The sequence below is a fragment of the Niveispirillum sp. CC-CTL257 genome, assembly GCF_059489915.1.
Genome location: NZ_JCAJXE010000004.1, coordinates 173,015 through 288,357, shown reverse-complemented (window position 1 = coordinate 288,357; position 115,343 = coordinate 173,015). Strand labels below are relative to the sequence as shown.

Genomic DNA, 115,343 nt, shown 5'->3' with positions numbered 1-115,343 from the left:
TATGCCCAGGTCCCCTTCATCGTGGCCGGGTCAGTGGATGACAGGGGCGATGCCTGGGCCACGCTGCTGGCCGGTGGGGCGGGTTTCATCACCTCCCCCACAGCAACGCGGCTGGATATCCAGGTGCCCTTGAGCCCGCAGGACCCGGCCAGTGCCGGCATGCAGGCGGGTGACGCCATTGGCCTGCTGGGGATTGAGCTGCATACCCGCCGTCGCAACCGTGTCAACGGCATCATCCGCGCCACCCATCCCGGCCTGCTGCGGTTTGAGGTGGATCAGAGCTTCGGCAATTGCCCGCAATATATCCAGCTGCGCGACGTCGCCCTGGCCCGCGCCCCCGCCGAACCCTTCACTGGCGATGTACAGGAAAGCAACCAGATCGACGCCAATGCCCGCGCCGTGATTGAGGCGGCGGACACGTTCTTCGTGGCATCCTATGCCGACCGGGAGGGACATCGGCAGGTCGATGTCTCCCATCGCGGCGGCAAGGCGGGCTTTGTGCGCGTCGGTGATGACGGCACCCTGACCATCCCGGATTTCGCCGGCAACCTGTTCTTCTCGACCCTGGGCAATATCCTGCTGAACGGCAAGGCCGGGCTGGTCTTTGTGGATTTCACGACCGGCGACATGCTGCACATGACGGGTGATGCCGCCCTGATCCTGGACGGGCCGGAGGTGGCGTCGTTCCAGGGGGCCGAACGGCTCTGGTCCTTCCGTGCCCGCCGCGTGGTGCATCGCCCGGCGGCCCTGCCCCTGCGCTGGTCCTTCCGGGAGCAGGGCTGGTCGCCCAATTCCCTGATGACGGGCGATTGGCAGCAGGCGGCGGACCGGCTCCGGGCCGCCGACCTCTCCACCCAATGGCGGCCCTTCACGGTCGCCCGCATCGTGGAGGAGTCGGCGACCATCCGGTCTTTCCACCTGTTACCCGCCGACGGGGCCGGTCTGCTGCCGCATCTGGCCGGACAGCATCTGCCCATCCGCGTCACCCTGCCGGGCCATGACAAGCCGCTGATCCGCACCTACACCCTGTCCGTGGCACCGTCCGATGGTTATTACCGGATCAGTGTGAAGCGCGACGGGCTGGTGTCCCAGTACTTGCACGACCATGTCCGCCGGGGCGACCGGATTGAGGCGCGCGCCCCCGCCGGTGCCTTCACCATCGACGCCGGTGAGAAGCGGCCTGCCGTCCTGCTGGCCGCCGGTGTCGGCATCACGCCGATGCTGGCCATGCTGCGCCACGTGGTCTATGAGGGGCTCCGCACCCGATCCATCCGCCCCACCATCCTGTTCCAGGCTGCACGGACCAGGGCCGACCGTCCATTCGACCGGGAGTTGGCCGAACTGGTCACGGCGGCCAGAGGGGCCGTGCGGGTTATCCGGGTGCTGAGCGATCCCAACGATGCCATGGAGGGCCGGGATTACGATGTCGCCGGCCGCATCGACACCGCCCTGCTGAAAAGCCACCTGTCCTTCAACGATTACGACTTCTACCTCTGCGGGCCGCCCGCCTTTACCCAGGCGCAGTATGACGGTCTGCGCGCCCTGACCATCGCTGACCATCGCATCCATGCCGAAGCTTTCGGCCCCTCCTCGCTGACCCGCACCCTCGACAGCCCAAAACCGATAACGCCGCAGCCCCCGCCCGCCACCGCCCCGGTCCCCGTGGCCTTCACCGCCTCGGCCAAGGAGGCGCGCTGGACCCCCGGTTCCGGCACCCTGCTGGAACTGGCGGAGGCGCGCGGCCTGTCCCCGGAATTCAGCTGTCGCGGCGGCACCTGCGGCAGTTGCAAGACCCGGCTGCTGGCCGGCACCGTCAGCTACCTCAAGGAGCCCACCGCCCCGCGCGCATCTGATGAAGTGTTGATCTGCTGTTCCGTCCCCAGCGGTGATCAACCCATACAACTCGACCTCTGACCCCGGAGAAGCCCCATGTCCCGTCCCCCCTTGCCTCCTTTCACCGAACAATCCGCCATTGAGAAGGTGCGCTTGGCCGAAGATGGCTGGAACAGCCGCGACCCGGCCAAGGTGGCGCTGGCCTACACGCCCGACACACGCTGGCGCAACCGTGCGGAGTTTGTGAATGGTCGGGCAGAGGTGGAGGCTTTTCTGACCCGTAAATGGAACCGGGAACTGGAATATCGGCTGATCAAGGAGCTTTGGGCCTTCACCGGCAACCGCATCGCCGTCCGCTACGCCTATGAGTACCGCGACGATAGCGGCCAATGGTACCGGGCCTATGGCAATGAGAATTGGGAGTTCGCGGAGGACGGCCTGATGCGCGCCCGCCACGCCAGCATCAACGAACATCCGATCACTGAGGCAGATCGCAAGTTCCGCTGGCCGCAGGGCCGCCGCCCCGATGATCATCCGGGCCTCAGCCATTTCGGTTTCTGACGCGTTGATCGCGTTCCCCTTGGCAACTGGCCCCACACAGCGCCTTATATCCATCCGGAGAACCCGCCATGGAAGGGAACAGGATGGATCGCTGGTATTCCATGCGCATCTTCGTGAAGGTCGCGGAGACGGCCAGCTTCGCCGAGGCGGCGCGCCAGTTAAACCTGAGCGCGCCCGCCGTCACCCGCGCCATCGCCGCGCTGGAGGAGGCCATCGGTGCCCGGCTGTTCGCCCGCACCACGCGGTCGGTGAAGCTGACGGAGGGTGGGTCCCGGTATCTGGAGGATTGCCGCCGCATCCTGTCCGACATTGTAGAGGCCGAGGCGGCGGCGGGCGGTGCCTATGCCACGCCGACCGGCACCCTGTCTGTCACGGCCCCGCTGCTGTTCGGGCAGATGCATGTGCTGCCCATCCTGATGGATTATCTGGATGCCTATCCGTCCATGGCGGTGCGCACCCTGTTCATCGACCGGTCGGTGAACATCATTGACGAGGGCATCGATGTCGCCGTCCGCATCGGTCATCTGCCCGACAGCGGCTTCACCGCCATCCGCGTGGGCCGCGTCCGACGCGTGATCTGCGGCTCCCCGGCCTATTTTGACAGACATGGCGCGCCACAAATCCCCGCAGACCTGCGCGACCACCGTATCGCCGCTTCCACCAGCGCCTGGGCCGCCAATGACTGGCGGTTCCATGGGGATCAGCGGGTATCCGTCCGCCCCACCCTGCAATGCAACACCAACGAGGCCGTGATCAGCGCCGCCCTGGCCGGCTGGGGCCTGACGCGGGTGCTGCATTATCAGGTCGGCCCCGCCCTGGCCGCCGGACAGCTCCGCATCGTTCTGGCAGAGCATGAGGAGGAGCCGATCCCCATCCATGTCCTGCACCCGGAGGGCCGGCACGCCCCTGCCAAGGTTCGCGCCTTTGTCGATATGGCGGTCGACCGGTTGCGCGCCAACCCGTTGCTGAACGGGTAGCGGGACCGTCCCGCCCTTGCTACCCTGCCGCTGCCAATAACCGATAAGGAACAGCAGGGATGAACGCCAGGACACTCCTCCTCCTCGCTTTGTTAGCGGTACCGGGCGCGCAGGCCGCCGATGGCCCCCTGGCCCGGACGCAAACGGGCGCTGTGCGTGGCGAAAGCGCAGGTGGCGTGGAAAGGTTCCTGGGCATCCCCTTCGCCGCCCCGCCCGTGGGCAATCTGCGCTGGCACCCCCCCGCTCCCGCCGCCGCCTGGGAGGGGGAGCGGGCGGCCACCACCTATGGCGCTGATTGCGCGCAGAAGCCCTTCATCGGTGACGATGCCCCGCTGGCCACCATTCCGGCGGAGGATTGTCTGTTCCTCAATGTCTGGCGTCCGGCCGGTGCGGCGGGAAAGAAGCTGCCCGTCATGGTCTGGATCCATGGCGGCGGCTATGTGAATGGCGGCACCTCCCCCGCCATCTATGACGGCTCCCAAATGGCGCGCGATGGCGTGATACTGGTCAGCGCCAATCACCGGCTGGGCCGTTTCGGCTTTTTCGCCCACCCGGCCCTGACGGCGGAGGCTGCGGGCAGCCCCACCGCCAATTACGGCTTCATGGATCAGATCGCGGCCCTGCGCTGGGTCGCCGCCAACATCGCGGCGTTCGGCGGGGACCCGTCCAATGTCACCCTGTTCGGGGAAAGTGCGGGTGGCGAGTCCGTCAATGTCCTGCTGACCACGCCGCTGGCGGCGGGTCTGTTCCACAAGGCCATTGCCATGTCCGGCGGCGGGCGCGACACGCTGCTGCCCTCCCCCACCCTGAAACAGGGGGAGGAGATTGGCCAGCGTTTCGCCGAAGCCCAGGGGATCACGGGCACCGGCCCGGATGCCCTGGCCGCCCTGCGTGCCCTGCCGGCGGAAAGGCTGGTGGGAAACCTGAACCTCGCCACCCTGCGGGCCACGGCTGATTATTCCGGCCCCATGGTGGATGGTGCCCTGATGGTGGGTGAACCGCTGGCCCTGATGCGGGCCGGCAAGGTCGCCCGCATCCCCTATATGGCCGGCGCCACCAGCGCCGATGGCTGGCACGAGGGGGGCACCAAGGAGGATGTCCTGTCCCGGTTCGGCACCTTGCGGGATGAGGCAGCGCGTATTTACGACCCCACCGGCACCGACACGGCGGACAAGGTGGGGCATCGCGTCTCCGGCGACGCCATCTTCATCGAACCCGCCCGCGCCACCGTCCGTGCCATGGCGGCCCTGGGAGTGCCAACCTATCATTACCGCTTTTCCTATGTCGCCGAACGCATGCGCGACCGCTGGCCCGGAACCCAGCATGCCAAGGAACTGCCTTTCGTGTTCGACCACGTCCTGCCCCGCTATGGCAGCCTGACCAGCAAGGCCGACCTGTCCATGGCCCCGCGTCTGCGCGCCTATTGGACCAGCTTTGCCAGAACGGGCGCGCCCGCCCCCGCCGATGATCCGGCTGCCCCCCTGTTCAAGGGGGGCGATGAACGGTTGATCGACTTCACCAATGACGGGCCGGTGGTGAAAACCGACCCGTTAAAGGCCCGCCTGGACATCACCGAACGCCGCCTGGACAGCACACCATAAAAAAGCCCGGCCCCCTTCCGGGGACCGGGTCCATAAGGATCAAGTCGGTTGGGAGGGTGGCCCAACAGGGATCCGCATCCGAGGAAGGGGGACGCGGTATCGGCACCACTCTGCGCCCTCAATAATACGATAAATCCGACCAGTCAAGCTTTGAGCCTTTATGGTCGCCAAATTATCATATATATCGCAGGTCATGTTCAGGGGCCGGTCTGTCGGCCCATCAAGGGGAAGGCCAAATGCAGGGCGAGACAGCGTTCATTGCCGGCGACTGGGGCACCAGCAATCTGCGCCTGTGGCTGTGCGGGCCGGACGGGCGCGTGCTTGAACGGGCGGAGGGGCCGGGCGTGGCCGCGTCAGCCGGTCGCCTGGAACAGATATACTTGGCCTTGACCGCCGCCTGGCGCGAAACCCATGGCGCGCTGCCGGGCCTGCTCTGCGGGATGGTGGGATCGACCATCGGCTGGGTGGAGGCCGCCTATCATCCCTGCCCCGCCAATGTCGGCTCGCTGGCCACCGGCCTGACCCGCTTCACCACCGCCGGCGGCACCATCGCCATCGTTCCCGGCCTGTCCACCCGCACCATCCTGGATGCCCCCGATGTAATGCGGGGGGAGGAAACGCAGATTCTGGGCGTGCTGGCGACGCGGCCCGATCTGGCCCAGGGCCGCCATCTTCTGTGCCTGCCCGGCACCCATGCCAAATGGGTCCTGTTGCAGGACGGGCGGGTGGAGAATTTCCAGACCGGCTTCACCGGTGAGCTGTTCGCCCTGCTGCGGACACACAGCGTTCTGGGCCGGGGCACCGACGGGTTGCAGCCGCAGATGGGAACGGCTTTCGATATGGGCGTCGAACGCGCGCTGTCGGGTGCCCCGCTTTCCCACCTGCTGTTTCAGGCACGCTCACGACAGCTGCTGGACGGCATGAATGCGCAGGATGCCCTGTCCTTCCTGTCCGGTCTGGTGATCGGCGGCGATGTCGCGGGCGGCCTTGCCATGGTGGCGGACACGCCCGAAAACCCCGTGATCCTGGTCGCCAGCCCGGCCCTGATCCAGTCCTATCAGGCGGCCCTGTCCGTGGCGGGGCGCAGTGCCATCGGTCTGGATGGCGGCGATCTGGCCCTGGCCGGTCTGCTCTCCATCCGCGCGGCGGCTCCCCGCGACTGAGGGAGCCATCACTCCGTCTTGCCTTTGCCCATCGTCTGTTAAATATGCTATCGCCGACGCGGTGGGGTATGACCGCCGGGGCGGCGGACGGTTAACGGGGAGCGCAAAGGCATGAGCGGGAGTGAACGGGGCTTGCGCGCGGAATCCGGCCGGAACTTCACCTATGGCATTCTGCAGCAGCTGGGCGTTGACATTGTCACCGGCACCTATGGTCAGGCAAATCCGTTCCCGACCGAGGCGGAATTGTGCAAGCGCCTGGGTGCCAGCCGGTCGGTGCTGCGCGAAGCGGTGAAGATGCTGACGGCCAAGGGCCTGTTGAAGGCCCGCCCGCGTCAGGGCACCTGGATTGAGCCGGAACGCAACTGGAACCTGCTGGACCCGGATGTCCTGCGCTGGCTGCTGGAGCGGAAATTCTCCCCCACCCTGCTGCTGGAATTCACACAGGTGCGTCTGGCCATCGAACCCGTCGCGGCCTCACTGGCCGCCCGGCATGCGACCGACAAGGCCAAGGCCGCGATCCAGGCCGCCATGGCCCGCATGCAGGCCGCCGAACAGGGCGATGATGATCCCCTGACCTCCGACATCGCCTTCCATGTCGCGGTGCTGGAGGCGACGGGAAACCGCTTCTATGCCCAGCTGCGCGACGTCGTCGACGCGGCCCTGCGCACCTCCATCCGCCTGACCAACCGGCGCAAGGGCGTGCGTCTGGCCAGCGTCGCCGACCATCAGAAGGTGGCCGACGCCATCCTTGCAGGCAACGCCGACGAAGCTGCCACCGCCATGCGCCAACTGATCCTGGAAGCCATGACCCTGATCGAAAGCGCGGTTGCCAAGGGTGATCTGGCGGATTGACGACAGTCATCGGCCCGGCTCTTGCCCCCTGGCCGATGGCAGACTGAGGATCACCGACCCGGCACGACTATCAATCCAGTCACTCAACATCCGCTTTCATAGGCACCCATCACCGCGTACCATTCACGGGTCCTGCAACCATAAACATCCAGGCCCATGACCAGCCCCACAGCAACACCCACCCTGACTCTCGCCTCGCAAAACCCCTGGTATCTGCTGGCGACTCTTTATGGAGAACCACAATGGGAGGATGACGAACTTCAGGCAAAAAACCGGGAAGTGTGGAACCGCTATTATTCGTCGCGATGGACGGATAAACAACGAGAGTCATTGATACCCCTTGACGATACCGAATTGACGGTCATCAGACAGCGATTCTGGAAAAGGGCGGGGACAGACACGATTAAGATGCCAGATGCGGGCAACGGGATTGACTTCAGGGGATGTCAGTTTAACGAGAATGTTTTTTGGAAGGGCTATTTTTTTACGAGCGCCGATTTCAGCAACGCTAAATTCGTTGGGCACGCCGATTTCCGCTTCGCCAAATTCTTTGGGCACGCCGATTTTCGCGACACCAGCTTCATTGGTGAGGCCAATTTTAGTGCCACCGATTTTTCCTGGCACGCGAGTTTCCGCGGTGCCACATTCCTTGGGGATGCAAATTTCAATTGCGCCGATTTTTCTATGTTTAACGATTTCATCAGCGTCACTTTCTCTAAAGACGCCGTTTTCACCCTTGCCACTTTTTCTATGTCCGCCGATTTCCGCAGTGCAACCTTTACCGGTTCCGCCCTTTTTAGCGGCGCCACTTTCCGCCGAGTTGCACGCTTTACCAACAGCGAGTTGAAAGCCCCGACCGACTTCAAGGGCAGCCGGTTTCTGGGGGAACCACCTCGGTTCCATGGGGCCAAGCTGCATGAGGATACGGTCTGGCGTGGGGCGACATGGCCGACCGATCCGTGGGACCGCGATGAGGCCGGGCGGTTCACCGATGCCTATGAGCGGTTGAAGCAGGAAATGGATCGCTTGAAGAAGCATGAGGATGAACTCATGTTCTTCGCCAAGGAATTGCAATGTCGACGGGCGGCGGCGGGGTGGTTCAAGGGATTGCCGATCGCCGCCTATGGCTGGGTCTGCGACTATGGACGGAGTTATCTGAAGCCGCTCGTCTGGATGGCCGGCCTGTTCGATGCCGGGGTTCCGGCGCTGTATTTCCTGCAGCCCGATTTGGGCTGGGGTACGGCGGTGGGGTTGAGTGCGGTGAATTGTCTGGCCGGTTTGGGCATCCGCAAGGATCTGATGGGCAAGGTGCTGGACACTCTGGGTCCCGGTGCGCTGGTCGTGTCCGGCGTGCAGACTATTCTTGGCCTGATCCTGCTGTTCCTGATCGGCCTGGGCCTGCGCAACCGGTTTCGCATGAAATAGGGGATGGCGGCTTGCACGACCGCCATCCCCCTCCGGCCCCATCCTTACAGCGGCTTGATACCCTGGCCGTAATTGAACACGCCCTTCGGATCGACCTTGGTCTTCACCTGCCGCAGCCGGGGCAGATTCTCCCCGTAATAGGCCTTGGCCCAATCATCCAGGGTCGGGTCGGGGAAGTTCTGGTACGCGCCGACCGCCGAACAGGTCTTGTTGGCCAGGGCGTAGAAATCTTTCTGCCAGGTCAGGTTATCATCGATCAGGCCCTGCGGGTCCGTCGGCTGCCACCAGTTCATCTCTACGGAGAACAGCCAGTCATAGCCGCGATGGACATAGGCCGTGGCGTCCGCCTTCATGTCGTTGCAGGCCCCGCCCGTCTGGAAGAACTTGTACGCCACCGGCATGGAGGTGCCGGGCTGAAGTCGCTGCGCCTCAAACATCGCATCCACCGCCGCACGGGTGATGCCGGACGCCTTCATATAGCTGGATTTCTCCTGGTAATAATAAGGATACGTCTCCTCCGCCAGGTAATCCTGTGCCACCCAATAGGGGATGTTTTCATGCACCCAGACCTTGGTGGCCGTTTCCCACAGCGGGCCGAACATATCCTTCAGGGTCTTGCCCTTGGTCTGGTGCAACTGCGCCAGGATCGACACGACACTGCCCTTGCCCTGACAGCGTTCCTGGATGCTGGGCAGGGTGACATTGATCTTGCTGCCGAATGTATTGGGCAGGTTGGGCAGCCTTGTCAGCAACTCATACAGCACATCCGCCTGCTTGTCGGTCCAGGTCAGTTGACAGACCGACACGGTTTCCGCCGGGAAGGTGCGCAGCAGGAATTCGGTATTGATCCCGAAATTGCCGCCGGCCCCACCCCGGCAGGCCCAGTACAGGTCGCTGTCATTCTTGGCATTGGCATCATGGCGCTCACAATCCGCCGTCACCACGGTGGTGCCGGCCAGAAGGTCCGACGCGATGCCATACATACGCATGCTGAACCCGATGCCGCCACCCAGCAGGAAACCCGCCGCCCCTACGGCGTCACAGCGGCCATGGGTGATGGTGCGCCCGGCCCGTTCCAGGTCCTTATAGACCAGGGCGTTGCCGGTGCCGCCCTTGACCCGGACGATCCCTTCCTTCTTGTCCACCACCTCCACGCCAGCCATCAGCGACATGTCGATCAGCAGGCCGTTGGTGGAGGAATAGCCGGCATAATTATGCCCGCCGGACCGCACGGCGAAGGGCAGGCCCTGCTGCTGCACCCATTTCAGGGCGCTCTGCACATCCTCGGTCTTCAAACAGCGGGCAATGCCCATGGGCAAGGTGTTGTATCGCAGGTTGTTGGGCCGGCAGACATCATTGAAGAACGGGTCCTGCGGGCGCAGCACACCACCGCTGACCGCCTTGTTAAGGTCGGTCCAGGCGGATACAGGCGGACAGGCATTGACCGGCGTGGCCGCCCGCGCCGCACCCCAGGGCATGGAGGCGGCCAGCGGTGCGACGGCCGCGAACTTGCCTGCCCCCACCAGGAAATTGCGACGTGACGGCTCAATCTGGCGCAGCATCATTCCCTCCCCAAGGATTTTATCGCTTAGGTTTATAAGGGCATATGCGCAATCGCGTCAACGTGGTGATATGACTTCTGCGGTCCGATGGTTCATTCCGGTATCGATATGATGATCCCCTATCGGAAACTATCAATTTCGATACCGAAACGTTTCAGCTTGTCATAGAGTGTTTTCTTCGGAACGGCCAGCGCGTCCGCCGCCGCCGGCACGTCGCCCTTGCTGTCGGTCAGGGCGGCCATGATCAGCTGCCGCTCAAACGCCTCCACCTGCGCTGCCAACCCCACCGCGTCCGCCCCACCACCTAGGAGCGCTGGCAAGCCCAGGGCGATGCGGTCGGCAACATTGCGCAGCTCCCGCACATTGCCGGGCCAGCCATGGGCCAACAGCGCCTGCCGATCCGCCGCCGGAACCAGCGGTGGCGGCGTGCCAAGCCGGTCGCTGGCCGTCAGCAGGAAATGGTCCAGCAGCATGGGGATATCGTCGCGCCGCTGCCGCAGCGGCGGGATCGACAGGGGCACGACGTTAAGGCGGAAATACAGATCCTCCCGGAACCGCCCCTGCTTCGACAACGCCGCCAGATCCTCCTTGGTCGCCGCCACGAAGCGGATATTCAGCGGGATGGACCGGTTGGAGCCCAGCCGCTCCACCCGCCGGTCCTGCAACACGCGCAGCAGCTTCACCTGTGCGGCCATCGGCATGCTTTCAATCTCGTCCAGAAACACCGTGCCGCCATCGGCGAATTCCAGCTTGCCGATGCGGGTCTTGGCAGCGCCCGTGAAGGCCCCGGCCTCATGCCCGAACAGCTCGCTTTCCACCATGCTGTCGGGGATCGCCCCGCAATTGATGGCGACAAACGGCTTGGGCGCGCGTTTGGAGAATTGGTGCAGGGCATGAGCCACCATCTCCTTGCCGCTGCCCGTCTCGCCCAGGATCAGGACATCGGCACCCGTATCCGCCACCTGCCGGATCAGCTTCTTGACCGCCATCATGCCCGCTGACCGGCCCAGCAGCGCGGCGTCCAGCCCATCCTGCTGCACCAGCGCCTGACGCAGCGCCCCCACCTCCGCCAGCAGCCGGCGCTTCTCCAGCGCGCGGTTGACGGTGGCGACCAGCCGGTCGGACGCGAATGGTTTCTCAATGAAATCATAGGCCCCGTCGCGCATGGCCCCCACCGCCATGGCAATATCGCCGTGCCCCGTCATCAGGATGACCGGCAGCCCCGCCTCCACCGCCAACGCCGCCTTCAGCAGCGCCAGACCATCCATCCCCGGCAGGCGGACATCGGTGATCAGGACATCCGCCCCGTCACGGCGCAACGCGTCCAGCGCCGGTTCCGCCGCCGCAAAGCCGCGCACGGGCAGGTCGGCCAGCTCCAGCGCCTGTTCCACGCCCAACCGGACGGAATCATCATCCTCCACCAGCAGGATGCGCGGTGCGCCCATGCCCTAAACCCCTTCTGCCGCCGGCAGGTCGATGCTGAACAATGCCCCGCCATCCCGCCCGTTCGCGGCGGTCAGACTACCACCATGGTCGCGGATGATGCTGGCCGAAATCACTAGGCCTAAGCCCAACCCGACCCCCGGCGGCTTGGTCGTGAAAAACGGCTCGAACAGATGCGGCATATGGTTATCGGCAATCCCCGGCCCCGTATCGGCCACGCGCAGAAGCACGCGGCCCCCCGCCGCCGCGCCCGAAACCACCACCTGCCGCACCTCCCGCCCCGTTACCGCGTCCAAGGCATTGCCGATCAGGTTGACCAACACCTGTTCCAGCCGCAGCCTGTCACAGCGCACGGTCAGCCCGGCGCCCAAGTCCAGCACGATCTCCGCCCCCACCCGCCGCACCTTTTCGGCCAGCAGGGTCAGGGCGCTGTCGATGGCACCTGCCACGGCCACATGCTCCGGCCTGTTGTCCGACCGCCGGGCAAAGCTGCGCAACTGCCCCGTGATCCGCGCCATCCGTTCCGTCAGGCCCGCGATATGGCGCAAATTCTCCTCCACCCGGTCCAGCCTGCCGCGCTCCAGAAACGCTGCCGCATTGTCGGAAAAGGTGCGCAATGCCGCCAGCGGCTGGTTCAGCTCATGCGTGATGCCTGCCGACAGCTGGCCCAGGGCCGCCAGCTTGGCCGCCTGCACCAGATCATCCTGCGCCCGGCGTAAATCCTCGTTGGCGGCCACCAGTTCGGCGGTGCGCGCCGCCACCTCCCGCTCCAGCGCTGCCGCCGACCGTTCCCAGGCCCGCCTTGTCCGCCGCCGCTGCCGCCAGTAGAGCCAGCCCAGCAGGCACAACGCCGCCACCCCCACCCCGCCGACGCGGCCCACAGTGCGAGCCATCGCCACCCCATCCAGGCTGGACAGAAGATAAAGCCGCCAGGGCGTGCCCTCCACCGCACTGTCGCTGGCAAGGTAGGTCCGCGCGTCCCCCGCCAGCGTCACCGTCCCATCGGCCCCCGGCCGCCAGTCCAGCGCGCGCAGCGCCACCCCCTCATATTGCCGCGTATCGGCCAGCCGCACCTTCTCCGCGTCCGACAAGGGCGCCAGGGTGCGAAAGGTCCAGTCGGGCACCGATGACAGGATGACCACCCCATTGCCATCCACCACCAGGATATTGTCCGACAGCCCGGCCCAGCTTTTCTCCACCGGGGTCAGCGAGACCTTGACGACGGTGATGCCCAGGGTCAGGCCGCCTTCTTCCAGCGCGCGGGCGAAATAATGGCCCGGTTCCCGGCTGGTGGTGCCCACCCCATAAAACCGCCCGACCCCACCCGACAGCGCGTCGCGGAAATAGGGGCGATAGGCGAAGTTGCGGCCCACGAAACTGTCTGCCTGCCGCCAGTTGCTAGCCGCCAGCGTCGTGCCGCCCGTATCCATCAGATACAGCGCCGCCGCCCCTGTGCGCGCCGCAATCTGCTCCATATAGATATTCGCGGCCTCCACCGCCGCCGGATCATCCGGGCTTTGCAGGGCGGTGCGCAGCGTGCGCGACAGGCCCAGGATGGCGGGCGTCGTCTCATGCCGCGTCAACTCGCTGCGCAGGCCCGCAATCAACAAGGCCCGCCTCGGCCCCGCCTGATCCAGCAACGCATCCCGGCTGATCCCCGCCGCCAGTTCACCCCCGGCCCAGGCCAGCACAGACGCCAACAGGGCGAAGCCCAGGCCGATTAGGCCGGTCTTCACCCTGTTGCTGCCGCGCATGGGAGGGGTGGAGGTCATGGCGGCAAAGGATAAGGGATGAAGCAGGGGTGCCGCAAACCCTTACTCAGCCGGGGCCAGCACGCCGCGCGGCCGCTCCATCGCCTCTTCAATCCCCGTCGGGTTGGCCAGTTCGGCCTGCAGCTTGGCCGTATCCAGCGCGCCTTCCCACTTGGCCACCACCAGCGTGGCGACACCATTGCCGATCAGGTTGGTCAGCGCGCGCGCCTCCGACATGAAGCGGTCAACGCCCAGGATCAGGGCGATGGACGCCACCGGAATATGCCCGACGGTCGCCAGCGTGGCGGCCAGCACGATGAAGCCCGACCCGGTCACCCCCGCTGCACCCTTCGACGTCAACAGCAGCACCGCCAGAATACCCAACTCCTGCCAGATGCTAAGCTCGGTATTGGTGGCCTGGGCCAGGAAAATGGCGGCCATGGTCAGATAGATACAGGTGCCATCCAGATTGAAGGAATAACCGGTCGGCACGACCAGACCCACCACCGACTTTTCCACACCCAGCTTGTTCAGCTTGGCCATCAGGCGCGGCAGGGCGCTTTCCGACGACGACGTGCCCAGCACGATCAGCAATTCTTCGCGGATATAGCGGATGAAGCGGGTGATGGAGAAACCACAGACCCGCGCCACAACGCCCAGCACGCCGAAGATGAAGATCAGGCAGGTGGCATAGAAGGCGGCCATCAACTGCCCCAGCGACAGCAGCGTGCCGACACCATATTTGCCGATGGTAAAGGCCATGGCCCCGAAGGCACCGATGGGTGCCACCTTCATCAGCACGCCGACAATCTTGAAGAAGATGCCAGAGGCCTGATCGATCAGGTGCAGCATGGGCCGGCCCTTGTCACCCAGGCTGTGCAGGCCAAAGGCGAACAGGATGGCGATGAACAGCACCTGCAAAATCTCCCCCTCGGCAAAGGCGCCGACGACGGTGCTGGGGATGATGTGCATCAGAAAGGCGACCGTGCCCTGCTCCTGCGCCTTGGCGGCATAGGATGCGATGGACTTGGTGTCCAGGGTGGCGGGATCGACATTCATGCCAGCCCCCGGCTGCCAGACATTGACGATCACCATGCCCAGAACCAGGGCGATGGTCGTCAGAACCTCAAAGTAAATCAGAGCCTTGAACCCGACGCGCCCCACCTTCTTCATATCCTCCATGCCAGCAATGCCATGCACGACGGTCAGAAAGATGATGGGCGCGATCAGCATCTTGATCATCTTGATGAAGGCATCGCCCAGCGGCTTCATGCTTTCACCCACCGACGGGTAGAAATGCCCCAGCGCCACGCCGACGGCGATGGCCACCAGCACCTGCACATAAAGGCTCTGATAGAACTTCTTCGGTGCCGCCGGGCTGGCGGCGATGCTGGCACCCTGGGCCATGTCGCTTCTCCCAATTAATCCGTGTCCGCCGGGTTGGGAGGCCGCATAGCCCCGTCCCGCCTTCGGGGGCCTATAGGCATGTGCTGTGCCAGGGGGCGGGGTGATGGGGAATCAAGGGGTTGGCGTGGGGTGGGGGTGGGTTTTGTCTGGATTTCCGGACAGGGGTAGTGGGGTTTGTGCGGGATTCCGGACGGGGGATTGGTTCAACACCCAATCGTTCACCCATTCTATTTTGCTCGTATACACAGTTAAGGGAATTTCCCATAGTCGCTGCGTACCGCAAAAAATGCAGCCACATATATGGCGACCATCTTTATGTTGATGGTTTCCAACTGTTGATTTGGTGTGTTCTGCATATTATATCCTAAGAGATTTTTAAATTCTGGTCGTGTTTGAGTGCGGAGCCATCGAAAATGATTAATGAAAACGCCGACTCCACTACAATAAAAATTGATATTTCGGAAGATCGCCAGAGCGCTAATTTAATAGTATCAAATAATGTAGATAATATTCATTTGATTGCAATGAATACTCATTCTGTCGATCAACTAATTGCCGCACTCGGCACGACCAGACATCAAATGCAGGACCCAGTACCGTTAAATATGAAAGAAGGCATTCACCCACTATCCGATTTTAATCCAAGATGGTATGTTCTTCCCGATAGCGAGAATAAATTTGCAACCTTCTGGATTCGACACCCCAGTTTTGGCTGGACCGGATACGGCTTTCCTCGCCACGAGTCAGGAAATATTGCAAAGTGGCTTCGAAAGGTCACCACAATATCATGCACAAGGGATACGCAATCCCCGGCCGCCACTTCATTTGGAGGGGATAACTTCTTATTAACGACAGAAGGATTAGGTTATTATTATTACGGTAAAGGAGAAACAAGAATTGGACCAAACCCCTTTGAGCAAATTGAGTTCGACTCTGATAGAGCCGCTGGAATTGTTGCTGGATCAATAGCCGAGCGCCGATTAGAGCAAGCTATTCGAGCTAGGCTGCGCAGCGATCAGCCAAAGGTCTCCGAGAAACTATTCAGGCCAAGTGGCGCACTTGGCGCCTTCAGTACAAAAATTGATTTAGCTTATCTTATGGGTTTGCTATCAGAAGAAGCCTATAGAGACCTATCAACTCTGAAAAACATTCGAAATGATTTTGCGCATTCTCTGGAAACAGATAGTTTTGATATTCCCACAATAAGGGATCGGTGCAAAAATCTTACTTTAATTGAAAAGCATATCGGCCCCGTTCCTGATTTCGAGAGCAACGTCAATCAGTCAAGTAAATTAGAATGGTACATGGGGCTTCCAGATTATAAAGAAAAGCTAGACGATCCACGATTTAGATACATTATGACAGCGCAGTTTATTAGCAACTCACTAGGAGAAGGAGCGGATCAGCCTGACAAGCATACGCCTTTTATCTAGAATCAGTGCCCCCCCGCTTTCCGCTCTTGTGCTGTCGTAGCGCGGATTAGGCGCAAGCCGTAATCCGCGGAAAGCCCGGCACCGTAGCACCGCGGATTACGCTGACGCTAATCCGCGCTACGATCCCATCGCCCCACCCCACCGCACCCCTGCCCCCCGCCTTCCGCCCTTGTCGCAGCGCACAATCCCATGCGATAAGCTCTCCATAACGCAACATTCTGGAACCGCCGCCCCATCGGGCCGCCACCGTTCCGGTGGTGCTTATGGTGTCCGGCTGCATCCTGCGCCGGGCCGGTTACAGGGTTACGTTTCCTCACATGCTTGATTTCAATGGTCTGGGGCTGCTGTCCCCGCTTTCCGCCGGGCTGTCCGCTGCCGGCTACACCACCCCCACCCCCATCCAGGCGCAGGCCCTGCCCGCCGCACTGGCGGGCCGTGACGTGCTGGGTCTGGCCCAGACGGGTACCGGCAAGACGGCGGCCTTTGCCCTGCCCGTCCTGCAGGCCCTGGCCAAGGCGGACAAGCGGGCGCGGGCGCATTATCCGCGCGCCCTGATCATGCTGCCCACGCGTGAACTGGCGCTGCAGGTCGGCACCGTTTTCGACCTGCTGGGCATTCAATTGCCCTTCACCAATGCCGTGGTGCATGGCGGTGTATCGATCAATCCGCAGATCAAGGCGCTGGCGGCAGGGGTCGATATCCTGATCGCCACGCCGGGCCGCCTGATCGACCTGATGGATCAGGGCAAGTGCAAGCTGGATAATGTCGTCCTGTTTGTGTTGGACGAGGCAGACCGCATGCTGGACATGGGGTTCCTGCCGGCGGTGAAGAAGATCGTGGCAAAGCTGCCCAAGACGGGCCGCCAGACCATGTTCTTCTCCGCCACCATGCCTAATGATGTGTCGGGTCTGGCCGAAAGCCTGCTGCGTGATCATGTCCGGGTGGAGGTGACGCCGCCCGCGACGACGGTGGAGCGCATCGACCAGTCGGTGATCCATCTGGACATGGCGCAGAAGGCACCGACCCTGGTGAAGCTGCTGTCCGATCCGGCGGTGGAAACCGCCATCATCTTCACCCGCACCAAGCATGGCGCCAATAAGTTGGCGGCACAGCTGGCGGGTGCTGGCCTGGAGGCTGACGCCTATCACGCCAACAAGTCGCAGAATGCCCGCGAACGCGCGCTGGATGCGTTCCGCGCCGGCAAGACCCGCGCCCTGGTCGCCACCGACATTGCGGCGCGCGGCATCGACGTGGATTTGATCACCCACGTCTTCAATTATGACCTGCCGGAAGTGCCCGACGCCTATGTTCACCGCATTGGCCGCACGGGCCGCGCGGGTCGGGCCGGCACCGCCGTCTCGCTGGTCACGCCCGCCGACCGTCCGCTGCTGAAGCAGATTGAGAAGGTGACGCGGCAGTCGATCCCGCGCCACGCCATGGAACCCGCTGCCGCCGCCGTTCTGCCGCAGCTGAAGCCCGAACGCCCGCCGCAGCCGCAACCCAAGCGCGGCAACCGGCCCAGGCCGGCGGGACAGCCGGGTGAGCGTGCCCAGCAGGGCCGGGGCCATCGCGGCCAGCCGCGCCATGCAGAGGCGGCACGCGGCGACAGTCCGCGCACCGACGCGCCCCGCGCCGACACCAATCGCATAGAGGGCACGGCCACCCCATCCGCCCGTCCGCAGCAGCCGCGTCCCCAGGGTCAGGGACAGCGTCCGGCCCAGCAGGGCAAGCCGCAACAGCATTCCCGCCCCGCCGCCAAGCAGACCGCCGACAATCGCCCCGCCCGCGACGGTGCCGCCAAGCCGCAGCGGCCCCAGCGCCCGGCCCGTGAGGGTGCCGAGGGCGGTGGTGACTGGACGCCCGACTTCCTGCGCCGTCCCGCGCGGGGTTGATCGGCACCATCTCTCTTCATCGCTCAGGCCTCTATAACGCCTTCCCGGCATTCGTCGGGAAGGCGTTTTTATGCAAGCTCACCCAACCGCTGACTTCCCCGCCGCACAATGCTATAGTGCGGGCAGCAGCGCTTGGCCGCTGCCCCCATGACAGGTCCACCCCCTGTCCCCGTGCAACACCCCCTTGTTTTGTGTTGCATCCTGTTGCACGAGCGCGCCAGGAATGGCGTTTCGGTAACTGAATTACCAAACTGACATCGAATTCTTGTAACTGGGGGGATCAATTTTCCCACGAACCATGCTATAGGGAATGGGAATGAACGGGCGCCCCCGTGCCCCCATAATATTTTTGTGCCACCAGAGCCTCAAGGATCGCCCATGCGCCGCCATCGCCACGCCAAGATCGTCGCCACCGTCGGCCCGGCCAGCAATACGCCGGAAAAGCTGAAGGAGCTGTTCCTGGCCGGCGTCGACGTCTTCCGCCTGAATTTCAGCCATGGCAGCCACGAGGACCACGCCAAGGTCCACGCCGCCATCCGCGCCCTGGAAAAGGAAGTGGGCCGTCCCATCGGCATCCTGCAGGATTTGCAGGGTCCCAAGATCCGCATCGGCACCCTGACCGCCGGCAAGGAAGAACTGGTGAACGGGGAGAAGGTGACCTTCGTCCTGGGCAAGGAGCCGGGGGGGAAGGATAATATCCCCCTGCCCCATCCGGAGATTTTCAAGGCCATCATGCCCGGCCAGGACCTGCTGATCGATGATGGCCGCGTCCGGGTGCGGGTGCGCGGCGTCAGCGATGACAAGATCACGGCAGAGGTGATTGTCGGCGGCGTCATTTCCAACCGCAAGGGCGTGAACCTGCCCGGCACGGCGCTCGACCTGTCGCCCCTGACGGAAAAGGACCGCGCCGATCTGGCCTTCGGCCTGTCGCTGGGCATGGATTGGATCGCCCTGTCCTTTGTGCAGCGCCCGTCCGACGTGATTGAGGCCAAGGCCCTGATCGGCGACAAGGCCGGTCTGGTCTCCAAGATCGAAAAGCCGCAGGCACTTGAGAAGATTGAGGATATCATTCGCCTGTCGGACGCCATCATGGTGGCGCGTGGCGATCTGGGCGTGGAAATCCCGCATGAGGACGTGCCCGGCCGTCAGAAGGAACTGGTGCGCGCCGCGCGTCTGGCCGCCAAACCGGTGATCGTCGCCACCCAGATGCTGGACAGCATGGTGGCCAGCCCCACCCCGACCCGCGCCGAAGCCTCCGACGTCGCCACCGCCGTTTATGACGGCGCCGACGCCGTCATGCTGTCCGCCGAAAGCGCCTCGGGCCAGTATCCGGTGGAAGCCGTGTCGATGATGAGCCGCATCATCGCCAGCACGGAGCATCACCCCACATACCGCCCCATCATCACCGCGCTGGAGCCGGAGGTGGACCATACCCCATCGCACGCCCTGGCCGGGGTGGCCGCCGATCTGGCCGACACGATCGACGCCGCCGCCATCTTCGCCTATACGGCCAGCGGCAATACCGTGGCCCGTATCGCCCGCAAGCGGCCCGACGTGCCCGTGCTGGCCGCCACTCCGCATGAAGGTGTGGCCCGCCGTCTGGCGCTGGTCTGGGGCTCGCACGCCATCCATTCCGGCGATGTCGGTACCTATGAGGAGATGGTGGACCGCGCCCGCACGCTGGCCGTGAAGGAAGAGTTCGTGCGGCCGGGCGAGCGGATTGTCGTCGTCGCCGGCATCCCCTTCGGTCAGTCCGGCAGCACCAACAACCTGCGTATCGCCAAGATCTGATCGCGTAGAACATGAAGAAGCCCGGCGGCCATGCGGTCGCCGGGCTTCTTCTTTGTATGGGCTTTGGCTTACGCGGCAGCCAGACGCAGACCGTCCAGGCGGTCAGCCAGCACATGCTGGCCCGCCTCGGTCTGGTCAAAGCGGACAGAGCAGCCGCCCTGTTCGCTGGCCACCACCGTAAAGGCGATGGGCGATGGCAGTTGCCGCCATTCCAGCTGACCCTTCTGTCCGCTGCTGACGCCGTCCAGGGTCAGCAGCGCCCCGCCGCTGGAGATATTGTCCAGGCCGGCCTCCACCGACCGTTCCCCGATCTGGACGCTGACTTTCTGGCCCACCTGATAGCGGCGGGCCGCGCGGCGGTCCACGTCGGAAATGGCGGTGCGGACCACGCGGACCAGGGTCTGGCGCAGGGCGTTCACCCCATCGGTGACGTGGGTCGACACTTCGCGCAGCAGGACTGCCTTCTCGCCGGTGCCATGGGCCTCCTCGGACACCAGGGCGATGCGGCGGGAGACCTCGCGGTTGGCGTTGGCCGTCTCCGACACGTTACGGGCGATTTCCTTGGTCGCCGCCGACTGTTCCTCCATCGCGGCGGCGATGGTGGAGGAAATATGGTCCATATCGTTGATGGCACCGCTGATCGAGGCCACAGCCTCCACAGCGGCAGCGGTGGCCGACTGGATCTCGCTGATCTTGGCTGTAATGTCCTCCGTCGACCGGCTGGTCTGGGTCGCCAGATTCTTCACCTCCGACGCCACGACGGCAAAGCCCTTGCCGGCCTCCCCGGCGCGGGCCGCCTCGATGGTGGCATTCAGCGCCAGCAGGTTGGTCTGGCCGGCAATGTCACCGATCAGGTTGGCGACCTCCCCGATCTGGCCCACCACCTCGCGCAGGCTCTCGATGGTGGCGCGGGTGCGCTCGCCCCCTTCCACGGCCTTGCGGCTGACATTCATGGCATGCGCGACCTGAGCGCTGATCTCCTGGATGGAGGCGGTCAGTTCCTCGGTGGCGCTGGCCACGGCCTCGGCATTGGCCAGCGCCTGTTCGGCGGCGGCGGCCACATTCTGGGCATTGTCGCTGACCTGGGCCGCCGACCGTTCCATCCCGGCGGCGGTTTCGTCCATGATCGCGGCCTCGGCGGCGACATTGTCTACCGATACCCGGCTTTCGCTTTCCACCGTCTCGGCCATGCTTGTCAGGGCGGCAGCGCGTTCCTCCCGCGCCTTGGCTTCGGCCACCACCTGCGCCTCGCGCAGGCGGACATTGTCCGCCGTGCGTTCATGCAGGATGGCAAGGGCCTTGGACATGTCGGCAATCTCGTCCGTCCGGTCACCGGCGGCGGGCACCCGGACCGTCAGATTACCGTCGCCTATGGCGCCCAGCACCTCCGTCAAGCCAATCAGCGGCCGCACGACATGCCGGTTAAGGACAAACATCACCAAGGCCGACAGGGCCACACCCACCACCAGCAGGATCAAAGATAGGTCGGCCAGATCATCGGCGATATCCACGGCACTGCCCAGCTCGCGATGCATGCTGTCGGTGGCTTTGGCAGCGATGACGTCCACTTCCTTAACGACCGCGTCCAGCGCGTCGGTCAGGGCCTCGGTCTTGGAATCCAGCTCGCCCATCAGCTTGTTGCCCTGGGCCGGGCCGTCCTTGACATAGGCATGGGCCATCTTCAGGCCCAGATCATAGAACGGGTCCAGGGCAGACCCGACCTTGTCCAGCTGTGCCACCAGCTGCGTCTGTCCCATGGCCTTTGCCAGTTCCTTGGACTTGCGCAGATTCTCGCGCGCGTGGTCACGGGCCTTTTCCGCCTCGGCGTACCCGTCATCCAGCCCGTCCAGGCCGCGCGTGGCCGACACGTCGGTCAGCCATTGCTGAATCTGGACCAGATTGATCGACAGCAGCCGGGCCGTGGAGACAAGGTCCAGCGACTGTACCGCCGCCAGGTCAGCGGCGCGGTTCGCCTGCGCGATCTGCTTCTGCTGCCGTCCGGCACCCAACAGCATCAACACCGTCGCCGCCGCCAGCAGTAACAGCACCAACAGATTGGAAAACATGATCTTCTGGCTGATGCCAATGCGCATGATGACTGATCCTGACAGAATCAGGAGCGGCGACGACCACAGGTCGCCTGCCGCACCGTTGGTCATACCCTTAGCATTTGCAACAGAGCCGTGGCACCTATCCTACCGAATAGGCAGCTGCGCTTGCCTGCCGGATAGAGGCCCGGCAGCCCATGCAGACCATACAGGGATTGGGATGCACCGCCCTTACCCTACGCCTACTTCACGATTTCAGGCAGGCCGACCACCACGGTTTCAAATTCAGCAGGGACACAAAGAATATTCTCCGAAACACAATCCGGATTAATATCTTTCAAGTTGCCCCGGAAATTATGCGGGCTGAACGCTCTAGGCATATGCTGCCAGATTCGATAGCCCATGGAATAGACGAACTCGAATAACGCCGCCGAACGGTCCTTCTGGTCATTCTCCAGATACAGGATAGGACGGCAGCGGCGTATGGTTGCAACCGCGCCGCGTAGCACCTCCAACTCCATACCCTCCACATCAGCCTTCAACAGACGCAGTTGCGAAAGCCCCATACTGTCGATCGTGACGACGGGGACGCTATCGCTTCCGCCGCTGCTCCGACCAAGTGATATGCCGCCGAAATTGCCTAATCGGCTATAATCGACGTCGGGGACTAGCAACTCACCAGGTTCGGAGCCCACCGCAGCCCGATGAACCGTGATCTGATCCAGACCATTGGCTTCGACGTTCCAGGCCAGCAGCTCATTAATGAATTTCTGTGGTTCGAACGCATGCACCCGCCCGCCGCGCCCAACGGCGGCGCCCAGGGCCAGCGTGTGTGCGCCGAGATTGGCGCCCGCCTCAATCACCGTATCGCCCGGCTGCAACAATTCATGGCAAATGACGGCTTCCTCCTCCGACCACTCCCCATAGGCATCCAAATAGCGGCCAATAAACAAGTCTGTGGCGGGATAGCGCATGCGGCCATGCCGGGTCTCGGATTCCATAATGCCGGGCGCCACTTCCCTCGATGCCCCGAAGGTTCGCAGCAAGGCCGCGCGCCGATTGGCGGGCAGCGGCGGCCGCATGACGGGCGGATATGGCAACGGTGCCGGTGCCGGTGGCGGCGGTGACGGGATCAGCCGGCTTGTGTCCCCATCCTTCAGCGCCGCAACATCAACGGCCAGTCTTTCGAACAATTCTGACCAGTTGCCAGATTGACGTTGACGGAAAAGCCGCATGTTCGAAGGGTACCAGGGGCTGTCTTCCCGTGTGAGCATCCAACGCCAATCGGGCGCAAACTTCAAAGGTACCCACACAGGGCGACCCAACGCACCGGCCAGATGCGCAACCGACGTGTCAGAGGAAATGATCAGATCCAGGTGCGGCATGACAGCGGCGGTATCCAGAAATGCGTCCGGCCCGCTGTCGAAGTCAGGCCCCAAAGTTTCAACCCGCATTCCCTCCGGCAGGCTGTCCAACTGATCCAGACCATCGCCCTTCTGTAAGCTGATCAGGGTCACACCAGGCAGCCGGGCCACCGGCGCGAGATTTTCAAGTCGATAGGAACGGCCAAAGTCAACCCCGACCCCAGCCTTGCCTTGCCACACGACCCCGATGCGGAATCCCTCCTTGGGCAAGCGCTCCTTCCAAGCCTCAACCCGCACAGGATCGGCCCGCAGATATGGGATGGGTGCCGGCACCTGGTCCACATTAACGCCAAGAATGTGAGCAAGGCTCATGATGGCGACATGCACATCAAAGGACGGTAATGGTTGGCGGTAGGTCGCCAGGGTTACGCCTGGGATTGACTGACTGTAAAGCGCCAACAAGTTTGCTGGCACTTCCAGCACGACTTTCCCCGCGCGTTCCACCACCTGCTGAACAAAACGCAGGAACTGGATGCTGTCCCCTAATCCCTGCTCATGATGGATCAGGATGGTCTTGTCGCTGATATCCTCGCCATGCCACTCCGGCTTGTCAAAGTCCCGCAAGGGCACCGGCAGATTGTCTCTCAGCCAGCGCCATTCGAAATGTTGCCACCCCTCTTGCCACTGACCCAGCGTCAAGAAGACGCTAGCCGCTGTCGCATGCAACACCGGATCCGCAGGATGGACTTCCAACATTCGACGCGTGTTGCGAACAGCGGCCTGTACATCTCCCATTTCCATTGACAGGCTGGTCAAATTATTCAAGGCGTTGCGATTGTTCGGTTCCTTGGATAGCACCATCTCGAAGCAGTGCCGGGCGCCTTCAATATCACCACGATAGCGAAAAAATGCATTACCCAGATTAAGGTATGCCTCGGCCATGTCGGGCCGCATACGCAATGCCTCATTGAAATGCTTTATCGCTTCTTCGCCCCGACCCAGACGAACTAGACAATTGGCCAGATTGACATGAATTTCGGGTATATTGTTGTTGATTTTTAGCGCATGCTCAAAACCAACAACTGCTTCATCATTGCGATCAACCGTCACCAGGAAGCTTGAAAATTTGAACAATCCATCGATCGAATCAGGTTCAATTGCCAGTCTTTGACGATATCCGTACTCGGCCCCTGCAATATCCCCGATCGCCTGTTTAGCCTGCGCCATCACATCATAAGCGGGAGCTGCGCCCGGCTTGAGCCGCACGGCCCTTTCGCTTGCTCCGATGGCTTCTGCGTGGCGACTTATGGCTTGAAGCGAAATGGAGAGGTTGACCAGAGCGTCATAATCGTCAGCGATAAAGGTCAGCGACTGAAGGATGGCTTCGATCGCCTTGTCATGTTGCCCTAGTTGTTGATAGGCAATCCCGAGAGGGTGCCAGACACTGACGAAGTTCGGAGCTGCGGCAAGTAACGCCTGATATCGACTGATGGCTTCCTCCACCTTGCCGGCAAGATGCGCCATCTTGATGTCGTTAAGTTCGTTTATCAATTTGCTCTGAACGTCCACCGTCAGCCCCATTTTCAAATAACCCGAAACGTCAGATTTATTCTGGCTGTCAATCAGCCGTGGCAGAAGGGTCGATCACCTTCAAACCGATAACAACAGGTCTGCTCTCCGCTGGCAAACAGAGCAAGTTGACCGAAATGCCCTGTTGAGACAGCGCATTCCAGCAGCGCCGAAAGTTAGTTGCCCGGAACAGCGGGCTGTCATGCTGCCATATCCGGTATCCGAGACTGGCAATCATATCAATCAGCGTGCGGGCCCGGTCGCCTGTCGGTCGTTCCAAATAAAGGGCGGGACGGCACCGGCTGATAGTTTCCTGCGCGCCCATGATCACATCAAGTTCCATACCCTCAACATCTACCTTCAGCAGGCGCAGGTTATTGAGACCAAGGCTATCGACGGTAATCAGGGGAACCTCTTCTCCCGTTTCGGCACCAATCAACGATAAGCCACCGAAATTATCGACCCGGCTGTAATCCACCAGCGGCACATGGATTTTGCCCACTTCTTTACCCACCGCCGCCCGCAGGGCCTGCACCTGCGGCAGGTCGTTCGCCTGCACATTCCAGGACAACAACTGATGAATGAAGTGCTGCGGCTCAAACGAATGCACGTGGCCGCCTTTGCCAACAGCGTGCGCAAGGGCCAAAGTCAAGGCACCGACATTGGCCCCTGCTTCCACCACGACATCGCCTTCCTTCAGAAGCGCCCTGCACAACTCTGCTTCTTCAGCAGCCCATTCGCCATAAACGTCCAGACAGAATCCAATGAACTTGTCATTGGCCGGATAACGCATACGCCCATAGAGGGTATCCGTTTCCATGACACCATCCGCGACGCGGTGCGACGCGACGAATTCGGAACGTTGAGCAACCTCAACTTTAGTCGGCACCTGACCTGATATCAGCTTGGCGGGCGGCCTGTGCGCTGGAAGCGGCGGTGCCTGTACAGGCGGGAAGGGTTTCAAGGGCGGGCGCGGCGGCGGCGGGGATGCCTGCAGCTTCGACCGGTCACCATCCTTCAGGGCGGTGACATCGGCGGCCAGTCGCTGGAAAACGCTCGCCCAGTCGCCAGGATTGGTCTGCCGGAACAGGCGCATGGTTTGCGGATACCAAGGACTGTCAGCCCGTTCCACCATCCAGCGCCAGTCAGGCGAGAATTTCAGGGGCACCCAAACGGGACGGCCCAAGGCACCCGCGAGGTGGGCCACCGACGTGTCAGAGGAAATGATCAGATCAAGATGCTGCATCACGGCAGACGTATCCAGGAAGGCCCCCGGTCCTTCATCGAAATCGGGGCCCAACGTCTCGACCTTCATCCCCTCCGGCAGATGCTCCAACTGGTCCAGGCCATAGCCCTTCTGGAGGCTGATCAGCGTGACGCCGGGGACACGGGCAACGGGCGCCAGTTGGTCAAGCGTGTAGGAACGGCCCTTGTCAACGCCAGTTCCCGGCTTTCCCTGCCATACGATGCCGATGCGGAAGCCCCCTTGCGGGATGCGGTCCTGCCATTTCGTCACCCGTGCGGGGTCGGCATGCAGATAGGGGATGGGGGCTGGAACTGTGTCCACCGTAACGCCCAGCACCAAAGGCAGGCTCATCATCGCGATGTGGACGTCAAACGGCGGCAGCGGCTCATCATAGGTGGCCAGGGTCACGCCCCGTATCGACTGACCATACAGGGCCAGCAGGTTAGCCGGCACCTCCAGGATCACCTGCCCCGCGCGCGCCACTACCTGCTGTACAAAGCGCACGAACTGAATGCTGTCTCCCAGCCCCTGTTCATGGTGGATCAGGATGGTTTTGGCGCTGATATCCTCGCCCCGCCATTCCGGCTTGCCGAAATCGCGCAACGGCACCGGTAGATTATCGCGCAACCAACGCCATTCCAGGTGCTGCCAACCCTCCTCCCACTGTCCGCCCAGCATGAACAGGGCGGCCGCCGTTCCGTGTGCGCCAGAGGATTCGGGCGGGACGGCCAGGCGGCGGCGGATATAGGTCTCCGCCTCCCCCAGTCGGTTCTGGTTCATGTAAACATTGGCGATATTGTTCAGGGTATCGCCGTGATCAGGCAACCGTTCCAGAACCTGCAAAAACAGCTGGAGCGTCTGTTCGGGATCGGCCCCGTCTTCATATTGAAGTGTGGCCAAATTCAGCAGCGCTTCCGGCATTCCCGGTTGAAGGCGCAGTACCTCATTGTAAAGCCTTACCGCCTCGTCCCGCTGCTGGCGATTCTGCAGCAGGCTGGCCAGATTGACCATCGGCTCCACCATGGAGGGGCGATGGCGTAGAGCGTCGCGATAGGCCTGAATGGCATCGTCAATTCGCCCCTGGCCCGCCAGAATGATACCCAGGGTGAACAACCCCTCCGGCGAGGCTGGGTGCGCCGCCAACATGCGACGCACGCTTTGCTCCGCCAGCGGCAGATCGCCCGACTGCTGATCGGCCATAGCTTTCAGCAGCAATAAATCGGGTGCCGTCGGACGGATTGCCAAAGCCGCAGAATAAGCCTGCGACGCCTCCGCACCACGCTTCAAATTCAGAAGAGAATTGCCGAGATTGATCTGCGCATCACAGTCCTTCGGCGCGATCTTGACCCACCGACGGATAAATTCGACGGCTTCGGCATGTTTGCCCTGTTGCTGCAAGGCGATCCCGAGGGGATGGAGAGCCTCATTCAAACCGGGGTGCCGCTTCAGCAGTTCGCGATATCCCTTTTCGGCTTCCTCCACCTTGCCGGCAAGATGCTTCTCCTTGACGGCCTGCAAGTTCGCCGCCACGCCCTGCGCCATGCCTTTATTATGCACTTATCCCCTCCGGTGACGGCATTACTGGATGCAGTAGTATCGTCACGCCCACACCGGAAGCAACGGTTTCTCCGTGAATTCGGCAAGCAGCAGCAGGGAGTGGGTTAGGTACCGGTACGAGGATGTGCGCGTCCTGCATTCATGAATGGGAGAAAGGTTGGCCGCCGCCGGGGCGACCACGGACAATTGGCGTTATCAACCCTATCATCCAAAAGCATTCGTCGATGCACATCGCCTGTCGAATCCCTGGTGTCAGGATCAAGGCGCACCGGTGGTAAGGCGTCGCCCTGCCGCCAGTTTGATACCGTCGCGGCTTCCTCGGGCCGACATCTTGACGGGTGATGTAATTTCACCTCAGCGCGTTGGCGATCAGATAGTTGGCAAAATCCGCAACCTTCAACTTGATCGCCGCCTTTTCGCTTTCCCCGGCCATGGCCCGCGCCAGGACGATGTGACGTTGCACATCGCTGTCCGCAACCTTGAAAAGGGCGGTCTCCCCCTTGATACGGGGATAGTAGGTGGGATCGACACGCTTTTGACGCTTGCTCAGCCGTTCGACCATCTCCTCTTCAGTCAGGTCGATATCGGCCTGCTTCTTGACCAGGGCCCAATCCTTCTCCCCCGCCATTCCGGCCGCCAGAATTTCCGCAGGGTCGCCATCGCAAATGCCGACCTTGAACAGGTTCTTGCCCAATCCGACGTCCGATCCCCACTGACTGAGATTGGCGCTGCGCGCAACGAAGATGGTGGCCATGGGTCCAGGATTCCTGAGCAAGAGACGCTGTTTTATCATGGTGGGAGTAGCGCAAGCGGGCGCTTCTGAAAAGGGGCGATACAGGTTGCTCCCTGGATCTGTCTATTTATTGAGCGTTAAAGATTAAATATTGTGCGACAATGCGTTAACGGAACATAAATGAGAAGAGCTTTAATGTTTCGCCGCCTATCCAAAAGAAATAAGTTGCTCATATTTTAATCAATATTTCATCTGGATAATTTTTAATCAGTTGCTACAGTAAGCAGGTCAGACGGCGCAAAGCCGCATCGCCTTCGCAAAGATGCGTGGCGTCAAGGAAGCAAACCCCACCAAGTGTTCGCAATGCCAATAAAGAACCGTGGTACACATGCCGAAAGATTTGACGGCGGATATTTCCGCATATCGGGCGAATGCTGATCAGGAGGCCTCCCCCGAAACCATCATCGAACTGGCCCGTGAGGTCGCCGAAGTATCCGCCATGCGGACCAGTGCCATCGGCGACATCACCCGCCGGACAAAGATACTGGCCCTCAATGCCAAGATCGAGGCGGCGCGGGCCGGCGTTCATGGTGCCGGATTCGGGGTCGTCGCGGCGGAGGTTCAGACGATCTCATCAGAGATTGACCATGCAGCCAGCCAGATGCGCGACGAGATTGTCGGCAGCGCCAATCGTCTGCACCAGTTGGGACAGGGGCTGGTCGGGTCGATGCGCGGCCAACGGCTTGCCGATCTGGCGCTTAACATGATCGACATTATCGACCGCAACCTTTACGAGCGGTCGTGCGATGTCCGATGGTGGGCCACCGACAGCGCCGTGGTCGATGCGCTGGAAAAGCCCGGCACGGCCACTGCCGATCATGCCAGCCACCGGTTGGGCGTGATCCTGAAATCCTACACGGTCTATCTTGATATCTGGGTGGCGGATGCGCAGGGCCGGGTGGTGGCCAGCGGGCGACCCGGCAAGTACCCCGTACTGGGCCGTTCCGTTGCCGGCGAGACCTGGTTCCAGGATGCAATGGCCACACGGGATGGAACGGAATTCGCCGTGGCTGATGTGGCCCCGCATGACGGGCTGAATGGTCAGCCGGTCGCCACCTACGCCACGGCCATCCGCGCCGGCGGGGAAGAAAATGGCCGTCCCCTGGGGGTGTTGGGCATTTTCTTCGACTGGGCCCCGCAGGCCGGTTCCGTTGTCGGCAATGTCCGCCTGACGGAGGAGGAGCGGCTGGAAGGCCGCACCAAATGCCTGATCGTCGACAGCAACTTCCGGGTGCTGGCCGCCAGCGACAAGCGCTATCTGCTGATCGGTCGCTATCCGCTGACCACAGCCGGGCGGGACATGGGCTATTACACGGCGGAGGATGGCACGATGGTGGCGTTCGCCCTGACCCCGGGCTACGAAACCTATAAGGGCCTGGGCTGGTATGGCCTGATCCTGCAACGCCCGCCCGAGGTTGAAGCCTCCTGGAATGCCCGTCACGGGCAGGCGTAACGGGCACCGGAGAATAACCGGAAGCCATCGGTCGGAGTCGCACCGGAGTCGCGCGGCTCCGACCGCCCTGCACCCCGTTCGGATTATCTCTCTCGCCCCATTATCGCCATCAACCCCCTATATTTTGTTGCATGCAAGGGGTGGGGACAGGTGCATACCCCCGTCAGCGAGAGAAAAGTGGTATTCTGTTATAAAGTCGCTTATGTTCGACGCAGACGTTAGAGTTCATGGGGTGCCGGATGTATTCACATCCTCAACATGGTGGCGGTGAAGAGGTCAAGGAGCTGCGCCGACAGGCGGGTGCTTGGCTGAAAGGCCGTCGAAGCGAGGTCGGCCTTACCCAGCGTGCGCTGGCTGAGGCGGTTGGCCTTGAATATTACACGATGGTGTCGATGATTGAGGCGGGGCGTGGTCGCATCCCGCCGGACAGCTATCTGGCATGGGCGGGTGCCCTGCAGATGCAGCCGGCGGAATTTGTGCGAACCCTCATGCAATTTTATGACCCCATTACCCATTCCATTCTGTTCGGCGATGCCGGTACAAACACCCCCGGCGGCAGCGATGGGGACCAGCAGGCCCCGCGCTTTCGTGTTGTTTAAGGACTAGCAGGATTCAGGTGGCCGCCAGATGGGCGAAATCGTCTCTATCCATATTGCGCAGTTGAAGGCATCTCGCCACGAAGTGGTGGACGTTGCATCGCGCGAACGGATGTCAGCCTTGCGGGAACGCCGGGCCGCGTGGGGACGTATCATCCGTCAGCGGCGCGTTGATCGTGGTTTCACGACCCGCACACTGGCTGAAACGGTAGGGCTTGCCACGCCGACCTTGGTCAGCGCCATTGAATCCGGTCGCGGCCGCCTTCCAGAAGGTGTGCTTGCCGGCTGGGCGCTGGCCTTGGGCATGGAACCGGCGGAATTCGCCGCTGGCTACCTTTCCGCCTTTGAACCCGATGCCTTCGCCGCCCTGCGGCAGAACCAAGAAGAAGGGAGGCCGGCATGAGCGCGTCGGCCGAGATATTCCGCTTCCCCGGTCGTGCGGCCAGTGGCAATAGCGGCTCCTGGAGCAATCAGGACATCGCTGATGTCTATCGGTGCCTGGATCAATTTGCCCGCCATGGTCTGATGGTGGAGGCCGCGTCGGGCCTCTCCGACGAGGGCGATCCCTGGTTCGCGATTGAAGATGTCTCTACCGGTGACGCGCTTGTGCATATCGCGCGCATTGATGGCTTTTTCGTAGTGCATGTCCTGGACGGGGAGACCTGGTCCGGAGACACGCTGCGTCAGGCCCTGGCGAATATGGATGTCTCGACCCTGGCCGGTATCGGCATGGTCGATCACCATGGCACCACCGCCGCCGATGGCGATGACGACAAGGATGGCACTCACGCCTTCCTGCGCATTGTCAGCGCAGTCGTTGCCGTCCTGACCGCAGATGTGATCGCCAACGCCGTCACACACGAAGCGGCGGCATCGCCCCTGCCCCCGGTCGGCGCGCCTCACGCTGGCGATCACGGTGACGATGCTACCAAGGCCGCGCTGGATTTGCCAGCCGTCGATAGCAGTCTGACCCCGGAGCATCGCGAGAAAACGACCGGCACGGCGGCGTTGGATGACAGCGCCGCACCCGTTGAAGCACCCAAGGACATCTATTCGGACAAGGTGGATGCACCTGCATCGACGCCTGCCGCCAGTGCCTTGACCGCTGTGACGGTTGAAAAGGAACATTCGGTCCTGACGGTCCCGACACCAGCCGTGGACGCGACCGTTACCGGTTCAAAGCAGGAAATCATGGTCGCAGCCGGACAAAGCGAGGGGGTCGCTCTGTCCTATGCCATCGGCAGCGAACATGTGCAGGTGACGTTCGACGACCGTGTGTCGTTTGTCGGCATCGAAAAGAAAGCTGACACGTTCCTGGTCGTGATTGACGGGAATACGAAAGATCTGATCGCGAAGGTGGAGAATTTTGACAAGGGGCTGGATAGTTTGGTGATCGAAAAATCCGATGACGCGGGCACGTCAAGCGCCATCGTCACGGATTTGGGGGCTTTGGTTGCCAATGTCGAAGCACATCTGACCGTGGTTGGCCAGGCGACGGTGGAAATCCACCTGACGTCGCAGGTCGGCTCATTGGTCGCCGGAGGCTGAAGATCATGAGTTTGGCAGCAACCACCACTTTGTTCGCCGGCAGCACCAGCCTGTCGACCAGTGAACTGGCCCTTTTTCACGCCATTAACGCGCTGCGCGCGGAAAAGGGCCTGTCCCCCCTTAAACCGAGTTTCGACCTGTCCGTCCTTGCCGGTCAACACGCCGGTGATTTCGACAGCAATGTGGGCTACAGCGCCTGGTCCCAGGTCTCTGTGGCCGCCCGTGTCGTGCCGACCCTTCATCACTGGAGTGATGGGCAGGGATTTGTGGCTGGCGTGCTGGCGGTGGGGGCCGGTCTGCAACTGACCCTGCCACAGAGCATCGCGGAAAATGCCGATGGCGTCCTGGCCGGAACGGTGCGCGGTGATCTGCTGACGGAGTGGCTGTCCAATCCCGGAACGGCCAGCAATCTGTTGTCCAACAGCTGGGACAGTGTCGGCATCGGCTTTTCCGGCGACATGGCCTATGTCACCTTTGGCAAATATGGTGATGCGGTGAGCGACGTTAAGGTCGCCCCCATCGTGGGGACGAACAGCAACGATGCGATCCGCACGACCGCCTGGGCCGACAGTATCTCTGCGGCCGGCGGGAACGATGTCATCACCGGGCTGACCAACGGTGACCGTGTGGACGGGGGTAGCGGTCTTGACCGTATTGTCCTGTCGGGCAATGCGGCGTCTTACACCATCGCCGCGGTGACTGAAGGTAACTCCACCTGGGCCGTCGTTACTGGTGCCGAGGGGAATATCAGCATCCACAATGTTGAGTATGTGCAGTTCGCAGACCGCGTCATCGATAGCAGCAACTGGGGCGAGAACCTGACCCAGGTCCGGTTCGACGATGCTTATTACGGTGTGCGCAATGTGGATGTGGCGGCGGCTGTAACCGGTGGCGCTATTTCCTCGCTTGAGGATCACTTCTGGTCCTTCGGGGCGGAGGAAGATCGCGACCCGGCTGCGTTCTTCGACACCGATTACTATCTGGCTCATAATCCCGACATTGCCAAAGCCGTTGCTGACGGGTCAATCCGCAGCGCGTTTGAGCACTACCTGCTGTTTGGGCAGTTTGAGGGTCGCAATCCCAACGCTTATTTCAGCACCAGCGATTACCTGGAACTCAATCCCGACGTGGCCCAGGCCATTGCCAGCGGACAGATCGGGTCGGCCATCGATCATTATCTGTCTTATGGCCGCTTTGAGGGCCGGTTGGCGACGGATCAGTTCAACGAATCTTACTATCTGGCCAAGAATCCCGATGTTGCCGCCGCTGTTGCGGCCGGTCAATTCGATAGCGGGCTGAGCCATTACCGTCTGCTGGGGCAGATCGAAGGCCGTATGCCGTTCGATGCCGATGGCATTATCGGCTGATCATGCCAGTTGCGGTTTTGTCTTGTGGTGTGGTGCGTGACCCGTCACGTTCCTACACCCAAGACATAACATCTACCCGGCCCCCTGATGAAATCGCTTCTTCTTGGTCTGGTGACGCTGCTGCTCCTGCTCGTCGCCCCTGCTGGTGGCCATGAGATCGGAGATAGCCAGATCATTGTGGAACCGGGCGATGGCATCTGGACGGCCCGGATCGTTACAGCCCCCACCCCCCTGATCAACAGGCTGGAAGAGACGCACGGCCTGCCGCTGAGCCGCGACCTGACAGAAGAGGTCGCGGCTGCCCGCCTGACCGACCTGTCGCCGCACCTGCCCTCCCATCTGCGGATCGTGATTGATGGGCAGGCCGTGGTCGCGACACTGTCCGTCGAACAGTTGCGGATGCCGGCGGATCAGTCGCAGCCCGCCTTCATCGTGCTGCGCGCTGACGGCCCCTTGCCAGCAGATGCCCGCACCCTGTCCTGGCAGTTCGACCTGCTGCGCGGCCAGAATCCGCTGCTGCTGGCGGGGCAGACCCATTGGGTGGAGGGGGATCAGGCGACGCCACCCCTGCCCCTGCGCCCCGGCCTGCCACCCACCCTGACGCAGATTGTCGGCCAGTATCTGCATCTGGGCTTCATCCATATCGTACCGGACGGGCCCGACCATGTGCTGTTCGTCCTGGGGCTTGTGCTGTTGACGACACGGATGCGCCCGCTGCTGGTTCAGGTGACAGCCTTCACGGTAGCCCATTGCCTGACCTTGGCATTGGCGTTGTATGGCGTGGTGAGCCTGCCAGCCTCAATCGTGGAGCCACTGATCGCGCTCTCTATTGCCTATGTCGCGGTGGAGAATATCCTGGCCCGACGCATGACGCCCTGGCGGCCTGCACTGGTCTTCGGCTTCGGTCTGCTGCACGGCCTTGGCTTTGCCGGCGTGCTGGCCGATCTGGGATTACCGCCGGACGGTCGGGTCACCGCCTTGATGGCCTTTAATGTCGGGATCGAGTTTGGACAATTGGCGGTGATCGCCCTCACCTACATTCTTGTCCTGCATTGGTGCAAGAATCAGCCCTGGTTCAAGGCCCGTGTCACAACCCCAGCCTCTGCTCTGATCGCCCTGATCGGTCTCTATTGGACGGTGGAGCGGGTCATGGGGCACGCTTGACGACTGGATCATCGGACAGCAACCAATTCAGGGCTGCCTCTTCACTTAGGAAAGTGCCGTGCTGAGTGGTAGAGAAAATTGCAGACATCATGCGGATCAACAAAGACCACATGCTGTCACGGACAATGTAGGCGACGCGGGTGCGACGCTCCTCAGCGTTGCCCCAACAGGGCATGGCCTGAATTGCCCGCACACCTTCCCAATCGATACTGCCGCCATAGCGTGACACGTCAAGGATCATGCGCGATGTCGGCGATAGCCAGCCCTTCGATTGTGCAGCTTCCATTACAGCCAGGATGTCGCCCATGGCCGTTTCCCCCTCAAGAACCACCCGCACAACGGTGCCATCATAAACTACACGCGCTTGCGTGGTTTCTAGGCCGAGTACTATCTCGTCCACCGGCTGCCTGCCCTTGTTAATTGACCAGTACGGGCATATTGCGTCCCGTACTGGTCAAGCAACCATTTCTGCACCCACCGTTCTGAATTACAATGATCGTTGATCAAACTCCAACCATAAGTGGCCTGGCAGCGGAGGTGCAGCCTATTGCGCCGCCACTTCCTGTCGCCGACCGAACAGCAGGCGGACGCGCCCGGCCCCGCGCTTGCTATCTTCCACCAGCATCAGCAAGGCCGGCATCAGCAGCAGGACCAGCACCGTCGCCGTCCCGATGCCGAAGACGAAGGTAATCGCCATGGGCACCAGAAAGGCCGCCTGGAACGCCGTTTCCGTCAAGAGCGGCAGCAGACCGAAGATGGTGGTCAGTGACGTCAGCAGCACCTGACGCAGCCGTTCCGCCGCCCCATGCACCACGGCACTTTCCACTGCTTCGCCATCCTTGATACGGTCATCAATGCTGCTGACCACCTGGATACTATCATTCACCAAGACGCCGGCCATACCCATGATGGCGATGTAGGACCAGATGGTCATATCCGCCCCCATCACCCAATGGCCGAAGATGGTGCCAGCGATGGAGAAGGGAATGATCATCAACACCGCCAGGGGCCGGGCGAAGCTGCCCATGATCCAGGCCAGCACCAGATAGATGGCCCCCAGCGACACGAACATGCCCAGCATGAAGTCCGACCAGAATTCCGCTTCCTGACGCGAACCGTCATTCTGGTCCTTCTTGACGCCATACTTCTCCATGATGCCGGGCAGGTGGTTCTTTTCAATGTCGCTGCGGATTTCGCCGGAATTGCCCTTCAGGTGATCCACCTCTGCGAAGATGGACACGGTGCGCTGGCCCTTGTTGCGCAGGATACGCGACAGGCCGGGCCGTTCCGACAGTTCCACCACATCGGCCAGCGGCACCTGCATACCAGTCGGGGAGCGCAGCTTCAGGCCGGCCAGCAGCGCCTCCGTCTGGTCGCTTTCCGGCAGGCGGACGCGCACCGTCACCTCCTCATCACCCTTGGCGAAGCGCATGGCGATGGCCCCGTCCATGGCGTCACGCAGCTGGCGGCCCACATTCTCGGTGGTGAAGCCCAGGGCCTCGCCGCGCGGCGTGACCTTGACCACCAGTTCCGGCTTGCCCGCCGGCAGATTGTCCCGCGCCCCGCTGACCCCGCCATAGGTCATGATGATCTTCTTCAGATCCTCCGACGCAGCTTTCAACACATAGGGGTCATTATGGACCAGACGGAAGCCGAAGCCGTCGCCACCGAAGCCATCCTGTTCGGAAGAAAAGATCACCTGATCGATACCGGGCAGCAGCTTGGTCTCTGCCTCCCACTTCTTCATGATGTCGGGCAGCCGCTGCTCGCGGTCATCGGCGACCGAGAATTCGACCTTCATGGAGCCGATATAATCGCCCACCTGTTCGGGTAGGTTGTTGCCGGTGGTAACGCCCAGCTTGCCGAACGTCATCTTCACGATCTCACCCCGCTTCAGGCCGTAGGCGGCTTCCACGCGGTACAGGGCGGCTTCGGCCTCATCGATCTGCCTTGCCACCACTTCACGCGGGGTGCCGGGGGTGAACAGCAGGTTCAACTGTGCCTGATTGCCTTCCGGTTGCGGGAAGAAGGCGAACTTCACATGGCCGCCCGCCTGCAACCCGATAGCCAGCGCCATGATGGTCAGGGCTGATGCCACCGTGATGCCGCGATTATGGGTGGTCCAGGCGATCACCTGGGTGAAAGGGCCGTCGCGGAAGGCGTTGAACTTTTCCTCAAACGCCACGCGCAGCTTTGACGGCGGCGACTTCTGCCCCTTCTCCAGCGCGTGCCGCATATGGGACGGCAGCATCAGGAAGCAGCCCAGCAGCGAGGCAATGATCACCGCGATGGAGATGGCGGGCAGCGGCAGCACATACTGCCCCGTGGTGCCACGCATCATCAGCATGGGGCCGAAGGCGGCGATGGTGGTGATGGCGGCCGCCGTGACGGGCCAGAACATACGCTGGGCCGCACGTTCCACGGCCTTGGCCGGTTCCATGCCCCTGTCCATCAGGGTCTGACCATGTTCGGCCACGACGATGGCATCGTCACAGATAATGCCCGTCATCATGATCAGGGCAAACAGGCTCATCACATTGATGCTCTGCCCGATCAGCACCATGATGGCAAAGGTGACCAGGAAGCTGACCAGAATGTCGATGGCGATCCAGAAGGTCACCCAGGGCCGCAGGAACACGACCAGCACCGCCATGACCAGCACCATGCCGCCGACGGCGTTGTCCATCAGCATGCCGATGCGATCTTCCAGTGCGTCGGAATTGCGGTCATAGCTTTCGACCGTCACGCCCGGCGGCAGGGTCGGGCGCAGCTTTTCCAGATAGGCATCGACCCGTTCGGTGATTTCGATCAGGTTGCCATTCTTGGAGGTCTGGAGCGACAGGTTGATGGCGGGATTGCCATTGCGCCGCCCCGTCACGCCCCGGTCGTCGAAGGCGTCGCTGACCTGGGCCACCTGCCCCATGGTCACGCGCTGACCCTGCTCGTCAGTGCGCAGCGTTAATCCGGCGACACCGGCGGCATCATCCTGCCGGCCCATGGACCGCATCTGCTTTTCAATATTGCCCGACAGGGTGCCCGACGGCACATCGGTCGATGCATGGGCCAGACGCTGGGCAATCGAGCCCAGGGTGGTATCCAGGCGCTGCAGCTCTGCCGCCGGCACCTCCACCCAGATCTCGGCATTGCGCAGACCGGACATATAGACACGGTCCACGCCCTGCGCCGTCACGCCATCGCGTACCTGCTTGGCCAGCGCCCGCAGGGCCGGTTCCGGCAGCGGGCCGGAGATCGCCAGTTCCATCAGCTCATCCGTGATGGTGAAGCGGTTGATCACCGGGCGTTCGGCACTTTGCGGCAGGGTGGTGATGTTATTGATGGCGCTTTCGACCTCTGACAGGGCCTTGGCCATGTCAGTGCCGTGCTTGAAATTGATGAACAGTTCGCCGATGCCTTCACGCGAACGGCCCGTCACCTCATCAACGCCTTCTAGGAAACGTACTTCGCGTTCCATGGCCTCGATGATGGAGCGGTCGATATCGTCGGCGGACGCGCCCTGCCACGCCGTCCCGACATAGATGCCCGGCACGTCGAAGTCCGGTTCCATCTGTCGTTCCAGCTTGGCCAGCGCCCAGAAGCCAGCGATCATCATCATGATCATCAGGATATTGGCCGCCACCTTGTGGCGGATGAAGGTGCGGATCAAGCCGGCGCTGCTCATTCGCTCTTCTCCCCGGCCGGAGCCTTGTCCTGGTTATCCTTGGCGGGGTTGGTGGCGACCTGGGCGTCACTACCGGGCATCTCCCGGACCGCGACCTTCAGGCCGGGTCCGATTTCCTGGAAGCGCGTGGTCACGACCTTGGCACCGTCGCTCAGGCCCTTGTCGATGAAAACGGCGTCGCTGGTGCGGGCCACGACATGCACCTTGGTGCTTTCCAGCCGGCCCTCGGCATTGGCGATGTAGACGGTGTCATTGCCATGCACCGCCGTGACCGGCAGGCGATGGACCGCGACATAGGCACGGTCGGGCAGCGCCACCTCCACAAAGGCACCGGGGCGCAGCGGCTGATCCAGGCTTTGTGCCTCCAGCCGCACGAAGATGGTGACGCCACCAGTGGCCGTGTCGATCCGATCGATCACCCGTTCCACAGTCGCCGGATAGGTCAGGCGCTGTTCCCCCAGCTTCCAGGTGACCTGCGCCCGGCGACCCACGACGCCCGCGCCATCGGCGGCCAGACGGCCATAGGCCTCGGTCGACAGGGTGACGCGGGCTTCCAGCCCTTCCGTGCCCGACAGGGTGGCGACCTGATCGCCTGCCGACACGCGCATACCGACCTCTGCCTTGGTCTGGCCGACAAAGGCATCGAAAGGCGCGGTCAGTCGGGTGCGAGCCAGATCAGTTTCGGCCCGGTCAAGGGCCGCCTTCAGCCGGTCGATGGTCGCTTCCTGCTGACGCACCCGCGCGGCCCCGGCCTGTGACCCGTTTTCCATGGCGGCCAGGGTCTGGCGCTCTGCCGCCAGGGCCGCTTGCGTTTGTTCCAGGCGTGCGATGGAGATGGTGCCCTTCTCATACAGGGACTGTGCGCGCTCCTGTTCCCGCTCCTTCAGGCCCAGCTGCTGACGCGCCAGTTCGGCGCGCGACTTTTCCGCTGCTGCGGTGGCGCGCAACTCATCCAGGCGGGCCTTGGCCTCTGCCAACTGTGCCCGCGTCTCCCGCACATTCAGCTCATAATCCCAGGGGTCGATCTCCAGCAGCGTTTCACCTGCCTTGACCAGACCGCCATCGCGCAGGGCCGGCGACACCGCCTTGACCGTACCGGCCACCAGGGGCCGCAACTCCGCTGACCGTCCAGCAACCAGCGTGCCCATCAGGTTCATGTCCGGGCGGTGATCGGCCCGCGCGACGTTCACCGCATCAACGGACCAGACCCGCTCCGGCCGATCCTCCCGCGCCACCTCCGGCTTGCTGGCCACCATCAGGGTGAAGCCGCTGGCGCCCAGCAGCAGCACGCCGCCAATGGCTGCCACCCGCTTACCGCGCGGGCCCAGGGCCGCCCATTTCGGCAGGCGCACGCCCTGCAGCCGATCCCCCCATCCGCGCAGCGCCCAATGCCGGCCCATCTGCACCGTTGTGACCTTTTCCATGCCAATCCCCCGTCTGCGGCGCGTTACGTTTCGGCAGGCCGCACCTTCCCCGGTGTAGGCCCAAGCCGTTGGCAGACGCATTTGCAGCCGGCATGCCAGGACATGGAATGGCGGAAATGTGGGGTTTCGTGTTGCTGTCCCTTATAAGGATGGTGGTCAGCGCCCACACATTTTAGTGTGATCGACGAATGATCGCCAAATTCGCCACGGCGATTTCACTGTCGTGCCGCTTTGGCGCTTCACGCAAAGCCGACACGGACGGAACCCAACCCTGCGATCCGGGCTTCGTACTGTTCATTGGATTTGGCGGGCACCATCGGGCCCAAAGCGCCGGACAGGACCACGTCACCGGCATCCAGCGGTCGGCCGACCGCCGCCATCCGTTCCGCCAGCCACAGCAGTGCATTCAAGGGATTGCCCAGACAAGCGGCTCCGGCGCCCAGGGATACAGGGTCGCCATTCCGTTCCATGACCATCCCGCACAGATATGGATCGAAACGATCCAAAGGTACCGGCATGGTGCCCAGCACGAAAAGGCCGGAAGAGGCATTGTCGGCAATGGTATCGGTGATGGTGATGTCCCAGTTGGCGATGCGGCTATCCACGATCTCCAATGCCGGCAGGGCGAAATCCACGGCTTTCACGACATCAGGCATCAAAAGCCGTTCGCGATCCAGCCGGGTTTTCATGACGAATGCCACTTCCGCTTCGATCCGGGGCTGCAACAGCCGGCCCGCCGCGACAATATCACCGCTCAGCACCGCCATATCGTCGAACAGCATGCCGTAATCGGGCTGATCGACACCCAACTGCTTCTGAACCGCCTTGGAAGTGAGGCCGATCTTGCGACCGACCAGCCGACGCCCCTGTTCCAGCCAGTGACGCGTATTGGCCTCCTGCACCTGATACGCACCCGTGGGATCACCGGGTGGCAGCTCTCCCCGCAACGGGGAGACCGGTCCCGTATTATAGGCACCGCGCAGCCGGGCGGCGAGATCGGCCATCACCTGTTCCATGAGACACCTTCAGAGAAGAAGAAGGAAAGGCCCCCTGCGGGCAGAGGCAACCCGCAGGGGGACAGCACCAGGGCTACCAGCTCTTGGAGACCTGCAGCACGAAGGTGCGGGGGGCGCCGGCAAGACCGGCGGGCACCAGGCCGTTGGCCGCCACCGTGATCAGGTACTGCTCATCAGCCAGGTTCTTGCCAACCACCTGCACGCCCCAACCACCCTCGTCGCTGTTCCAGCCGATGGAAGCGTTGATCAGGTCGTAGGATTTCTGGGCAAAGATGTCGGCGTTGGAGGCGTCGTAATAGACCTTGCTCTGCCGGAAATACTCTCCCCGGACAAAGGCCGCGCCCGGCCCCACATCGAAATTATATTGGCCATATGTGGACAGGGAGCTTTTGGGGGCGGCGTTCAGATTGTTGCTGGTGGCATTGAAGGTGCGGGTGGCGGCGCTGTAACGGGGGTCGGCTGCCACGAAATTCACGAGCTGGTTGGGCACGCTGGAGGTTGGGAAGGACCGATATTTGGTGTCCAGGAAGGACAGGTTGCCGCCCAGTTCCAGCCCCGTGACCGGTCGCGCCGTCACCTCGAATTCCACGCCGCGAACGCGGGCATTGGCGGCGTTGCGGATGGCCACCACGCCTGGCGCGATCAGCGACTGCACCTGCAGGTCCTTGTAATCATAATGGAACAGGCTGGTATTGAAGCGCAGGCGCCGGTCGAACACGTCGCTCTTGATACCGCCTTCATAGGCCCAGATGGTTTCCGGCGCGAAGGACAGGTCGGTGGCATTGTTGGCGAAGATGCTGGTGCCGCCGCTCTTGAACCCGCGTGTGGCGGATGCATAGAGCATGACATCGTCCGTCACCTGATAGTCCAGCCCGAATTTCGGGGTCACCGCGTCGAACTTCCGCTTCAACTCATAGACGAAGGGAAAGCCGGGGGTGGAGGCGTTGGTGGCCAGCGACACGCGGTTGAAATTCTGCTCGATCCGCTTGGTGTCCTGGGTGAAACGCAGGCCCGCCGTGAAGCCCAGTTCGGCGGTCAGCTTGTAGGTGCCCTGCGCGAAGGCCGCGTAGGAGGTGGTGAAGCTGTCGGGTTCGGTGCGGATATAGAAGGCGTTGGCCGGCGGCAGGACGGGGCTGGCATAGTTGGTGGATTGCAGCAGGGTGCTGGTCTTGTCATGGAAATAGAACAGACCGACCACGCCGTTGAACCGGTCCATATTGGCCGTCAGGTTCAATTCTTGGCTGAACTGCTTGGACCATTCATTCTGATTGCTGATCTGGGCCAGCAGTTCGGTACCATCGCTATCCACCAGCAGATTGTACCGGCTCTTGCGGAAGGCGGTCAGCGACTTGATGGCGAATTCGTCCGACAGATCGACATTCACCTCCTGCGCCACGCCCCACAGCTTGGTGTCGTTGGTCTGCGGCGAATTCAACGCGACCTTGGAATAGTCGCCAACAATGCTGGACGCCAGCGGTGCCGGGTTGGTGCCATTGGGGCGGAACGGCACCAGCAGATGGCTGTAGCTGTCGAACCGCTCATCGCTTTCGCTGTAATCGAAGCGGGTGATCATCTCCACCTTGTCGGCGGGGACAAAACGCACCTGCCCGCGCACGCCACCGCGATTGGCATTGTTAGTGCCCGGTTGACCGGCGGCATGGATATTATCGATATAATCATCATGGCGGATATAGGTGCCGGACAGGCTGGCCTGCAGTTTCTCTTCCACCAGCGGGCCACTGACATAGAACTGCGCCTGACGACGTTCGTAATCGCCGACAGTCAGTTGCAGCTTGCCTGTGGCCGTATCCGACGGCTTCTTGGAGATGATGTTGATGGTGCCGCCAACCGCATTGCGGCCATAAAGCGTCCCCTGCGGCCCGCGCAGGACCTCGACCCGCTGGATATCCACGAAATCCTGGAACTGGCCGAAGGCGCGGGCGATATAGACACCATCGATCTGCGTCGTCACGCTGGGGTCGGACCCGCCGAAAACGTTGGAACTGCCGATGCCGCGCATATAGATGACGGCGCTGGCCGTCACCTGCGCGACCGACAGGTTCGGCGTGACCGCCACCAGATCCTTGACGTTCAGGACCAGTGAACTGTCCAGCTTGTCGGCGGAAAAGGCGCTGATGGCCAGCGGCGTCTTTTGCATCGTGGTTTCGCCAGCCTTGGTGGCGGTGACGATGATTTCGTCCAGCATATCGCCCGACTGGGCCACCTGTGTTTCCGCCGCCTGCGAAAGCGCGGGCATCAACAGTGCCATAGCGCAGACTGCACCCTTCATCTTGTGGCTAAACATGGCTTCCTCCTCCCGTTCTTTGATCATTGTCGGGTTTGCGCCAGCCCTCCGGTGGGCTGGAATTGATAAATTCTAGAATGCTAGAGGTGGGCGCGGTGGTGGCGTCGCACGAACGAAGCGCATGCGACGCCGGTAAGCGCTACTCCACCGCGCGGCCCTGGGCGCGGATATCCATATCCTGCGCCAGCCGCTCCGCCCGCCATGCCGTGATCACGGCCTCATATTCCAGCGGACCGCCGCCATAGGTGCCGCCGACATAGGTCGGCCGATCCTTGAAGGCACCCTCATTGTTGAGGAAGCCAGGCGTGCATTCCTCATAGAAATGCTCGTGGTCCACATGCTTGGCCTCGATGGTGGCCAGCCAGCGCTCCTCGGCCTCTGGCGTGGCTTCCAGGGCGGCGACGCCGTTGCGCAGGCCGTAATGGATGATCTCCACGGCATGCGTCGCCTGAATGTCCAGCGTGTGGGTAAAGTTGAAGGCCGTCGTCCCCTGCTCCGCCCCGCCCACGACGTGGAAATTGGGGAAGCCGCTGAACATGGTGCCGTGCAGGCAGCGCAGGCCGCCCCGCCACTTCTCCTCAATGGACCGGCCCCCGCGCCCGATCACCGTATAACCGCCAACCTTGTGCGCGGCAGCACCGACATCGAAGCCGGTGGCGAAGATGATGCAGTCGACGGGATAGTCGACGCCATTGACGATGACGCTGGTTTCCGTCACCGCCTCCACACCACATCCGCCAGTATCGACCAGCGTGACATTGGGCCGCTTGAAGGCGGGCAGATATTCATCACTGAACAGCGGGCGCTTGCACAGGAAATTGTACCAGGGCTTCAAGGCTTCGGCCGCCGCACCGTCACCCAGGGTCGCCGTTACGCGGGCCCGGATCTGCTCCATCTTCTCGAAATCGGCCTGCTGCATGGCCTGCGGCGGGGCAACCTTGCCCTGCCCCTGGGCCATCAGGGCGCCCATGCGCTCCCACAAGTCGGTCCAGTGGTCGCCCACCAGATTCTCGCCCTGCGGCCGTCCATTGATGATGGACAGAAAATTTTCCATGCGGCGGCGCTGCCAGCCTTTGGGCTGCGCCTTGAACCAGTCCCCGTCCGTGGGGCGGTTGTTGCGCACATCAATGGCCGAGGGCGTCCGCTGAAACACCAGCAACTGCATCGCATGTTCAGCCAGACGGGGCACGATCTGTACCGCAGTGGCGCCGGTACCGATGATGGCCACGCGCTTGTCGGCCAGCTTGACCTGCCCGCCCGACGCATCCCCGCCGGTATAGTCATAATCCCAGCGGCTGGAATGGAAGATCTTGCCCTTAAAGCTTCTGATGCCGGGGATGCCGGGCAGCTTCACCTTGGCGAGCGGGCCCTGGCTGACCGATACAAAGCGGGCGCGAATGACATCGCCGCGATCAGTGGAAATGATCCAGCGTGCGGCGGCTTCGTCCCACTCCAAACGCTGCACCTTGGTCTGAAAAAGCGCATGCGGATAGAGATTGTAATGCCTGCCGATGGCCTGGGCATGGGCGAAGATCTCTGTCCCCGTGGAATATTTCTCTACCGGGACGGTTCCCACCTCTTCCAGAAGCGGCATATAGATATAGGATTCGATATCGCAACGAACGCCGGGATAGCGGTTCCAGTACCATGTGCCGCCAAAATCGCCCGCCTGTTCCACGATGCGGAAGGACCGGAGATTGCGGTCACACAGCTTTGCCGCCGTCAGCAGACCGCCGAAGCCGCCGCCGATCACCAGCACATCCACATCCTCCGTCACCGCGTCGCGGGTGAAGCCGGGAGCGACATAGGGATCCTCGGTGAAATGGGCGAACTCGCCGGCGGCATCCAGATACTGCCCTGCCCCGTTCTGGCGTAGGCGCTTGTCCCGTTCGGTGCGATACTTGTTCCGCAGGGCGTCGGCATCATAGGCCGCCCTCTGGGCAGGATGATCTTGCATGTGGCGCACTCCCCGTGCCGGTCCGGCGCTGCCATCGGCCGGCATTTCGTTAAGGGCCGATTGTTCCGGCCCCTTGTCTGGCGAAGCGGCCGGGTCTTTCCGACCCTTCCCGCTTCATCACGGGGATACTGTTACACATCGCGAACTGGCATGCAAGCATGTCAGTTCAGAAAATGAATGGTTACCGCGCCCACTTGGCACGCAGACCGGACGAGACGGCGGAGGCGACGCCGGCAATATGACTTTCCGACAAACTGCGGGCCCGTGACGGGGACTTCGACGCGATGGCGTCGATGATCTCCTCATGCTCCTGCGCGGCTCCGCCCATGAAAGCTGAGAAGCCGATGGCCTGATTGATGAAGAAATCCGACATGTTGAAATTGCTGCTCTGCCGCTCATCGACAAAGGGCGATTGGGCCATGTCGTGGATCAACTGATGGAAGGCGCGGTTCAGTTCAAGATAGGTCTGCGCCGCCCCTGCCTGCGTGAAGTCGATGGCCGTGATACGGGCCTGAATATCGCGCAATTCCTTCAGTTGCGCATCTGTCCGGCGGGCGGCGGCCAGTTCGGCCAACAACCCCTCCATCCGTTCAAACATCAGATAGAAGTCGGCGATCTGATCACGGTCAGGGTTGACCACTTCACATCCGACCTGCGGGATAATGCGCACGAATCCTTCCGCCGACAGGCGGTTCAGGGCGGCCATGATGGGCTGGCGGCTGGCACCAGTATCGGCGGCCACCTCCTTTACCGACAATTTCTGTCCGAACGTGTATTCCGCCCCGACCAGCCGGCTGACCAGCAGTTCGTAGACCTCGTCCTTCTTGTTCACGATGAAATCCCTTTCACAGGCACGCCCTGGAATCCCTACAAGCCGGAGTGCTAGGATGCAACAGCGAAATGCGGATCTGCCTTGCAAGTCAGGCTTTGGGTATCAGCTGAACCCCCAACGGTTTGCGGAAAACGCGTGATACGAGGATCGGCATTCCCGTGCACCGGCCACGGTGAGGCCATTCAACCATTTGTTATTATGCAGTTTTTACCCAGATTCACCTTTACCCAAAAAATTCGGTGACAAGCACATTCAAAACTAGCATGCTAGCGTGCAACAAATGACGGGAGGAACCCATGCATCTCTGGCCCGAAATTGCCCGCGGCAGCATTCGACTGGGTTATGTCCAGGCGGGCCCGATCCGCACCCGCTATGTGGAGGCGGGGGACGCCAGCGCCGATGAAGCGGTGGTCTTCATCCCCGGCACGGGCGGACATCTGGAGGCGTTCACGCGCAACCTGCTGCCGCATGCCGAGCATTATCGCACCATCGCGCTGGACATGATCGGCCACGGCTACAGCGACAAGCCCGACCATGATTATGAAATCCGGCATTATGTTCAGCATCTTCTGGATTTCTGCGATGCGCTGGGCCTGGCCCGCATCCATGTCCATGGGGAGTCGCTGGGCGGCTGGATCGCGGCGCAGTTCGCCATTGATCATCCCGACCGGGTGGCGACCCTGACGCTGAACACTGCCGGCGGCCTGAATACCGATCCCGCCGTTATGCAGCGCGTGTACAACGTCACCATGAAGGCCGTGGCGGAGGCCAGCCCCGCCACCGTCCGCGCCCGCCTGGAATGGCTGATGCATAAGCCTGAGCGCGTGACCGACGATCTGGTTGAACTGCGCCTTGCCATCTATACGCAGCCGGGTTTCCTGCGCGCCATGGAACATATCCTGTGCCTGCAGAACATGGACATCCGTATGCGCAACGTGCTGACGGATGAAAGCCTGACGGGCGTCAAGGCACCGAGCCTGGTCATCTGGACCGACCATGACCCCACGGCGCCGATCGCGACCGGTGAACGCTTTGCCCGTGCCATCCCCGATGCGCGGCTGGTGATCATGGATGATTGCGCGCACTGGCCGCAGTGGGAGAAGGCGGACGAATTCAACCGCCTGCACCTGGAGTTCCTGGCACAGCACGCACCGGCCGCAAGCCGGACCGCTGCCTGAAAGGGGGCGTCCATGTCACCCCCTAATGTTCGTATGATCTGCGCCTCCCACACCCCGCTGATGGACCATGTGGATGCCGATCCGCAGGTGGATGCCGATGTACGGCGTCATTTTGCCGATTTGGCGGCGGAAGTGGCTGAATTCGATCCCGAACTGATCGTCGAATTCGCGCCCGATCATTTCAAGGGTTTCTTCTACGATATGCTGCCGCCCTTCACGGTTGGCATCCGCGCCACGGCCATCGGCGATTATGATATCGGCGGCATGGGGGACGCTTTCAACGTGCCGGAGGATCTGGCGTTGGATTGCGTGCGCGCCCTGCATGCGGCCGATGTCGATGCCGCCATGTCCTATCGCGCGCAACTGGATCACGGGTTCGCACAGTTGCTGGTCCTGCTGACCGGCACTGTCGCGCGCTATCCGGTGCTGCCCATCCATATCAACTGTTCCGGCCCGCCCCTGCCCTCCTTCCGGCAGGTGCGGCGGCTGGGAGCGGCGGTCGGGCGCTGGCTGTCGGGCCTGAACAGGCGGGTGCTGATCCTGGGCTCGGGCGGCCTGTCGCATGATCCCCCCATCCCCAGCATCCAGACAGCGCCGCCACCCGTGGCCGAAATGCTGATCGCCGGCCGCAACCCGCCCATGGAGGCACGACGCGCCCGTGAACAGGCCAACTATGAGACGGCGCGCCAGCTTGCGCGCGGCGAAGGTAGGGCCACGCCCCTGAATCCCGATTGGGACCGCGGCTTCATGGAGCAGATGGCGGCCCTGGATTTCGACAGCATCGCCACACTGGGAGAGGCGGAGCTGACGCGGCTTGCCGGCTGTGGCGGGCATGAGGTGCGTAACTGGGTTGCCGCCTATGCCGCCATGGCCGCCACGGGTCCCTTCGACCATCAGCAGATTTTCTACCGCGACATCCCGCAATGGAACGCCGGCATGGGCATCGCCACGGCTCGGCATCAGGCGGCCTGAACAAGGAACAGCACAATGACGAAGGTTCTCGTCCTTTATTACTCCGCCTATGGCCATATGGAAATCATGGCCGAGGCGATTGCCGATGGCGCCCGCAGCGCCGGGGCCGATGCCGTGGTGAAACGCGTGCCCGAAACCGCACCGGAGGAGGTTGCTAAGGCAGCCCATTTCAAGCTGGACCAAAAAGCACCCATCGCGACGGTGGAGGAACTGGGCGATTACGACGCCATCATCGTCGGCTCCCCCACCCGCTTCGGGCGCATCGCCAGCCAGATGGCGGCCTTCTGGGACCGCACGGGGCCCCTCTGGTATACGGGCGCGCTGCGCGGCAAGATCGGGGCGGCCTTCACCTCCACCGCCACCCAGCATGGCGGTCAGGAAACGACCCTCTTCTCCATCATCACCAATCTGCTGCACCATGGCATGCTGGTGTGCGGTTTGCCTTACTCGCACCAGGGACAGATGCGCATTGATGAGGTGACGGGTGGTTCCCCCTATGGCGCCAGCACCGTCAGCGGCATGAAGGGTGAGCGGCTTCCATCGGAAACCGAACTGGAAGGTGCCCGCCATCAGGGAGAGACTGTGGCCCGGCTGGCAGGCCGGCTTGGTGCCTGACGGCGCCGGGACAACGATAAAACGGGAGGAGGAGTGCCAAGATGATCAACGGCTTGCAACATCTGGCCCTGGGCGTGCCGGACCTGGCCCCCGGTGCCGACTTTTACGAGAGTTTCGGCCTGTCGGCTGAAAACCGCGCCGACCATCTGGCCTTTCGCTGCAAAGGGCGGGCGCAGGACCAGATCGTGCTGGTGGAGACGGGTCAGTCGCGGCGCTTCCACCATGTCTCCTTCGGGGCCGATGCGGCGGGGCTGGAAGCTATTGCCGGCCGCCTGCATGCGCGCGGCGTCCAATTGCTGCCTCGCCCCTTCGCGGGTGCGGCCGAGGGATTGTGGTTCCTAGATCCGGACGGGCATCTGTTAAATGTGCAGGTGGCGGACAATGCGGGACGCGCGCCAGAACCGGGACCGGTAATCAACAGCCCCGGCCTGAACCCGCGCGCTGGTACACGCGGCTGTCCCACCCGGGCGCTCCCCACCAATCCGCGCCGGCTGGGCCATCTGATCCTGTTCACGCCCGACGTGACGCGCAAGCTGACCTTCTATTGCCAGGTGCTGGGCATGAAGGTGTCCGACACGCTGAAGGATGAGTATGGCGCGTTCCTGCGGATCGCCGGTGACAGCGACCATCATGTCATCGGCTTCCTGAATTCGCCAGCCCCCGGTTTCCACCATGCCAGTTTCGAAATGGCCTCGGTTGACGAGGCGGAACTGGCAGCGGTGAAGCTGAAGACCAAGGGTTACAAGCATGCCTGGGGGCCGGGGCGCCATGCCATCGGGTCCAATTACTTCCACTATTTCCGCGATCCGTGGAATGGCATGTGCGAATATTACTATGACATGGACCATATCCCGGCTCAATGCGACTGGGAGGCCATTGAGTGGACCAAGCAGGACGGCATGTTCCTTTGGTCCGCCGATGGTCCGCCGCCCCCCGATTTCGGCCGTAATTACGAGATCGATTGAGGAAGGGAAATATCATGGACCTGGGTTTGAAAGGCAAGAGCGCCATCATCTGCGCGGCCAGTCAGGGATTGGGCCGGGCTTGCGCCATGGCGCTCGCGCGTGAAGGAGCCAATGTCGTCATCAATGGAAGAACCGAAGAAACGCTGATGGCGACCGCCTCCGACATAAGGCGGGAAGCGCCGGACGTGACGGTGATCCCCGTCCTTGGCGATATCAGCGACCCCGCCGTCAGGGCCGCCGTGGTCGCGGCGGCCCCGCAGGCGGATATCCTGGTGAATAATAATGGCGGGCCGCCGCCCGGTGATTTCCGGGATTGGGATCGGGATACCTGGATCAAGGCGCTGGACGCCAATCTGCTGACGGCGGTGGACCTGATCCGCCTGACGGTCGATGGGATGGCCGAACGCGGCTATGGGCGTATCGTCAACATCACCTCATCCTCCGTGCGCGTGCCGATCCCCGTGATCGGTCTGTCTAGTGCGGCGCGTGCCGCGTTGACGGGCTTCGTGCTAGGGCTGGTTCCGTCCCTGTCGGGCAAGGGCGTCACCATCAACAATCTGCTTCCTGGGCCTTTCGACACCAACCGCCTGCGCCATTCCAAGGCGATTACGATGCATTTGACCAAGAACCATGTGGCCGGCCGCGTGGGCGATCCCGAGGAAATGGGTGCCATGTGCGCCTTCCTGTGCGGACGTTACGCCGGCTACATCACGGGTCAGAACATCCAGATGGACGGCGGCCTCTATCCTGGAAATTTCTGACGGACGGGGAAACTCCCACCCCGACTGAGCGTCCGCTGGCAACGGCGGGCGCCTTTTTTGCGTGCTGTGTTTCAGCGCAAAAAAAGACCACCGGCCAAGGACAGGGGGTGAACCCTGCCCCGACCGGCGGTGCATCCGCAGTCAGATCGGAAAAGTTACGCCACATCCGCCAGGAAGGAAGCCGCTCCCTGGATGTTCAATGTCGGGCTGCGCCAGGCCACATACCCATCGGGACGGATGATGTAGAGAGCCTGACCATCCCGGAGATCCACACCGTAACGCTCAAACACATCCGGCAGGGCGGTGAATTCCACCCCCGGACCCATGCCGAAATCTTGACGCGCCACCAGATGCGCGGACAGGTTGGCCCGGTCCGCCACCAACCCGGCCAGCGATTGGTTCAGATGCTCGATCTGCCGGAGGTCCAGCGGCTTGCGCGACAGGGCCAGCACCGTCATCCGGTAGCCAGCCAGCAGATCGAAAACGTCGCGCCCTGACCGCAAGGGGGCGTTTGGCGCACGTGCGCCCGGCCCCGGCCCCGTCTTCCAGCCACCCTTGTCTGCCACGACCGCCGCCGTGCCGGCGGGATAGACGATGTCGCGCTGCGACAGGCGGCGGAAGGCCTTGGTCTGAATGGGTCTGGCGCGGGAAATGATCTTCAGCGCCAGTGGCAGGATCAGGTCACGCAGCGCCGCCTTGAACCCCGCCTGACCAGCGGCGGCGGCAAACAGACGGCCGGTGCTTTTCACCACCTTCTCGCCCACGGGCCGGCGCTCCCCGTCGTAGGTGTCCAGCAAGGCGGCATTGCCGCCACGCAGCACGGCAGACAGCTTCCAGGCCAGGTTCGCCGCATCCTGCAGACCGGTATTCATGCCCTGCCCGCCCGCTGGCGAGTGGATATGAGCTGCGTCGCCCGCCACGAAGGCCCTGCCCGACCGATAGCGGTCCACGAACCGGTGATGCGCACGGTAGCGGGTGATCCAGACAGGATCGCTGAGCGTGATGGGCATGTTGATGGCGGCCGACATGCCTTCCTGCATTTCCTTCAGGTCCAGTGGCAGCGGCTGCGCCGCCTCCCCCTCGCCGAAGCCGCCGGAAAGGTCGGTCGCCATCACGCGCGACAGCCGGCTGCCATAAAGCGGCAGGAACAGGCCGATGCGCTTGCCATTGATGAAGACACGGAACCGGTGATGGTCCAGCGGCCATTCCACCTTGCAATCGGCCAGCAGAAAGCGCTGCGGCAGCATCTCCCCGTGCCAGCCGATGCCCGACGCCTCACGTACCACGCTGCGCGATCCATCCGCGCCGATGATATAGGCGCTGCGGATTTCCTCGACCGTCCCGTCCAGGGCCGTGACATGGGCGCTGACCCCGTCCTGATCCTGCACCAGATTCAGCAATTGCTTGCCGCGTTCCACCCGTACACCCTGCGCCTCCATATCCTGGATCAGCAACGTCTCCGTCTCTGATTGCGGAATCATCAGGATGAAGGGAAAGGGCGTATCGGCCGTGCGAGCCAGATCGAAATTCAGCCCGCCCCGGAACGGTCCCTTCACATGCAGGTTTACCGACCCGGCAATGACGCCGCGCGCCAGAAAACGATCGGCCAGACCGATGGACTGCATCAGCTCCAGGGTACGCGCCTGTACCGCAAAGGCGCGGGATTCACGTGTAGGTTCAACGCGACGCTCAATGATTCTCACCTTCACGCCGCTGCGCACCAGCAGGCACGCCGCCATCAGGCCCGTGGGACCGGCACCGGCGACCAGGACCTCACAATCCGGCACCGTGCTCATGGGACACCCCCCTTGGCGGCGAAGGTGCGGCACAGGGTGATTGCATATGGTTCCGTGAACAGGTCCTCACGGCTGTCCCGTACCCAGCGCGCCACCTCACCACCGACATGCAGCTTGAAGGCATCCTCGTCGGTGAAAGTGTTGAAGATGGCGAAGCGTCCGCCACCCAAATCCATGGCGCGGAAGCTGGTGGTGCCGGGTTCGGCCTGCAGGCGGCGCGCGGCCTCAGTCAGAAAGACGCGTGCCGCATCCTCCTTTCCGGGGCGCGCCTCCATGGTTGCCCAGACGGCCAGTGCATCCGTCGGCATATCATCCTCCCTACTTGGATCGTTATGCCGATACAATGTGCAGACGAAGATCAAAGTGTCAACAGTTTGCCGTTGCGCTGTCGACAAATCTTGCTAGAATGGTTTGCATCATGAATGAACGCGCCTCCGCCCCGTCTCGTGAGAATGTCGCCGCCGTCTATCGCCGACTGCGGCGGATGATCCTGTCCGGCAAACTGAAGGGTGGTCAGCCGCTCTCACAGGTGCAGCTGGCCCTGGATTTCGACACCAGCCGGGGACCGGTACGCGAGGCGCTGCGCATGTTGCAGCAGGAAGGTTTAATCGAGGCGGAAACCAACCAGCAGGGACGGGTCGTCAGCTATTCCATCGATGATCTGGAGCAGGTCTTCTCCCTGTTGATACTCAACGCCGCCATGGCCATCCGGGCGGGGGCGGACCGGTTGACGGAGGCTGATATGGCCATCGTCCGCCGGGCCGTGGCCCGGATCGAAGCGGCACCGGAACTGGCGCAAAGCCCACGGGGTGCCACGCGGCGGCGGCTGGCGTTCCGCCGGCTGATCAGTACTCTCTGCCGTCATGGCGGGCGCCACGTCACGCAGATGATTGACGATTTGCTGGACCGGCTGGCCATGTTCCGCGGCATGCATGAGGTGGTGGGCAATCCCCCACCTTATCCGCTGGAGAACGGGTTCCAGCCCTTGCTGGACGCTTGCGATAAGAAGGACGCAGCGGCGGCTGCCCTGTTCATGGCAGACAAGATCGCTGATATTGCAGGCAAGGCCCTGGCCTATCTCGACCGGCGCTATCTGCCGGTGCAACTGAACCTGTATGTGGACGCGGTGCGCGGCGCGTTGAGCGCCGCCGGACAGGCCGGTCCCTCCACCGTGACCATCCGCGTGCGCGGCATGCCCGGTGGGCGCGTAGAATGCGTGATCCTGCCCGACTGAACAGTCGAACAGGAAGTGTTGACACCTACACGGTGCACTCACCGTGACCGACACAGAATCAGCAGGTGAACCATGGATGTGATTGCCCCGCGTGAGGGCGGATTGTCTGCCCGCGATGGGCCCCGGCCCCGGACGACCCCGCATGCCCCGCACAGCCAGATCGACCAAATTCCGGCGGATCGGCGACAGTTGGGGCAATTGCTGCTGACGGCTCTGTCGGCCCTGCCCGGTGTGGAAACCGGCGGCAGCCGGCGCGCCCCGCCCGGTACCGTCGGCCTTTACCTGCGCAACGGGCAGCCCACGGAACGGCCACGGGCCTTCCTTCTGGGCCACGAATTCGCCCATGTCCATCTGGAGGATGATGGCAGCCTGCATACTGTGCTGCCCGACCCGTTGCGCCGCGAGGCCATCGCCAAAGGCTGGGCGGAACCGCACCCATTGGCCGGATACCCCACCGTGTCGCCCGACACGGTGATGATTTACGCACCCCGCAACCAGGAGGAGGTGTCAATGGTCGCCTGGCTGGTCCGCAATGCCCACGCATACGCATCCGACAGCGTCAGCGCGGAGCCAGCCTTCTGAAATCGCTGCGGTCCGCGAAACAGCCATCGCAGCCCGCGACATCTTCAAAATCAAGCCATGACCAACCGGCCTCCGGACGCTTCACCGGAGGGGCCGGAAAGGGAGGGTGCGCGCCAAACGCGGAAAGCTCCGCAACACGTAGAACGAGGTTTCGGGTGTGGTTCAGCCAACCGCCCCGACCTTGTGGAAACAATCCAACCGACGACAATAAATATCCTGGGGAGGTACTCATGAAGAAATTCCTTATGGCCGGCACGGCCCTGTTGACCGGCCTGACCACAGCCACGGCCTTCGCACAGACCCCGGCACCGGCCAATACCGGGCTTGAGGAGTTCGTGCTGGAAGAAATCGTGGTCACCGCCGTGCGTGCGGAAACGCTGTTGTCGAAGACGCCGATATCGGTTTCGGCCGTCAGCGCCGACAATCTGCGCGACCAGGGCATCAGCGATCCGACCAATCTGGCCGACGCCGTGCCGAACCTCGCCATCGACCGCGTCAATGGTGCCGGCGTGCAGATCACCATCCGTGGCGTCTCCAGCACCGATAACAGCGAGAAGGGCGACCCGTCCGCCGCCTTCCTGGTGGATGGTATCTATATCGCACGACCCCAGGCGCAGGAAGTCAGCTTCTTCGACCTGGAACGGGTGGAGGTGCTGCGCGGGCCGCAGGGCACGCTGTACGGCCGCAACACCACGGCTGGTCTGGTCAACCTGATCTCCGCCCGTCCCAAGGACAAGTTCCAGGCGTCCGGCGATTTCACCTATGGCAGCTACGACACGCTGCAGGCCTCCGCCATGGTGAATGTGCCCGTGGATGATAACATCGCCATCCGGGCCGCCGCCAATTACAATTACCGTGATAGTTATCTGTATGAAGGCACGTCCACCCCCTCGCTCGATGCCGGCAAGAAGGACCTGTCCTTCCGGCTCAGCGCCAAGGCCGATATCGGGGAGCGGGTACGGCTTTATCTGAAGGGCGACACCAGCACGATGAAGGGCAATCCCCAGACCGGGGTGGCCCTGTCCAACTTCTTTCAGATGCCGATCACCGCGGCCCCGAACGGACAGCGCGGTGCCACGCCGGTACGGCTTTCCGACCAGTCGTCGAAGGAGCTGCGCACCCTGGGCTTCACCCAGAGCCGCAAATCCACCAGCGACAACAGCACCTGGGGCATCCATGGCGAACTGGAGGTCGATATCGTCGAGAACCTCACCGCCACCTATCTGGGTTCTTACCGGGAATTCACGCGCGACGAGCTGCAACGCGGCTATGTCGGCCTGACCTATCAGGCGCTGCCCGGTCTGCCGCCGCCGGGCACGCGGGTGCCGCTGGAGGCAACGTTCGATGGCGAGTATGCACAGCAGTCCCACGAACTTCGCTTCGCCTATCAGACCGACCGCCTGCTGGCCCAGGGTGGCATCTATTATTTCCGCGAACAGTCGGGCGTGGAATTCCTGCTGTTCGGCACGCGCGGCTTCACGCCGGGGCAGCGTGGCTATGTCTATGGCTTCCCGCAGGACCCGACCATCTCCAAGACCCTGGGCTTCTTCGGGCAGGCAACTTTCAATCTGACCGACGATTTGCGCTTCACGGGCGGTTTGCGCCATACCAGCGATGACAAGTCGCGCGTCGGCGCCACCATCAACCACGCCAATGTCACCGATCCGCTGGATTTCACGCCCGCCACCCAGCCGGGAACTACCAATCCGCGCGGCCAGCGGGATTCGCTGAACAATGCCGCTGTCAGCTATACCAAGCTGACCTGGCGGGCGGGTCTGGACTATGACCTGACCGATGATACGATGCTCTATGGCAACGTCTCCACAGGCTACAAGGCCGGCGGTTTCAACGAGGGGTGTCTGGCGGGGCAGCTGAACTGCAACGCTCCGGTGCCGGCCACCGATCTGTTCTATTCGCCCGAAACCCTGACCGCCTATGAGACGGGGATGAAGACCAGTCTGGCCGACCGCAAGGTCCGGCTGACCGGTGCCTATTTCCACTACGATTATTCCAACCTGCAGCTCAGCCAGATCTCGGCTACCTATTGCGGTGGCGCGCCGTGCTTGGTGACCAGCAATGCCGGCAAGGCGAAGATCGAAGGCGTGGAACTGGAGGCCCTGGCCCAACCCGACGCGCGCAACCGTTTCAACCTGTCGCTGGCTTGGCTGAACGCCCGCTACACGGATTATCTGGTCTCCCCCGGCGTCAATCTGAAGGGCGAACAGTTGGACCGGTCGCCGAAATGGACGGCTACCCTGGGCTATGACCACACACTGCCTCTGGGCGAAGGGTCGTTGGTGCTGGGCGCGCGGTCGCGGATCAGCGGCGGTTATCACCTGATCAATACAGCGCTGCGCAATTTCTTCCGTCAGCCCAGCTTCACCCGCACGGACCTGACGGCGACGTACAATGCGCCCGGCGACCGCTATTACGTCCAGGCCTATGCCAAGAACCTGGAGAACGACATTGCTCTGGGCAGTGTCGCGCTGTCCGCCAATTACCCGGCCATGACCGACGGCACGGCCCAGATCTCCGATCCGCGCACCTTCGGCGTGCGGGCCGGGTTCAAGTTCTGAGGCTGGGGCATAGGCCAGGGTGAGCGCGTAAGCGCAAGCCCTGGCCTATGCCTGCCGGGAGGAGATCATGGAAATCACCGCCCCATTGGCTTTGCCTTGGGTGACACCGACGTTGCTGGTCATCCACCTCATCGCCATCGCCTTCATCATCGGTTCCGCACTGGCCAGCAATTTGCGGCTGGCCGGTGTCCTGGCGGGTGATGTGGAGGTGGGTACGGTTCTGCGCCGCTATCGGCCCTGGCTTTGGGCGGCACTGACCGCAGCACTGCTATCAGGACTGACCATGGCCGTCGCGCGACCGGACAGGCTGCTCGGCAACCCGGTTTTCGGGGCGAAGCTGGTGCTGCTGCTGGCGGCCATCGTAGTGACGCTGCTGGCATCCCGGCAGCCGAAGCCGCTGGCCTGGGTGTCTCTGGGCTTGTGGATCGCCGTGGTCGTCTGCGGCCACTGGGTCGCTTACGCGGTTTGAGGGGAGCATCATGAGCGACTTTCTTCACGCCGTGCAGACCTCAATGGTCGGGCAGTTCATGCGCGACAGCGCACTGGCCCTGCCCGGCATCGGAGCGCTGCATGTCATCGCCCTCACCCTGGTCTTCGGCACCATCGCCATTGTCGATCTGCGCCTGCTGGGCCTGGCCGCGCACCGGCGCAGTGTCCGGCATCTGGTCAGGGAGATGCTGCCCTTTACCTGGGCCGCGTTCGCCCTGGCCGCTGTGACCGGCCTGCTGCTGTTCAGCGGCCATGCCATCGATTATGTCGGGAAGGGACCGTTCAAGGGCAAGATGCTGATGCTGATGCTGGCCGGCATCAACATGGCGGTCTTTCACGCCACGGTCTGGCGCCGCGTCGCGGATTGGGACCATGCGCGGCATCCACCGGCCGGTGCCCGTATTGCGGGCGGCCTGTCGCTGCTGTTCTGGACCGGGGTCATCTTCGCGGGACGCTGGATCGGTTTCGTCTGACAGCGATTTTTAAAAAGAAAACGGCCCGCGGTGCTCATCGCGGGCCGTTTTCGCATCATCAGCACCGTAGGATCAGGTCCGCCGCCCGCTGGCCGATGGCCATGGCCGGGCCGTTGGTGTTGCCCGACACGGGCGTGGGCATGATCGAACAGTCGACGACCCGCAGCCCTTCAATCCCATGCACCCGGCAGGCATCATCCACCACCGATGTGGCCGCATCGACGCCCATGGAGCAGGTACCTGTCCCGTGCAGACCCGGATCGGTCATGCCACGCAGTTCGGCAATGATATCCGCTTCGCTCTGACAGGAAGGGCCGGGCTGCCGCTCTTCCCCGACAAAGCGGGCCAGGGCCTTGGCACCCGCCATCCGGCGCAACAGGCCGAACAGTTCCAGCGCCTTGCGCTGATCTTCCTCCTCCTGCCAGAAGCGAGGATCAACGATGGGGGCATCGCGGAAATTGGCGCTGGCCAGCCGCACCGTGCCGCGTCCCTTGGGCCGCAGATGGAAGCCCGCGAAGGTGATGCCCGGCCTGTCGGAAATCGGGCTGCCGGGATTGGCAGCCATTTCCTTGACGGTACGCATGGCGAAGGGCGACGCGGCAAGCTGCATGTCAGGCCAGTCGGCGGGCGCCCCCTCCCCCGACACCAGGGCGGTGACCGGCATCCCGACCCGCGCCAGTGGCCCCGTGCCCGTCAGGAAATAGCGCAGGGCATTGCGCGGCAGCCGCCAGCCCTTGAATTCCCGGTTCAGGCCCGGATGGTTGCGCAGGTCGTAGGAGATGCCCATCTTCTGATGGTCGCACCAATTCTCACCCACCGCCGGCAGGTCGCGCAGAACCGGAATGCCCTGCTGCGCCAGGTGCGCACCCGGCCCGATGCCGGACAGCATCAGAAGCTGGGGCGAGCGGTAGACGCCAGCCGACAGCACGATGTCGCGCCGCGCCGTGTGGCGCAGGATCTCCCCGCCCCGCTCGCATTCGATGGCAATGGCCCTGCCCCCTTCGATCACCACCCGCTTCACCAGACAATCGGTAACGATCGACAGGTTGGGGCGGTTGCGAACGGGCGCCAGGAAGGATTCATAGGCCGAGGCCCGTTGCCCCTTGCGGTTCACGGTATATTGCGTGCGCCCCACCCCCTCCACTGACGGTGTGCAGATATCCTGCGTCCAGGGGATGCCCATCTCCTGGCAGGCACCGACGATGGCATCGAAAACCTCGCCCCGGTAGGTGGCCTGGGTGATCTGCTGTGGGCCGTCGAAGCCGCGTGACGGGTCGGCACCGTCGGCCTGATAATCCTCCATCTGGCGATAGGCCTTGCGGATCGCATTCCATCCCCAGGAGGGAAGGCCCATGTCACGCCAGCCATCGAAGTCGCGCGGCTGCCCGCGCAGGTACCATGTGCCGTTAACGGCGGAGGAGCCGCCGAGACCGCGCCCATAGCTGTGCCGCTCCGGCCTGCGTCCCGGCTGCGGCACCACGGGGAAGGACCAGTAATAGTCCGGATTGCCCATGATCTTCGCGAAGCCGGCGGCCATCTTGATGAATACGCTCTGATTGGTACCACCGGCTTCCACCAGCAGCACCCTGTTGGCGGGATCATCGCTGAGCCGCCGTGCCATGACGCAGCCGGATGAGCCGGCTCCCACCACGATATAGTCGAAATCAGCCATTCCTTGATCTTTCCGAGCCATTAGAGCGTATTTCCGCTGACCGGAAACACGCTCTAGCCTTTCAGTTCCTCAATCGCCGGCGCTGCATCCGCAGCTTGGCTTCACGCGGCATGAGCCGCGCGGCGGCAGTCGCCGCCGGAGCGGTTTCCGGTCAACCGGAAACCGCTCCAATGCCCATGACCCGTGCGTTCAGCGCCCTGTCAGCGCCGCCGGCGGCAAAATCGTCGAAAGCATGTTCGGTGACGCGGATGATATGTCGGTCAATGAAGGGGGCACCTTCTGCCGCCCCCTGTTCAGGATGCTTCAGCGCGCATTCCCATTCCAGCACGGCCCAGCCGGGGAAATCATACTGCGCCATCTTGGCGAAGATCCGCGCGAAATCCACCTGCCCGTCGCCAAGCGACCGGAACCGTCCCGGCCTGTCAACCCAGGACTGGTAACCGCCGTAAATGCCCGAGCGGCCATCGGGCCGGAATTCCGCATCCTTGACATGAAAGCATTTTATCCGTGCCCGGTAGATGTCCAGGAACGCCAGATAATCGAGCTGCTGCAGCACGAAATGGCTCGGATCGTAAAGGATGTTGGCGCGCGGATGGTTATCCACCGCCGCCAGGAACCGCTCGAACGTCACGCCGTCATGCAGATCCTCGCCCGGATGGATTTCATAGGCGAGATCGACCCCCACGGCGTCGAACGCGTCCAGGATCGGTCGCCAGCGGCGGGCCAGTTCGGCGAACGCATCCTCCACCAGACCCGCCGGACGCTGCGGCCAGGGATAGAGATAGGGCCAGGCCAGCGCGCCGGAGAAGGTGGCATGCGCCGTCAGGCCCAGGTTGCGGCTGGCACGGGCCGCCAGATGCATCTGCCGTACCGCCCATTCCTGCCGCGCCCGGGGATTGCCACGCACGGCCGGAGCCGCGAAGGCTTCGAACTGCGCATCGTAGGTGGGATGCACCGCCACCAGTTGGCCCTGAAGGTGCGTGGATAGTTCTGTCAGCGCTAGGCCGTGATGGGCCAACGTACCCAGCACCTCGTCGCAATAGTCCTGGCTGCCGGCTGCGCGTTCCAGATCGAACAGGCGGGCATCCCAGCTGGGTATCTGCACGCCCTTGTAACCCATTGATGCCGCCCAGCCGGCAATGGCGTCCAATGAGTTGAAGGGGGCTTTGTCGCCCGCGAACTGCGCCAGGAAAATGGCGGGTCCCTTGATTGTGCGCATCTCTACACCTCGAATTCGACCCAGCCGGCCCCGGCCCGGCTGGCGGTGACGGCCAGATGGATGAAGGCCATGCCGCGCAGCCCATCATCGATGCCGGGCAGCAGGCTGCCCTCCTCCCCCCGCAATTGCCGGGCGAAATCGCGGTATAGATTGGCGAAGGCTTCCAGATAGCCTTCCGGGTGTCCGCCCGGCGTCCGGGTGGCCCAGCGCGCGTCGGGACCAAGGCCGGCATCGGCCGCCTGGATGATTTCCGTTCGCCCGTCGCCATGCCGCCAGATCAGGGCGTTGGGCTGTTCCTGGCTCCAGTCCAGGCCCGCCTTGTCGCCATAGACCCGCAGGCGCAGTCCGTTGCGTTCCCCCACCATGATCTGGGAGGCCAGCAGCACGCCGCGCGCACCATTGTTGAAACGCAACAGCACATGACAATCATCATCCAGCACACGGCCTGGAACCATTGCGGCCAGATCGGACAGCAACTGCGTGACGCGCAGTCCCGTCACGAATTCCGCCAGATGAAAGGCATGCACACCGATATCGGCAATGGCCCCACCCTCGCCCGCCTGGGCCGGATCGGTACGCCATAGCGCCTGCTTGCCTTCGGCGGCCCCGGCCAGCCAACCTTGGGGATATTCGACCACCACCTTGCGCACGGTGCCCAGCCCGCCTGCGGCGACCCGTGCCCGCGCCTCCCGCACCAGCGGGTAGCCGGAATAGGTGTAGGTCAGGCCATAGGGCCGGCGGGTACGGGCGATGATAGCGGCCAGTTCCTTGGCTTCCGTCAGAGTGGCCGTCGCCGGCTTGTCGCACATCACCGCCACCCCAGCCCGCAACGCCATGCGCGCCGCGCTGAAATGATGGTGGTTGGGCGAGGCGATCGTAACGAAGTCGATCGCGTCGTCACGGCCCGCCTCGGTCGCCAGCATCGTCGCCACATCGGGATAGGCCCGCCGGGGATCGATGCGGTAGATGTCGCCGGCCTGACGCGACCGGGCGGGATCGCTGCTGAAAGCACCGGCGACCAGTTCGATCTCCCGGTCCAGTTCGGCGGCGATGCGGTGAACCGGGCCGATAAAGGCACCGGCACCGCCGCCGATCAATCCCATGCGTAGCCGCCGCATCACGTCTCCTGCCATCTTTAAATTTGGACGCATCGCCTGACGCCGCTTCGGGGCGTTCTGATGCCATTTGATCGATAAGCGGATTGCAGATGCCGCACCAGCTGGCCTGTCGAGACTGGCGAGGCCATCTTGGGGCCCGCATCATGCATCCACAGTAACGGTGATACAGCGCCACAAGCTAGAATGCAAGAATTCTAGTTTACGGTATTTCTCTCGTTCCAACCGCGAACCACCTTGCCACACGGGCGCTGGCCTGCCGATGGAAAAGTTGCACCGCTGAGACTGCCGCTAATGACAGCAGCCAATACAAGATCAGAGAACCAAGGAATTCTGCCATCTTTCGACAAATTCCCCGCAAACTGACCTGTCCCACATCTTCTCATTTCGTTCACGAGAGGCCTTGCATGCCAGATGAAAGCCTGCTACTCAAGAGATGAAGCGAACGCACGGGATGGCTGCCCGGCGGCGATGACACGAACCGACCCCCGAAAGACATACCAGGGCATGCATTGCCTCTGGTCAGCGGGGCGGCACCTGTTCATCATCAATATGGTTGCACACGACGCCGTTTCCATTGGAAGCGGCGGTCGATCAGCGCCTCCCGCCGGTTCCCACAGATTTCACCCGATCTCCATACGCCGCCCGTGCTTCTGCACCCCGCCGATTGGAGAAAAGCAGATCATGCCGAGGAGACACGCTCGATGAGCAACGAGTTGCAGCGGACGAACCGAAACCAGGCCGACAGGGCCAAGCAGGGGATCGTCGTCTTTTCCCGCGTGGGTCAGCGCGACCTATTCGCCGACAACGCCATTGAAAGGACGCCCGACGGCTGGCGCCTGTTGATCCGCAATCCCTGGTACACGGGCACCTATCTGTCCACGGTGTCCTTCATCAGGATCAGCGTGAACGGACACACCGTGCCGGAGACGGATACCTTCATCGCCCTGCGCGGACAGAGGATTCCCGCCGCCTATGCCAAATATCTGCATGAAATCTGGTGGGGTATGGGGGAGGTGGCGGAAGTGCTGCTGACCGACGCGGCACTGGCCGACATCGTGGCCACCACCAATCAGGTCGGTGTCGATATCGATATGCGCACGACCTTCAGCTACGGCTTCCCGAATGACACGCTGCCCTACCGGCTGACCGGCGAACTGGAGATGCGTTGAAATGAAACTTGGCCTCAGCCTCTACACCTTCGGCGCCGACATCCATGCCGGCAAGATGAATGTCTTCGATGCCATCCGCAAAGCCGCCGAGATCGGTTGTGACGGCGTGGAGATCATCGCGGAACAGCACATCCCCGGCTGGCCCAATCCCAACCTGGACGACCTGACCTCCATCCGGGAACTGGTGGCCTCGCTGGACATGGAGATTTTCTGTTTCAGCTGCTATTTCGGCAAGAATATCCGCAGTGACCGACCTCAGACCTGGGGCGAACTGGTCCACAATGCCAAACGGATGATCGCCCTGACGGCGCATCTGGGCGCCAAGGTCATGCGCCCCGCCTTCAATGCTGAACCGGTGGGCGAACTGATCGATTTCGTGAAGGCCGTGCTGCCGACGCTGGAGAAGTACGGCGTCATCTGGGGCGTGGAACTGCACGCGCCGCACCCGCCCTCTTACTATCAGGAAGCGCTGGAAACGGTGGAGTCTCCCTGGTTTCGGCTGGTGCCCGACTTCTCCTGCTGGCAGGGGCCGAACGCGCCGGGGCAGATCCAGACCAACCCGCTTTCCACCTTCGAACCGCTGCTAAAATACACGGTGCATTGCCACGCCAAGGCCCACATGTTCGATGCGGATGGGGAGGAGCCCAACACGCCCTACAAGGAATTGCTGGGCATGCTGGCCGATCATGGCTTCAAGGGCTCCATCGCCGGGGAATATGAGGGGTGGTTCATCAATTACCTGCCCTCCGAACAACCCGCCCGGACCCTGTTCAATCTGCTGGAGCGATATGGACGATAGGGGTGCCCATCCCCTAGACCCGATCCCCTGCCCCGCGCATAAGGAGCGCCCATGTCCGTTGCCCGCCAAGACACCGTCACCGGCACCGATGCCCCCGCCCACGGGGGAAAAGCGCCCAGCCTGCGTGAACAGCGGCTGCTTGGGCTGCTTTTCACGCTGGGGCTTGCAGCGGTGTCGCTGTTCCTGTTCTGGACAGCCCTGCAATCGGTCTTTCTGGCCCTGCAGGTGCAGAAGATTGATCCTGCTGGGGCAGCAGGCGGTTTGGCCTTCGTGATCGGCATCGGGGCTATCGGCGCGCTGTTCACCGCACCGGTGTCCGGTGCACTCAGCGACCGGACCCGCAGCCGGATCGGCGGGCGGGGTCCGTGGATGCTGGGCGGTGCCGGAGCGACCATTGTGTTGGCCCTGCTGTTGTCGCAGGCCGACAGTATCACGGAACTGGCCGTCTATTGGTTGCTGATCCAGGTCAGCACCAATCTGGTCTTCACGCCGATCACCGTCTACATCCCGGAACGGGTGCCGATGGTGCGGAGGGGTATCTTCTCCGCCGCCATCGGGCTTTCCCATCTGGTGGGTGTGCTGTTCGGACAGGTATTCGGTGCCGCCTTCGCGGATCAGATGATGCTGGGCTATGGGGTCATCAGCATGCTGCTGCTGCTGGCCGTCATCATTTTCGTGGTGGTGAACCGCCGGTCAAATATCGGGGAACCGACACCGCCCTTCAACCTGTCAAAGCTGCTCTCCACCTTCTGGGTCAATCCCGTGAAATACCCGGCCTTCGGCTGGACCTTCCTGGGCCGTTTTTTAATGCTGACGGGCTTTTTCCCACTGAAGGTTTATCTGCTCTACATCCTGCAGGACTATGTGGGGCTGGGAGCCGACGCCGTAAAGAACGTACCGGCCATGGGCCTCGCCGGCATGGTAGGGGCTGCCATCGGCACCCCACTGGCCGGTTGGCTGAGCGACCGTCTGGGTGTCACGCGACCGCTGATTTATATCTGTGCCGCCGTGATGGTCGGGGCCATCCTGGTGCCGTTGGCCTTCCCCACCTTCCTGGGCATGGTCATCTATTCCTGCCTGATCGGGGCCGGCTTCGGTGGCTTCGGGTCGGTCGACTACGTGCTGATCACCAAGGTTCTGCCGTCGCAGGATGATGCTGGCAAGGATCTGGGCATCATCAACATGACCACAACCCTGTCGCAGACGCTGGGTGTCGGGCTGGCGGGCGCCATGGTCAGCATTGCCGGGACCTATGGCGTGCTGTTCCCGATGGGAATCGGCTTCATCATCCTCGGCACGCTGTGTGTAGCCTTCATCAAGGGCGTGCGATAAAGCGGATAAGGGGCCTGCCTACCCCACCAGCCTTTCGACATCGCGGGATGGCGGCATACCGAAGGCGCGGCTATATTCGCGGCTGAACTGCGACGCGCTTTCATAGCCCACACGATAGGCCGCCTCCCCCGCCTCGATGCCGGACGCCAGCAGGCGGCGCGCCATGTGCAGGCGCATGGTCTTTTGATATTGCAGCGGGCTCATCGCCGTCGCCGCCAGGAAATGCCGATGGAAGGAAGCGACGCTCATGCCGGCGATCTCTGCCAGCATGCCGGTGCGCAGCGTTTCCTCATAATGACTGCCGATCCAGTCGATCGCCCGGCGGATGCGGGCCAGACGGCTGTCACCCTGCGCGATCTGGCACAGATGAGCACCCAACGGTCCGCGCAGCAAACGGTATAGCACTTCCCGTTCACGCGCCGCCGCCAGGGCCGGCACATCCTCCGGCTGGTCCAGCAGCGACAGAAGCCAGTTCCAGGCCTCCAACAGGTCCGGCATAATAGCGCTGGTCCCGAAACAGGGCTGATTCCCCGCAACGGACGTGTTGTTGACCAGCCCCGGCGGCAGGCTGGCAATCAGATCGGCCAGAGTTCCTCGATCCAGTTCCAGCCCCACGGCAAGGTATGGCTCCGCCGGGCTGGCATCCACCACCCGGCCCGTTGCGGGCAGGTCAAGTGAGGCCACGAAGTAGCGGCCCTGATCATATTCCAGCGTCGTCTCTCCCACCGTCACCTGCTTACGGCCACATAGGATCAGACAGGTAACGGGCGTTAGCATGGTGGCAACACCGCTGCTGGGCCGACGCAGCACGCTCAATGTCAGTCGGGGGATCGGGGTTTCGGTACGGGGAGAGGTCGCGTGCCGCAGCACCCGGCGCCGCATGATCTCCATCGCGTCATGCATGGGCGTTAACGCCTCCCCTTCGTCACTGTTTGATAGGATTGGGCAAGTGATCGCCAGGATCGGGCAGCCGGTTGTATCGCAGTCCCGATATTATGGATGCGACAGGAAAACAGCATTCCCCAGACATGAGGAAACGTCAATGCCCCAGTTCGATGTAACGACCACCACCGATGACGTGCTGGCCGGCATGACACTTTCAGGCAAGCGCATTCTCGTCACCGGCACATCGTCCGGCCTGGGCCTGGAAACCGCCCGCGCGCTGGTGGCCCACGGAGCGGAGGTTGTGGGGGCCGTGCGCGACCTTGCCCGCGCCGAACAGGCCTGCGCAGATGTCCGGACGGCGGCAGCGGCCGGTGGCGGCCAATTCTCCCTGATCACGCTCGACCTCGCCTCTCTTGACAGCGTGCGGGCGGCGGCGGATGCGTTGATCGCCGATGGGCGTCCTTTCGACGCCGTGATCGCCAATGCGGCCATCATGGCCACCCCGTTCGGCCGTACCGCCGACGGGTTCGAGATGCAGTTCGGCACCAATCACCTGGGCCATTTTGCCTTCATCAACCGCATCGCGCCGGCGATCAGGGATGGCGGCCGGGTGGTGGTCCTGTCATCGGCGGCGCACCGCTTCTCCGACGTCGACCTGGACGACCCGAACTTCGAACGCACGGACTATGATGCCTGGATCGCGTATGGCCGGTCGAAGACGGCCAACGCCCTGTTCGCCGTCGAACTGGACCGTCGCTGGAAGGATCGGGGCATCCGCGCTGCATCGGTCCATCCCGGCGGGGCTGAAACCGGACTGAAGCGCAGCGTTTCGCAGGAGGACATGGACGCCCTGGTCGCCCGCATCAACGCCGTCGCAAAGGCGGAAACGGGCGCCCCGGCCTTCAAGCTGAAGAGCATCCCGCAGGCGGCGGCAACTTCCGTCTGGGTGGCTGTCGTCGCGGACGGGGAGAGCATCGGCGGGCATTATTGCGAGGATTGTAGTGTCGCCCCATTGGCGCATGGCGACGGTGTACGCAAGGGTGTTCGCGACTATGCCATCAATCCTGAAACGGCGAAGGCGCTGTGGGTCAAGAGCGAGGAATTGACTGGCGAACGCTTCTGATTAGACGGGAGGGGCGTTTCGCCCCTCCATCCTCAATCCTTCAGGTCCAGCCATGTGGCATCGCGGTCATTGATCCGCTCCGGCGGGAAAGGCCATTCGATTCCGATCGCCGGATCGTTCCAGCGAACGCCATCGGCCAGTTCAGGCTGAAAGGCTGCGCTGATTGCGTATGACAATTCAGTGCCATCGACCAAGGTCAGGAAGCCATGCGCGCAACCTGGCGGAATATAAACGGCATTCCGGCGGATCGCGCACAATTCCACAGCGACCCAGCGACGATAACCCGGTGAGTGCCGTCGCAGATCGACGGTCACGTCAAACGCACGGCCTGACGTACAGCGGATGAACTTCCCCTCTGTCGCCGGCTCCCGCTGGAAATGCATACCGCGAAGAGTGCCGCGATGGCGGTTCCAGGACGTGCTCCATTGCGGCCAGTCATGGTGGATACCCGCATCGGCCAGCATGCCGGCATCGAATACGCGGGCGAACAGGCCCCGTTCATCCTCATGGATGGTCGGGAGCACTTCGAACATGCCGTCAATGACTTGGGGAACCAGTTTCATGGCAAGACGCGCACTTCCGGGATCGGAACGACGAACTGCCCCCCCCATTCCCGCACCTGAGGCCATTGTGTCTGGATCTCTCCGGCAATGTTCCAGGGAAGGATCAAGACGTAATCCGGCCGCGTTTCCAGCAATTTGCCAGGGGACAGGATGGGCAGGTGGCTGCCCGGCATGAACAGCCCCTGCTTGTGCGGCGACATATCAACGACATAGTCGATAAGATCCCGGCCCACGCCGCAATAGTTCAGCAATGTGTTGCCCTTCGCGGCGGCACCATAGGCAGCGACCCGTTTACCGGCCTTGCGTGCTTGGGTCAGGAAGGCCCGCAGTTGGTCGCGGACAGCCGCTACCTGTGGAGAGAATCCCGTATAGATATCGTCGTTATCCAGCCCAGCCGCGCGTTCCTGTGCCCGAACTACCGTCAGTCCCGGCCCCCGCGCGTGCCGTGCCTGTGTATGGCATGCAGATACACGCAGGCTGCCGCCATGGGTCGGCAGTTCTTCCACATCGAATACCCGCAGACCATGTTTTCCGAGAATGCGCTCCACCGTCAGCAGGGACAGGTAGGAGAAGTGCTCATGATAGATCGTATCGAACTGGACCCCCTCAATCAGCCGAAGCAGGTGCGGAAATTCCAGGCTGAGAACGCCATCATCCCGCAAAACCAGGGGGAAGCCCGAGACGAAGTCATTGATATCCGGCACATGAGCCAGCACGTTGTTGCCCACGATCAGGTCGGCTTTCTGCCCCCGTGCGGCGAGGTGCTGTGCCGTCGACCGACCAAAGAATGCAACTTCGCTGGGGATGCCTGCGGCTTGCGCGACAGCCGCGACATTGGCCGCAGGCTCCACGCCCAGCACGGGTACCCCGAACTCCAAGAAATGCTTCAGCAGATAGCCATCATTGGACGCTACCTCCATGACCAGTGAGCCGGCGTCAAGGCGCCAGCGCCCCATGGCACTTTGGGCAAAGCGGCGCGCATGCGCGACCCAGGAACTGCTGTAAGACGAGAAATAGGCATACTCGCTAAATATTTCCTGCGGTGTTTCCGCAACTTCGACCTGGACCAAGCGGCATTGGCCGCAGACGCGCGCATGCAAGGGATAGGAAGGCTCCGGCTCTGTCAGCTTATGGGCTGGCAGATAAGCGTTCGACAAAGGTGTGCTGCCCAGATCGACAAGTGTCAGGCCGAGCGGCGCATCACAAAAGCGGCAGTGCGGTTGAGTCATGCCACCATTTCCCCCTTGGACAGCGCCTTCTCCGCGTAACGGAGTAGCTGGCTTTGCGTCAACTCCCGTGCGTCATGGCCCGCTTGCCAATGCCTGTACCAGTCACCGGTCCATGTCACCGCCTCCCGCACCGACAACAGCGTTTGCCATCCCAGCGCCCGACGGGCAAGGGCGGGATCCAGAGTCAGGGCCATGGCTTCCGGCGGATGCGGACCCGGCGCCTGTCGCCAATCGATGCCAAGGCCATCCCGCAGGCTTTCCACCACCTCCTGCACACTGATCACCTCACCCGGCGGAGGACCGAAATTGACCGCGGGCGGCAGCCCATCGGGAGCGGTCAGCAGGCGACGGGACAGCAGCAGATAACCGCGTAGACAATCAAGCACATGCTGCCATGGCCGGGTAGCGGCCGGGTAACGGACGGTGATCGTCCCTTCCGCAGCAGCCGCCCGCACCATGTCAGGTATCAGCCGGTCAATGCCCCAATCGCCACCGCCAATGACATTGCCCGCCCGTGCCGTTGCAATTGCCATCCCCCTGTCTATCAGGAAACTGTCCTTATAAGATCGGGTCAAAAGTTCCGCACAGGCCTTGGATGCGCTGTAGGGGTCCTTCCCCGCCAGTCGGTCATCCTCCCGGAAAGGACGACCGCTATCATCATTTTCATAAACCTTGTCGGTGGTGACGATAAGAGCCGCCTGGACCGACGGAGTCACACGGATCGCATCCAGGACATGAGCCGTACCAGTAACGTTGGTGGAGAAGGTGTCGGCAGGATCCTGGTAGGAGGGCCGAACCAAGGCTTGTGCGGCGAGGTGCATGACCAACTCAGGTCTCGCCGCCTGCATGGCCGCCCCCACAGAATCCCTGTCACGGATATCGATCAGCCATTCATCCGCAAGGATCGGGAGGGAAAGATTGTACAAGCCGGGGCCTGGCAGCGGGGGCAGAGCCAAACCATACACCTCTGCCCCTAAAGCGGCCAGCCAATGCGCCAGCCACGCGCCCTTGAAGCCTGTGTGCCCCGTGATCAGCACGCGGCGCCCGACCCAAAAGCCATCGCGCGTCCGTTGAAGCTCGTCCATGGTCCCCACCGTCTGCAACATCTCCGCCGGGCATTTGTCCTTGGCACCGCGACAAGCAGTCGGCTTGGGCGACGTACTTGTCAAGTAAACACCTGTGCGCGACATGGCATTTGCCAGCATCGATTTTATTTAATAGATTGGTTGAAAAGGGATTTTTGTCGGAGAGAGTGGCATGAAGGTCGTGATACTGGCGGGCGGGCTGGGGAGCCGCCTGTCGGAAGAAACCCATCTGAAGCCCAAACCCATGGTGGAAATCGGGGAAATTCCGATTCTCATACATATCATGAATATTTACAGTCACTTTGGGTTTAATGATTTTATTATCTGCCTCGGTTACAAGGGCTATGTGATCAAGGAGTATTTCGCGAATTACATTCTACACAGTTCTGATGTGACTTTCGACATGGCCGCCGGCAATGTAACCTATCATCGCCGCGAAGCGCGACCCTGGCGGGTAACCCTGGTCGATACTGGCTCCCGCACGCTTACCGGGGGACGGTTGCGGCGTGTCGCTCCCTATCTCGCGGAAGAGTCGTCATTCTGTCTGACTTACGGTGACGGCGTCGCCGATATCAACATCCGCAGCCTCGTCGATTTCCACCATTCCCACGGTCGCGACGCAACCCTTACCGCAGTCCGCCCACCCGGTCGCTTCGGTGCTGTGGACCTTGAAGGTGACGCTGTGACCCGCTTCACGGAAAAACCGCTTGGTGACAATGCCGGCTACATCAACGGTGGCTTCTTTGTATTGTCGCCGAAAGTTCTGAGCTTGCTTGATGGGGACAATTGTTCCTGGGAAGCGGCGCCGCTGCAGACACTGGCAACCCAGGATCAATTGCGGGCCTTTCGGCATGATGGGTTCTGGCAACCCATGGACACGTTACGCGACAAGATGCATCTGGAGGATCTGTGGGTCCGGGGTGTCGCCCCCTGGAAACTCTGGACCTGACGTCTCGTGGGGCACATGGATATAACCATGCCAACGAATGACGTCGATTTTCCGGGCAATCCTGTGTGGCTTGACGGTATCAGCCCCCATGTGCAAACTGACCTGTAATTTCTGAAATTATGGTATCGCCATGACAATGCAAGCTGATGAATTTGAAAAATCCATAGCGAATATTATCATCGAGCTGGCTAACCTGCCGGACATTGTTATTGACGCCAACACCCCGTTATTCGGCGAAAATCGCATCCTGGACTCAATGTCGCTGGTGGAGCTTTGCCTACGGCTGGAAGAACTAGCGAGTGATCATGGCTTCGAATTCGATTGGGCATCTGAAACAGCAATGTCCCGGTCACGCAGCATGTTTCGCACTGTTGGTTCACTGACCAAGGCATTTCTAGAGCAAGCCGCAGAACAGCAGGCGGGTTGAATGATTATCGTCACCGGCGCCAGCAAGGGCCTTGGACACGCGATCTGCGCGCGGTTGAGCCAACAGGGCAAATCGGTCATTGGCCTTGCCCGTAGCGCTGTGGAAGCACCGTTTCGAACCGAAATCTGTGACGTCACATCATTCGCTGCCCTTAAGGAAATGGCCACGAGGCTGCGCAAGGAAGGCGAGCCGGTTGAAGGTCTGGTCAATGCCGCTGGCATCGCCGCGATGAACCTTGCCGTGATGACGCCCGAAAGCACGGTCCAGCGGATCATCCAGACCAATCTGGTCGGCACCATCTTTTCCTGTCAGGCGTTTTCACCATTAATGATTCGACGTAAGAGCGGCCGGATCATCAATTTTTCTACCATCGCAGTCCGGCTCGGATTGAAGGGTGAGGCCGTTTATGCCGCCTCAAAGGCAGGTGTGGAGGGGTTTTCCTACAGTTTCGCGCGGGAAATGAGCGATTTCGGTATTACGGTCAATTGCGTCGCACCCGGACCGATCGCCACAGACCTGCTGCGGGGCATCACATCCCAGCAGATCAAGGATATCGTTGATCGACAGGTGCTGCCCCGGCAATGCACACCGTCCGATGTGTGTGACATTGTGGAAATGCTGCTGACACCGCAGGCCGGTACGATTACCGGCCAGGTCCTGCATGTCGGGGGGGCGTAATGGAACTGCTGACGAAGTTGACGAAAAGGTGGGCCGGCATCGACACGCCTTTCCTCATCGACGCGGAGCGATCTATTCGGTTGGAGGACGTCACCGCCCAGGAACTGTTGGATTTGAGCGAGGTCAGAGCGGGTGATACCGTGGCCTTGATCGGTGATTTCGATCCGGTCAGCATCGCGACCTTGCTGCGACTGATCGATCTGCGCGCGATCCTGGTTCCGTTGACCCAGGAGACACGACATGATCACCCGTATTTCTTTGAGCAGGCGCATGTGGATGTGGTCATCAAGAATGGCCAGGTAATCCGCTGTCCACCACCGCGGCCCCATCCGCTGATCGAAGAGTTGCGGCGGAGAGGGCATGCAGGGCTGGTGCTGTTTTCCACCGGCACGACAGGCAGGCCGAAGGCAATCCTTCATGACATGACCTATTTCCTGGACCGGTTCGAAACACCCCGTCCGACATTAAGGACCTTGGGCTTCCTGCTTTTCGACCATATTGGCGGCATTAATACGCTGTTTCATACCCTGTTCAACCGCGGCGTGGTGGTGGCACCCGTTGAGCGTACCGCCCTCTCGATCCTGGAAACGATCCGGGCTTATGGCGTGGAGCTTCTCCCCACCACGCCGACATTCCTGCGCATGATGCTGATTAGCGGCGCGATACCCGAACGGGTACCAGACTGCCTGAAGGTCATCACCTATGGTACGGAGCGGATGGATCAACCAACGCTTGACGAGCTATGCCGGTTGATGCCGGACGTGGATTTCCGGCAGACATTCGGCATGTCCGAACTGGGCATCGTAAGGGTGAAATCGAAATCCCGGGATAGCCTGTTCATGAAGATCGGGGGCGATGGCGTGGAAACGCGGATCATCGACAATGTCCTTGAGCTGCGCTCCCCTTCCCGCATGCTGGGATATCTGAACGCGCCCTCTCCCTTCGATGCGGAGGGTTGGTACAGCACAAAGGATATCGTCGAAACCGACGGCGATTTCATCCGTGTCGTGGGCAGAACAAATGATGTCATCAATGTTGGCGGCCTTAAGTTCTTTGCCAGTGATGTGGAAAGGGCAGCATTGGAGTATCCAGGCGTTGCCCTGGTCTCGGTCTATGGCCGTGCCAACCCGATCACTGGTCAGCATGTGGAAATGAAGGTGCAACTACGCCCCGGCGTGACCGTTCAGAAGGAGACACTGTCCGCTTTTATGAAATCACGCCTGCCTTCCCACATGGTTCCATACCGGATCACGTTTGGGACCGTCGATGTCGGGCACCGGTTTAAGAAGGCTTAGCCGAGCGAGTGTGCGAGAGATGACCTTGAATGTAACCGCGCTGTTGGAAGAGATTAAGAATGGGCGACGCACCAGCATCATTCCTGTTCTGAACGACACCGGGTTACGGATCGGTGAACTGTGCCCGGTGACTGTTGACACTCCCGATGATGCCGCACTGATGGAGGCGATGACACGATGGCGCCAGCGCTTCACGCGGTTCTTCCTGACCCAGTTCGAGGGCAGCCCCACTCTCACCCGACGTTACCTTTCGGATATTGTCCTGAAGAATGAGGACCGTATCCTTTTCATCTTGTCCGACGAAGCCGGGCGACGCGTTGGACATATGGGCTTGGCGAATATTGGGGGGGGCGCTGCCGAACTGGATAATTTTCTGCGGGGTGAGAGTGGGGGTGACGCCAACCTGGTCCTTCACGCAGAGCGGGCTTTGCTATCGTGGGCCAACCGGGATTTGAAAGTGACGCGTTTCACAGCGAAGGTTCTATCGTTCAACTGGCTGGTGCTGGACCTTCACAAGGAGATTGGATTCCACGAGGTTGAGCGATTGCCGTTGTTCAAAACTGTCCGTGATGGCGTAACTGAACATCATGTCATCACCAACGGCCAAGCAAACGTCTCGTATACCTATGTCAGCATGCAAATGGTTGCCGGCGACCTGCAGATCTCACGGCCATTTAAAATCGGCTAATTTTATGGGATCGTCAATATTACTGATAACATATTTGCGATATAGACCGATGTGTGCACTCATATCATGTCTATTAAAATGATCAAAGAAACTAAGAAATTCTTGTAAACTTGACACAAGATCCATCGTACCCGTAAACGACAGCCCTGTTTCCTTTCCAGAAATCTCATCATACATTACCAGAGGCGTGAAGATTGCCGAGACCCCTGGCATCGTCTCCATTCGCATGACCGCGGCAGCAAGTGCGTCAGGAATAAGGTAATCATCGTCGCACAATATGACGGAATATTTTCCCCGACTTAATCTAAGGGCGCAGCACAAATTTTCATAGGCCGGTACGGGATAGCGCTGCCTATGGTACGAAACCGGGAAACCGGACGTGTTGAAATACTCAACAATATGAGGCGTTTTATCAGAAGAAGCGTTATCCGATACGACCACCTCAATTTCAAAAGGAAAATACGAATATTGTATATGTGATAGGCATTGCTTCAAAATGCAGACCTATTGAAAGTGGGAACACAAATGCTGAGAATGGACCTGGAGATTTTCATTAAAACATCTTTCTCACCATTTAAAGACCTAAAAGACATATTGTCTCTAGCGATCACTTACCGTGAAATATATTATTCACGTCTTGGCACGGCGCATCCAGGTAAGGAGCCAAGCTCGAACAAAATACAACGTTCCCGCTGCCGTTGATTTTGATTATCGAAGGAAGGAAAAGTATATAACAATCCACTTGCCAAGAACAACGGCGGACGGATTGGGGCCAGAATGATCAACCATCAGCAATTCATGCAAGAGCGTCGGGAAGATGCGGAACGTATGGCCGCTGACCCGGACGTCCGGCGCAGTGCCATCGACTTCATCATTAAGACCGCCCCCTATCGCTACACCTATAATTTCAGCTGGATGGGTCGACCCATCATCCAGTTCCCGCAGGACATGGTCGCCATGCAGGAACTGATCTGGCAGGTGCAGCCGGATCTGATCGTGGAAACCGGGGTAGCGCATGGCGGCTCGATAATCTTCTACGCGTCCTTAATGCGGATGATGGGCGTGGAGGGTAAGGTCATCGGGATCGATATCGATATTCGTTCCCATAACCGTGCGGCCATCGAAGCTCACCCGATGGCCCCTTATATCCACCTTATCCAGGGATCATCCATCGATCCGGAAACGGTAGCTCGCGTCCAGGAATATGCAGCAGCCTTCAAGCGTGTGATGGTGATTCTGGATAGCAACCACACGCATGATCATGTACTGGCGGAACTGGAGGCCTACAACTCACTCGTCAAAGGTGGCTCATACCTCGTCGTCTTCGACACGGTAGTGGAGGACATGCCTGCCGGCTGGTTCCCTGACCGGCCTTGGGATGTGGGCAACAACCCAAAGACTGCGGTCCATGCCTTCTTGAAAGAAAATGACCGTTTCGAGATCGACCAGGACATGGATAACAAACTGGCGATCTCTGTAGCGCCGAACGGCTATCTGCGTTGCGTGAAGGATTGATGCGATGCGCAAAAAGATACCCGTCGCCGGGCCATGGGTGACCGATAAGGAAGTTGCCTATGTTGCGGATGCTGCGGCCAACGCATGGTATGAGAACGCGAACAGCTTCAACAACCGATTCGAGGCGTTATTCGCGGAATATTGCGGAACGGAATTCGCCATTTCTCTTCCGCATTGTACCGCAGCCCTCCATCTCTCACTGCTGGCCCTGGGTGTCGGGCCGGGAGACGAAGTGATCCTACCGGACGCCACCTGGATCGCTTCTGCAGCGCCGGTATCGCAAGTTGGCGCCACACCGGTCTTTGTGGATGTCGATCCGGTGACATGGTGTATGGACGCCGATGCCCTCGCTGCCGCAATCACCCCGCGGACCAAGGCCATCATCCCCGTGGATCTTTACGGCAGCATGCCGGACATGGCGGCACTGCTGGCGGTCGCGGAACGGCATGGTATCCCAGTGATCGAGGACGCAGCCGAAGCGTTGGGTTCTGAATATGACGGGCGGAAGGCCGGAAGCTTCGGTCGGACCGGCGTTTTCAGCTTTCATGGCTCCAAGACCCTTACTACCGGCGAAGGCGGCATGCTGGTCACAAGCGACCGGGCCTTGCGTGACCGAATCTTATTCCTGCGCGACCATGGGCGGGTGCCCGGTGATGTCCAATTCTATAATGCTGAGGTCGCTTACAAGTACAAGATGTCCGCCCTGCAAGCCGCCTTCGGCTTGGCCCAGCTGGAACGGGTGGAAGACCTGATCGCCCGCAAACGGCAGATATTCGACTGGTACAAACAGCGTCTGGGCCCGGTGAATGGTCTGGTCCTGAACGCGGAACCTGCCAGCGTGAAGAACAGCTATTGGATGGTCACCATCCTGGTTCATGCCGACCTGGGTATCGACAAGAATACCCTGATGAAGGCGCTGGCGGAGCGGTATATCGACAGCCGTCCCTTCTTCCATCCATTGTCCAGTCTGCCTGCCTATACCGCCTTGCCGGGGGTGGAAACGGCCAGGAAGCAGAACCGGATCTCATACGATATCGGCGCGCGCGGCGTGAACTTGCCGTCAGGTTTCAATTTGACCGAGGAGGATGTCGATTACGTCTGCGCCTGCGTCATTGATATCCTTAAGCAGGGCTGAAACCTTCGCCAGAGCCCCCCTGCCCTTGCGGTAATACCGACGGTCAAATGTTTGACCGTCGGACGGCGGTGACCACCGTCGCGCGCCACGTGGCGCACGCCCGAGCTCATGGATGTGGGTGCCGACGGTATAAAACGACGCCAGCAGTCCCCTGGATTGCTGGCTTTCCTTTTGTCTCGAAGGGGCACCGGTATCCTGAAAATAATATTCACACACATGATAGTGAATGTTGACTCCAGTAAGGCCTTGCCCCATTCTTTCCCTCAAGCACGCTGGCGATAATGACCGGCGGCCAATAGGGAGAACGCTTCACATGAGGGCCAAGCTGCTCGCGTCCGCCTGCGCGGTCGCGCTGACCACGATTTCGACCCACGCCATGGCGCAGGACACGGCGCCAGCCCGCAAGGCCGCGACACAGGAAGACGCGCTGCAGGAAATCATCGTCACCGCCACCCGCCGCGCCCAGAATATCAGCGAGGTGCCGCTGTCTATCACCGCCTTCTCGCAAGAAGACCTGAACATCAAGGGTGTGGTCGGGTATGAGGGATTGGCGCGGGAGACGCCGGGCGTCGTGCTGAACCGGCCCAGCGCCAATTTCAACAATTTTACGGCGCGCGGTATCGCCACCAATGGCTATGGTGCCAACCTGCAAAGCACGGTGGCCGTCTATATCGACGAACTGCCCATTTCCACCATTGGTAACACCACCGTGCTGGACCCGACCCTTTTCGATGTTGAGCGGGTGGAGTTCCTGCGCGGGCCGCAGGGAACCCTGTTCGGTTCCGGCTCTCTGTCGGGTGCCATGCGCGTCCTGACAAAGAGCCCGGATCTTCGGAAATTCGATGCCGCCGGGCAAACGGATTTCGGCCTGACCGGGTCAGACAGTCTGCGCCAGCGCTACAACGTCATGCTGAACACACCGCTGGTGGAGGATGAGCTGGCGCTGCGCGTCGTCGGCTTCTACCGGCATGAGGAAGGCTATCTCGACAATGTCGGGACAGGCATCCACAATTCCAACACGCTGGAAAGCTGGGGCGGGCGCGCCATCCTGCAATGGAAACCGTCGGACCGGATGTCAGTGCGTCTGCTGGCCTCACGCGAGGACAGCAACCCGCGCGACAGTTCGCTGACCAGCCCATCGCTGGGCAAGGAGAAACGCATCTCCGACCGGCCCGACCTCTATTCCGGCGTGCTGACCACCTACAACGCCACCATCGATTATCAATTCGATGGCGCCAAGCTGACCAGTTCATCGACCTATTCCACCTTCGATCAGAAATTCTGGGTCGATCTGGCCGGCACCTTCAATCAGGCCATCGCCTTTGGCCTGGATGCCAATGGCTATCAGGACACGTTTGTGGAAGAGGTGCGGCTGGCATCCGATCCCGGTGGGGATTGGGACTGGACCATCGGTGGCTTCTATCTGGATCGCCGGCACGACGTTGATTATTTTTATCGGTCATCGCCGGCCTTCCTGGCCGCGCGCCGCATCACCGGTCTGCCGGACGAATACTACCAGCGCCAATATGTCCACACGATCTCGCACGAGCTGGCCGGGTTCGGTGAGCTGACCTATCACGTGAATGAGAAATTCTGGCTGACGGGCGGTCTGCGCTATGGCCGCCTGGATGCGCAGGGCTTTACAGAGGGCGGGTATAATTCCGCCTATCTGACCTGGGCCCTGACGGGACAGTCCGGGCAGTTGGCCATGGTGCCTATCGCGCCGGTGGAGGGCGTGAAGGCCAAGGGCTCCAAGCCCTCCTACAAGGTCAGTGCGTCTTATCGTGCCAATGATGCCATCACCACCTATGCCAGCGTTTCCACCGGTTTCCGGGCACCCGTCGTCAATGCCTATGCGGGGCGGCCCAGCGTGGTGAATGCCAATGACCTGATCATCCCCTATGGCGCCAGTTCCGACGATCTGACGAATTATGAGCTGGGGTTGAAGGGCCGCTGGCTGAACGGCAAGCTGACGGCACATTTGGCCGCCTATTACATCGACTGGAAGAACATCCAGGTACAGGCCAACCGCACGTCGGACAGCGTGCAGTTCGCCACCAATATTGGGGCAGCGCGCAGCAAGGGCATTGAGTTCGAAATCGCCGCCGTGCCGGCCACGGGCCTGACCATCGGGCTGAACGGATCGGTCAATGACGCCAAGGTGACGAAGCTGTCGGCGGCGGAGGCGGCCATTTCCGGGGCGGTGAAGGGTGCCCGCCTGTCATCCCCTCGCTTCCAGGGATCGGTCTTCGCCCAGTACTGGTTCAATCTGGTGCCGGAGCTGGATGCCTTCACCACCGCCAACTGGCAGCATGTGGGCTCCTTCCCCTCCTCCTTCCCCAATGTGCCGGGGGCCCCGAACCGGGTCAGCCCGACCTATGGCAAGACCGACAGCTACAGCAACGTCAATGCCAGCTTCGGGGTGACCAAGGGGGGCTGGACGGCCACCGCCTATGTGGAAAACCTGTTCGACGATCATTCGATCACCTACATCCACCCGGAGGCCTTCCTGGCCAGCCGCTTCGGCACGATGCGGCCGCGCACCGTGGGTGTGCGCATCGGCTATGAGTATTAAGCCATGAAGGCCGCCCCCACCCCCTTGCAAGCGCCGGCGGCCCACCCGCCGCCGGACGCCCGCGCCTGGTACGTGCTGGCAGCACTCTGCTTCGTCTATGTGCTGAACTTCCTGGACCGGCAGTTGCTGTCGATCCTGGCAAAGCCCATCCAGGATGATCTGGGTGTCACCGACGGACAGTTGGGCCTGATCAGCGGGCTTTATTTCGCGCTGTTCTACTGCACCATCTCCATCCCCGTGGCCTGGCTGGCCGACCGGGCGAACCGGGTGAAAGTGCTGTCCATCGCGTGTGCCCTGTGGAGTGCGGCGACGGTCGCTTGCGGCCTATCCGCCACATATCCGCAGCTGGTGGCCGCCCGCATGGCGGTGGGGGTGGGAGAGGCCGGGGGCGTTCCCCCCTCCTACGCCATCATCACCGACTATTTCGCACCGGGCCGGCGGGGTACCGCCCTGGGCCTGTTCAATCTGGGGCCGCCGCTGGGTCAAGCGATGGGCGTGGCGTTTGGAGCCTCGATCGCCGCCGCCTATAGCTGGCGCAGCGCCTTTGTCGTGCTGGGCGTGGTGGGCATCGTGGCGGCGGTGATCGTGTGGCTGACCATCAAGGAGCCCAGGCGCGGCGGGTTGGACCAGCCGGCGGCAGGCACGGCACCCGCCCCGATGGAAAAGGCTGGGTTCATGGAAACCGTCTCCATGTTCTTCCGCCGCAAGGACCTGCTGCTGCTGTCACTGGCCTGCGGAGCGACGCAGTTCGTCACCTATGCGGTGATGAATTTCACCGTCCTGTTGCTGATGCGGGAAAAGGGGATGAGCCTGCAGGAGGTGGCGCTTTACTATGCGCTGCTGATCGGGGTGGGTATCAGCCTGGGCATGTATGTGTCGGGCCGGCTGATCGACCGGTACTCTGTGCGATACCGGCAGGCCTATGCCCTGATCCCCGCCGTGGGTCTGGTGGGGGCGGTGCCGTTCTTCGCGGGTTTCGTGTGGGCACCGGGCTGGGAACTGGCGCTGTTGTTCCTGATCGGGCCGACCTTCTTCAATTATTTCTACCTGTCGCCCGCCGTGGCCCTGGTGCAGGAGGCGGTAAGGCCCAATCAGCGGGTGATGTCGGGGGCTCTGCTGCTGCTGGTCATGAACCTGATCGGGCTGGGGCTTGGTCCCACCTACCTGGGCGCGGCCAGTGATTATTTCCGGACCGCAAACCCCGACAATTCCCTGCAACTGGCCTTTTACACCCTGATCCCCTTCTATTTCCTGGCCATCGGCATGTTCCTGATGCTGGGGCGGGTATTGAAGGGCATGGCAAACCGGAATGGAGGCCGCTGATGCGCCTTTCCCTTCGTCTGGGCGCCTGTGCGGCGGCCACGTTTCTGTCCTTTGCCGTGGTGGCGCAGGAAAATCCCACAATCACCGCCCCGGCAGGCACCGTCGCCGGCCGTGCCAAGGACGGGGTGAATGTTTTCAAGGGCATTCCCTATGCCCTACCACCCGTGGGTGAACGCCGCTGGAAAGCACCGGAACCGTTGCCCGCCTGGACCGGGGTCCGCGATGCGGGCGAACCCGGACGCGCCTGTGTGCAGCCGCGCCCGCGTCTGGCCAGCATCTATGCCAACCCGCCCAAGGAGATGGGGGAGGACTGCCTTTCCCTGAACATCTGGGCACCGCAGGGGGCCAAGAATGCCCCCGTGCTGGTCTGGATCCATGGCGGATCGCTAACCGGCGGATATGGGCATGAGGAGATGTATGACGGATCGGCGCTGGCAAAACAGGGGCTGGTCGTTGTCTCCATTAATTACCGGCTGGGCATCCTGGGCTATCTGGCGCATCCGGGGTTGAGTGCAGAAAACCCCGACGAGATTTCGGGCAATTACGGCCTGCTGGACCAGATCGCGTCCCTGCGCTGGGTACGCGACAATATCGGCGCCTTTGGCGGCGATGCCAGCAATGTCACGGTGGCGGGGGAGTCCGCCGGTGCCCTGTCGGTCATGTATCTGATGGCCTCACCCCAGGCCAAGGGCCTGTTCGGCAAGGCCATCGCGCAAAGCGCCTATATGATCTCCACGCCGGAGCTGAAACAGCCCCGTAACGGGGAATTCGCGGCGGAGGGGATTGGCACCTATGTGGCGGGCAAGGTGGGGGCCGCCGATGTCGCCGCCTTGCGTGCCATGGATGCGGAGACCCTGACGGCGGAAGCGGTCAAGGCCGGGTACATCCCCTTCGGCACCGTTGATGGCAAGGTGCTGCCGGCGCAGTTGGTCGAGATTTTCGATAAGGGGCAGCAGGCGCCGGTGCCCATTCTGACCGGGTTCAACAGCGGTGAAATCCGCTCCCTGCGGTTCCTGCTGCCGCCCAAGCCCGCCGATGGGGCGGCCTATGAGGCGATGATCCGCGAGCGGTATGGCGATCTGGCCGACCTGTTCCTGCGGCTCTACCAGGCCAGCAATGTCGAAGAAAGCATGCTGGCCACCACGCGCGACGCGCTCTATGGCTGGACCTCGGAACGGCTGGCCCGCAACCAGACGGCCCTGGGGCAGAGCGCCTATCTCTACATCTTCGACCATGGCTATCCGGCGGCGGACGAACATGGGCTGCACGCCTTCCACGCCGCTGAAATCCCCTATGTTTTCGGCACCGCCGACCGCACCCCGCCGCTGTGGCCCAAAGTGCCGGACAATGCCGCCGAACGCCGATTGTCGGCGGCGATGAACAGTTATTGGGCCAGCTTTGCCCGCACCGGCACACCCGTGGCCGACGGGCAACCGGCGTGGCCGGTTTTTGGCAAGGATGAAGCCTATATGGCCTTTGCCGGTACGCCGAAGCCCGGGGTGCGGATGCGGCCGGGCATGTTCGCCCTGCATGAAACCGCCGTCTGTCGCCGCCGGGCAGCGGGCACCATGGCCTGGAACTGGAATACCGGCGTCGCCTCACCCGTGCTGCCGTCAAAGGGGAATGTCTGCTGATGCTGGACGGAATCATGCAGGATTTCCCCCTGACGCTGGATCAGTTCCTGCGTCATGCCGCCAAATGGCATCCCGATGCCCAATTGGTGACGGCCCGCGACGGGGGGGAACCGAGCCGCGTCGGCTATGCTGCGCTGTTGGACCGAAGCTTGCGCGTCACCGCCATCCTGGCCGGGCGCGGCATGCGCCGGGGCGACCGGGTGGCGACGCTGGCCTGGAACAGTCAGGCCCATGTGGAGGTCTGGTACGCCATCATGGGGGCGGGGGCCGTGTGCCACACGCTGAACCCCCGCCTGACGGCGCCCCAGCTGGCGTCCATGCTGGACCAGTCGCAGGCGCGTATCCTGGTGGTCAGTGCCGACCTGGTGCCGCTGGCCCGGCAGGTGGCGACGCTGGCATCCGGTATCGCCCATGTGCTGGTCATTGATGGCGAGGCACCCGCCGATTGGGACTTGGCCACCGCGCTGGAGCCGCTGGTCGACGGGACGTCACGGGATGCGGCGTGGGGCGGGTTCGCGGAAACCGCACCGTCGGGCCTGTGCTTCACGTCGGGCACAACGGGTGCGCCCAAGGGAGTGACCTATACCCACCGGTCCAGCTTCCTGCACACACTCAAACTGCTGCAGACCGATGTCATGGCCCTGTCGGGGCGCGACAGCGTGCTGGTGGCCGTACCCATGTTCCATGCCAACGCCTGGGGCCTGCCCTTTGCCGTGCCGGCGGTGGGCGGGCGGCTGGTACTGCCGGGCCGCAACACGGACGGGGCCAGCCTGGCCCGGCTGATCGCGTCGGAGCAGGTCACGGTGGGCGTTGGTGTACCCACCGTCTGGCTGGGCCTTGTGGAGCATCTGGACGCGACGGGTGGGGAATTACCCAGCCTGAAACGGGTCATTGTCGGCGGCTCCCCCCTGCCCCCGGCCCTGATGGAACGGATTGAGCGGCGTCTGGGCGTGATCGTGCAAACAAGCTGGGGCATGACCGAACTGTCCCCGTCCGGCACGGTCGCCCCCGCCAATGACCCGGTGCGCGATGCCGCCCTGGCGGGCCGGCCGTCGGTCGGGGTAGACCTGCTGCTGACCGACGCGGATGGCAAACCGTTGCCGCAGCAGCGGGACGCAGAGGGACATTTGCGGGTGCGCGGCGTGGCCGTCATCGACCGTTATTTCGGACAGGAGGCACCGGCCACCGATGAAAATGGCTGGTTTCCCACCGGCGATCTGGCCCGCATCGACGGGGCCGGCAATCTGATGATCACGGGCCGGGCCAAGGACCTGATCAAATCAGGGGGCGAATGGATCAATCCGGCGGAGATTGAGGCCCTGGTCGGCGCGCTGCCGCAGGTGTCGCTGGTCGCGGTCATCGGCCGGTCACACCCCAAATGGGGCGAACGGCCCATCCTGCTGGTGGAGACGCGGGACAAGATCGATGATGACGGGCTGCTGGCCCCGCTGCGGGGCAAGGTGGCCCCCTGGTGGCTGCCCGATGCCGTCATCCGGTTGGATGCCATGCCGCTGGCGGGAACCGGCAAGATCGACAAAATCCGCCTGCGGGTTCAATATGGCGGCGGATGAAAGGGCGGAGGCGCACCACGCGTCACCCGTCGCGGTACAGGCTTTGACGGAAAGACGAACTGGTGTCTGAACAGGTGAAATCCCGCCGGCGCTCCACCAAGGCAGAGCAGCGCGCGGAGATGATGGAACAGATCCTCGACGAGGCCGAGTACCTTTTCTCCAAGCACGGTCTCTATGGCGTCACGCTAAAGGACGTGGCGCAGCGGGTGGGCGTGCACCACACTCTGCTGAACTATTATTTCGAGGATAAGAAGAAGCTGTTCGACGCCGTTTTCGCCCGCCGCGCGTCCGTAACCAGCGAACGGCGGATGACGGTGCTGGACGAATATGAGAAGGCGACCAATGGGAGGCCCACGGTGGAAGGGGCGTTGCACGCCTTCCTGGACACCGACCTTGACCTTTATATTGAGGGCGGCGAGGGCTGGAAGAATTATGCGGCCCTGGGTGCCCAAGTCGCCAACACCCCTGAATGGGGCGCCGAACTGATGGACAAGCATTTCGATCCGGTCGTCCTGCGCCTGATCGACCTGCTGAAGAAGGCCCTGCCCGGCTGTGCCGAAGAGGATATTTTCTGGGGCTATCACTTCGTCACGGGCGCGCTGCTGCTGACCCTGGCGCGCACAGGGCGCATCGACAAGCTGTCGGGCGGTCTGTGCAAGTCCGACGATTTCGCCGCCGTGAAGGCCCGCATGGCCGCCTTCATGGCCGCCGGCTTCAAAGAGGTTTGCAAGGTGCGGGAGGGGTGATCCCCCTCCCGCCGCGAGGTCAGCGGGCCACGGCCATGACCGGCTGGCTCCAGCCGCTGGCCGCCAGTTCACGTTCAGCCTGCATGAAGCCATATCCGGGCACGATCTCCCCGGTGCGGTCCGTCACTTCCGCCAGACGCTCCACCACCTGCCCCCCAACCTCCGGCCCGCTGCCGATATAGCGACCCGGGGTCAGGGTGATGTTAGCCGCCGCGAAATTACCGCCGCCGGCGCACAGGATGGTCCGCGTCGGAGCGTCATCGCAGACCAGCGGCAGCAGGGCCGGACTGACCAGCGACGGGTGCAGCCGTTCCAGACTGTCGCCCGACAGCACCCCATCGGTCATCTGTGTCGCCGCCGTGGGCGCCAGACAATTGACGCGGATGCCATATTTCTCCCCCTCGATGGCCAGCGTCTGCATCAGACCAACCAGCGCCATCTTGGCGGCACCATAATTGGCCTGCCCAAAATTGCCATAGAGGCCGGAGGAAGAGGTGGTCATGACGATGCGGCCATGGCGCTGGGTCCGCATGATCTCCCACACCGCCTTGGTACAGATGACAGCGCCCATCAGGTGCACATCCAGGACGATGCGGAAATCATCCAGCCCCATCTTGGCGAAGCTTTTGTCACGAAGGATGCCGGCATTATTGACCAGGATGTCGATCCGGCCCCATTCCGCCATGGTGCGGGAGACCAGGGCCGCCACCGCCGCCTCATCCGTCACCGATCCGGCAATGGCCATGGCATCGCCGCCGGCCGCCGCAATCTCCACCGCCACGCTATTGGCCGCTTCCTGGCTCAAATCATTGACGACAACCTTGGCCCCTTGCCGGGCCAGGAACAGGGCGTGTTGCCGCCCCAACCCGCCGCCCGCGCCCGTGACAATCGCGATCCGTCCCTTCAACGCCATTTTGCAGCACCTCCCTGTTTATATGCGCTGCATCAATATAGCGGATTAGATTTTCACTCACAAGATAGTGAATGTCTGCAATTGCTGAAGGCGATCAAATCAGCGGTCATGCCCTGCCCCGGAACAATGTCACATCGACCGTCCGGTGTCAGACCCGCATGACCAGGGGGATACATGCAGAGATCGGATAATGATCGGAAATATCCACAGCCCCTTTCGTTCCCCCATAGCGCCAGTCATCATAGACATGGAACGATGCGTCCTCGATCCCGATATTAGCTACAAACAGATAATCCAGCCGGCTCGGCGTCTGGTCATTGGGATCGAACAAGGGGATAAGAGTGTTGCGCTGAGGGTCCGACGTAATGAGCGGGTGTTGCGCCCGATCGGGGTAAAGCGTAGCAGCCAAGTCGATACACCGGCAGGCACCCAACTCGCGGGACAAGAAAATATACTCACCAGCATGATTGCCCGATGGCGTTTCAGCGATGACATTGAAGTCGCCGGCAACCACAAGCGGCAAAAGCGATGCATCCGGTACAGGCAGTGAAAATTTGAACCGGTTCAAAGCGCCGACAAGATCGCTGATATTGTCCGACCGCAACAGAACGGCCCCATCGTCGTTGCCCGCCTGCGTGTGTGTATTCAGGACCAGCAGCGGATAGTGACCATCAGTCCCTTGCACGTTAACAAGCGCACAAAGCACTCCCTTCTCGGCAAATTTGTCATCGCCGGTCAACTTCCCGAACGCCTCGAAGCCGCTAGTGGCAATCGGGTGTTTGCTCAGGAGCAACAGGCCGGATCCAATCTGCTTGGCTGAGAAGTGCAGATGATCACCAAACGGCTTGTAGTAGGAGTATGGGTAGAGATTGTTGAGATTATGCGTCAGTCTGTCTTTAAAACCGTCGCTCCAGATTTCCTGCAGGCAGACAATATCAGCATTGCTGTTGACCAATGCCTGTTCCAGCGCCGTCAGACGCTGTTCGTCATCATGAATGATTGTTGCAACCAACCCCATGGCGCTCACGGTCAGGGAAGACAGACCGCCAAATAGGTGAACATTGTAGCTGATGACTTTCACAGCGACGGGCATTTGAATTCTCCGGCTAGAGATGGAACGACGGTACTGTTGCCGAGGCCTGACCTCAGAACCGGTCCGACAATTTGTTGATGAAGAAGTCAGGCGTATCCATGCCGCTGTTATGAAAGCCGATATCCCCCGTAATCCGGTCCAGGGCGATATAGGCACCCGCCCCGACATTGCCGGGGACCTTCTTCCACAGCGACCAGGCGATCTTGCCCGGCGCGCTGTAGACGACCAGATTGCCATCAGTCTCCATGACAACCCGCCACGCGGTTTGTCCGGCCGTACCCGTACTCCACCGCTCCTGCGGAAAATCGCCCGCGATCTTGTACAGCACCAGATTGCCGTCAGGCCGGTAGTAGAGCTTGTAGGGAGAGGAACCGACCGTCTTGAGCCCGGTGCCAAATCCCCGGCCTATTTCAATGGCAGGGTCAATCACCTTATCCCGGACTAGTTTTTCCCCTTCACGAAGGGCGTCACTGGCCAGGGTGCCGAGACCGCCGCCGCCCGCATCCCTTTCGTCATCGACAAGCCTGGATTTCTGGGGGGACTGGTCATTGTCGATCCGGGTTGACGTGGACACCTGCGTGGGAAGGTCGGTGCGTGCGCCGGTTACTGGTTGCGTGGGTTCATCGGTACGGATTGGGCCTTGATCGGCACCTTTCCGCCGGCCATCGCCTTCACTGCCATAATTGACGGTCTGAATATCCAACGAGTCGCCGGGTTCAAGATATTCCCCGACCGCCAGCACACTACCCACCATATTGGAGAATATCTGCCAGCCCAGTGACCGGTTCGCCTGATCCGGACGGTCGGGCTCTGCACGAACGATCTCCTGGTCCTCGACGATCCAGGAATGCCCGCTATTGCTGTTGAAACATGTCATGCGGGAGAAATCGGTTGTGGCAATGAACAGCGTAATGTCCGCCACGTCCTCGACAATGGCCATAAATTGGCTGGGGTTGGACAGGTTCATCAGGTTGGTCATGAAACTTTTGGCCGTGCCGGCATATCCGGCCGTGCGGACGAGATCGTCGCTGGTGCCCGGTCCGGCGGTGTCCTTCACTGCTTGCGTGAACGCAACTGGAACATCGGATTTGATCTTGTCGAACGGGTTGATCACTTTCTCATTGATCATCCGCATTTCGCCACGTGGAACCGTAACCGCCATGCGCCGGAACAGGTCGGCCACGTAGTCTTGCTGCTTCTCGAATTCCTTGCGCTTCAATGCATCCATGGCGCTATAGATCTTCCGCGCCTTGCCGAACGCGGAATAAAGGGTACGTGCGCTGTTGATCGTGCGCGTCAGTTTCGATGCCTGGGACGCCACAACCGCCCCGCCGGATGCCGCCTTGGTGGGCATCAACGCCGACAACACGGCGGAACTGACAAAGGAGAAGCCGATATCGGCGACAGACCAATCCTTGTTCGGTGTTGCCATTACCAGCACGTCATAGGCGCTGTGATTGGTAACATGGATGAGTTTGCGTGACTCAAGGCGGACGTCCATGATAGCGACCTCATGTATCTTGGGTTGTGGCGTGCGGGGCGGCGCGGACGGTGATCCATCGACACCCCGCCTTAGCCGTTACTTCTTGAAGGCCCGGAACGTGAACTTGGCGTTCCCACCGGAAGAACCACCGGCATTGCCGTCCAACCCGTACTTTCCATTGTCCGGACTGATCATGTGCGTCTCCCAGGTCGGACCCACGAACGGGTTCGCCCAATGCAGGCGATAGACGCTCTTGTCAGCATCCGTGTATTCCACGGTCGCCTCAGCGCCGGTCATGATACCATCGGAGCCGGTTTCCCAGTTGCCAGTTTCGCCGTCATGCAATTCGCCCGGCGGATTGATCAGGTATTCGCCATGTTGAGCGAACTTCCGGTAAAATGTTAGAGTGCGACCGGTATTGTTCTTGAACTCCACATTGCACTGACGCGCAGCCATATTGGCCTCCTACTTGTCTGATATTTCTATGGAGCCGCCGTTTCATCACGACGACTAAAGGGATAATTTCATATTAAATCCAACTGACCTATACCACTGGCTGCGTATTGCTTACTGTCGGCCCGACGCTGTCTTCCTCTGTTTGCGGGAAGGATGCTGGCGACCAAGCTTGGGGAACCTTGCCATGATCCTGGACCTTGCCCGCCAAGGGCTATCCGCTGGCACCACCGTGAGAAAGCTCAGCACCTTCTGAGCAAAACCATCCATCAGATCCGGCGTGCCCTCCATCAGGATCAGTTCAGCCACCAATTCTGGATGCTGATCAATCCGGCAGGCCGTCAGGATGATGGAACGCTGGCTGTCAGCCAGATGACGTATCGCCTTCGCGAACGCTCGCCGGGTCGGGGAATTCTTCTGAAAACTTAATAAATTAAGCCGTATCGGCACGGGCAGCCTGCAACACTGAAAGCTGCTTCGTAAGAGCCATCAATCTCGCATCAGCCAGCAACAATCAGATCACGGAGACCACTTCAGGGCAGCCCGTGACGCAAGGAAAGGATCACAGCTTCAGCCGCGTGAAGGCGCCAGCAACGAAGGCATCCACCCAGCCCTCGCACATGGCGACACCCTCCTCCACACTGAAGTTGGTGGGATTGAGACACCAGGTCAGCCAGAGCCCATCCAACAAGGCGTTCAATGCCGTAGCAGCGGCCTGGATATTCATCGATGGCAGGCCGCTCTCCGATGCCAGAGCCCCCAGGTGACGCTCCAACACCTGCCGATACTGGCCGTAGGTGCGCTGCTGCACGGCCTGCATATCCTCTGAATGGCGGACCATGCTCCAGAACACCACCCAGACGCCCAGCATATTGGGGTCCAATACGGCGGGGCCAAAGCTTTCCTGGATGAAACGGCTCAGGCTTTCGCGTGGGGTGGCGCCGGTTTCCGCACGCTTCAGCAGGCTGGCAGCGATGCCGCCCGACAGCATCTCATAGGCATGGCTGATCAACTGATCGATACTGGGATAGTAGTGATTGATCAGGCCGATGGAGACATCGGCAGCCGCTGCGATTTTGCGTACCGAAACACCGGCATGGCCATGTTGGGCGAGGCAGCGCAGGGTGGCCTCGACCAGATGCTCCCGGCGCATTTCCGGCTGGATGCGGGAAAATTTGCGGGTCGGCGCGGCCATCGCCACTCTCCTTGCTGAAGGGCCGGTCTGTTTATCACGCACCTCTCTGGCCTGTCGTGCGGAAAGCGTCTCCTGGCCGGAATCCTGGTCCAAGGCAGCGACGCGCAGGTATCATTGACAGGATGCGCGTGTTTTTGTACGATTGTTCAACAAGAATTGCGCTTACCCGCTGCCCTTTCAGCGGTCGGTACGGAGACACCCATGGCTGACGCGTTCCGGAATTTTTCCGACCAGACGACCCAGGGTGCAGATGCGGATGATGATTTCAGTCTGCCTGGATGGATCTATCGTGACGCCGATTTCTTCGATGTCGAGCGGGAGGTGATCTTCCGTACTTCCTGGCAGATCGTCTGCCACAATAACGACATCCCCAACCCCGGCGACTATCACACCTTCAACTTTCTGGACGAAAGCGTCGTGGTGTTGCGCGGAAATGATGGACAGGTGCGGGCTTTCCACAATGTATGCCGCCACCGTGCCGCACGGTTGCTGGATGGTGACGCGGGCAATTGCGGCAAGCGTATCATCTGCCCCTACCATGCCTGGACCTACAACACCGAAGGCGCCCTGACGGGTGTGCCCCACCGCAAGGAATTCCCCGACTTCCGGCTCGCGGACTACCCGCTGCTGGCCGTGGCATTCGAGATTTATCATGGCTTCATCTTCATTCGGCTGGAAGATGATGGCGGTCCCCGCGTGGCCGAGATGATGATGCCCTACGAGCACGAGATCGAATTCTACCGGCTGGAGGAACTGGTGCCGCTGGGCCGTGTAACCATGCGGCCACGTGCCGTAAACTGGAAGAATGTGGGCGACAATTACTCCGACAGTCTGCATATCACGGTGGCCCATCCTGGCCTCACCCGCCTGTTCGGCCACGGGTATGGGCTGGAGGCTAGGGAATGGGTCGATAAAATGTGGGGCCGACTGATTGACCCGCCATCAAAGAACCTGTCGGAACGCTTCTATCAGAAATATCTACCGGAAGTGCCGCACCTGCCGCCCGAACGTCAGCGGCTTTGGACCTACTTCAAGCTCTGGCCCAATCAGGCTTTCGACATCTATCCCGACCAGATCGACTTCATGCAATGGATCCCAACCTCGCCCACCGAAAGCGTGATCCGCGAGATCGCCTATGTGCATCCTGACGAGCGGCGGGAGATGAAAGCCGTGCGTTATGCCAATTGGCGCATCAACCGTCAGGTCAATATCGAGGACAAGTCCCTGATCGAACGGGTACAGCAGGGCATGAATGGTACAGCCTATTCCACCGGGCCTTTGGGCAAGAACGAAGTGTCTTTAAGGTCCTTCGCCCGGCGCATCCGGTCGTTGATCCCCGAAAGCAGGCTGCCCCAGGCTCCGGCCGCAGGGTGGAGAGGCCGCCGAGCCGTACCGATGAAGTGAGGGGGCCTGTCGCACGCATTTTCTTCATGTGATCAAGCAAAGCCAACCGAAAAGCTGAAACCCCGGCCCCGTGCCGGCAAACAGGAGCAGGGTTCATGCGCGACGTCGTGATCATCGGGGGCGGCCATAATGGTCTGGTCTGCGCCACCTATCTGGCCAAGGCAGGCCTGAAGGTCACGGTGCTGGAACAGCGCCATGTGGTCGGCGGTGCCGCCGTGACGGAGGAATTTGCGCCGGGCTTCCGCAACTCCGTTGCCGCCTATACCGTCTCGTTGCTCAATCCGAAAGTGATCCGGGATCTGGATCTGCATGCCCATGGCCTGAAAGTGGTTGAGCGGGAGATCGCCAATTTCCTGCCGTTGGATGACGCCCGTTACCTGAAGGCGGGTGGCAACGGGCTGACCAAGCGTGAAGTCGCCAAATTCTCGCCCCGCGATGCCGACCGGCTGCATGAGTACGAGGAAAAGACGGGTGCCATCGCTGATGTACTGCGCGACATCGTGCTGCAGACCCCGCCCAACGTCGTGCGCGGTGGCCTGTTCGCGGCCATTCCGGAACTGATCAAGGGTGCCAAGCTGGGTCAGCGCATGCGCCAACTGGATCTGGAATTGCAGCGCGAGTTGCTGGACCTGTTCGCGATGTCGGCCGGCCACTACCTGGATCGCTGGTTCGAGAGCGACCCGGTCAAGGCGCTGTTCGGCTTTGACAGCATTGTCGGCAATTTCGCCAGCCCCTATACGCCGGGTTCAGCCTATGTCTTGCTGCATCATGTTTTCGGCGAGGTGAATGGAAAAAAGGGCGCCTGGGGTCATGCCGTCGGTGGCATGGGTGCCATCACTCAAGCCATGGCAAAGTCGGCAATGGCGGCGGGCGTGGAAATCGTTACCGACAGCCCGGTGACGGAAGTGATTATCGAGAAGGGCCGCGCCGTGGGCGCTGTCACCGCCAAAGGGGAGGCCGTGCGCGGTTGCTTGGTCGTATCCAACCTGAACCCCAAACTGCTGTTCGGCAAGTTGGTGGCAGCAAATGAGCAGCCGACGGAATTCCATCACCGCATCAGCAATTGGCGCTGCGGATCGGGCACCTTCCGCATGAACATCGCCCTGTCTGAACTGCCCAGCTTCACCTGCCTGCCCGGCACAGCACGGGCCGAGCACCACACGGCCGGTATCATCATCGCGCCCAGTCTGGATTACATGGACAAGGCTCACATGGATGCAAAGCAGAGAGGCTGGTCGAAGAACCCGATCGTGGAGGTGCTGATCCCCTCCACGCTGGACAGTACGCTGGCCCCGCCGGGCCAGCATGTCGCCAGCCTGTTCTGTCAGCATGTCAGCCCGACACTGCCCGATGGCAGTTCCTGGGACGACCATCGCGAGGCGGTGGCAGACCTGATGATCGACACCGTCAGCCGCTATGCCCCAAATTTCAAAGCCTCAGTGATCGCACGGCAGATCAACAGCCCGCTGGACCTGGAACGCACTTTCGGGCTGGTCGGTGGAGATATTTTCCACGGCGCGCTGGACCTGAACCAGATCTTCTCCGCCCGGCCCATGCTCGGCCATGCTGATTACCGCACGCCCATCAAGGGCCTGTATCAGTGCGGGTCAGGCACGCATCCGGGCGGCGGCGTCACCGGTGCCCCTGGCCACAATGCCGCGCGGGAGATCATCGCCGACATCCACGCCCGGCGTGTCCCCTCCCTTGCGTGAGAGTGCGCAGATAAAACTTATCGAGATCGGTTGGTAGGGTCAAAACTGGTCGGAACTGGGGGTGTGGGGACATTTGAGGCCGCCCATCACCCTCCCGCCAACTCCTTCATCAGCCGCCCCATGAATTCAACCCCCTCCTGGAACCGCTTGGCCTCGACCCGCTCATCAGGCCCATGCATGCGGTCATCTTCCAGATCGTAGAAGATGGAGCCCAGGCCCAGCGTGGTGATGCCAGCAGCCCGCGTATAGGAGCTGTCGGATGCGCCGATATTCAGTGTCGTCAGCACGGGCACGCCCGGCCATTGCGCCTGCACCACCTTGCGCACCCGCTCCACCATGCCGGCTGGCGGGGCCAGTTCGGGATTGGCATGCCCTGCCTCTGTCATGGTCAGCTTGACAGCCGGCGCGGCCATGGCGGCGCGCAGTGCGTCCGCAACGCGGGCCGGATCGTCGCCGGGCAACAGGCGGCACTGGATCGTGGCCTCTGCACTGGTAGGCAGGGCATTTTCCACCGTGCCGGCCTTCAGTAAGGTGGGCACACAGGTAGTGCGCAGCACGGCGTTGCGCTCCACATCAGCTGACAGGCGTTCGATGGCGGCGGGATCGGGGCTTGGGCCGGCCAGGGCCAGAAGGTCGGCGCGCTTCTGTCCCGTCTGCTGCTCCGCCAATCCCCGGAAATAGCCGCGCGTCGTCTCTGAAAGCCGTGTTGGAAACCGGTGATCGGCCAACCGTGCCAAAGCGGCCGACAGGGTGATGATGGCATTGTCGGGCCGCGGCAAGGCGCTGTGCCCGCCCGGTGCCTCCGCCCGCGCCACGAAGGTTACGTATCGCTTGGTACTGGTCTGCACCCCGTAATAGACGGGCTTGCCATCGCGCATGCCGGGAGAACCCTCATCAGGATTGATGACCAGCCCGGCATCGACCTTGTCGCGATGCGCCTTCAGCAACCAGTCAACGCCGTTGGCGTCACCGGCCTCCTCGTCCGCCGTGAAGGCGGCAATGATGTCATGGTCCGGGCGATAGCCCTGCTGCTTCAACGCGATCAAGTTGGCCAGCACGATTGCCGCCTCCCCTTGAATGTCCAGGGTGCCGCGGCCGTAATAAAAACCATCTTTCTCCGTCAACAGATGGGGTGGAACGGTCCATGGCTGGTCTCCGGTTTCCACCACATCCAAATGCGTGATGAAGAGAATGGGCCGCCCTGTGCCCTGCCCTCTTAGCCGCACGACGACATTGGCCCGATTGGGCCGTTGGGCCGGCGCCAGCAGGGCCACATCGCCCGGCGCGAAACCAGCCGCCAGTGCCCGATCACGGATCAGGGTCGCGGCCTTGATCGTGCCATGGGTCGGCGTCGCCTCCGCCCCTACCAGGTCGCGCAGAATCTCCAGCGCCAGCGTCTGAGTCTGCGCAATATCGGCCGCCCTGGCGGCTGGTAGCGTGAAGGCGAGGGTGAGCAACACCAGTACGCAGCGGCGAAGGCCTGAAAAAGGGGTTGATCGGACCATCGCTGCACTCCGTCTCATTGGTCGGTCGGGAAATCTCATCAAACAAGAACTATATTATTGAACAATCGATCAGCAAGAAATAGGATTTCTTCAACACCGCGCCGAACGACACGAAATGACCGTTCCAGGTGTCGACGATGGGGAGGGGTGGCATGCGACAGGCGGGCCGTTTCACGTTCATTGTGCGGGGGAACGGCGAATGAGAAGCCGCAACCAGAAGATCGGCCCGCTGGCAGCGGGTGCCATTGTCGCCGGCAATATGATCGGCTCCGGGGTCTTCCTGTTGCCGACCAGCCTGGGGGCCATCGGCTCCATTACCCTGATCGGCTGGGTGGTTGTGCTGGCGGGATGTCTGTTGCTGGGCTGGGTCTGCTCGGCCCTGGCGATGCTGCGACCGGGGGAACTGGGACTTACAGGCTATGTACATGATGGATTGGGTGCCTACCTGGGTTTCCAGTCGGCCTTCGTCTATTGGATAGCCACCTGGTTTGGCAATGTCGCCATCGCGCTGGCGGTGACCGGCTATTTGGGCACCTTTGTGGGCGCGATGAAGGTGCCGGTGGTACTGGCGGCATCGACCGTCGCCATCATCTGGCTGTTGACCTTCGTCAACCTGTCAGGAGCAAAAGTAATCGCTCGGTTCGAGGGTGTGGCCCTTGTCCTGGGGCTGGCGCCGGTGCTGCTGGTCGGCGGGTTGGGCTGGGTCTGGTTCGACCCCGCTATCTTCACGGCCTCCTGGAACGTCACGGATGGATCGGACGGGTCGGCCGTACTGGGATCGCTGGGCCTGATCATCTGGGCCTTCCTGGGACTGGAAAGTGCCGCGGTGGTCGCCGCCGTGGTGAAACGACCGGAACGCGATGTGCCGCTGGCCACGGCGGGTGGCATCACGCTGGCAGGCATTACCTATATCATTGCTTGCACGGCCTTATCAGGTGTGGTGCCGGCTGACGAACTGGCCCGTTCCACCGCACCCTTCGCGGAAGTGGCGGCGCGCATCTGGGGCCCTGTGGCCGCCAGCATCCTGGCCATCTGCGCGATGGTCAAGGCGGCGGGGACGCTGGCCGGCTGGATGCTGGTGGGTGCGGAAACCGCAGAGGCGGCCGCACAGCTGGGGCTGTTCCCCCGCGCCCTTTCCAAGATCAATGCCCATGGCGCACCGTCCCGCAACCTGATTATCACCGCCGTGCTGATGAGCATTGTCTGTGTTTCCACCCTGTCAGGCACGCTGGGCGAACAGTTCAGCACGGTGGTGAACATGGCCGTTATCTTGAACGTGCTGGTCTATGTTTATGCCTGCCTTGCCCTGTTGCGCCTTTCCCCCGACATCCGGCGGCCGGCAGCCCGGCTGCGTGCAAGAATGATCGCCCTGGCGGGGCTCGGCTTCGGCATCCTGATCATCGCCCTGTCGGAAATGTGGATGCTGACCACGGCCGGGCTGCTGGTGGCGCTGACTGTGCCTATATACCTGCTGCAGCGGCGTTCATACGAAAACAACCGATGAATACTCATCCCCCAGGCCAGAAAATCACTCATCAGCCGCGTGTTCGATCTGGGTCCAATGGCCGCAGCACCTGAACACATAGAGCGATGGCCGCCCGATCCATTGATGCAGGGCCAAGGGGTCGGACAACGGGATGATGTGGTCTTCGCGACCATGGAAAGCGCGACGGCACCACTGAAACTGTTACCGATGATATGGGCGCGGGGAATATCCAGCACATCTATCACGGCCGCAAGTTGCGCCACCCAGTTAGAACCCGGCCTTCACTATCAGCAGCAGGCGGCGGTCCGTGCCGGGTACACCCACACGCTGCTGATAGTGCCGATCCAGGGCATTCTGGGCCGTGAGGTCCAGGTCGATCCCGTCCAGGGGCGTCCAGCCCACCGACAGGTCCAGCAGCGGATAGGCACCCAGCCGGACATCGCCGGTGGGGATGGCGCTGTCCAGCAGTGCCCCCGTATGACGCAACCCGCCGCGCATACGCCAGGGGCCGGAGGTCCAGGCCACCTCTCCGCCCGCCTGCCAGCGCGGCCGGTCGCGCACAGGCGACCCATCGACGAAGCGGCTATCTGTGTGCGTGGCAAATCCCGTCACGCTCCACCCGTCCACCGGCCGCAACGTGAGGGACAATTCGGCCCCCCTGGCCCGCAGGCTCTGGCGGTTCACAAGACGCGGCGGCGGGCCGGGTTCAAAATCGACAATGTCGCGGATCCGCATGTGGAACAGGCGCAGCGACGCCTCACCCGGGAGGACCCGCAGACTGTGCGTAAAGGCTGCGTCAAGGCTGCGTGATCGTTCGGGCCGCAGTCCGGGATTGCCGACCAGCGGATTGCCCAGTGCATAGAAGCTGGGCAACTTGTAGCCTTCGCCATAGCCAGCGGTAACGACATTGTCCCGATCACGCCAGGAAAGGCCGCCGGACAGGGTCGTCTCGGTATGACCGCCAGCGCGGTCCAGACGCAGACCGGCCTGGCCGCCAAATCCGGCTTCGGGCTGGTATCCAGCCTCGGCAAAGGCAGAACGGGTAGTGCGGTAAAGGTCGAACCGGCTGGGCAGCTGGAAAAAGCCGAAATCCAGGCGGCCGTCGCTGCGCCCCTCCTCTCGCTCAAGGCCCAGGCCCGTCAACAGGCGCACACCATTATCAGCCGCGTAATGCAGCGTCGCCGTGCCGTTGCGGCGGTTGAAGCGATTGTCGGCGCGCATCGCAGGAAGGCCACCGGGATTGGCGGGACCGCCGACCACCGCCGGCGTCTCCGTATCCTCTCGCACGCGAAGGGCGGACGCGTCGACCGACAGGCCAAAGGACCCCGGTAGCGCGAAACGCAGTCGCGTGCCGCCGGCCGTGGTCGCCCCCTCCCGCTGTTCCAGCGTCCGGTTCACGGCCCGTTCCACCCCGCCGCTATCGTCCGGGAAGGCCCGTGCGTCATAGGTCAGCCGGCGCAGGCTGGCGCTGGCCGAACCGCCGTCCCACTCCCCGTCGAACCGCAACACGCCCTGCCGCGCATCCAGGCGATTGCCCGATGGAACACGGGCGGACCGCAGGTCGCCGGCCGAAAGGCTGGCCCGGACCGGCCCCAGGGGACCGCGTAGTGCCGCTTCCACCTGATGATGGTCGCCATTTCCCAGGGTCAGGGCGATATCGCCGGACGGGTCGGACGTGCCGGCCCGCGTCTCGACGGCGATGACCCCGCCCAAAGCGTCCGCGCCATGGACCGTCGACAGCGCGCCACGCACAACCTCCACCCGATCCACCCCCTGTAGAAGCAGCGCGCCGACATCGGCCGAACCGCCCCGGCTGTTGGTGGGATCGTTCAGCTTGATACCATCGACTAGAACGGCCGTATGGTTGGGATCGGTGCCCCGCAGATGGATGGACCCGACGGCCCCCGGCCCACCCCCCTCTTCCACGAACAGGCCCGGCGCGCGCGACAGCAGTGCCGACAGCGCCACGTCCCCCGCTCTGGGCATCAGGACCGTCACACCTGGATCGGTCGTGACCGGTAGGCGCGAGCGGACAACGATGATGGGGGTAGCATCGGGTGCCGGATCGGACGCCAGAGCAGGTCCAGCGGCCAGCAGCGCAAGGGCAGCAGCGGGAAGACGGGTGATCGGCATCGGCGATGTCATTCCGGTGATTTGCGGATCAAACGAGAAGCGAACCAGGCCAGCGAGGGCGGCAGCAGGGCCAGCACAAAGGCGGCTGGAAACAGCACAGCATCACCGAACCAGGGCGCGGCCAGCGCACCGGTCCCTGCATAAAGCAGGGCGACGCAGATGCTGGATGCCAGACAGGTCGGCAACAGGCGGAGAAGCGGCACACCGGCCATGCCCGCCACGATAACGGACGCTTCCGCCAGGACGGGGACAGCACGCAGGGCGGCGACCATCCAGACCCCATGCCGCGCGACCAGCCGGAAAAGGCGTTGCCGCTCCCTTTCCGGCAACATGCGCGGCAGCAGTCGGGGACCGACGGCGCGGCCCAGCCAGTGACCGGATACGACCCCCAGCATCATGCCCACCGTCACCGCCATTGCGCCGCCGGCCCAGCCCAGCAGGGCACCCGCCGCCACGGAGACAATGCTGGACGGTATTGGAAGCAGGATGTCCGCCATGAGCGCACTGACGACCAGCGCCGCTGCCACTATAGGACTTCTGGTTCCATCCAGCTTGCCGGTCACCGCCATCGATAGGGGCGCATCCAGCAGGGCGAAGGGAACCAGGATCAACGCCAGCAGGCCGGTCAGCAGGACCAGCCAACCCACCATGCTCCGCCCAGGCCCCATCCGTCCCCATCCCATTCGGACTTCCCGCATCGCACCTCACCTGCGCATTGGATTGGGCTTGTCCGCAGCCCTCTGCCAACTAGACTACGCATAAGCCATTGTACTTGCAATGTGTTTTACGGGATAAGTATCACAAGTTATACACCTGATAAATTTTCACGTGCAGTTGAAACCCACCTGTGAGAGATTTTTATACGGGTAAGTTTCTATCTAAGGCCGTGGAGGGTATATGAGTTACCTGAGCCTGCCGCGCTTGACCTTCAGCGGCCTTTTTGAGGCCGACGTGAACACGGTCAACAATGATGTCCGCAATTACAGCAACCCCACCTTTGAGCCGCGCTTCCAGTCATCCTGGGTCCAGCATCCCGATGGGAAAACGACCTATAATGGCTGGTGGAACCCGGATGGCGGCAATACTTTCCGCCTTCTGGACTGTGCTGTCACAGGTGCAGTGGGACCGGCCGGAAAGGCTACGACGGGCGATGCCGCCCTGTCCCTGCGCATCGCCACGCAGGCGGCGCGTACTGCCGCGAAACTGGTCGATCTGGATCCGCAATATCAGTTCGCCTCCGGCATCTGGGGCTTGCGTATCGAGTTGACGGACGGGACACGGACGCTGCTGTCCGGCACCATGCCGCCGGCTTGTTTCCGCGATCTCTATTTTGGACGATTGACGGACAAGGCCACGGGCAAGGTCGTGGGCTCCAGCCCTGGCGCTTCGGCCCGTTTCACCGGCGTGTTAACCGACCTGATCTGGCATGACGATGCCGACGCATCGCCCGTGCTGAAGGCACTGAAGCAAGAGGCGGCGGCCAATAGCGGTCGGCTATCCATCAGCCTGATGACCTACGGCTATTCCAAAAGCCCGAACACCACCAACTTCACCTATGGCAGGCTGCTGGGCACGATCGCGCCATGGAAGGATGGGGAACCGGAAACCTTCGCGCCGGGGCGGCGCTTCTCCCCCGCCCTTGCCGACGCCAGTGACGGGCCGCCCTCCGCATCCGCTTATAATATCGGCTATATGAACGCCGCGTTCAGTGCCGGTAATGAACGGGTTTCGGTGGATTACGGCATGGCCCTGCCACTGTGGCTGCTGGCTTCGGATCAGCCGGACGTGGTCGATAGTCAACCCATCATTCCGCAGGATCTGGGCGATATCCAGTTGGTAGTGCTGACCCGGGCAGACAAGATCTTGCCCGATGGCGGCATTGCCACCCTTGTTGATGAAGGCAACAAACCAGCACCGGGTGACTATGTCACCATCGCAACCTTGTCTGGCTACAGCAACATCGACTGGTTCAAGGGAACAGCTGGTATCATCGACGCGGTGGTGCCGGACGCGGCCAAGGCGCTTGTGGATGATCACCCGCTGGCGCTGCTGATCCAGGTGAACGGGATCTGGACTGTTGGCATCCGCGAAACCAATGGCGGGCAGTGGGCGCGGGCCGATAATTTCATACAGCGGCTGGACGCACCCGTAACGGGCTGGGCCAGCAGCACGGCCACCATCTACGCCATGCGCTATGGCGCACCGTTCGCCGGGGCCAGCATCCAGGTGTCGCTGGCGGCACCCGACGATACCAGCGGCGGTGCCGGATCGGATCAGGTCAACCCGCCCCAGGCCCCGATCCCCACCATCAATGTGCCGGCTGACAAGGTGCGCATGGACGCCGCCATCCTGGCCGATGACAAGGGGGTGGCCACCCTCACCTACTACGCCGCCGATCCCGGCAATCCGCGTGGCTATATCGACGGGCAGATTTACGAAATCAACTATGTACCAGCGGGCAACGGGCAGTCGCCGCTGCCCATGTTCGAACAGGTGGCAGTGCATGTGCGCGACGGGTTCGACCCGCCCGCCACGCCCAGTTGGGACACCGATATCGCACCCGTATTGAGCCAGTACGGCAACCTGTACCCGATCATGAGCCGGGGGCTGTTCAGCTTCTCCAACTATGACACGGTGGTACAGCATGCACGCCTGCTGCATCTGGCTTTCACCCGACCGCCGGAGGACCCCAACTATATGCCGGCTACGCGCGACATGTCAGAGGCCAAGCTTCGCATGATCGTCGACTGGCTTGGCGGGTACCTAACGAACGCGCCGGGCGGCTATGGTGCATTGCCGCCGGCCAGGGCCAGTTCGACGCTGGAGCCGCCGGCCCCGCCGCCCGTGCTGGGCGACGTCGCCACCCGTCGCGGCAGTCCGGGTCTTCGCAAGGCCATCCGCCGCATGGGTCATGGGGCACCCGTGCCACCGGGCGTGAAGGCGTGAGGGGGAGGAGCAGGCCATGTTGAAGATTGATCCGAAATATGTCGCCCAGGTCCGCGCCGCCACGACGCCCGCCGATCTGCATCTGATGGTACAGAACGCCATCGAACTGGAACATGCGACGATCCCCACCTATCTCTGCGCCTATTTCACGCTGAAACTGGGCACCAACCAGCCGGTCGCGCAGATCATCCGGTCGGTGCTGATCGAAGAGATGCTCCACATGAGCATCGCATCCAACCTCCTGATCGCGCTGGGGGGACGGCCAGCCATCGATAATCCTGCCTTCGTGCCGAAATATCCGGGTCCCCTGCCCATGGGCATTGGCAACGGTCTGATCGTGCCGCTGGCCAAATGCTCTATTGAGCTGGTCCGCGACGTGTTCATGAAGATTGAGGAGCCGGCACAGCCGCTGGTACTGAAATCCTCCGTGGCCGAAGCCCCCAGCTATTCCACCATCGGCGAATTCTATGAAGCAATTGCCGACAAGATCAGGGAGTTCGGCCCCATCGCCTTCGCACATCCGTCGGGGCCACAGATGGTGGATAACAGCTGGTTCCCCGCCGACGAACTGTTCAGCATCCATGACGTTGACAGCGCCTGCGCCGCCATCGACGTTATCGTGCAGCAGGGTGAGGGCACAACGACCAGCCCCCTGGATATGGAAGGCGACATCGCCCATTACTACCGGTTTGAGCAGATCGTGAAGGGCAAGCGGCTGGTGGCTGATCCGGCCGCCGAACACGGCTACTCCTTCTCCGGTGCCCCCCTCACGCTGGACACGCGCAATGTCTGGAACATGCAGGAGAACCCGGACCCCGAAGCCCTGCCGGCAGGGTCACGGGCACAGCATGTGTCGCTGCAATTCGCGGCAGCCTATACCAGCCTGCTGCGCGCCCTGCACGAAACATTCAACGGCACGCCGGACGCCATCAACCGGACCATGGGCATCATGTATGAACTGCGCCTGCTGGCACAGCAGGTCCTGGAAACCCCGCTGCCCGGCTCACCCGACAAGTCGACGGGTTTGGCCTTCCGTTATCAGCCGTCCATCTGATCCGCCTTATGACCGGAGGGAACAATTATGGTTGCGCACACCATTCCGGCCCGCGCCGCCGGTGTCCTGTTGCTGCTGCTTTCGGCGTCCATGCCAGTCACGGCGGACACCGAAAGCGGCCCCGTCAGCCCCGTCTATTCCACACGCGGGGTGCATAACCCCGCCGTTTATTCCAATTGCGATCCGGCCGACTGTCTGGTGGCGCGGTCGGAAGGGGAACCCAGCGATCCGCTCTATCCGGTCTACTGGACTGCCAGTTGGGACATGTATGTGGTGACGAAAGGGTATGAGAAACACTCTCCGCCCTATAATGGCGCGCCGCCCGCGGGCACCGAATATACCACGTCCAAGGGCTGGACCTATTATGACAGCACCTGGACGGGTGGCACCGGCTCGGGCGCCATGATGGAATATTACGAGAAGAAGTGCCTGCCGATCTTCCCCATCGACAACAGCTTTTCCTGCGCCTTTGTCTCCATGGGCAACCGTGCGTTCTTCGTCACTTATGAGGACCGCCCAGCTTGGATGCCCAAGGTCTGCCTGTTCTCGCCGCTGAACCATCCCCCGCGGCGCAACTTCATCCAGCACCTGCCCTATTCCAAGGTCGACAGCAACAACATGCCCGATAAGATTCAGGGCTATTCGGTGTGGATCAGCCGGGAAACCGGAGCGGTAACACAGGTGGGCGTCTCGCCGGATCGTACCGCGAAGGGCGACATCATGTTCGGCTACGCCTTCTATTCTGCCTATACGCCGGACGCGACAGACAAAACGGCTGCCCCCTATCGCCACCCGCAAAGCTTCTATTTCTCGGGGTTCCCCGGCCTCCCGGTGCCACCGGACCAGTCGCCCACGCCGCCCAACATTCCCCCCTATCCATTCGCACCGATCGTCAGCCAGCATTACACCAGCTTCTCCATGGAAAAGCCTGACCCGGCCAAGACATGGAACCAGGTGGCTGACGCCATGGTGAACAACCCTCCACCCTGTCAGTTGTTCAACCCGCCCGCCGATGCCAAAGCGTTGTCGGCCACACCGGGCAGCAAGAAACGGGGCAAGCAGCAAAGTCAACCCGTGCCCAGGACGTGGGGCGACATTCCAGGCTGACGGCATCGGGGCAATCCGACCAACGATTACGGGTGCCGGGCCGGCTATACACCAAGCCCGGCACTTTTTACGCCCACAGACCGGAAATCCCGGACTTCCGCAAGGGCGCTTCAAGGCTAACAATGGCACCGCCCTTCTCGCTGCCGCCATTGCGGGGCTGGGGATCGTCTATCTTCCTGACGGGTTGACCGACCCGCATGTGGCGTTGGGTGCGCTGGTTCCCGTCATGACGCGCCACCCGCCACCCCCGCCGGCGCCTATGTCATCCGCCCGCCAGGCCAGCATCCGGCCCGTAAGTACGGGTGCTGACAGAACTGCTGATCGAATATTTCGAACAGATAACGCCGACAGCGGGTTGACGGGGCAACGGAGGGCCCATATGGTAGCGCTATCAAGCAAGTAAGAATGATGCGTACCGGGGAGACGAAACGTGATGGACGGAGCACCCGCAAAGCCCCGATATCTTGCATCGCGGATACTCATCCAGCGATGATTGATCAGGCAATGTCGAGGTCACATGCGGCCAGCAAAAGGCCGCTGTAAAAGCAACCAAATGACACCGGTAGCAACACATCAGGCCGTGACCAGGCATTAATCCAAGCACTCCCTCTGCCTGCGCATCTCCATCCAGCCGTTGGAACCGTATGACAGGAACCAGAGCAGCGATGAAAACTTGGACCCGCAGACAGACCCTTAAGGGCATGGGTGCTACCGCCCTGACCGCTCCGGTTCTGGTTCAGACCCAGATGAGTGAGGCAGCCACCCTTTCGGCTCCGCTCGCCGATCCCCTGACACTGTGGTACCGACAGCCGGCCACGGTCTGGACGGAGGCGCTGGCCATTGGCAATGGCAGGCTGGGCGCCATGGTCTTTGGCGGCATCACCAAGGAACGGTTACAGCTTAACGAAGATACGCTCTGGTCCGGCGGCCCCTATAACCCCGTCAATCCAGAGGCGAAGGCCGCCCTGCCGCAGGTGCGCGCATTGATTGCCCAGGGCAGGTTCGCCGAGGCTGAAGCCGTAGTGAATGCCAGGATAATGGCAAAACCTCTTCGCCAGATGTCGTACCAGACAATGGGCGACCTTTGGCTGGAATTTCCGGGACTGGGAGAAGCCACCGACTACCGCCGCGACCTGGACCTGGATAGTGCCGTCGCTACCACGCATTTTCGCGTTGGCGACACGGTTTACAGGCGGGAGATCTTGGCCTCGCCCATTGATCAGGTGCTGATCATCCGTCTGTCGGCGGAAGGGTCGGGCAGGATCGACGTGGATGTGAGGCTGTCCACCCCGCATAAGGGGACGGCGATCAAGGCCGACGCCCCTGACCTTCTGGCAATGTGGGGCCGCAATGGGGAACAGCATGGTGTTGCGGGTGCACTGCGTTTCACTTGTCTGGTCCGCGCCCTGCCGGCGGGCGGCAGCCTGGACAGTGGGGACGATCATCTGACAGTGAGAGGTGCACAGAGCCTGGTGCTGCTGCTGGCGGCGGCCACATCTTATCGTCGCTACGATGATGTCACGGCCGACCCCGACCTCATCGCCAGCGGGCAGATCCAGGCGGCGGCGGCCAAGCCGTTCGTGCAATTGCTGGACACGCACCTGGCCGCCCACCGCGCCCTGTTCCGCCGGATGTCCATCGACCTGGGCAGGACTGCCGCCGCCGACCTGCCCACCGATGAGCGGGTGCGTAACAGCGAAGCGCTGAACGATCCGGCGCTGGCTGCCCTTTACCATCAGTTCGGCCGGTATCTGCTGATCTGCTCGTCACGGCCCGGCACACAGCCGGCCAACCTGCAGGGCATCTGGAATGACAGTCTGAAGCCCAGTTGGGGCAGCAAATACACCATCAATATCAATACACAGATGAATTACTGGCCGGTCGAGCCAACATCGCTGCCGGAAATGGTGGAACCACTGGTCGCCATGATCCGCGATATCGCGCAGACCGGCGCGCGCACGGCACGCGACATGTATGGCGCACGCGGCTGGATGGCCCATCACAATACCGACCTGTGGCGGGCCACGGCTCCCATTGACCGGGCCAAGTTCGGCACGTGGCCCACGGGCGGGGCCTGGCTGTGCCTGCATCTTTGGGATCATTACGATTATGGCCGGGACAAGGTTTTCCTGGCCTCGATCTATCCCCTTATGAAAGGGGCGGCGGAATTCTTCCTGGATACGCTGGTGGCGGATGCCAGGACCGGCTATCTGATGACCAGCCCGTCCTTGTCGCCTGAGAATGACCACCATCTGGGCTCCTCCCTGGTGGCCGGTCCCGCCATGGATCAGCAGATCCTGCGCGATCTGTTCGGTAATTGCATCAAGGCCGCCGAAATCCTGGACCATGATCCGGAATTCCGTGAGCAGGCCGCCAAGACCCGCGCTCGGCTGGCCCCCGATCAGATCGGTCGGGCCGGGCAGTTGCAGGAATGGATCGGCGATTGGGACATGCTGGCCCCCGATCTTCATCATCGCCATGTCTCCCACCTGTATGCGCTGTATCCCAGCGGCCAGATCGACATATTCGACACGCCGGAACTGGCGGCGGCGGCACGCAAGACGCTTGAGATCCGGGGTGATGAGGCTACCGGCTGGGGTATTGGCTGGCGGTTGAACCTGTGGGCGCGACTGGGTGATGGCGAGCATGCGCATCATGTTCTGCGCATGCTGCTGCGGCCCAACCGCACCTATCCCAACCTGTTCGACAGCCACCCGCCGTTTCAGATCGACGGAAATTTTGGCGGCACCTCGGGCATCACCGAAATGCTGCTGCGCAGCCGCCGGAACGAAATCCATCTGCTGCCAGCCCTGCCTGCGGCGTGGTCCAGGGGGGCGATCAGCGGACTGCGGGCGCGCGGCGCGGTCCGGGTTGACCTATCCTGGTCGGGCGGCAAGCTGGATCAGGCACTGCTGGAAGCGCAGGTTGCGGGACCGCACCGTATCCGCCTGGGCAATCAGGTAATGGATGTGGAACTGGACGCGAATAAGCCAGTACGGGTCACGCGCACCGGTTCCGGCATGAATGTGACAGCCCTTTGATCCCTCATCGATCGACGAGAGAAGAAAAGATGACCGAGATTTCCCGTCGCAACGCGCTTGGCCTGGCCCTGATGGGGGGTGCGGGCCTTGCCGCCGGCCCCGTTGACGCGGCGTCCGCGGCCCAGACTGCGGCCTGCATCCCCCCGGGCAAGCCGGGGGGGCCGCAATGGGCGCGGGGCCTGGACAATCAGCGCAAGCCCGATCTGGGTGATGGCCGTTTCCTGAACCCGCTGTTTTCCGGCGACCATCCCGATCCGACCATCCTTAAGGATGGAAAGGATTACTACATCACCTTCTCCACCTTCGACAGCTATCCGGGTCTGGTCATCTGGCATTCCCAGGACCTGTTGAACTGGAGACCGGTGACGGCGGCGCTGACGAAAAATCTAGGGTCCGTTTGGGCGCCGGAATTGATCAAGCACAATAACCGATACTTTCTGTACATCCCCGTGAAGGGCAATCCAACCGGCACCTATGTGATCTGGGCGGACAAGATTGAGGGCCCGTGGAGCGATCCGAAATATCTGGGCCTGTCCGGCTTCATCGACCCCGGCCATGCCGTGGGCGAGGACGGTTCGCGCTGGTTGTTCCTGTCGGGCGGAAACCGCATCCGCCTATCGGATGACGGCCTGTCCACGGTGGGAGAGCCGGAGAGGGTCTATAACCCCTGGCGTTACCCTTCCGATTGGATTGTCGAAGGCTTCTCGCCCGAGGGGCCGAAGATCATGCGGCATGGCGAATATTTCTACATGATCACGGCTGTCGGCGGCACCGCCGGTCCGCCGACAGGCCATATGGTGATCGCCGCACGCGCCAGATCCATCCATGGCCCGTGGGAGGATTGCCCCCACAATCCCATCGTGCGCACCATCAGCAATGATGAATATTGGTGGTCGCGCGGCCATGCCACCCTGGTCGAAGGACCGGCGGGCGACTGGTGGTCGGTCTATCACGGGTTTGAGAATGGGTATTGGACCTTGGGCCGGCAGACGCTGCTGGATCCTGTGGAATGGACGGCGGATGGCTGGTTCCGCATGACGGGCGGCGATCTGTCCCAGCCTCTGCCGGCCCCCAAGGGCGGGCGCAGGGTGCCACATGGCATGGCCCTGTCGGACGATTTCAAGGTGCTCCAGATCGGAACCAAGTGGAACTTCTTCAAACCCGGCCCGACCGAAAACAGCCGCGCCAGCATCGCCAATGGCACGCTCAGCCTGGTCGCCAGCGGAACGGCGCCGAAGGACAGTTCACCCCTGCTGCTGGTGGCCGGTGACACCTCGTACCAGTTCGAATGCGATATCGAAATCGAGGCGGGCGGTGTCGCCGGCATGGTGCTTTTCTATGATGAAAAGCTTTATTGCGGTGTCGGATTCGATGAGAAGCGGTTCGTGACCCATCAATATGGCATTGAACGGGGGCGTCCTGGTAATCCGCTCGGCAATAGGATGCGCATGCGCACCACCAATGATCGGCATATCGTCTATTATGATTTCAGCGGCGACGGCGGCAAGACCTGGACCCGGTTTGATCGCGGTATGGAAGTGTCGGGCTACCACCATAATGTCCGCGGCGGCTTCCTGATGCTGCGCCCTGGGATCTACGCCGCCGGCACAGGCACCGCCAAATTCTCCAACTTCACCTTCAAGGCGCTGTGATCAACCGGAACAACCGTCGGCACCCAGACACGTGCGTGCCGACGCCTCCGCCCCATCTATGGGCCCTCGACACACCGTAATCGCCGATCTTTGCGATCACGTTACCAAGCAGTAGCTCACCTGATATTTCATTGAAGAAAAGTGGCGGACCCGAATGGATTCGAACCATCGGCCTCTGCCTTCGGAGGGCAGCGCTCTATCCAGCTGAGCTACGGGTCCATGCCGGCGTTGGGAATCAATCCCAAGCGGCGCGGACCATAGCGCATCGGTTCAGCCGGTGCAAATGCTTCGTTGGATAAAATGCAAATTACCGCCAAATCCCTGAAATGACATGATCTTTCAACCCAGCATGGCCCGCAGTGCCTGCCTGGAAAGGTCTTTCAGGGCATCCCGCATGCGCTGAATCTCCTCCGCAGCGGCCTCATAATCCTGGATGAGACCGCCAACCAGAGTCGCCGGATCTTCGGCTTCGTCCGGGTAGCGGTCGCGGGCGCGGGCCGCGCGGCGGCGCAGGCGTTCGACGATATCTTCTTCTGCCGACATGATGCTATTCCCGATCCGTTCCCCCCTCTTTAAGCATGGGCGGCCCCGGCGCGTCACGCCTTTCCTTGCCACAGCATCGATAGCTTGATGGCCTGCCCACCGGGTATAAGGCGGAAGTATAACAATTACGCTACAATTCAGGGGTTGATTACCTATCTGTTCATGCCTTATTCAGGTCGCGGGGCGTTGGTTAAAAGTTTGTGACGAGGTTTCCATGTTTTCCTTGTTCCGTTGGTCCGTGGGCCTGATGATGGCCACGGCCACGTTGGTATTTGCGCCCGTTGCCCCCGCCCAGGCAGCGACCGAAGAAAAGGCCGAAGACTGTATGATGACCGCAGCCGGGCGTTGCAGCTTCACACCCGGGCGCGAAGGTGTGCATCGTATTGAGCTGACATTGGGTCCGGCGCAGGCAGGCAAGCTCCGTGAACTGACCATTGGCGGGCAGCAATGTCCGCTGCAACGTCAACCGGCAGATAGCCAGGAAGGCACAGTGCATGTTGCCTGCTTCGCCTATCTGTCCAGCGGCGTGACCTATGACCTTTCGGTGCCCGAAAGCAGCCGGGTCAGCGTCGTCATGGCCAATCCCGCCAATGGCGAGCCGGTCACCATCATCCCCTGAGAGCCAACTGACTTAGCCCCTGGCGGGCCTGTTCGGCCTTCACCATCATGGCGATGACGGCGGGAAGGTCGGCGGTCGGGGACCAGCCCAGGCGTTGACGCGCCTTGCGGCTGTCCCCGCGCAGTTCGCCAACCTCTGCCGGGCGAAACAGGGCCGGATCGACCATGACACAGGTGTGGCCGCTGTCCAGATCGATGGCGGTTTCGCCTGCCCCCGCCCCCTGCCAATGCAAGCGGATATTCAGGGCCTGCGCCGTCAGGGAAACGAAGTCGCGCACGCTCCAGGTCCGCCCTGTGGCCAGAAGATAATCGTCGGCCCGATCGACCTGCAGCATCGACCACATGCCGCGCACGTAGTCACCGGCAAAGCCCCAGTCACGCCGCGCATCCAGACGCCCCAATGTCATCGGTTCCGCCTGATGGCCCGCAGCCCAGCGGGTCAGGCTGCGCACGATCTTGGCCGTCACGAATTCCGGGCCGCGCAGCGGTGATTCGTGGTTGAACAGGATGCCGTTGACGCAGAACAGGCCATAGGCGATGCGGTAAAGGGTCGTCATCTGATGCGCGGCAACCTTCGCCACGGCATAGGGGCTGCGCGGACGGAACAGCGTCGTTTCCGTCTGCGGCACCTCCGGCGCGTCGCCGAACATTTCCGATGTCGAGGCGTGGTAGAAGCGGGTGTCCGGGCGGCGGGTGCGGATCACCTCCAGCAGGTTGGTGGTAGCGACAGCATTGCTGGCGAAGGTTTCCGCCGGGATATGGAAGGAGGAGTGAACGGAGCTGTGTGCGGCGAGGTGATAGATTTCGTCGGGCATATGATCGTCCAGAAGCCACGAAACCGCACGCCCATCCGACAGATCGACCGTCACCGTCGTGATTCGGCCCAGCAGCCCCATCTCCTCCAGTCGCCAGGCGCGCGATAAGGGTGTGCCGCCGGGGCGCAGCGTGCCGGTCACCCGATACCCCTTCTCCAGCAGCAACGCTGCCAGATAGGCACCATCCTGGCTGGTGATGCCGGTGATCAGCGCCCGCCGGCCATTACCACGCTCTTCACCCATCAACCCATTCCGACAATTGCGATGGCATCGGCAATGCCAATGCGGATAAGCATATCTATAAGGGCACCGCCGCCGGGATGGGACCCGTAAAATCGGCGCGAAAGGAGAGATCATCCCGATGAGCGAACAGCGCAGCGCGCCCGCTTCCGTCGCCGAGTTGTTCAGCGCCGCCGCAGCGCTGCATGATGCGGGCCGGCTGGGCGAGGCCGAGGGGGCCTATCGCGCCGTTCTGGGCCGGGTGCCCGGCCATGGCGACGCCCTGGGCCGTCTGGGTGTGCTGTATCTTCAGAAGGGTGACTATGTGGCGGCTCTGCCCGTGCTGGAGGCAGCCGTGAAGGCCGCACCGGATGACGCGCTGCGCCATTCCAATCTGGCCAGCGCGCTTCGCCGCCTGAACCGGCTGCCAGAGGCGCTGGACGCCTGTGTGCGGGCGCTGCGTCTGGCACCCGATTTCGCCGATGGCCTGGTCAATCTGGTCAATATCCTGGATCAGATGCAGCGCACGGGCGACGCGGTGGCGGCGCAACGGCAATTGATCACCCTGCGCCCCTATTCATCGGAGGCGCGCCTGCAACTGGGCCGCCTGCTGATCCTGGACAACAAGCCGGAAGCGGCCATTGAGGCGATGTACGATCTGCTGGCCATGCAGCCGCTGTCGGTTCACGCTTATACGAATTTGGGTGTGGCCCTGCGACGGCTGGGCCGGCTGGACGACGCGGCGGCGGCCTACCGCACGGCATTGGGCTTCGCGCCCGACGATCCCGGCCTGCTGAGCAATCTGGGCATCGTTTTGCAGGATCAGGACCAATATCCCGAAGCCATGGAATGTTTCCAGCGCGCCATCGCGCGGCAGCCGGACAGCGCCACGGCCCATCTGAACCTGTCCGTGGCCAGCCGCGAGGAAATGCTGATTGAACAATCGATCAGCAGCGCCCGCGCGGTGGTCAAGCATGACCCCATGCTGGCCGCCGGCCATACCGCCCTGGCTATGAGCCTGCTGATGCAGGGAAAATATGAGGAAGGGCTGGCGGAATATGAATGGCGCTCCCGCATGCCGGACTTCCCCTCCCCCCGCCGGGATTTCACCTCTCCTGCCTGGGGCGGGTCGGACCTGACGGGCCGCACCCTGCTGGTGCATGACGAACAGGGCGTGGGTGACGCATTGCAGTTTGTGCGCTATGTGCCCGGCTTGCGCGAACGCGGTGTGGATGTTGTGCTGGAATGCAACAGCCAACTGGTGCGGCTGCTGGGCAGCATGCCGGGCATCGGCCGGGTGGTCGGGCGGTTCCAGCCCTTGCCACCGCATGATGCACATGTGTCGCTGCTGTCACTGCCCTATCGGTTGGGTGCCCGTATAGATAATGTCCCCGCCGCCCCCTATTTGGCGGCAGAGCCGGACCTGCTGGCGCTTTGGGCAGACAAACTGTCCCGGTACAAGGGGTTGAAGGTCGGTCTGGTCTGGGCCGGGAACCCGGAATTCAAGGCGGACCGGTTGCGCTCCCCCGGTCTGGCGGTGGTGCGCCCGCTTCTGGACATGGCCGGGGTCTGCTTCTTCGGCCTGCAAAAGGGGCCGGGGCGCAAGGATCTGGAAAATGTGGGGGCACTGCCGGACAGCTTTGTCGATCTGGGGCCAGAGATCGGGGATTTCGCTGATACTGCCGCCATCATGGCCAATCTCGACTTGATCATCACCTCCTGCACGGGGCCGGCCCATCTGGCAGGCGGCCTGGGGCGGCCGACCTGGACCATGCTGCCCTTTTCGCCCGACTGGCGCTGGCTGGCGACGGGGGAGGATACGTTCTGGTATCCGTCCATGCGGCTGTTCCGACAGGAAAAACGCGGGGAATGGGGTCCGGTGGTCCGGCGCGTGGGGGACGCGCTGAGCGCGCTGGCTATGTCCAAGCCTGAAAAGGCTTGATCCCGCCGGTTTTCATGTCCGGTTCAACACACAAGCGCGCCCGCGCGTTGAGGCGGGCGGCCAACTGGCTGAACCCACTGGCGGCACTGATGCCGACAATGTCGGCCTGGGTCAGGACATGGAAATCCTGCAGGAATTCCAGCCCCGGCCAGGCCGGACCCGCATCATGCAAGGTGACGGGCCGGAACTCGCGGAAGGCGGCGCGCACGGCAGGGATATCGTCGCTGGCCAGATACAGCACCGGCTTGTCGAGCGTCGGCCACAGGGCGCGCAGCCAGTCGACATAGGTCTGTGTCTCCGTGATGGGGTAGCCAAACTGGAGGAAGTCGCCCCGCCTGATATGGATGGCGACGATGGTACGCCCCACAGCGCGCAGCGCATCGACAGGCGGGTCGATCCACGGCTTCCATTGCGGTCTTGGCCGTAGCCATGACCGTATCCGGTCACGGAACTCCGCAGGATATTCATAGAGGAACAGAGGGGACATCGCGTCGCGGTCCAACACGGGTTCCGCCGTCCAGGTGCCCATGACCGAACCGTTCAGAACACGCCGCGCGAACGGCCAGGGCGGCAGCGGGCCACCGGGCATCGGGTCATCCAGATCGAAATAAGCACCGCCCACCCAGTCCGGCGTCTCCAGCACGCAACCGTGCTTTTCCGCGTAAAGCCGCAGCAGCACATATTCCAAGACATTATGGGCGAACCGCCCCCGGTTGCCCAGGGTCGTGGAGGTAAGGCGCGGCTTGTCCCTGTCCAGGTTTTGCGGCCGCTGCCAGCGCCAACCCTGCTGCCGGCGCGTGCGCTCCAGTGACGCCAACGAGCGGACGGTGAACATCCAGCAATTATCCGACTGCACAGACAGCAGCCGGGACGCCGCCGCCATGGGATCCCCCTCCATCAGGTCCAGCGCCGACAGCGCGGTCTGGCATTCGACCGGATAGATCCGACCGGCCAGCGGGACCGTCTCCAGCCGCGTGAACAGCGTCCGCGCGTCCGTGGTTCGACCGCCACGGACCATGATGGCGTAGAGATATTCCAGAATGGAGGAAACGTCCGTGCCCTCCAGAGGCAGGTATTGAACCAGCGCCGCCTCTGCTGCCGCGTCCTGTCCCTGATCGAACAGGGTTGCCACCACCCGCGCACGGGCCGCCGCCAGACCCAGCCGCGCCGAACGGCGATAGCAGATCAAGGCGCGGTCCAGATCGGCAGACCGGTAATGCAGGTTGCCCAGATTGAACCAGATTTCCGGCGTGCCAGGGGACAGGCAGACGGCCCGTTCCAGGGCCTGGGCAGCGGCGTCGATCTCCCCCATCTCCAGCAGAGCGTTACCCAGGCTCATCCAGGCCGACAGGAAGCCGGGTTGCAGCGACAGGGCGCGGCGCTGACAGTCAATGGCTTCTTCAATCCGATCATCCTGGCGCAGCAGGATGCCGAGATCGTGATGAATCTCCGCCTTTTCGGGGTCAAGGCGGGCCGTGCGGCGCAGGTTGCGGATCGCCTCCGCCCGTCCCGCCCCGCCATGCCCGGCACCGGATGAGCCATAGGCGTGCCAGGTGGCACCATGGGCAGGGTCCAGCGCCAGAACGGCCCGCCACTGCGCCCGCGCCGCCGCCGCATCCCCCTGTGACAACAGTGCGTTGGCCAGGTTCAGCCGGGCCTCCACCAGATGCGGCGCGCGATCCAGGGCCTGCCGGAACAGGGCCAGCGCCGGGGCCACCCTACCCGCCTGCCGTTCGGTCACACCCAGCAGATGCAGAAGATCGGCATTGCCGGGGTCATCCGCCAGCAGCCGGCGATAGGTGGCAGCCGCCCGTTCAGGATGGCCGGCGCGATGGTCGGCCAGCGCGTCGGCCAGCGCCTGATCAGATGTTGTTTTCATTCGACAGATCGACCGCGCCATGCCGGAAGGGCACCCAGTCCTTCTGGGCGGGACGATATTGCAGCCCATAGGGCGATTTCAGGAAGATGCGGTCACGCTGCGGACTTTCGCGCAACGTGCGCTCGGCATCGACCAGCGGCGACTGCGAGAAGACCTTGTCCCAGAATTCTGCCGGCTCCACGGCGCGGCCCGCCTTCTGCGCATATTCCAGGGCGGCGTCGCTCAGCTGCCAGCTGCTTTCAACCATGTCGTAATAGCCCATGACACTCTCCCTTCACCCAACCCGCAGGCAGACAGATACCGCACCCTTTTCAGGTGCCACAAGTTTTGGCGTACTGGCGGCGGACCCACGCCAGGTCCCGCAGTGCCGCCATGGCTTCGGCAAAGACCGGGGTCCAGTCCTGGTCATCGGTCTGCCGGAACAGGCGCATGGACGGGTACCAGGGCGTCTGCCGCCCGCCATCGCCATAAACCCAATAGGGCATGAACTGTATCAGGTTCCAGACCGGTGTGCCCAGGGAGCCAGCGAGATGTGCGGTGGAACTGTCGGTCATGATCAGCAAGTCCAGCTTTTCCAGAAACGCCGCCGTATCGGCGAAATCCTCAATATGCGGCCCCAGTGGCGTGACCAGGACGCGGCTGCCCAGTTCATTCAGCTGATCTTCCGGCGGTCCCTTTTGCAGGGAATAGAGACGCACGCCAGGGACAGTGCCGAATTGCAGAAAGTTTTTCAGGCTGGTGGCGCGACGTGCATTGTCGGCAAAGGTGACACGGCCCGACCAGATGATGCCGACGCGCAAGATGCCCGGCTCCGCCGGCCCCAGCACCCGCGCCGCCTTGGCCCGCGCGTCGGGTGGAACATGAAGGGAGACGGGCGGCGGCACGTTGTCGTATCGCGTGCCACAGAGATGAGGCAGGCTCATCTGCGAGGCCTGGACATCGAAATCAGGAAAGGCGTGCCCCGCCGGCACGAATTCATCGACCGGCAGGCTGCCCAGCACACGGCGCAGTTCCGGGTGGCATTCAAACAGGATGCGCCCCCCACGCGCCTTGACCAGGGGGACATAGCGGGCCGCCATCAGCGTGTCGCCGAACCCCTGTTCGGTGGACAGGAAGATGCGCTTGCCCCTCAGATCGCCACCATCCCACGGCGTGCCCGGCGTGGGGCGGGTGCGATAAGTGGCGATGCCCCGGCGATATTCGTAATCCTTGAAGCCCTGTTCATACTCCCCCACCTGCAACAGGGTCAGGGCCCGTTCCCAGCGCAACTGCGCCGAATGCGGATCGGCCGCCAGCGCCCGGTCCATCATCAGCAGCGCCTCACGGAAGGCGGTGGCCTTGCGCTTGCTGATCATGGCGTTGAACAGTAGGGGCGCACTGTCGCCCATGGTGCGCAAGGCGCGTGCGTGAGCGTCCAACGCCTCTGCATGGCGGCCCAGGTCGGTCAGCAGATTGCCAAGGTTGGACCAGATGCCGGCATTGTCCGGGTCATGTTCCAGGCCCCGGTGATAGCACAGCAGCGCTTCCTCCACCTGGCCCATCCGGCGCAGAACAACACCCAGCGTACTCCACGCCGTCCCGTCGCGTGGGTTGGCGCGGACCATATCCTCCGCCGTGCGCCGCAGCTGATCATCATTACCGGGGGGCAGGGAGACAGCGCTGGTTGTAGCGGGGGCGGGCGGGGGTGGCGGGGCCGGAGCCGGCGTTGCGGGGGCGGCAGCTTTGCGCTTCTTCGCGGTCACGTCGATCCTGCTTCTGACAGCTTTGCCCTGTTACCAAGTAATACGCACCTGGGCGGTCAAAGCATGCTGTGTGCGGTTATCGCTCAGTTCTGCATCATAGCGCGCGGACAGGCGCATGTTGTCAGCAATTTCCATGGACAGGCCGCCACCCAGCACCGCCGTGTCGCGACCGGGGGCCGCCCCCCGTACCGTGAAGGCCTGCCCCAGCAGCGACTGGTTGGTGCTGTTACCGGGCGTGGACAGATCATGTTCCCACCGGGCCGACAGTTCGGGCACCAGCGTGCCGCCATTATCCAGCGCCACCGGTGTCGTAAGCCGCAGACCGACGCCGGCCCGCAGGTCAGCCTGGGCGTCGTCGGCCACCGTCAGACCGAAGACGTCGGCACCGCGTTCGGCGAACCCATCGACATCACTGCCGTCATAGCGCA

The 115,343-nt window shown here is 62.2% G+C and carries 93 protein-coding genes and 1 tRNA gene (2 of these 94 running past the window's edge); 54 read left to right on the top strand and 40 right to left on the bottom strand.

The window, feature by feature from the left end; all coding sequences use genetic code 11:
- From ABC729_RS21885 to ABC729_RS21855, 7 genes are all read left to right on the top strand, one after another.
- Positions 1–1,914 carry the 3' portion of a 2Fe-2S iron-sulfur cluster-binding protein gene (locus ABC729_RS21885; RefSeq protein WP_495609731.1) on the top strand. It extends 135 nt beyond the left edge of the window, so the window shows 1,914 of its 2,049 coding nt (coding positions 136–2,049); its start codon lies beyond the left edge, outside the window; its stop codon occupies positions 1,912–1,914.
- Between the two features lie 15 nt (positions 1,915–1,929).
- The gene (locus ABC729_RS21880) at positions 1,930–2,394 is read left to right on the top strand and encodes a nuclear transport factor 2 family protein (protein ID WP_495609730.1); all 465 of its coding nucleotides are present in this window, start codon (positions 1,930–1,932) and stop codon (positions 2,392–2,394) included.
- Positions 2,395–2,462: 68 nt separating this feature from the next.
- A complete protein-coding gene (locus ABC729_RS21875; protein ID WP_495609729.1) occupies positions 2,463–3,371 on the top strand; it encodes a LysR family transcriptional regulator in 909 nt (302 codons plus the stop codon).
- Between the two features lie 59 nt (positions 3,372–3,430).
- The gene (locus tag ABC729_RS21870) at positions 3,431–4,972 is read left to right on the top strand and encodes a carboxylesterase/lipase family protein (RefSeq protein ID WP_495609728.1); all 1,542 of its coding nucleotides are present in this window, start codon (positions 3,431–3,433) and stop codon (positions 4,970–4,972) included.
- A 236-nt stretch (positions 4,973–5,208) separates the two neighbouring features.
- Entirely contained in the window at positions 5,209–6,135 is a 927-nt protein-coding gene (locus tag ABC729_RS21865) for a 2-dehydro-3-deoxygalactonokinase (protein ID WP_495609727.1), read from the top strand.
- A gap of 111 nt (positions 6,136–6,246) precedes the next feature.
- A complete protein-coding gene (locus tag ABC729_RS21860; RefSeq protein ID WP_495609726.1) occupies positions 6,247–6,987 on the top strand; it encodes a FadR/GntR family transcriptional regulator in 741 nt (246 codons plus the stop codon).
- A 156-nt stretch (positions 6,988–7,143) separates the two neighbouring features.
- Positions 7,144–8,412 (top strand): pentapeptide repeat-containing protein, encoded by a 1,269-nt coding sequence (locus ABC729_RS21855; RefSeq protein WP_495609725.1) that lies wholly within the window; start codon positions 7,144–7,146, stop codon positions 8,410–8,412.
- Between the two features lie 44 nt (positions 8,413–8,456).
- Here the strand turns inward: ABC729_RS21855 and ABC729_RS21850 are convergent, their stop codons facing one another.
- From ABC729_RS21850 to ABC729_RS21835, 4 genes are all read right to left on the bottom strand, one after another.
- Positions 8,457–9,977 carry an FAD-binding oxidoreductase gene (locus ABC729_RS21850; RefSeq protein ID WP_495609724.1) on the bottom strand — a complete coding sequence of 507 codons (1,521 nt, stop codon included), beginning with the start codon at positions 9,975–9,977 and terminating at the stop codon, positions 8,457–8,459.
- Between the two features lie 116 nt (positions 9,978–10,093).
- Positions 10,094–11,419 carry a sigma-54-dependent transcriptional regulator gene (locus ABC729_RS21845; RefSeq protein ID WP_495609723.1) on the bottom strand — a complete coding sequence of 442 codons (1,326 nt, stop codon included), beginning with the start codon at positions 11,417–11,419 and terminating at the stop codon, positions 10,094–10,096.
- Positions 11,420–11,422: 3 nt separating this feature from the next.
- Positions 11,423–13,153: a sensor histidine kinase gene (locus tag ABC729_RS21840; protein WP_495609722.1), complete on the bottom strand. Its 1,731-nt coding sequence runs from the start codon at positions 13,151–13,153 to the stop codon at positions 11,423–11,425.
- 78 nt (positions 13,154–13,231) lie between these two features.
- Entirely contained in the window at positions 13,232–14,575 is a 1,344-nt protein-coding gene (locus ABC729_RS21835; RefSeq protein ID WP_495609721.1) for a dicarboxylate/amino acid:cation symporter, read from the bottom strand.
- Between the two features lie 413 nt (positions 14,576–14,988).
- Here ABC729_RS21835 and ABC729_RS21830 point away from each other — a divergent pair, with 413 nt between their 5' ends.
- From ABC729_RS21830 to pyk, 3 genes are all read left to right on the top strand, one after another.
- Complete coding sequence (locus tag ABC729_RS21830; RefSeq protein WP_495609720.1) at positions 14,989–16,008, top strand: MltR family transcriptional regulator; 1,020 nt, start codon at positions 14,989–14,991, stop codon at positions 16,006–16,008.
- A 317-nt stretch (positions 16,009–16,325) separates the two neighbouring features.
- Positions 16,326–17,900, top strand: a complete 1,575-nt coding sequence (locus ABC729_RS21825) for a DEAD/DEAH box helicase (protein WP_495609719.1) — start codon at positions 16,326–16,328, stop codon at positions 17,898–17,900.
- A 378-nt stretch (positions 17,901–18,278) separates the two neighbouring features.
- Entirely contained in the window at positions 18,279–19,691 is a 1,413-nt protein-coding gene (gene pyk, locus ABC729_RS21820) for a pyruvate kinase (RefSeq protein WP_495609718.1), read from the top strand.
- Positions 19,692–19,759: 68 nt separating this feature from the next.
- Here the strand turns inward: pyk and ABC729_RS21815 are convergent, their stop codons facing one another.
- From ABC729_RS21815 to ABC729_RS21800, 4 genes are all read right to left on the bottom strand, one after another.
- Entirely contained in the window at positions 19,760–21,784 is a 2,025-nt protein-coding gene (locus tag ABC729_RS21815; RefSeq protein ID WP_495609717.1) for a methyl-accepting chemotaxis protein, read from the bottom strand.
- Between the two features lie 197 nt (positions 21,785–21,981).
- Positions 21,982–24,684 (bottom strand): FkbM family methyltransferase, encoded by a 2,703-nt coding sequence (locus ABC729_RS21810; RefSeq protein WP_495609716.1) that lies wholly within the window; start codon positions 24,682–24,684, stop codon positions 21,982–21,984.
- Between the two features lie 37 nt (positions 24,685–24,721).
- Positions 24,722–27,475, bottom strand: coding sequence for an FkbM family methyltransferase (locus ABC729_RS21805; RefSeq protein ID WP_495609715.1), 2,754 nt, complete (start codon positions 27,473–27,475; stop codon positions 24,722–24,724).
- Between the two features lie 349 nt (positions 27,476–27,824).
- Positions 27,825–28,229, bottom strand: a complete 405-nt coding sequence (locus ABC729_RS21800) for a hypothetical protein (protein WP_495609714.1) — start codon at positions 28,227–28,229, stop codon at positions 27,825–27,827.
- Between the two features lie 367 nt (positions 28,230–28,596).
- Between ABC729_RS21800 and ABC729_RS21795 the strand changes: the two genes are divergently transcribed.
- From ABC729_RS21795 to ABC729_RS21770, 6 genes are all read left to right on the top strand, one after another.
- Positions 28,597–29,721 carry a cache domain-containing protein gene (locus ABC729_RS21795; RefSeq protein WP_495609713.1) on the top strand — a complete coding sequence of 375 codons (1,125 nt, stop codon included), beginning with the start codon at positions 28,597–28,599 and terminating at the stop codon, positions 29,719–29,721.
- Between the two features lie 239 nt (positions 29,722–29,960).
- The gene (locus ABC729_RS21790; RefSeq protein ID WP_495609712.1) at positions 29,961–30,320 is read left to right on the top strand and encodes a helix-turn-helix domain-containing protein; all 360 of its coding nucleotides are present in this window, start codon (positions 29,961–29,963) and stop codon (positions 30,318–30,320) included.
- 28 nt (positions 30,321–30,348) lie between these two features.
- Positions 30,349–30,720 carry a helix-turn-helix domain-containing protein gene (locus tag ABC729_RS21785; RefSeq protein WP_495609711.1) on the top strand — a complete coding sequence of 124 codons (372 nt, stop codon included), beginning with the start codon at positions 30,349–30,351 and terminating at the stop codon, positions 30,718–30,720.
- On the top strand, positions 30,717–31,865 hold the full coding sequence (locus ABC729_RS21780) for a hypothetical protein (RefSeq protein WP_495609710.1): 1,149 nt from the start codon (positions 30,717–30,719) through the stop codon (positions 31,863–31,865). Before ABC729_RS21785 ends, ABC729_RS21780 begins: the two co-directional genes overlap by 4 nt.
- A gap of 5 nt (positions 31,866–31,870) precedes the next feature.
- Positions 31,871–33,232 (top strand): CAP domain-containing protein, encoded by a 1,362-nt coding sequence (locus ABC729_RS21775; protein ID WP_495609709.1) that lies wholly within the window; start codon positions 31,871–31,873, stop codon positions 33,230–33,232.
- An 87-nt stretch (positions 33,233–33,319) separates the two neighbouring features.
- The gene (locus ABC729_RS21770) at positions 33,320–34,396 is read left to right on the top strand and encodes a HupE/UreJ family protein (RefSeq protein WP_495609708.1); all 1,077 of its coding nucleotides are present in this window, start codon (positions 33,320–33,322) and stop codon (positions 34,394–34,396) included.
- Here ABC729_RS21770 and ABC729_RS21765 read toward each other — a convergent pair.
- The 7 genes from ABC729_RS21765 to ABC729_RS21735 form a co-directional block, all read right to left on the bottom strand.
- The gene (locus ABC729_RS21765) at positions 34,380–34,703 is read right to left on the bottom strand and encodes a hypothetical protein (RefSeq protein WP_495609707.1); all 324 of its coding nucleotides are present in this window, start codon (positions 34,701–34,703) and stop codon (positions 34,380–34,382) included. The two genes, ABC729_RS21770 and ABC729_RS21765, sit on opposite strands and share 17 nt — an antisense overlap.
- Before the next feature lie 237 nt (positions 34,704–34,940).
- Positions 34,941–38,075, bottom strand: a complete 3,135-nt coding sequence (locus ABC729_RS21760) for an efflux RND transporter permease subunit (protein ID WP_495609706.1) — start codon at positions 38,073–38,075, stop codon at positions 34,941–34,943.
- Entirely contained in the window at positions 38,072–39,499 is a 1,428-nt protein-coding gene (locus ABC729_RS21755) for an efflux RND transporter periplasmic adaptor subunit (RefSeq protein ID WP_495609705.1), read from the bottom strand. The genes ABC729_RS21760 and ABC729_RS21755 overlap by 4 nt, the downstream gene beginning before the upstream one ends.
- Before the next feature lie 239 nt (positions 39,500–39,738).
- Positions 39,739–40,503, bottom strand: coding sequence for a 2-keto-4-pentenoate hydratase (locus tag ABC729_RS21750; protein ID WP_495609704.1), 765 nt, complete (start codon positions 40,501–40,503; stop codon positions 39,739–39,741).
- An 85-nt stretch (positions 40,504–40,588) separates the two neighbouring features.
- Positions 40,589–42,772 carry a TonB-dependent receptor gene (locus tag ABC729_RS21745; protein WP_495609703.1) on the bottom strand — a complete coding sequence of 728 codons (2,184 nt, stop codon included), beginning with the start codon at positions 42,770–42,772 and terminating at the stop codon, positions 40,589–40,591.
- Between the two features lie 187 nt (positions 42,773–42,959).
- A complete protein-coding gene (locus ABC729_RS21740; RefSeq protein ID WP_495609702.1) occupies positions 42,960–44,777 on the bottom strand; it encodes a flavin-containing monooxygenase in 1,818 nt (605 codons plus the stop codon).
- Positions 44,778–44,958: 181 nt separating this feature from the next.
- The gene (locus tag ABC729_RS21735) at positions 44,959–45,609 is read right to left on the bottom strand and encodes a GntR family transcriptional regulator (RefSeq protein WP_495609701.1); all 651 of its coding nucleotides are present in this window, start codon (positions 45,607–45,609) and stop codon (positions 44,959–44,961) included.
- Positions 45,610–45,905: 296 nt separating this feature from the next.
- Between ABC729_RS21735 and ABC729_RS21730 the strand changes: the two genes are divergently transcribed.
- Genes ABC729_RS21730 through ABC729_RS21710 form a run of 5 tightly spaced genes read left to right on the top strand, consistent with a single transcriptional unit; the run spans position 45,906 to position 50,100 of the window.
- Complete coding sequence (locus ABC729_RS21730; RefSeq protein WP_495609700.1) at positions 45,906–46,787, top strand: alpha/beta fold hydrolase; 882 nt, start codon at positions 45,906–45,908, stop codon at positions 46,785–46,787.
- A 12-nt stretch (positions 46,788–46,799) separates the two neighbouring features.
- Positions 46,800–47,759, top strand: coding sequence for a 3-carboxyethylcatechol 2,3-dioxygenase (locus ABC729_RS21725; RefSeq protein WP_495609699.1), 960 nt, complete (start codon positions 46,800–46,802; stop codon positions 47,757–47,759).
- 15 nt (positions 47,760–47,774) lie between these two features.
- Positions 47,775–48,374, top strand: a complete 600-nt coding sequence (wrbA, locus tag ABC729_RS21720; protein WP_495609698.1) for an NAD(P)H:quinone oxidoreductase — start codon at positions 47,775–47,777, stop codon at positions 48,372–48,374.
- A gap of 41 nt (positions 48,375–48,415) precedes the next feature.
- Complete coding sequence (locus tag ABC729_RS21715; protein ID WP_495609697.1) at positions 48,416–49,339, top strand: VOC family protein; 924 nt, start codon at positions 48,416–48,418, stop codon at positions 49,337–49,339.
- 14 nt (positions 49,340–49,353) lie between these two features.
- Entirely contained in the window at positions 49,354–50,100 is a 747-nt protein-coding gene (locus tag ABC729_RS21710; RefSeq protein WP_495609696.1) for an SDR family oxidoreductase, read from the top strand.
- A 155-nt stretch (positions 50,101–50,255) separates the two neighbouring features.
- Here ABC729_RS21710 and ABC729_RS21705 read toward each other — a convergent pair whose 3' ends face one another.
- Positions 50,256–51,896 carry an FAD-dependent monooxygenase gene (locus tag ABC729_RS21705; RefSeq protein ID WP_495609695.1) on the bottom strand — a complete coding sequence of 547 codons (1,641 nt, stop codon included), beginning with the start codon at positions 51,894–51,896 and terminating at the stop codon, positions 50,256–50,258.
- Positions 51,893–52,204, bottom strand: coding sequence for a putative quinol monooxygenase (locus tag ABC729_RS21700; RefSeq protein ID WP_495609694.1), 312 nt, complete (start codon positions 52,202–52,204; stop codon positions 51,893–51,895). Before ABC729_RS21700 ends, ABC729_RS21705 begins: the two co-directional genes overlap by 4 nt.
- Before the next feature lie 110 nt (positions 52,205–52,314).
- Between ABC729_RS21700 and ABC729_RS21695 the strand changes: the two genes are divergently transcribed.
- The 5 genes from ABC729_RS21695 to ABC729_RS21675 all read left to right on the top strand — a co-directional run bounded on the left by ABC729_RS21695 (position 52,315) and on the right by ABC729_RS21675 (position 57,250).
- Entirely contained in the window at positions 52,315–53,130 is an 816-nt protein-coding gene (locus ABC729_RS21695; RefSeq protein ID WP_495609693.1) for a GntR family transcriptional regulator, read from the top strand.
- 72 nt (positions 53,131–53,202) lie between these two features.
- Positions 53,203–53,712, top strand: coding sequence for a luciferase domain-containing protein (locus tag ABC729_RS21690; protein ID WP_495609692.1), 510 nt, complete (start codon positions 53,203–53,205; stop codon positions 53,710–53,712).
- Between the two features lie 230 nt (positions 53,713–53,942).
- Positions 53,943–56,288: a TonB-dependent receptor gene (locus ABC729_RS21685; RefSeq protein ID WP_495609691.1), complete on the top strand. Its 2,346-nt coding sequence runs from the start codon at positions 53,943–53,945 to the stop codon at positions 56,286–56,288.
- 67 nt (positions 56,289–56,355) lie between these two features.
- Complete coding sequence (locus ABC729_RS21680; RefSeq protein ID WP_495609690.1) at positions 56,356–56,757, top strand: DUF6644 family protein; 402 nt, start codon at positions 56,356–56,358, stop codon at positions 56,755–56,757.
- 10 nt (positions 56,758–56,767) lie between these two features.
- A complete protein-coding gene (locus tag ABC729_RS21675) occupies positions 56,768–57,250 on the top strand; it encodes a DUF6644 family protein (protein WP_495609689.1) in 483 nt (160 codons plus the stop codon).
- 58 nt (positions 57,251–57,308) lie between these two features.
- Here ABC729_RS21675 and ABC729_RS21670 read toward each other — a convergent pair whose 3' ends face one another.
- The 3 genes from ABC729_RS21670 to ABC729_RS21660 form a co-directional block, all read right to left on the bottom strand.
- Complete coding sequence (locus ABC729_RS21670; RefSeq protein WP_495609688.1) at positions 57,309–58,922, bottom strand: GMC family oxidoreductase; 1,614 nt, start codon at positions 58,920–58,922, stop codon at positions 57,309–57,311.
- A 151-nt stretch (positions 58,923–59,073) separates the two neighbouring features.
- Positions 59,074–60,141 (bottom strand): sugar phosphate isomerase/epimerase family protein, encoded by a 1,068-nt coding sequence (locus tag ABC729_RS21665; RefSeq protein ID WP_495609687.1) that lies wholly within the window; start codon positions 60,139–60,141, stop codon positions 59,074–59,076.
- Between the two features lie 2 nt (positions 60,142–60,143).
- Positions 60,144–61,259 carry a Gfo/Idh/MocA family protein gene (locus ABC729_RS21660; RefSeq protein ID WP_495609686.1) on the bottom strand — a complete coding sequence of 372 codons (1,116 nt, stop codon included), beginning with the start codon at positions 61,257–61,259 and terminating at the stop codon, positions 60,144–60,146.
- Between the two features lie 701 nt (positions 61,260–61,960).
- On the opposite strand from ABC729_RS21660, the gene ABC729_RS21655 reads away from it, so the two are divergent.
- From ABC729_RS21655 to ABC729_RS21645, 3 genes are read left to right on the top strand one after another with little or no spacing between them, the layout of a single operon-like run.
- Positions 61,961–62,428 carry a C-glycoside deglycosidase beta subunit domain-containing protein gene (locus tag ABC729_RS21655; RefSeq protein ID WP_495609685.1) on the top strand — a complete coding sequence of 156 codons (468 nt, stop codon included), beginning with the start codon at positions 61,961–61,963 and terminating at the stop codon, positions 62,426–62,428.
- Between the two features lies 1 nt (position 62,429).
- Positions 62,430–63,227, top strand: a complete 798-nt coding sequence (locus tag ABC729_RS21650; RefSeq protein WP_495609684.1) for a sugar phosphate isomerase/epimerase family protein — start codon at positions 62,430–62,432, stop codon at positions 63,225–63,227.
- 51 nt (positions 63,228–63,278) lie between these two features.
- On the top strand, positions 63,279–64,559 hold the full coding sequence (locus tag ABC729_RS21645; protein WP_495609683.1) for an MFS transporter: 1,281 nt from the start codon (positions 63,279–63,281) through the stop codon (positions 64,557–64,559).
- Between the two features lie 18 nt (positions 64,560–64,577).
- On the opposite strand, the gene ABC729_RS21640 is transcribed toward ABC729_RS21645, so the two are convergent.
- Entirely contained in the window at positions 64,578–65,462 is an 885-nt protein-coding gene (locus tag ABC729_RS21640; RefSeq protein WP_495609682.1) for an AraC family transcriptional regulator, read from the bottom strand.
- Positions 65,463–65,601: 139 nt separating this feature from the next.
- On the opposite strand from ABC729_RS21640, the gene ABC729_RS21635 reads away from it, so the two are divergent.
- Positions 65,602–66,567, top strand: coding sequence for an SDR family NAD(P)-dependent oxidoreductase (locus tag ABC729_RS21635; RefSeq protein WP_495609681.1), 966 nt, complete (start codon positions 65,602–65,604; stop codon positions 66,565–66,567).
- Positions 66,568–66,599: 32 nt separating this feature from the next.
- Here ABC729_RS21635 and ABC729_RS21630 read toward each other — a convergent pair whose 3' ends face one another.
- From ABC729_RS21630 to rfbG, 3 genes are read right to left on the bottom strand one after another with little or no spacing between them, the layout of a single operon-like run.
- A complete protein-coding gene (locus tag ABC729_RS21630; protein WP_495609680.1) occupies positions 66,600–67,130 on the bottom strand; it encodes a dTDP-4-dehydrorhamnose 3,5-epimerase family protein in 531 nt (176 codons plus the stop codon).
- Entirely contained in the window at positions 67,127–68,359 is a 1,233-nt protein-coding gene (locus ABC729_RS21625) for a methyltransferase domain-containing protein (RefSeq protein ID WP_495609679.1), read from the bottom strand. The genes ABC729_RS21630 and ABC729_RS21625 overlap by 4 nt, the downstream gene beginning before the upstream one ends.
- Entirely contained in the window at positions 68,356–69,444 is a 1,089-nt protein-coding gene (rfbG, locus tag ABC729_RS21620) for a CDP-glucose 4,6-dehydratase (RefSeq protein WP_495609678.1), read from the bottom strand. Before rfbG ends, ABC729_RS21625 begins: the two co-directional genes overlap by 4 nt.
- Before the next feature lie 172 nt (positions 69,445–69,616).
- Here rfbG and rfbF point away from each other — a divergent pair, with 172 nt between their 5' ends.
- From rfbF to ABC729_RS21595, 5 genes are all read left to right on the top strand, one after another.
- On the top strand, positions 69,617–70,393 hold the full coding sequence (rfbF, locus tag ABC729_RS21615; protein WP_495609677.1) for a glucose-1-phosphate cytidylyltransferase: 777 nt from the start codon (positions 69,617–69,619) through the stop codon (positions 70,391–70,393).
- Between the two features lie 130 nt (positions 70,394–70,523).
- On the top strand, positions 70,524–70,820 hold the full coding sequence (locus tag ABC729_RS21610; protein ID WP_495609676.1) for an acyl carrier protein: 297 nt from the start codon (positions 70,524–70,526) through the stop codon (positions 70,818–70,820).
- Positions 70,821–71,498, top strand: a complete 678-nt coding sequence (locus ABC729_RS21605; RefSeq protein WP_495609675.1) for an SDR family NAD(P)-dependent oxidoreductase — start codon at positions 70,821–70,823, stop codon at positions 71,496–71,498.
- Positions 71,498–72,793: an ANL family adenylate-forming protein gene (locus ABC729_RS21600; protein WP_495609674.1), complete on the top strand. Its 1,296-nt coding sequence runs from the start codon at positions 71,498–71,500 to the stop codon at positions 72,791–72,793. The genes ABC729_RS21605 and ABC729_RS21600 overlap by 1 nt, the downstream gene beginning before the upstream one ends.
- A gap of 19 nt (positions 72,794–72,812) precedes the next feature.
- Positions 72,813–73,481 carry a GNAT family N-acetyltransferase gene (locus ABC729_RS21595; RefSeq protein ID WP_495609673.1) on the top strand — a complete coding sequence of 223 codons (669 nt, stop codon included), beginning with the start codon at positions 72,813–72,815 and terminating at the stop codon, positions 73,479–73,481.
- Here ABC729_RS21595 and ABC729_RS21590 read toward each other — a convergent pair.
- Positions 73,458–73,976, bottom strand: a complete 519-nt coding sequence (locus tag ABC729_RS21590) for a glycosyltransferase family A protein (protein WP_495609672.1) — start codon at positions 73,974–73,976, stop codon at positions 73,458–73,460. The two genes, ABC729_RS21595 and ABC729_RS21590, sit on opposite strands and share 24 nt — an antisense overlap.
- A 282-nt stretch (positions 73,977–74,258) precedes the next feature.
- Between ABC729_RS21590 and ABC729_RS21585 the strand changes: the two genes are divergently transcribed.
- The 7 genes from ABC729_RS21585 to ABC729_RS21555 all read left to right on the top strand — a co-directional run bounded on the left by ABC729_RS21585 (position 74,259) and on the right by ABC729_RS21555 (position 83,980).
- The gene (locus ABC729_RS21585; protein WP_495609671.1) at positions 74,259–74,996 is read left to right on the top strand and encodes a cephalosporin hydroxylase family protein; all 738 of its coding nucleotides are present in this window, start codon (positions 74,259–74,261) and stop codon (positions 74,994–74,996) included.
- 4 nt (positions 74,997–75,000) lie between these two features.
- On the top strand, positions 75,001–76,131 hold the full coding sequence (locus tag ABC729_RS21580) for a DegT/DnrJ/EryC1/StrS family aminotransferase (RefSeq protein ID WP_495609670.1): 1,131 nt from the start codon (positions 75,001–75,003) through the stop codon (positions 76,129–76,131).
- A gap of 313 nt (positions 76,132–76,444) precedes the next feature.
- Positions 76,445–78,706, top strand: coding sequence for a TonB-dependent receptor (locus tag ABC729_RS21575; RefSeq protein ID WP_495609669.1), 2,262 nt, complete (start codon positions 76,445–76,447; stop codon positions 78,704–78,706).
- A 3-nt stretch (positions 78,707–78,709) separates the two neighbouring features.
- Positions 78,710–80,029: a spinster family MFS transporter gene (locus ABC729_RS21570; protein ID WP_495609668.1), complete on the top strand. Its 1,320-nt coding sequence runs from the start codon at positions 78,710–78,712 to the stop codon at positions 80,027–80,029.
- Positions 80,029–81,663 carry a carboxylesterase/lipase family protein gene (locus ABC729_RS21565; RefSeq protein ID WP_495609667.1) on the top strand — a complete coding sequence of 545 codons (1,635 nt, stop codon included), beginning with the start codon at positions 80,029–80,031 and terminating at the stop codon, positions 81,661–81,663. Before ABC729_RS21570 ends, ABC729_RS21565 begins: the two co-directional genes overlap by 1 nt.
- Complete coding sequence (locus ABC729_RS21560; protein ID WP_495609666.1) at positions 81,663–83,234, top strand: AMP-binding protein; 1,572 nt, start codon at positions 81,663–81,665, stop codon at positions 83,232–83,234. The genes ABC729_RS21565 and ABC729_RS21560 overlap by 1 nt, the downstream gene beginning before the upstream one ends.
- A 62-nt stretch (positions 83,235–83,296) precedes the next feature.
- Positions 83,297–83,980 (top strand): TetR/AcrR family transcriptional regulator, encoded by a 684-nt coding sequence (locus ABC729_RS21555; RefSeq protein ID WP_495609665.1) that lies wholly within the window; start codon positions 83,297–83,299, stop codon positions 83,978–83,980.
- 19 nt (positions 83,981–83,999) lie between these two features.
- On the opposite strand, the gene ABC729_RS21550 is transcribed toward ABC729_RS21555, so the two are convergent.
- From ABC729_RS21550 to ABC729_RS21535, 4 genes are all read right to left on the bottom strand, one after another.
- Positions 84,000–84,893: an SDR family NAD(P)-dependent oxidoreductase gene (locus tag ABC729_RS21550; protein WP_495609664.1), complete on the bottom strand. Its 894-nt coding sequence runs from the start codon at positions 84,891–84,893 to the stop codon at positions 84,000–84,002.
- Positions 84,894–85,041: 148 nt separating this feature from the next.
- A complete protein-coding gene (locus tag ABC729_RS21545; protein ID WP_495609663.1) occupies positions 85,042–85,986 on the bottom strand; it encodes an endonuclease/exonuclease/phosphatase family protein in 945 nt (314 codons plus the stop codon).
- A gap of 52 nt (positions 85,987–86,038) precedes the next feature.
- A complete protein-coding gene (locus tag ABC729_RS21540; RefSeq protein ID WP_495609662.1) occupies positions 86,039–87,487 on the bottom strand; it encodes a hypothetical protein in 1,449 nt (482 codons plus the stop codon).
- Between the two features lie 78 nt (positions 87,488–87,565).
- Positions 87,566–87,925, bottom strand: a complete 360-nt coding sequence (locus tag ABC729_RS21535; protein WP_495609661.1) for a hypothetical protein — start codon at positions 87,923–87,925, stop codon at positions 87,566–87,568.
- Positions 87,926–88,078: 153 nt separating this feature from the next.
- On the opposite strand from ABC729_RS21535, the gene ABC729_RS21530 reads away from it, so the two are divergent.
- Positions 88,079–88,351 carry a hypothetical protein gene (locus tag ABC729_RS21530; RefSeq protein WP_495609660.1) on the top strand — a complete coding sequence of 91 codons (273 nt, stop codon included), beginning with the start codon at positions 88,079–88,081 and terminating at the stop codon, positions 88,349–88,351.
- A 133-nt stretch (positions 88,352–88,484) separates the two neighbouring features.
- Here the strand turns inward: ABC729_RS21530 and ABC729_RS21525 are convergent, their stop codons facing one another.
- Entirely contained in the window at positions 88,485–89,117 is a 633-nt protein-coding gene (locus tag ABC729_RS21525) for a TetR/AcrR family transcriptional regulator (protein WP_495609659.1), read from the bottom strand.
- Positions 89,118–89,318: 201 nt separating this feature from the next.
- On the opposite strand from ABC729_RS21525, the gene ABC729_RS21520 reads away from it, so the two are divergent.
- The gene (locus ABC729_RS21520; protein ID WP_495609658.1) at positions 89,319–90,521 is read left to right on the top strand and encodes an aromatic ring-hydroxylating oxygenase subunit alpha; all 1,203 of its coding nucleotides are present in this window, start codon (positions 89,319–89,321) and stop codon (positions 90,519–90,521) included.
- A 95-nt stretch (positions 90,522–90,616) separates the two neighbouring features.
- Positions 90,617–92,233 carry a phytoene desaturase family protein gene (locus ABC729_RS21515; RefSeq protein ID WP_495609657.1) on the top strand — a complete coding sequence of 539 codons (1,617 nt, stop codon included), beginning with the start codon at positions 90,617–90,619 and terminating at the stop codon, positions 92,231–92,233.
- Between the two features lie 86 nt (positions 92,234–92,319).
- On the opposite strand, the gene ABC729_RS21510 is transcribed toward ABC729_RS21515, so the two are convergent.
- Entirely contained in the window at positions 92,320–93,738 is a 1,419-nt protein-coding gene (locus ABC729_RS21510; protein WP_495609656.1) for a M20/M25/M40 family metallo-hydrolase, read from the bottom strand.
- A 199-nt stretch (positions 93,739–93,937) separates the two neighbouring features.
- On the opposite strand from ABC729_RS21510, the gene ABC729_RS21505 reads away from it, so the two are divergent.
- Positions 93,938–95,242: an amino acid permease gene (locus tag ABC729_RS21505; RefSeq protein ID WP_495609655.1), complete on the top strand. Its 1,305-nt coding sequence runs from the start codon at positions 93,938–93,940 to the stop codon at positions 95,240–95,242.
- A 249-nt stretch (positions 95,243–95,491) separates the two neighbouring features.
- Here ABC729_RS21505 and ABC729_RS21500 read toward each other — a convergent pair whose 3' ends face one another.
- Both ABC729_RS21500 and ABC729_RS21495 read right to left on the bottom strand, forming a co-directional pair.
- Positions 95,492–97,357, bottom strand: coding sequence for a TonB-dependent receptor plug domain-containing protein (locus tag ABC729_RS21500; RefSeq protein WP_495609654.1), 1,866 nt, complete (start codon positions 97,355–97,357; stop codon positions 95,492–95,494).
- 8 nt (positions 97,358–97,365) lie between these two features.
- A complete protein-coding gene (locus tag ABC729_RS21495; protein ID WP_495609653.1) occupies positions 97,366–98,007 on the bottom strand; it encodes a TVP38/TMEM64 family protein in 642 nt (213 codons plus the stop codon).
- Positions 98,008–98,254: 247 nt separating this feature from the next.
- Between ABC729_RS21495 and ABC729_RS21490 the strand changes: the two genes are divergently transcribed.
- The 6 genes from ABC729_RS21490 to ABC729_RS21465 all read left to right on the top strand — a co-directional run bounded on the left by ABC729_RS21490 (position 98,255) and on the right by ABC729_RS21465 (position 107,157).
- Positions 98,255–100,303 carry a hypothetical protein gene (locus ABC729_RS21490; RefSeq protein WP_495609652.1) on the top strand — a complete coding sequence of 683 codons (2,049 nt, stop codon included), beginning with the start codon at positions 98,255–98,257 and terminating at the stop codon, positions 100,301–100,303.
- A 16-nt stretch (positions 100,304–100,319) separates the two neighbouring features.
- Positions 100,320–101,357, top strand: a complete 1,038-nt coding sequence (locus ABC729_RS21485) for a ferritin-like domain-containing protein (protein ID WP_495609651.1) — start codon at positions 100,320–100,322, stop codon at positions 101,355–101,357.
- Positions 101,358–101,384: 27 nt separating this feature from the next.
- A complete protein-coding gene (locus ABC729_RS21480; RefSeq protein WP_495609650.1) occupies positions 101,385–102,464 on the top strand; it encodes a hypothetical protein in 1,080 nt (359 codons plus the stop codon).
- Positions 102,370–102,867, top strand: coding sequence for a LysR substrate-binding domain-containing protein (locus ABC729_RS21475; RefSeq protein WP_495609649.1), 498 nt, complete (start codon positions 102,370–102,372; stop codon positions 102,865–102,867). The genes ABC729_RS21480 and ABC729_RS21475 overlap by 95 nt, the downstream gene beginning before the upstream one ends.
- 262 nt (positions 102,868–103,129) lie before the next feature.
- On the top strand, positions 103,130–105,505 hold the full coding sequence (locus ABC729_RS21470; protein ID WP_495609648.1) for a glycosyl hydrolase family 95 catalytic domain-containing protein: 2,376 nt from the start codon (positions 103,130–103,132) through the stop codon (positions 105,503–105,505).
- Positions 105,506–105,534: 29 nt separating this feature from the next.
- On the top strand, positions 105,535–107,157 hold the full coding sequence (locus tag ABC729_RS21465; protein ID WP_495609647.1) for a family 43 glycosylhydrolase: 1,623 nt from the start codon (positions 105,535–105,537) through the stop codon (positions 107,155–107,157).
- A gap of 142 nt (positions 107,158–107,299) precedes the next feature.
- Here ABC729_RS21465 and ABC729_RS21460 read toward each other — a convergent pair.
- Positions 107,300–107,376: transfer RNA gene (locus ABC729_RS21460), tRNA-Arg, on the bottom strand.
- A 120-nt stretch (positions 107,377–107,496) separates the two neighbouring features.
- Entirely contained in the window at positions 107,497–107,700 is a 204-nt protein-coding gene (locus ABC729_RS21455; protein WP_495609646.1) for a hypothetical protein, read from the bottom strand.
- A 325-nt stretch (positions 107,701–108,025) separates the two neighbouring features.
- Here ABC729_RS21455 and ABC729_RS21450 point away from each other — a divergent pair, with 325 nt between their 5' ends.
- Positions 108,026–108,319 carry a hypothetical protein gene (locus tag ABC729_RS21450; protein WP_495609645.1) on the top strand — a complete coding sequence of 98 codons (294 nt, stop codon included), beginning with the start codon at positions 108,026–108,028 and terminating at the stop codon, positions 108,317–108,319.
- On the opposite strand, the gene ABC729_RS21445 is transcribed toward ABC729_RS21450, so the two are convergent.
- On the bottom strand, positions 108,309–109,376 hold the full coding sequence (locus ABC729_RS21445; RefSeq protein WP_495609644.1) for a GDP-mannose 4,6-dehydratase: 1,068 nt from the start codon (positions 109,374–109,376) through the stop codon (positions 108,309–108,311). The genes ABC729_RS21450 and ABC729_RS21445 overlap by 11 nt on opposite strands.
- A 118-nt stretch (positions 109,377–109,494) precedes the next feature.
- On the opposite strand from ABC729_RS21445, the gene ABC729_RS21440 reads away from it, so the two are divergent.
- Positions 109,495–111,294, top strand: a complete 1,800-nt coding sequence (locus ABC729_RS21440) for a tetratricopeptide repeat protein (RefSeq protein ID WP_495609643.1) — start codon at positions 109,495–109,497, stop codon at positions 111,292–111,294.
- Here ABC729_RS21440 and ABC729_RS21435 read toward each other — a convergent pair.
- The 4 genes in view from ABC729_RS21435 to ABC729_RS21420 are tightly spaced (at most 49 nt apart) and all read right to left on the bottom strand, a layout consistent with a single transcriptional unit that may run on beyond the window.
- The gene (locus tag ABC729_RS21435) at positions 111,269–113,173 is read right to left on the bottom strand and encodes a tetratricopeptide repeat protein (RefSeq protein ID WP_495609642.1); all 1,905 of its coding nucleotides are present in this window, start codon (positions 113,171–113,173) and stop codon (positions 111,269–111,271) included. The genes ABC729_RS21440 and ABC729_RS21435 overlap by 26 nt on opposite strands.
- On the bottom strand, positions 113,157–113,435 hold the full coding sequence (locus ABC729_RS21430; protein WP_495609641.1) for a hypothetical protein: 279 nt from the start codon (positions 113,433–113,435) through the stop codon (positions 113,157–113,159). The genes ABC729_RS21435 and ABC729_RS21430 overlap by 17 nt, the downstream gene beginning before the upstream one ends.
- 49 nt (positions 113,436–113,484) lie before the next feature.
- Positions 113,485–114,915 carry a tetratricopeptide repeat protein gene (locus ABC729_RS21425; protein ID WP_495609640.1) on the bottom strand — a complete coding sequence of 477 codons (1,431 nt, stop codon included), beginning with the start codon at positions 114,913–114,915 and terminating at the stop codon, positions 113,485–113,487.
- Positions 114,916–114,945: 30 nt separating this feature from the next.
- On the bottom strand, positions 114,946–115,343 hold the final stretch of the coding sequence (locus ABC729_RS21420) for an autotransporter outer membrane beta-barrel domain-containing protein (protein ID WP_495609639.1). The gene runs 2,224 nt beyond the window's last position; 398 of the gene's 2,622 nt are visible here — the last part of the coding sequence; the start codon falls outside the window, past its right edge; it ends in the stop codon at positions 114,946–114,948.

Bases quoted from the DNA above. Each gene is read 5' to 3' on its own strand.
- ABC729_RS21880 (WP_495609730.1), top strand. From the start codon at position 1,930: ATGTCCCGTCCCCCCTTGCCTCCTTTCACCGAACAATCCGCCATTGAG.
- ABC729_RS21875 (WP_495609729.1), top strand. From the start codon at position 2,463: ATGGAAGGGAACAGGATGGATCGCTGGTATTCCATGCGCATCTTCGTG.
- ABC729_RS21870 (WP_495609728.1), top strand. From the start codon at position 3,431: ATGAACGCCAGGACACTCCTCCTCCTCGCTTTGTTAGCGGTACCGGGC.
- ABC729_RS21865 (WP_495609727.1), top strand. From the start codon at position 5,209: ATGCAGGGCGAGACAGCGTTCATTGCCGGCGACTGGGGCACCAGCAAT.
- ABC729_RS21860 (WP_495609726.1), top strand. From the start codon at position 6,247: ATGAGCGGGAGTGAACGGGGCTTGCGCGCGGAATCCGGCCGGAACTTC.
- ABC729_RS21855 (WP_495609725.1), top strand. From the start codon at position 7,144: ATGACCAGCCCCACAGCAACACCCACCCTGACTCTCGCCTCGCAAAAC.
- ABC729_RS21850 (WP_495609724.1), bottom strand. From the start codon at position 9,977: ATGATGCTGCGCCAGATTGAGCCGTCACGTCGCAATTTCCTGGTGGGG.
- ABC729_RS21845 (WP_495609723.1), bottom strand. From the start codon at position 11,419: ATGGGCGCACCGCGCATCCTGCTGGTGGAGGATGATGATTCCGTCCGG.
- ABC729_RS21835 (WP_495609721.1), bottom strand. From the start codon at position 14,575: ATGGCCCAGGGTGCCAGCATCGCCGCCAGCCCGGCGGCACCGAAGAAG.
- ABC729_RS21830 (WP_495609720.1), top strand. From the start codon at position 14,989: ATGATTAATGAAAACGCCGACTCCACTACAATAAAAATTGATATTTCG.
- ABC729_RS21825 (WP_495609719.1), top strand. From the start codon at position 16,326: ATGCTTGATTTCAATGGTCTGGGGCTGCTGTCCCCGCTTTCCGCCGGG.
- pyk (WP_495609718.1), top strand. From the start codon at position 18,279: ATGCGCCGCCATCGCCACGCCAAGATCGTCGCCACCGTCGGCCCGGCC.
- ABC729_RS21815 (WP_495609717.1), bottom strand. From the start codon at position 21,784: ATGCGCATTGGCATCAGCCAGAAGATCATGTTTTCCAATCTGTTGGTG.
- ABC729_RS21810 (WP_495609716.1), bottom strand. From the start codon at position 24,684: ATGGGGCTGACGGTGGACGTTCAGAGCAAATTGATAAACGAACTTAAC.
- ABC729_RS21800 (WP_495609714.1), bottom strand. From the start codon at position 28,229: ATGGCCACCATCTTCGTTGCGCGCAGCGCCAATCTCAGTCAGTGGGGA.
- ABC729_RS21795 (WP_495609713.1), top strand. From the start codon at position 28,597: ATGCCGAAAGATTTGACGGCGGATATTTCCGCATATCGGGCGAATGCT.
- ABC729_RS21790 (WP_495609712.1), top strand. From the start codon at position 29,961: ATGTATTCACATCCTCAACATGGTGGCGGTGAAGAGGTCAAGGAGCTG.
- ABC729_RS21785 (WP_495609711.1), top strand. From the start codon at position 30,349: ATGGGCGAAATCGTCTCTATCCATATTGCGCAGTTGAAGGCATCTCGC.
- ABC729_RS21780 (WP_495609710.1), top strand. From the start codon at position 30,717: ATGAGCGCGTCGGCCGAGATATTCCGCTTCCCCGGTCGTGCGGCCAGT.
- ABC729_RS21775 (WP_495609709.1), top strand. From the start codon at position 31,871: ATGAGTTTGGCAGCAACCACCACTTTGTTCGCCGGCAGCACCAGCCTG.
- ABC729_RS21770 (WP_495609708.1), top strand. From the start codon at position 33,320: ATGAAATCGCTTCTTCTTGGTCTGGTGACGCTGCTGCTCCTGCTCGTC.
- ABC729_RS21765 (WP_495609707.1), bottom strand. From the start codon at position 34,703: ATGGGCGACATCCTGGCTGTAATGGAAGCTGCACAATCGAAGGGCTGG.
- ABC729_RS21760 (WP_495609706.1), bottom strand. From the start codon at position 38,075: ATGAGCAGCGCCGGCTTGATCCGCACCTTCATCCGCCACAAGGTGGCG.
- ABC729_RS21755 (WP_495609705.1), bottom strand. From the start codon at position 39,499: ATGGAAAAGGTCACAACGGTGCAGATGGGCCGGCATTGGGCGCTGCGC.
- ABC729_RS21750 (WP_495609704.1), bottom strand. From the start codon at position 40,503: ATGGCCGATCTCGCCGCCCGGCTGCGCGGTGCCTATAATACGGGACCG.
- ABC729_RS21745 (WP_495609703.1), bottom strand. From the start codon at position 42,772: ATGCCCGCGCTTTCGCAGGCGGCGGAAACACAGGTGGCCCAGTCGGGC.
- ABC729_RS21740 (WP_495609702.1), bottom strand. From the start codon at position 44,777: ATGCAAGATCATCCTGCCCAGAGGGCGGCCTATGATGCCGACGCCCTG.
- ABC729_RS21730 (WP_495609700.1), top strand. From the start codon at position 45,906: ATGCATCTCTGGCCCGAAATTGCCCGCGGCAGCATTCGACTGGGTTAT.
- ABC729_RS21725 (WP_495609699.1), top strand. From the start codon at position 46,800: ATGTCACCCCCTAATGTTCGTATGATCTGCGCCTCCCACACCCCGCTG.
- wrbA (WP_495609698.1), top strand. From the start codon at position 47,775: ATGACGAAGGTTCTCGTCCTTTATTACTCCGCCTATGGCCATATGGAA.
- ABC729_RS21715 (WP_495609697.1), top strand. From the start codon at position 48,416: ATGATCAACGGCTTGCAACATCTGGCCCTGGGCGTGCCGGACCTGGCC.
- ABC729_RS21710 (WP_495609696.1), top strand. From the start codon at position 49,354: ATGGACCTGGGTTTGAAAGGCAAGAGCGCCATCATCTGCGCGGCCAGT.
- ABC729_RS21705 (WP_495609695.1), bottom strand. From the start codon at position 51,896: ATGAGCACGGTGCCGGATTGTGAGGTCCTGGTCGCCGGTGCCGGTCCC.
- ABC729_RS21700 (WP_495609694.1), bottom strand. From the start codon at position 52,204: ATGCCGACGGATGCACTGGCCGTCTGGGCAACCATGGAGGCGCGCCCC.
- ABC729_RS21695 (WP_495609693.1), top strand. From the start codon at position 52,315: ATGAATGAACGCGCCTCCGCCCCGTCTCGTGAGAATGTCGCCGCCGTC.
- ABC729_RS21690 (WP_495609692.1), top strand. From the start codon at position 53,203: ATGGATGTGATTGCCCCGCGTGAGGGCGGATTGTCTGCCCGCGATGGG.
- ABC729_RS21685 (WP_495609691.1), top strand. From the start codon at position 53,943: ATGAAGAAATTCCTTATGGCCGGCACGGCCCTGTTGACCGGCCTGACC.
- ABC729_RS21680 (WP_495609690.1), top strand. From the start codon at position 56,356: ATGGAAATCACCGCCCCATTGGCTTTGCCTTGGGTGACACCGACGTTG.
- ABC729_RS21675 (WP_495609689.1), top strand. From the start codon at position 56,768: ATGAGCGACTTTCTTCACGCCGTGCAGACCTCAATGGTCGGGCAGTTC.
- ABC729_RS21670 (WP_495609688.1), bottom strand. From the start codon at position 58,922: ATGGCTGATTTCGACTATATCGTGGTGGGAGCCGGCTCATCCGGCTGC.
- ABC729_RS21665 (WP_495609687.1), bottom strand. From the start codon at position 60,141: ATGCGCACAATCAAGGGACCCGCCATTTTCCTGGCGCAGTTCGCGGGC.
- ABC729_RS21660 (WP_495609686.1), bottom strand. From the start codon at position 61,259: ATGCGGCGGCTACGCATGGGATTGATCGGCGGCGGTGCCGGTGCCTTT.
- ABC729_RS21655 (WP_495609685.1), top strand. From the start codon at position 61,961: ATGAGCAACGAGTTGCAGCGGACGAACCGAAACCAGGCCGACAGGGCC.
- ABC729_RS21650 (WP_495609684.1), top strand. From the start codon at position 62,430: ATGAAACTTGGCCTCAGCCTCTACACCTTCGGCGCCGACATCCATGCC.
- ABC729_RS21645 (WP_495609683.1), top strand. From the start codon at position 63,279: ATGTCCGTTGCCCGCCAAGACACCGTCACCGGCACCGATGCCCCCGCC.
- ABC729_RS21640 (WP_495609682.1), bottom strand. From the start codon at position 65,462: ATGCATGACGCGATGGAGATCATGCGGCGCCGGGTGCTGCGGCACGCG.
- ABC729_RS21635 (WP_495609681.1), top strand. From the start codon at position 65,602: ATGCCCCAGTTCGATGTAACGACCACCACCGATGACGTGCTGGCCGGC.
- ABC729_RS21630 (WP_495609680.1), bottom strand. From the start codon at position 67,130: ATGAAACTGGTTCCCCAAGTCATTGACGGCATGTTCGAAGTGCTCCCG.
- ABC729_RS21625 (WP_495609679.1), bottom strand. From the start codon at position 68,359: ATGACTCAACCGCACTGCCGCTTTTGTGATGCGCCGCTCGGCCTGACA.
- rfbG (WP_495609678.1), bottom strand. From the start codon at position 69,444: ATGGACGAGCTTCAACGGACGCGCGATGGCTTTTGGGTCGGGCGCCGC.
- rfbF (WP_495609677.1), top strand. From the start codon at position 69,617: ATGAAGGTCGTGATACTGGCGGGCGGGCTGGGGAGCCGCCTGTCGGAA.
- ABC729_RS21610 (WP_495609676.1), top strand. From the start codon at position 70,524: ATGACAATGCAAGCTGATGAATTTGAAAAATCCATAGCGAATATTATC.
- ABC729_RS21605 (WP_495609675.1), top strand. From the start codon at position 70,821: ATGATTATCGTCACCGGCGCCAGCAAGGGCCTTGGACACGCGATCTGC.
- ABC729_RS21600 (WP_495609674.1), top strand. From the start codon at position 71,498: ATGGAACTGCTGACGAAGTTGACGAAAAGGTGGGCCGGCATCGACACG.
- ABC729_RS21595 (WP_495609673.1), top strand. From the start codon at position 72,813: ATGACCTTGAATGTAACCGCGCTGTTGGAAGAGATTAAGAATGGGCGA.
- ABC729_RS21585 (WP_495609671.1), top strand. From the start codon at position 74,259: ATGATCAACCATCAGCAATTCATGCAAGAGCGTCGGGAAGATGCGGAA.
- ABC729_RS21580 (WP_495609670.1), top strand. From the start codon at position 75,001: ATGCGCAAAAAGATACCCGTCGCCGGGCCATGGGTGACCGATAAGGAA.
- ABC729_RS21575 (WP_495609669.1), top strand. From the start codon at position 76,445: ATGAGGGCCAAGCTGCTCGCGTCCGCCTGCGCGGTCGCGCTGACCACG.
- ABC729_RS21570 (WP_495609668.1), top strand. From the start codon at position 78,710: ATGAAGGCCGCCCCCACCCCCTTGCAAGCGCCGGCGGCCCACCCGCCG.
- ABC729_RS21565 (WP_495609667.1), top strand. From the start codon at position 80,029: ATGCGCCTTTCCCTTCGTCTGGGCGCCTGTGCGGCGGCCACGTTTCTG.
- ABC729_RS21560 (WP_495609666.1), top strand. From the start codon at position 81,663: ATGCTGGACGGAATCATGCAGGATTTCCCCCTGACGCTGGATCAGTTC.
- ABC729_RS21550 (WP_495609664.1), bottom strand. From the start codon at position 84,893: ATGGCGTTGAAGGGACGGATCGCGATTGTCACGGGCGCGGGCGGCGGG.
- ABC729_RS21545 (WP_495609663.1), bottom strand. From the start codon at position 85,986: ATGCCCGTCGCTGTGAAAGTCATCAGCTACAATGTTCACCTATTTGGC.
- ABC729_RS21540 (WP_495609662.1), bottom strand. From the start codon at position 87,487: ATGGACGTCCGCCTTGAGTCACGCAAACTCATCCATGTTACCAATCAC.
- ABC729_RS21535 (WP_495609661.1), bottom strand. From the start codon at position 87,925: ATGGCTGCGCGTCAGTGCAATGTGGAGTTCAAGAACAATACCGGTCGC.
- ABC729_RS21530 (WP_495609660.1), top strand. From the start codon at position 88,079: ATGCTGGCGACCAAGCTTGGGGAACCTTGCCATGATCCTGGACCTTGC.
- ABC729_RS21525 (WP_495609659.1), bottom strand. From the start codon at position 89,117: ATGGCCGCGCCGACCCGCAAATTTTCCCGCATCCAGCCGGAAATGCGC.
- ABC729_RS21520 (WP_495609658.1), top strand. From the start codon at position 89,319: ATGGCTGACGCGTTCCGGAATTTTTCCGACCAGACGACCCAGGGTGCA.
- ABC729_RS21515 (WP_495609657.1), top strand. From the start codon at position 90,617: ATGCGCGACGTCGTGATCATCGGGGGCGGCCATAATGGTCTGGTCTGC.
- ABC729_RS21510 (WP_495609656.1), bottom strand. From the start codon at position 93,738: ATGGTCCGATCAACCCCTTTTTCAGGCCTTCGCCGCTGCGTACTGGTG.
- ABC729_RS21505 (WP_495609655.1), top strand. From the start codon at position 93,938: ATGAGAAGCCGCAACCAGAAGATCGGCCCGCTGGCAGCGGGTGCCATT.
- ABC729_RS21500 (WP_495609654.1), bottom strand. From the start codon at position 97,357: ATGCCGATCACCCGTCTTCCCGCTGCTGCCCTTGCGCTGCTGGCCGCT.
- ABC729_RS21495 (WP_495609653.1), bottom strand. From the start codon at position 98,007: ATGGTGGGTTGGCTGGTCCTGCTGACCGGCCTGCTGGCGTTGATCCTG.
- ABC729_RS21490 (WP_495609652.1), top strand. From the start codon at position 98,255: ATGAGTTACCTGAGCCTGCCGCGCTTGACCTTCAGCGGCCTTTTTGAG.
- ABC729_RS21485 (WP_495609651.1), top strand. From the start codon at position 100,320: ATGTTGAAGATTGATCCGAAATATGTCGCCCAGGTCCGCGCCGCCACG.
- ABC729_RS21480 (WP_495609650.1), top strand. From the start codon at position 101,385: ATGGTTGCGCACACCATTCCGGCCCGCGCCGCCGGTGTCCTGTTGCTG.
- ABC729_RS21475 (WP_495609649.1), top strand. From the start codon at position 102,370: ATGCCAAAGCGTTGTCGGCCACACCGGGCAGCAAGAAACGGGGCAAGC.
- ABC729_RS21470 (WP_495609648.1), top strand. From the start codon at position 103,130: ATGAAAACTTGGACCCGCAGACAGACCCTTAAGGGCATGGGTGCTACC.
- ABC729_RS21465 (WP_495609647.1), top strand. From the start codon at position 105,535: ATGACCGAGATTTCCCGTCGCAACGCGCTTGGCCTGGCCCTGATGGGG.
- ABC729_RS21455 (WP_495609646.1), bottom strand. From the start codon at position 107,700: ATGTCGGCAGAAGAAGATATCGTCGAACGCCTGCGCCGCCGCGCGGCC.
- ABC729_RS21450 (WP_495609645.1), top strand. From the start codon at position 108,026: ATGATGACCGCAGCCGGGCGTTGCAGCTTCACACCCGGGCGCGAAGGT.
- ABC729_RS21445 (WP_495609644.1), bottom strand. From the start codon at position 109,376: ATGGGTGAAGAGCGTGGTAATGGCCGGCGGGCGCTGATCACCGGCATC.
- ABC729_RS21440 (WP_495609643.1), top strand. From the start codon at position 109,495: ATGAGCGAACAGCGCAGCGCGCCCGCTTCCGTCGCCGAGTTGTTCAGC.
- ABC729_RS21435 (WP_495609642.1), bottom strand. From the start codon at position 113,173: ATGAAAACAACATCTGATCAGGCGCTGGCCGACGCGCTGGCCGACCAT.
- ABC729_RS21430 (WP_495609641.1), bottom strand. From the start codon at position 113,435: ATGGGCTATTACGACATGGTTGAAAGCAGCTGGCAGCTGAGCGACGCC.